Below are 109,968 nucleotides of genomic sequence, written 5' to 3' on the forward strand. Positions count from 1 at the left end.
TCTGCTCGAGCCTATCGGGAACATTCCGCCGGCAGAAGCAGAGGCCAATTTCTACGCCGCTCTGGAAACTGAGGCACGAGCCGCGTAACTAACTGAAATCAGCCTCCGGCAAAAGAAGCAGAGGCCAATTTCTACGCCGCTCTGGAAACTGAGGCACGAGCCGCGTAACTAACTGAAATCAGCCTCCGGCAAACCCGGCGCGGTTCAAAGAGATGGATCAGTTCGCATCGATGTTGCGTCGGCTGATCGCCGGAACAGGCGATACGTTGGCGTGAAATGACAGCATCGCTATAGAACCTGTAGCAGACCTTCGTAGCCTTAAGCGAATGGCAGCTGGGTCCCGCATCACTTCCGTTCTACGATTCTTGCTGGCTGCTCCTGCGGCGAAAGTCTGCTCCTGCCATCTCTCGCGCAGCATTGGACCGCCGCCGGGATAGCAGATCCCAGAACTTTGCAAAGGGCACTACAATCGGCGTTTCCAGCAGATGTGCGGGCATTATCTTGTCGATCCCGTTGCCTGCGCACCGGCATCGGGCTGGGAGAAGGGACAGGTCGAGAACCAGGTCGGCGTTGTCCGGCGTCGCTTCTTCGTGCCCAGGCCCAAGTTTAAGAGCTACGCCGAACTAAACGCCTGGCTCGAGGACCGCTGCGTTGCTTGGGCCAAATCTCATCCGCATCAGGAGCTTCGAGACCGCACGATCTGGGAGGTCTTCGAGGGCGAGCGGGCGAGTCTGGTGCCATATGTCGGCCCCTTTGATGGATTCCACGCTGTTCCGGCGTCAGTCTCGAAGACCTGTCTCGTCCGGTTCGACAAGAACCGCTATTCGGTGGAGGGCCGCGCCGTCGGCCGGCCAGTCGAGATCCGCGCCTATGCCGAGCGGGTCGAGTTCTGACAGGACGGCAAAATCGTAGGGCAGCATGATCGAGCCTTCGGGCGCGACAAGGCCATCTACTATCCGCTGCACTACATTCCAATGCTGGCCCGCAAGCCCGGTGCCCACAGGAATGGGGCGCCGTTCAAGGACTGGGAGTTGCCGCCCGCGATCAGGCGAGTGCAGCGCAAGCTTGACAAGGTGCCGAATGGTGACCGCCAGATGGTTCAGATCCTGAGCATGATCCAAACCGACGGGCTGGATGCTGTGGATGCTGCCTGTGCCAAAGCCTTGAACGAAGGCGTCCCCGCCGCCTCAGACTTCATCAACATCTTGGCCCGATATCGTGAACCGCCGCCGCCGTTGACCATTGATACGCCGGACGCGTTGCGACTGACCTGCCAGACCGTGGCTGATTGCAAACGCTACGACAGCCTCAGGAGGCCCAACCATGGAAAGATCACAGGTGCTGGATGCGATGAGCCAGCTGAAGCTCTACGGCATGAAGGCCGCCTACGATGAGATCCTCACAGCTGCGGTGAAGCATCAGCACGAACCGCAACAGATCATCGGCGATCTGCTGAACGCCGAGATCAGCGAGAAGCAGGCCCGGTCGATCAAATACCAGATGACAACTGCCAAGCTCCCCCTCGCAAAGGAGGTCCACGAGTTCAGCTTCGAGGACACGCCTGTCAACGAAACGCTGGTGCGCGATCTGGCCTCCGGCGAGTTCCTTGAGCATCAACGCAGCGTCGTGCTGATCGGCGGCACAGGGACCGGCAAATCCCACCTGGCCGTCAGTATCGCCCGGGCGTGCATCCGCCGCGACAGACGGGGGCGATTCTTCAACGTTGTGGACCTGGTGAACAAACTCGATGCGGAAGCCCGCGCCGACCGACAGGGGCGCACGGCAGATCTGCTGTGCCGCCGCGACTTCCTGATCCTCGACGAGCTTGGCTATCTTCCCTTCGCACGAACCGGTGGTTAGTGTTCCATCTCATTAGCCGCCTCTACGACCGCAAATCGATCATCGTGACGACCAACCTCGACTTCGGTGAATGGCCCTCGGTCTTTGGCGACGCCAAAATGACCACTGCACTGCTCGACCGCCTTACCCACCATTGCGACATCGTCGAAACAGGCAGCGAGAGCTGGCGCTTCAAAACCCGAGAATAGTCGAGCCGACGCTGGCCCGATACGGCTTCGCTGTGTGGAGGCTGCGCCGCATCGGGCCAGCCAACCGCACGTCAAACAGGGGTTCAATTTCGGATGCCTACAGGGGGTCAAAGTTCCGTGCCGATTGACAGTGGAGGTCAGCTCCCAGCCCTTCGTGCATCGCGCGGCAATGGCTTTAGCTCATGCACAATGGGCACGACGAGCAATAGGAAGGCCTTCGTGGCACCAAAGACTTATTCACCCCCCTAGAATGAACCTTTCCCTTTCGCATGCGTTACGCCCTTAGAGGAGACTTACCATGGCCGATAAAACCACCGACAGCACACAGCCTGTATCGACAGCCGAAACGGAAGACCTGACGGTTGTAACCCCAGGTGCACAGCGTGACATCCGGGAGGAACCCGTTGATCGCGACGACCCACCGGTCGCAGACCTAGCCCGCGAACTGCCGCCCGAAGTGAAAGACGCGGTACGTAGCGAAGGGACATGGGAAGGAGACGCAGGCCGTCACGACGGTGACGAAGCGCAGGAAACATCCGGCGAACTCAGCGGCATCGAGAACGACCGCGACGCAGGCGGCTGAAGGACATCCGCCGCCACACTAAGGAACCGCGCAACCTCGGCTTCTAAACTGTAGTGGCGAAGTGAAACGCGCAAAGTTTCCAGAAAGCTTTGAAAGCCGGAGGGAATCTGGCCTGCATACCCAATCGATGACAGCGTTAAACATGCATCAAATACACCAGGCGCCCCTAAAAGACCAGAGATCGCAGCAATGCCTACTTGTTCTTCGAAAGATAACTTATGGCTGCGGAAGCCCCTAAGATGACGAAGCCAGTGAGAGAAAGGGTTGCGGTGAGATGATTAGGCAATGAAAGCACACTCCAGCCCGACAACGTCGAAAGCATCAGAAAGGCCCACCCCGTCCAATCCAGCACAGTAAAGTTACGAAAAAAGTTTAATTGAAGTAAGCCCTCAGACATTCTGGCCTCCTTGACACAGCTTCGCGTAGCCCCAAACACCTGCAAGGAACACGCCTAGCACGATGTAGAGTTCCTGCGAAAGGAACGGAAGAAATGTGCCAAAGACCTCAACGACTTTGTCGGCAGTAGATGTCGTCGCTATTAGTCCCCCAGCGGAAGTGCCACACACATTTAAAAAACAGGCACGGTTCATAACTCTTCAACTTTGTCTAACAGACGTATGCCCACAAAGTGTACTGAAGCATGGCAAATAAGTCACGCTGAAATTCCCCATCACGCTTAGGGGTCCACTCGCCGACAATATTCTGAAACAGTCACCTATTGGCCGAGCTTTCGCCTCGAAAGGACCTGGACCTTGTCGGCGCAATCCAGCAGCGCGCGCCAGTCTCGGGACCACATGAGCTCTACCCGCTGATCGCTGAGCCAGCCACTAGGGTTCTGCACCGGCACCGCGCACGGGTCCACAGCCTCAGCGTAGCGCGTTGAGCCGCCGCACCCGGCCAGGGCCGAGACAGCGAGGCACAGCAGCAGGATCCGCATGGGCCTTCTCCTCCAGTTGGCGTGAAAGTTCATCGGGAGCGCGCAAAGTCTTGATGCGGGCAGCCTCCAGCTTTCGAAATGCTTCGGTCTGCGCCAGGTCGCGCGGCTGGTGATCCGCCCGGCAGTCCGCGCCGCCTTGGCGGTAACCAACGCCGACCGCAGATGCCAAAGCCGCGAAGGCAACCAGAACGACCGCCCCTCTCATGCTTCCGCATCCAGCGCCCGCAGGCACATTGATCGCTCCGACAGGCGGCGGTTGGTCAGGCCGCGGATCACCCGCCCCCCTGCCCGGTTTCAGCGCGGCAGCTGATTGCAGGCGCCCCGCAGATCGCCTGCGTTGGCCTTGCGCACCAAGGTCGACCGGCAGGCCGCAGCCACGCCCACATTGTAGGTCCAGGACACCAGCGCGATCTTCACCCCCACAGGCACCTTGCCTGCTGGAACCCACCCATCGAACGCGTGGCGGTCGAGAACCCGGTCATGCATCGGCATGCAAAGGAGCGGATCCTGAACTACCAGCCCGCTGCCCAACACGTGCAGCCATGGTGGTTTGGCGACCCGGCCTTCAAAACGCCCGGGCTCTATCTGCGCGGCCTGCCGCCGCTCAAACCGACGAACCGCCTGGAACCGCCAGCGAAGGGCACGGAGGAACACAAGCGCTGGTCCGCCTTTCACCGCGCCAGCCCCGGCCACGATCGCTGGAAGCTGCGCAGCAAGACGTTCCCCGGCATCGCCGCCGCCATGGCCGACCAGTGGGGCGGCTGGGCGACCGAGCAGGAGCGGGCAGCATGAAGACATATAACGCAACGAAATTGCGCTCCGGCGAATACCGAACCAGGAGATGGTATCCGTGACCACAGCAAACCAAATCCTAGCGCGCGAAAGCACGGCAGCTAAGATGCTGGATATGCCGCTCAAGGAATTCCGCGCCCTGGTCAAAGCGGGCAGCCTGCCCAAACCGGTAAAGATCGGCGGCAAGATCGAACGCAGGTTCGTGAAACAGCTTAAGGCGATCAGCTAAGGCGCCATGCTGAGTGAAGATTTCGAATGGTAAAGAAGAGGTCAAAACCTTACCTCGCCCGGATCCGGCGCGGCGAAAAGGACTTTTGGTAGTTCCGCAAGGGGAAGACCATGATCCGCCTGCCCGACGATCCTGATAGCGAGGAATTTGACCGGGAATACTGGGCCATCCGGTCGGGCCAGCACAAGACGACAGTCAAAACCACCTTTGACGCCCTTATTACCAGCTACTACCAGACACCGCGGTTCAAAGGGCTGATCGCAAGCACAAAGGCTGAGTACCGCCGCATGCTAGAGCTGCTCCGCGAAAAGAACGGCCCAAAGGACTTCACCAAACTGCGCCGCAAGCATGTTATCGCAGCACGGGACAAGTATGCAGACCAATGGCGCAAGGCGAATGCCATGGTCGAACAGCTTTCGATTCTGGCCCGTCACTCCATTGATCTTGAGTGGATCACCGCCAACCCCGCCCAGAGCGTCGAAAAGCTGAAGGGCGGCAGTTATGAAGCCTGGCCGGAATCAAAGCTGGCGGCATATGAACGCTATTGCGAACAGCACGGGCTGACACTGGAGCGCGCGATTTATGAGCTGTGCATCGGGACCGGGCAGCGAATCGGTGATGTGGTCGCGATGGAATGGGCTCATTTCAATGGCGGTTTCATGGACGTTGTGCAGGAGAAAACTGGCGCACGTCTGTCAATCTTCTGCCCGCATCGACTGCAAAGCTTCTTGGAACGCTTACCTCGCACTGGAAAGCACATCTTGGCCAAGAACCTGACGCAGCATCTCGGCAAGAGACGCGCGCATAGCCTTGTGGCCGAGGTCCGCAAGATGATCGGGGCCGAGGATTTTGTGATTCATGGCTGGCGCTACACCGCTGCCAAAGAGCTGGCGGAAGCCGGATGCTCTGACACAGAGATTCAATCCGTAACCGGCCACCGATCTCTGGAAATGGTGAAGAAGTACCGCCAGCAAGCCAGGCAAAAGCAGCTCTCAAAGACCGCTCAGCTACGTCGGAACAGAACAAAAACGGAGTGAGAACAAAATCCAGAGTGTAAAACAAAGTGTAAAACACTGTGAGTCAACGTCGCAGCGCCGCCCAGAAACAACTCGATTTTTTTCAGAACAATCAATGTGGTGCGGGTGAAGGGACTTGAACCCCCACGCCTTGCGGCGCCAGAACCTAAATCTGGTGCGTCTACCAATTCCGCCACACCCGCACGAACCACGGAGGCTTCCGCCCCCGCGTGCCGCGCTCAATAACAAAGCTTGCAGCCATATGCGAGCGGAAAAATCAGGTCCGGTCGCCGCCCCCCCTGTGCATTTAGGCAACAATGTCTATCAATAATCAGGGAGATGAGCGAGTTTCCGCCCGAAAGGGCTGGGCCTTGATTCCGCTTCTGCCGTAAATTCACGGAAAACGTCTGAGGCAGACAAAGCGAGAACACAATGAAACAGATTGAAAATGCAGCCTTGCGCGCGCGGCTGGGGTTGCGAGACCGTATCCAGCCCCGTCGCCTGTTCCAAGGGCGCCAGATCATCACCTTGCCACACGGCACCTGTGTCAGGACCGACTGCGGCACGCGTCGAGCAGAGAGCATCGGTGCCAGCGACCACCTCCTTACCCGCACCGGCGGTTCAGCCAAGGTGATGGCGGTGCGCAGCCGCAAAGCCATGGTGCAGACCGTTCGCTTTGTGAACCCCATGGCGGACGGCGGCGACCAGATTTTGCCTTGGGACCAGCCTGTGCTGCTGCGCGACTGGCGTGCGCAGGCCCTGTTTGGCCAACCCCAAGCGGTTGTCCCGGCCTATGAGCTCGTCGACGGAGAGCACATTTGCGACCTTGGCATGCAGATGACCGAGCTGGTCGTGCTGGAGTTTGCGCGCCCGCACGTGATTTTTGCAGGCGGGCTGGAGCTGGCCGCAGCCGCAATGCAATCCACCGACGATCTGCGCCCCGCAGCCTGATCTGGCGCGCTACCCACCCAGCCTGCGCAGCACCGCGGGGATCTGCTCCGGCAGGTCCTCGGCGATCAGGCCGGGCCCAAACTCGAGCGCGCATTCGACGTGGACATAGGCAGCGGCTTCTGCCGCCTGCATCGGGGACAATCCGCGCGCCATCAGCCCGGCGATGAACCCCGCCAACACGTCGCCTGACCCGGCAGTCGCCAGCCAGGGTGCGGCCCGAGAACCCGATGCCGCGTTCACGGAACAGCGACCGTCCGGCGCGGCGATTACTGTATCTGCCCCCTTGAATACCACCACGCAGCCTGCGCGTTCAGCAGCCTCGCGAGTGGCCTCAACCTTGGAATAGGCCCGATCAGCCGTGGCGGCGGCATTCAGTCTTTCAGCCAGATCCGGAAACAGCTTGGCAAATTCGCCACCATGCGGCGTCAGTACGCAGTGCTCGTGCAGGATCTGGAACAGCGCCTCCGGCTTCAGTTCAAACCGAGTGAGCGCATCAGCGTCCAGCACCGTGGCGCGCGCTTCCTTCAGCACCGCCATCACCACCGCCTGGGTATCGGCGCCCCGCCCCAAACCTGGCCCAAGGCACACGGCGTTGAACCGCGCATCCTCCAGCAGCTCGCTGACACCATGTGCCCCATCAATCTGACGCAACATGATTGCGGTGAGGTTGGCGGCGTTCTCAAACATCGCGGAGCGCGGCGAACCGACAGTGACCAGCCCTGCCCCGATCCGCAAAGCACCCCGTGCAGCAAGGCGCGCCGCACCGGATTTCCCGTGGCCACCCGACAGAACCAACGCGTGGCCATTGGCATACTTGTGACCCACCACCTTTTGCAGGTCCGGCAAGGTCTCTCGTTCAATTGGCTGCATCACCGCTCCGCCTTTTCAATCTTTCCATTCTCGTAACCCAATATCTTTGACAATTACCTTACCGCATACCTCCGGTCCGCGTGCCGTGACATGCCCATGCTTCAATTCATGGAACGTGACCGTCAGATCCGCAGGCAAGGCGCCGAAATCCCTGCCGCTATCCCCGCAAATCCCGCTGGGAAGGTCAACCGCGACCACTCTGCCTTGCGGGGAGGGCGCATGGCCACGACGCAGGAATGGCGTCAACCGCCCCCACGTCGCGGTAATGTCTGACGGCAGGTCCCGGCTCACACCAATGCCGAACACGGCGTCGATCACGACCAGCCGGCTGGTGTCGGATCCTGCAACGGCCTGGCCAATGGCTTGTTGATCCCATTCCGCAACCGCTCCGACCTCCGCCCACCGCAGGTAGTTCGCATGCGCATCGGGCGGAAGTTGGTCCGGGTTCCCGTACAGGAACAACTTCAAATCCCAACCGCAGCCCTTCAGAAGCCGTGCCACCACGAAACCATCGCCGCCGTTATTGCCCGGCCCGCACAGCACAACAGCGCGGCGCGGACCTTCACCTTTCTGAAAGGACACGGGGGGGGGGGCGGAGGCCGACCCCCGCGGGTCCGCTAAATCCGGCCAGATCTCCATGATTGCCGCGACGACACCCTGCCCGGCCCGCTCCATCAGCTCCTGCCCGGACACGACACCAGACGCGATGGCGGACTGTTCGATGGCCCGCATCTGGGCTGTGGTCAGAATGTCAGCCATTCTTTGCCCCCGATTCAGTTTTGTGCAATTCTTGAGCGCTCTGATTATCTTTTAGGCATTAGCGAACAAAACCTGCCCACTATTGCCGCAGCTCCACAGCCACGCATTGCTGCCCCCATTTAGAAATGAAATGACATCCACAACAAGCTTGTGAGGAGCCACACCGATGAAAAAGATCGAAGCCATCATCAAACCCTTCAAATTGGATGAGGTGAAGGAAGCGTTGCAGGACGTTGGTGTGCAGGGGCTTTCCGTGATCGAGGTCAAGGGCTTCGGTCGCCAAAAGGGCCACACCGAACTGTACCGCGGCGCCGAATATGTGGTGGATTTTCTGCCCAAGGTAAAGGTCGAGGTTGTGCTGGACGACGATCAGGTCGACCAGGCGATCGAGGCCATCGTCGACGCTGCCAAGACCGACAAGATCGGCGACGGCAAGATTTTTGTCTCGCCGGTTGAGCAAGCCATCCGCATCCGGACCGGCGAAACCGGGCCCGACGCGCTGTAACGCACCAGAACACCAAAAGATTTCTCTACAAAAAGGACCGAGGGAATGAGCGTAGAAGCAGTTCTCAAGACACTCAAGGACGAAGACATCGCCTATGTCGACATCCGCTTCACCGATGTGCGCGGCAAGCTGCAGCACGTGACCGTGGACGTCGATCTGGTGGACGAGGACTTCCTGGAAGAGGGCTTCATGTTCGACGGCTCCTCTATTGCCGGCTGGAAGTCGATCGAAAACTCCGACATGAAACTGATCCCGGACACCACCTCCGCCTATGTGGATCCGTTCTACGCCGAAAAGACCCTGTGCATTCACTGCTCCATCGTCGAGCCCGACACCGGCGAAGCCTATGAGCGCGACCCGCGCGGCACCGCCGAGAAGGCCGAGGCTTACCTTAAGTCCTCCGGCATCGGCGACGTGGCCTACATGGGCCCCGAGGCGGAATTCTTCCTGTTCGATGACGTGCGGTACTCCAACACCATCAACAAGGTGTCCTATGAGGTCGACGCAACCGACGGCTCCTGGAACACCGACGCCGAGTTCGAGATGGGCAACATGGGCCACCGCCCGGGCCTCAAGGGCGGCTACTTCCCGGTGAACCCCACCGACGAAGCGCAGGATCTGCGCTCGGAAATGCTGTCCACCATGAAACGCCTGGGTATGAAGGTCGACAAGCACCACCACGAGGTTGCGTCGTGCCAGCACGAGCTGGGCCTGATCTTTGACAGCCTGACCAAACAGGCCGACGAGCTCCAGAAGTACAAATACGTGATCCACAACGTCGCGCACGCCTATGGCAAATCGGCGACCTTCATGCCGAAACCGATCTATGGCGACAACGGCACCGGCATGCACGTGAACATGTCGATCTGGAAAGACGGCAAGCCGCTGTTTGCAGGCGACAAATACGCCGATCTGTCGGACGAGGCCCTGTGGTTCATCGGTGGCATCCTGAAGCACGCCAAGACCCTGAATGCCTTCACCAACCCCTCGACCAACTCCTACAAGCGTCTGGTTCCCGGCTTTGAAGCGCCCGTTCTGCGCGCCTATTCGGCCCGCAACCGCTCCGGCTGCGTGCGGATCCCGTGGACCGAAAGCCCGAAAGCCAAGCGCGTCGAGGCCCGCTTCCCCGACCCGAGCGCAAACCCCTACCTGTGCTTTGCAGCGCTGCTGATGGCTGGTCTGGACGGCATCAAGAACAAGATCGACCCCGGCGAAGCCATGGACAAGAACCTGTACGATCTGCCGGCCGAAGAGCTGGAAGGCATCCCGACCGTCTGCGGCAGCCTGCGCGAAGCGCTGGATGCGCTGGCTGCGGACCACGACTTCCTGCTGCAAGGCGACGTGTTCACCAAAGACCAGATCGACGGCTATATCGAGCTGAAGATGGAAGAGGTCTACAAGTACGAGCACACCCCGCACCCGGTTGAGTTCGGCATGTACTACAGCTGCTGAGCTGGTCTACTGATGATGGAAAGGGCGCCCCGCGGGGCGCCCTTTTTCATTGCACTTCACTGTGCGGTTGATCCTTGCCGTACCTGCCGCTAATCAGGCCCGCCCGGACCCTAACGCAGGAGCCTGCCCATGGCTGCCCCCAACACTCTCGGCATCGACTTTGGCACCTCCAACTCCGCCGCGGGGATTGCGGTGGCGGGCCGCCCCTGGCTGGTAGAGATGGAGCCGGGTGAACAAACCCTGCCCACCGCCGTGTTCTTTGAGGAGGACAGCCGCACAATGCGCATCGGCCACAGTGCCACCCGCGCCCTGATCAGCGGCGAGGAAGGCCGCTTCATGCGCGCGCTCAAAAGCCTGCTGGGCACGTCGCTGCTGCATGAGGAACGCCGTCTGGGCGGTGAGCGCATCAGCTTTGCCAGTCTGATCGCGCGCTTTCTGGCGGCAATGAAGTCCCGCGCCGAAACCGCCACACATATGGAGTTCACCCACGCGCTGTCGGGCCGCCCGGTGCGCTTTCACTCCAAGGATGAGGACCGCAATGCCCAGGCCGAGACCGATTTGCGCGCCTGTTATCTGGAGGCCGGGTTTCAAGACGTGATGTTCATGTATGAACCCGAAGCCGCGCTGCGCGCTTCGGTGCCTGCGCCGGGGCTGGGCCTGATTGTCGACATCGGCGGCGGCACCTCGGATTTTACCGCTTTTGAACAGGGCGCGGACGGGGCCACGCGCATCCTTGCCTCGCATGGTGTGCGACTGGGCGGCACCGATTTTGATCGCCAGCTCAGTATTCAGCATGTGATGCCGCTGCTGGGCCGCGGCACCCAGATCCGCAACACGTTCGGCGGCGGAACTCTGCCCGCGCCAAACCGCCTGTTTAACGACCTGGCCACCTGGCAGATGATCCCATTTCTGTACAGCCCGGAAAGCCGCCGTGCAGCGCAGGATCTCGCGGCAAATGCAGTGGAACCGGAGAAGCTCTCCCGACTGGTCTCGGTGCTGGAGGATGAGCTGGGCCACGAGCTGGCCTTTGCGGTGGAACGAGGCAAGATTCGCGCCAATGGTTCGCAGGCCGATGGCGGTATCGACCTGCGTCTGCTGGAGCGGGGCCTGTCGGTCCCCTTGGATGCGGCCGCGATGAACGACACCCTGGCGGCGCAGACGGCCACCATCGGCGTCTGTGCGCAGGAAACCCTGCACCTCGCGGGGGTTGCTCCAGAGCGGGTGGATCGGATCGTGTTGGTGGGCGGCTCTTCGCTGCTGGCGGCGGTTCAGTCGCAGATGCAAGAGCTCTGCCCCAACGCGCGGCTGGAGACGCAAAACGCCATGACGGCGGTGGCCGACGGGCTGGCTCTGGCTGCCGGAACCGCCTTTGCCTGACCGCAGCGGCGGTTTGGCGCGGATGGGAAGTTCCGGCAGGATTTCCCGTTAGACAAGCACGCAGGGCGCGCTAGGCTGACCGGACTTGTTCCCTGCTGAGAGTGTCCCAATGCGCCGGCTGATTGCACCTGCCCTGATTTCCACCCTCCTTGCCTCCCCCGCCGTGGCCGCGACCTGCGGCAACAGCTCTGCCGGTTTCGACGCTTGGAAACAGGCGTTCAGCCGCGAGGCAAAACGTGCCGGCGTGCGCAAGGCCGGGCTTCAGGCGCTGGCAAACGCGCAATATGCCCGCCACACCATTGCCGCCGACCGCAACCAGAAAAGCTTCAAGTACTCGCTCGAGAAATTCATGCAGATCCGCGGCGCCGCCACCATTGTGGCGCAGGGGCGCAAGCGCAAAGCGCGCAACGCTGACTTTTATGCCGCGCTCGAGCGCAAATACGGCGTCCCTGCCGGCATTCTGATTGCTATCCACGGCATGGAAACGGCCTTTGGAAACTACATGGGCGACAGTCAGGTGGTCTCCGCAATCGTGACGCTGACCTACGACTGCCGCCGCTCGGACTTTTTCCGCCCGCATGCGCTGGGGGCGCTGAAACTGGTGGACCAGGGTGCCATCACAACGGCCACCAAAGGTGCCAAGCACGGTGAGCTGGGTCACACCCAGTTCTTGCCCGGCAATGCGCTGCGCTATGGCGTTGACTGGAACCGCGATGGGCGGGTGGATTTCTACGATATGGGCGACGCGCTGGCCTCGACCGCGCATTACCTGCGCCAGAAGGGCTGGAAACCCGGCAAGGGCTACCAGCAGGGGCAGCCTAACTACCGCGTTCTGAAGGAATGGAATGCCGCCACGGTTTATCAGCAGTCGCTGGCGATCATGGGACGCCAGATCGACGGCTGACGGCGTACGACAGCGCACCACATAGTGCGCGCGATTCCCGCGTCATTGTAAACCTTGCGGCGCCAATATGTCGGCCCGGTGCCACAGTTGGGCCGCATTCCCCGTCGCATCGTGCAAATTTGACAAAAATTCCACATAACAACAGAAACTTAAACAATGCCCCAATTTCGGAGCCACTGCTGAGAATTTGCGATCAACAGGCCGAAATCTGCCCTACTTTCAACCCGTTCAAATTTTATCGTTCTCCCAACGGCACCCTGAATGGAGGATCCGGACAGTGGTAGAAACAGTGGCAGAGAACGTGCAATTTACAGGCAGACTTGGGCTGGACAGACGGGACAGCGGCACCCTGGCCGCGGCAGTTTCGGTTGTCGTTGACGCGCTCGAGGACTTTGGTCATCCGGCCGAAGCGATCGAGGCGCGCGCCGAAAACGCCGCCCGGCTGCAATGCGACACCTATCTGGTGGCTCTCCGCCTGCGGCGGGTGCCGCTGCGCCGGGCCAGACGGCTGGCCAGCCATGTCATGCAGCCGACGGCGCTGCTGGACTTGTCACTGACCCCGGCGTTCCCGGAACATTGTGACAGGGAAATCAGCGAACTGGTGCTGGCCGAGATACTGCGCCGACTGATCGCGGCGCTGGAGGCGACCTCGGTCGAATGGCAGCAGGCGCCGGTCGTTCTAAGCTGCGACCAGTTCCTGAGCGCCTTCGACCCCGCCCCTGCACCCAAGTCAGAGGTTTCGGCTGAGCAGAACGCGTTCACATCTGCCCAATCCAACACGGACACAGCCCCGCTCGTGGCAGCTGCCACAGCGCCCCCTGCCGCCGGGCCGACGACCATCGCAGAGAGCGCAACGGCGCCGCAGCGCGGGTCGAAGCCCAGACGGCTGCGGGGCCGCGCGTGCTTCACCCCGGTTGAGCAGGCCGCGCCAGCACTGGAAGCCCACTGCGACCGTGTCTTTCGCGCAGCCGGCGTTCGCCGCGGTGACTATGACCCGCATCTCGCCACCCAGCGAGCACGCGCACGCAGACGACAGCGTGATGCCGACGCCGCGTCAGCCTATCGGAAGGATGCTCAGGCGTTCTTGATCGGCGGCACCCAGCAGGCATCGACGGTGTCGACAAAACAGGCGTTTGGCACCGGCGGCGGCGCCGAGGGTCGCATCGCCGGTGTCGCCGGGATTACCCAGATCACTGGGGGACTGGTTCGGCGTCTAAGCCAGACCGCCCGCGCCACGCTCAGCCTTGGGGACATGGGGCGGATGCGCTTTGTTGGCCATCTTCTGCTGCTGTCTGCACTACTGCTGTTCCTGGACAGCGCAGGAACGGTACAGGCTGCTCGCCCGCTGCTGCCCTGAGAGGCGCACGTCGGATCTTGCAGCGGCGTCACAGGCCAATGGCGCTGGCGGCCTCGCCCTGGCCCCATTGGCGCATCACATCCGCCCGTGACACAATTCTCGTATGGATCGAGAACACCACCGCGCCGGTCCGTGGCAGCCGCAGGATGGCCTGACGCTCGGTGCGTAGAAACCCCGCCTGCGTTGGGTCGTCCTGCGACCGCGGCGCCCGTTCACTGCGAGGCTGAAACAGCGTCGGGTCCGTGTACCACAGCGCGTTGAACCGCCACAGCGGTCGCCCCGGCTGCACCCCGTCGAACAGCCGCTGCACCCGCGCCGCGATGCCCGCATCGTAGCTGTCGACGGGCCCATGGATGGCGGTCAGCGGTCGCATGAATTTCTCCGCCAGGGTCCAGCTTGCCGGGAAACACAAAACCGCTCCGGTCAGCACGTGTTCGGCAGACTCCGGCGGTTTTTCAAGGATGCAGAAGTCCTGCTGCGCAATCCGCCCCAGGCAGGCCAGAGGATCGTCCCAGTCCAACGCCACCCTGCTGCCATCGGGCCGGACAACGGTCCCATCCTGCACAGTTTCCCCAGCCGCCAGCACCAGTTCCAACAGCTCGTTTGCGGCTGGCAGCGCCGCCGGGTGAAGCCGCAGCACCTCATCCCGCCGGGCGGCCAGCAGGCGTTCGCGCTCTGCGATCTGGGCCGCATAAGCCTCGTCGCGCTGGATCCAGTGTTCGGGCGCCAATGGCTGCACACCGGGCAGTTTGCGCGCGTTCAGCGGGTCGTAGGGGATCGTGGTCTGAAGAATCTGCGTCATGCCCAAGGGGTAGCAGCTGAAACAGTATTTGCCATCTGCAAGTTGCACGTGCCCACGATTTTTCCCGCCGCAAGGCACCGTCAGCGCGATCCGCTGCAAGTCCGGGGTCAGCAATCCTGCTGAAACCCCGCCAACTTGTCGCGCAAAACCAACACGCCGGGGCTGTCTGTTATCTCACCCAGTTGCGTCAACGGAACCCAGGCCAATGCCTTGGACTCCCTGCTGGCGCGGATGCTGCCAGCTTCGGCAACGAAGAGGAAACGCACGTCGTAATGCAGATGTGCAGGCTCACCCGCCCGCGCCGGGATCTGATGGATGTCGACATCGAACACCTGGGGCGACAGCAGCCGAATACGGGTCAATCCGCTTTCCTCATAGGCTTCTTTCTGTGCCACGAACGCCGCATCGGCGATGCCGTCACAATGACCGCCAAGCTGCAGCCAACGGTCCAACTTGCGGTGGTGGGTCAGCAGCACGTGGTCCATGTCATCGGACATCACGAAGGCAGAACCGGTTACATGGCCGGTGGCCGGGTTGCGACCGAAAGCCTGCGGCTCCTCCGTGCTAAATGCGTGTAGCCGCTGCCACATCCGCCGGTCGCGCGCGTCTTTGGGGTCGAAGCACCCGATGCCGCTGATCCGTTCGACACTCATTCGCCTTCACCATCCCGTGACGTTGTGCGGCACGGTCTTGTCCTGCCTGCGTTGCGCCCACAGTCTAGTCCCAGCACAGAACAAAGGCCATGCCCATGCCCACCGAACGCATCCGCTTTGCCGGCCATGCCGGAACCAGTCTCGCCGCCCGCCTCGATCTGCCGGAGGGGCCGGTGCTGGCGACGGCCCTGTTTGCCCATTGCTTTACCTGCTCCAAGGATATCCCCGCCGCCCGCCGCATTGCCGGACGACTGGCGGCAATGGGAATCGCGGTGCTGCGGTTTGATTTCACCGGGTTGGGCCACTCAGAGGGCGAGTTCGCCAATACCACCTTCACCTCAAACGTCGAGGATCTGGTCGCGGCGGCGCAGTATCTGGCGGGTCGCGACATGGCGCCGTCGCTGCTGATTGGTCACTCGCTTGGGGGGGCGGCGGTGTTGCGCGCACGCGCGGACATTGCGTCGGTGCGCGGCGTGGTGACACTGGGCGCCCCCTTTGACCCCAGCCATGTTGCGCATCATTTCGACGCCGCCCTGCCGGAGATCGAAGCCAAAGGCCAGGCTGAGGTCTCGCTGGGCGGGCGCCCCTTCGTGATCGGCCAGCCGTTTGTCGAAGATATCAAATCCAAGGCTCTGGCGCCTGCAATCGCAGGGCTGAAGGCCGCCTTGCTGGTGCTCCATGCGCCGCGGGACGACACTGTCAGCATCGACAACGCCGCGTCAATCTTTACCGCCGCCAAACATCCCAAGAGCTTTGTCACGCTGGACGATGCCGACCACCTGATCTCCCGCGCCGAGGATGCGGAATATGCCGCAGAGGTGATTGCAACCTGGGCCGCACGCTACGTCGAGATGACACCGCCCGCTCCGCCCCCCGGCGCGCCCGAGGGCATCGTGCGGGTGACAGAGGCCGACCCTGACGGCTTCCTCCAGGACATTCAGTCCGGTCCGCATCATCATGTCCTTGCGGACGAACCGCTGGCCTATGGCGGCCGCAACCAAGGCATGTCGCCCTATGGCTTTATCTCGGCCGGGCTGGGCGCTTGCACGTCGATGACGCTGCGCATGTATGCCCGCCGAAAGGGCTGGCCCCTGGACAGCATCAGTGTCGACATCAGCCACGACAAGGTCCACGCCCAGGACGCGCTGCCCAGCGGTCCGGCCAAGATCGACCAGTTCACCCGCAGGATCCGCCTCTGCGGCCCGCTGAGCGATGCGCAGAGGGCGCGACTCCTGGAGATCGCCGACAAATGCCCGGTCCACCGCACGCTGGAAAGTGGCGCCCGGGTCATCACCCATGTCGAGGCGTCTGAGACTGTAACAGGCTGAATGCCAGCCCAAATGGACAGAGGCTCTCCCGCGCCCGGACCTTGCAGGAAACCTGCAAAGCCTGCGGCCTTGGGCGTGGCACCGCGCAAGCGCGGTGCCACGCCCAACTGCGCCAGGGCATTCCCCTGAATGCACGCAGCGCAGGCGGGAGCCTTTGCCGAACGGCCTGAACGGAGACCGCTGTCAAAGCTGGGCAAACTGCCTCATCCCGCTTGCCCAGCCTTGCTGTTTTGCGCCTGTTGATCTATGTGGCCGGGCATCTGCTCCCCATTAGCTGCCCATACGCAATCCAGTAGCTGCCCAGTCACACGAAAAGGTGCCCTCGCCCATGATCCCCCGCTATTCCCGCCCCGATATGGTTGCCATCTGGTCCCCCGAGACCAAGTTCAAGATCTGGTACGAGATCGAGGCCCATGCCTGCGAAGCCATGGCCAACCTCGGCGTGATCCCACGTGAGAACGCAGACGCGGTCTGGAAAGCCAAGGACGTTGAGTTCGATGTCGCCCGGATCGACGAGATCGAGGCCGTCACCAAGCACGATGTCATCGCCTTTCTGACCCATCTGGCCGAACATGTCGGCTCCGAGGAAGCGCGCTTTGTGCACCAGGGGATGACCTCCTCCGACGTGCTGGACACCTGCCTGAACGTGCAGCTGGTGCGCGCCGCCGACCTGCTGCTGGTGGGCATGGACAAACTGCTGGCCGCGTTGAAGAAACGCGCACTGGAGCACAAGGACACCGTGCGCGTCGGCCGCAGCCACGGGATCCACGCCGAGCCCGCCACCATGGGCCTGACCTTTGCCCGTTTCTACGCCGAAATGGACCGCAACCGCGCCCGCTTGTTGGCCGCGCGTGAAGAAGTCGCCACCGGCGCAATCTCCGGCGCCGTCGGCACCTTTGCCAATATCGACCCGCGGGTTGAGGAACACGTCTGCGAACAGCTTGGCCTGCGGCCTGAGCCGATCTCCACCCAGGTGATCCCGCGCGATCGCCACGCGATGTTCTTTGCGACACTGGGTGTCATCGCCTCGTCGATCGAAAACGTCGCGGTGGAAATTCGCCACATGCAGCGCACCGAGGTGCTGGAGGGGGCTGAGTTCTTCTCTATGGGGCAGAAAGGCTCCTCGGCAATGCCGCACAAGAAAAACCCGGTCCTGACCGAGAACCTCACCGGCCTTGCGCGCCTGGTCCGCATGGCGGTGATCCCGGCGATGGAAAACGTGGCCCTGTGGCACGAGCGTGACATCTCGCATTCCTCGGTCGAGCGCGGCATCGGTCCGGACGCCACCGTCACGCTGGATTTTGCCCTGCACCGTCTGGCCGGCGTTATCGACAAGATGCTGGTATTCCCGGAAAACATGCTGGACAACATGAACAAGTTCCCCGGCCTCGTGATGTCGCAGCGGGTGCTTCTTGCGCTGACCCAAGCCGGTGTCAGCCGTGAGGACGCCTATGCGATGGTGCAGCGTAATGCGCTCAAGGTCTGGGAAGATCGGGTCGATTTCCGCGAGTTGCTGCTGGCAGACGCCGATGTGGTCGCCGCGCTGGGCGAAGAGGCGATCAACGAGAAATTCGACATGGGGTATCATACCAAACATGTCGACACGATCTTCAAGCGGGTGTTTGGCGCATAAACCGGCCGCGCCAACAGCACAGCAAACGTCCTACAAACGCCCCGTCGGAATGATGGGGCGTTTTTCATTCTTTGTTCACCAGCGCGTGTTACCTCGGAAAGAACGTGCTCCTATCCTGACAGGGTTGTTCCAATCGATCATGCAGCTCTTTGCCGACTTTGATGAAACCCTGATCCAGCGCCACGTGCAGGAGTTTCAGCATGCCACCGGCAAACGCGGGAAGGTCAACGTTACGTGCATCCACAAATCCAAAGATGCCGGGCGCCATCAGATGGTGTTTTTTCTCGTGCAGGAAAGCGGCGGCAATCTGGTGCTCAAGAAGGACTTTCAGCCCAATGGCCGTTGGATCGTACGGGAGTTTTCACTGTTCAACCGGTTGCAGCCATACTTTGCCAGAACAGAAGGTCTGGGCGTTCCCACACCGGTTTACCTTGGCGAAGACAAGAGCTTTCACATCACCACTTTCGTACCGGGCCGGACGGCCACGGACATGCTGCAACATCCGCAGTCCCAAGCGCAGGCCAATCAGGTTTTCAGACGGTGTGGAAGCTGGTTGAACCACCTTCACCATTTTCGTCCGGCTGCGCCCACAAACATCTGGACGAACTGGATTTTCGAAGAAATCGATAGGCTGATCAGCGCCGACGGTATCTATGCCCGGCCGACCCACTACACCGCATTTCTGGACCAGCTTCAGGCCGAGGCGCAGCACTTTCAGGCCAGTCCTTGCGTCCAAGTATTTTCCCACGGTGATTTTCATGGCGGCAATCTGATCCTGGGCAAGGGAACTGTCTGCGGGCTCGATCTGGCGTACAGCGCGGAAAAGCCCGCCCTCTATGATGTGGTTGACCTGCTGAGCAGCGATGTGAACAACCCGCGCGCGGCTGAGGACATCGGGCCCGGCGGTATACGGCGCGCCAGTGTCACCTTCTTTTTCAAAACCTACCGGCAGCCTCTCAGCCGCCCCTTGCTGAATTTTCATTTGCGGGCGCGGTTGCTTCTGGAGCTTCTGCACATTCAAAAATCAGTGGCACTGACCAAACCACGGACCCAGGCCCGCTTCGACGCTCTGCGCCACCGTCTGGTGTTGGGACTTGCACAACCCCTCGACAGCTGAGCGGCGCAGGTGTCGAATTTGTGAAGCAAACAAACTCGCCCGACTGCCACATGTTGGGATAGGTTTCCCGGAGACACGCCCTTTTCAGGAGGCTGAACCATGCGTTCTTTTGCCCTGGCCGCTGCCCTGGCCACCAGTCTGAGCCTGCCGTTCAGCCTGGGTTTTCCGCAAGCGGTAGCCGCCGCAGGTGGCAACGACTTCAACCCTCCGAAACCGTCTGAAACAACCAAGACCTGCAAGGGCAAACGGGTTTGGGACGAACAGAAGAAGCGCTGCGTGCGGCCACGGAAATCTTCGCTGGATGCGCAAGAGCTGCTGGATGCCGCGCGCGAGCTCGCTTATGCGGAGCGGCTTGCCGACGCACAGGCGGTGCTGGCAGCGATGCCCGACCAGAAGGACAGCCTGGTGCTGACCTATTGGGGCTTCACCCATCGCAAGCTGGGTAACATTGCGCAAGCGCAGGCGTTTTACGATCAGGCGTTGGTACGCGATCCCGACAACAACCTGGCACGGTCCTACATGGGGCAAGGGTTCGTCGACCAGGGGCGCCTCGGGTTGGCGCTGGCCCAGTGGAAACAGATCCGCGCGCGCGGTGGCAGCGGCAGCTGGGCCGAGATCTCCCTGCGCAAAGCCTTGGAAACAGGCGCTTCTTTCAGCTACTAGGCTTCAGCCTTTCTTTACCGCTTCTGGCGTATCCTGCATCTAATCAAGAAGAATCTTTTCATGCTAGGGTGCGAGAATGCCTCAAGACAACATGCTGGCGCTTCCAATGGGCAATGACGGGCCGGATCTGGGCGGGTTTGCCGCCCCGGCCCCGCTGGGCGGAGGGGCTATGCCTGCCGCAACGGGCGCAGGGGCGGCCGGTCTCAGCGGCAAGGCCAAGGCCGCGATCATCGTGCGGTTGCTGTTGAACGAGGGCGCGGAAATCCCGCTGGAGGAGCTGCCGGACGATCTGCAACTGGAGCTGACCCAGCAGATGGGCAAGATGCGCATCGTCGATCGCAACACGCTGAATTCGGTCGCTGATGAATTTGCCGATCTTCTGGACAATGTCGGGCTGCACTTCCCCAATGGCCTGGCCGGGGCGCTGTCGGCGATGGAGGGCAAGATCAGCCGCTATACCCACAGCCGCCTGCGCAAAGAGGCCGGGGTCCGCCAGTTTGGCGACCCATGGGAACGGCTGAAGCAGCTGCCGCCTGAGGATCTGGCCGAGCTGGCCCAGGCCGAAAGCACCGAGGTTGCCGCGGTTCTGTTGTCGAAACTGGATACCGCCAAGGCGGCGCAGATGCTTGTCCACCTGCCCGGCCCGACCGCACGTCGTATCACCTATGCGGTCAGCCAGACCGCCAGCGTGACCCCGGAAACGGTGGACCGCATCGGCCTGTCCCTCGCCGCGCAGGTCGAGGCGCGCCCCGAGGTGGCGTTCGAACAGACACCGGGACAGCGCATGGGCGCCATCCTGACCGAAGCCGCCGCCGCCAAGCGCGACGAAGTGCTGTCCGCGCTGGACGAGCAGGACGAGGAGTTTGCCATCAAGGTGCGCAAGGCAATCTTCACCTATGCGCTGATCGGCGAACGCATGAACCCGATCGACGTGCCCAAGCTGATGCGCGTGCTGGCGCAGCCGGATCTTGTCACCGCCATGGCCTTTGCCACCGACGAGGCAGATGTGGCCACCAGCGAGTTCCTGCTGAGAAACATGTCCAGCCGGATGGCCGACAACATTCGCGAGGAAGTGGCAGAACGCGGCAAGGTGAAACGGGCAGACGGCGAAGCGGCCTTTGGCATTATCATCTCCGCCCTGCGCGACCTGATCGCCACCGGCGAGATCGAGCTGAAATCAGACGAGGAAGAAGAGGCCGCCTAAAATGCCGACGCGGCCTCGCGCGCGCCCCGGCGCCGCGACGTCGCGGCCGGACAGCGGCCGCTGCGGCTTGTACCGACCGCGCACAGCATTTATGATGCGGAATTCCAGCCGCTTGTCGGCCTTGCAGCCATCCTGACGATATGCCCAAAGATCCTTCTGAGCTCTCCATCTGGAGCCATGTCAAATATTTTGGCAGCAACCTGTTACTGCGCGGGCTGCTCATGGGCGCGCGCCTGCTGCCCTATCGCCTGCGGGTGCCGCTGATGGGGCGGCTGGTCACTGCATTGGGACGACTGGCCCGGTTCGACAAGCGGGTGCGCAAGAACCTGGCTCATGTCAGCCCGCAGCTGTCGGATTTGGACGCTGACCAGCTGTATCGTGAGGTCAGCAACAACGCCGGCCGCATGATCGCCGAACTCTATGCGGGCAAAGCGTTTTATGATCGCGCCAAGGCGGCGCCATTTCGCGGACCTGGGCTGGAAGCTTTGGAAGCGGCGCGCGCGCAAGGGCGGCCGGTGATCCTGGCAACCGCGCATTTCGGCAATTACGACGCCGCGCGGGCGGCACTGGTGGCACGGGGCCACGAAATGGGCTCACTGTATCGGCGCATGGCGAACCCCTATTTCAACGCGCATTATGTCGATGCGATGAAATCCAATCACGGGCTAATGTTCGAACAGGGCAAGCGCGGCATGGTCGAACTGGTGCGCCACCTGAAAAAGGGCGGCATCGTTGCCATCGTCACCGACCTGCACGCTCACGGCGGGGCTTGGATCGATTTCTTCGGTAAGCCCGCCGTCACCTCGACCATCCCGGCCGAGCTGGCGCTGAAGTACGATGCCGCGGTGATCCCGGTCTACGCGGTGCGTCAGGACAACGGGTTGGATTTTGAGATCGTCATGAACGCGGAAATTCCGCACAGTGACCCGATGACCATGACCAAAGCGCTTAGCGCCGACCTCGAGTCCATCGTGCGCCAGCACACCGGGCAATGGTTCTGGATCCACCGCCGCTGGAAACCCCTCGGCGCACGGCAACCGGCGCCTGCCGACCCCCAGGGTTAACTAAAAACCGACAGCTTCAGGATGGCGCCGCCTGCTGGCCCTGTCGGGTTGCGGGGTCAGGGTGCGCGTGCTGCGGCCAGAATCCGCCCATACGGGGCTTCCTGCACCAAAACTGCGGCCTGCGACGCTCCGCTGAGCGGCACGGTAAGCGACAGCTGCGCGCGGCCATCCCAATCCGCAATCTCCTGCCAGTCCTCCACCACATTGGCGTAGGTGTAGCTGCGACCGGCAAGCTCTCCGCGGGTGATGTTGACGTGGCGCTCCGGCTGAAAGCGCACCAGTTGCACCCGCAATTCTGCCGCCTCCAGCGGTTGCCTGGCCTCCAGGGTGATCGTGAGGTCACCGGCCCCGCGCGCCAGCGTCAGAGCCACCAGGCGCGGCTGCGCCTGATGGCGGCTGACGGCTGTGGCCACCTCCATCGCATCAGCGCCGGCCACCGCCTGCTGCCCCATCACGATCATCTGCGGTGTATAGATCATGCGCCGACCGCCGACACGTGCATATCCCTTTTGGCGCCGGGTGTGTTCGGGGCGGGCAAACTGGTCTTTCCAGCCGATGTAATCCCAGTAATCCACGTGCAGCGCCAGCGGCAGCACGCCCTCCTGCGCCGCAAGCCGGTGCAACAGCGCGTCAGCCGGAGGGCAGGACGAACAGCCCTGCGAGGTATAAAGCTCCACCACGACGGGTTGCCCAGCGGGCTGGCCAGCGGACTGCCCGTAGGCTGGCAGTATCATCCCCCACAGGGCCAGGATTGGCGCCAAAACTCTCATCAAATGCCTAGTTCCTTCCCCGCGCGCCAGTTGGACTTCTGATTTACTGCGGTGTCAGTGATTTTGCCAATCAATCATTTTTGAGGTCACGATAAGACCCAAAAATCCAAAAAACGCAAAGAATTGCCGCTTCGGCGGTCTGATTGCCACAGACCTATTGAAAGCCCGCCGCGCCTTTGGCAGAAATTTGGGTAGCGAAATCCCTCATGCTGCTCTCGAAGGGAGGCCAACATGCCTATCACCGTCGGACAAGACACTGCCAAGGCGCGCAAGACGCTCACCGTTAACGGGACATCCGTTTCCTTCTATTCCATTCCCGCCGCATCGCAGGCCGGGCTTGGCGATTTCTCCAAACTGCCCGCCGCATTGCGCGTGGTGCTGGAGAACATGCTGCGGTTCGAGGATGGCGGCTTTTCAGTCTCCACCGATGACATCCGCGCCTTTGGCACATGGGCCGAACAGGGCGGGCGCAACCCGCGCGAGATCGCCTATCGCCCTGCCCGCGTGCTGATGCAGGATTTCACCGGCGTTCCCGCGGTGGTGGACCTGGCCGCCATGCGCGACGGCATTGTCGGGCTCAAAGGGTCGGCCGCCAAGATCAACCCGCTGGTGCCGGTTGATCTGGTCATCGACCACTCGGTGATGATCGACGAGTTCGGCAACCCGCGTGCGTTCCAGATGAACGTCGACCGCGAGTATGAGCGCAACATGGAGCGCTACCAGTTCCTGAAATGGGGCCAGACCGCGTTCGACAACTTCCGCGTTGTGCCGCCGGGCACTGGCATCTGCCATCAGGTGAACCTGGAATACCTGGCCCAGACGGTCTGGACCGACACTGACCAAAACGGCGAGGAGGTTGCCTATCCCGACACGCTCGTCGGCACCGACAGCCACACCACCATGGTCAACGGCGCCGCGGTGCTGGGCTGGGGGGTTGGCGGTATCGAGGCCGAAGCCGCGATGCTGGGTCAGCCGATTTCCATGCTGATCCCTGAGGTCATCGGGTTTGAGCTGACCGGCGAGATGACCGAGGGCACCACGGGGACCGACCTGGTGCTGAAAGTGGTGGAGATGCTGCGCGCCAAGGGTGTCGTCGGCAAGTTCGTGGAATTTTATGGCGACGGTCTGGACCGGCTGCCGTTGGCCGACCGGGCAACGATTGCCAACATGGCGCCTGAATACGGCGCCACCTGCGGCTTCTTCCCGATCGACAACGAAACGCTGCGCTACCTGCGCAACACCGGCCGCGACGAGGACCGCATCGCCCTGGTGGAGGCCTATGCCCGCGAGAACGGCCTGTGGCGCGATGCCGATTACGCCCCCGTCTACACCGATACGCTGAGCCTCGACATGGGCACCATCGTGCCCGCGATCTCCGGCCCCAAACGGCCGCAGGACTATATCGCGCTGGATGCCGCCGCGACGACCTTTCACAAATACGTCGAAGGGCAGCGCAGTGCCAAGGATGCCACCGACCGTGCCGAGGGGCGCTGGGAGGCCGAGGGTGGCCAGCCCGAACCGCAGGACATTCCCGGCAATGAAGGCCATCACAAGATGGGCTACGTGACCACGGACAACGGCAACTACCAGCTGCATGACGGCTCCATCGTGATTGCCTCGATCACCTCTTGCACCAATACGTCCAACCCCTATGTGATGATTGGTGCCGGCCTGGTCGCGAAGAAGGCGCATGAGCGGGGCCTGACCCGCAAGCCCTGGGTCAAGACCTCCCTGGCGCCCGGCTCCCAGGTGGTGTCGCAATATCTGGAGCAAGCGGACCTTCAGCAGCATCTGGACGCCATCGGATTCAACCTGGTGGGGTATGGCTGTACCACCTGTATCGGCAACTCCGGCCCGCTGGCCGAAGAGATCTCCAAATGTATCAATGACCATGACCTGATTGGCGTGTCGGTGCTGTCGGGCAACCGCAACTTCGAGGGCCGCATCAGCCCGGATGTGCGCGCGAACTACCTCGCCTCGCCGCCGCTGGTGGTCGCCTACGCGCTGGTGGGCGACATGAACGTCGACATCACCACCGCCCCGCTGGGTCAGGACAAGGACGGCAAGGACGTCTACCTGAAAGACATTTGGCCCAGCCAGAAGGAAATTGCCGATCTGGTCGAACAGACAGTCACCCGCGAGGCGTTCAAATCGAAATACGCCGACGTGTTCAAGGGGGACGAGAAATGGCAGGCGGTATCGGTCACCGATGCAGAGACCTATGACTGGCCCGCCCATTCGACCTACATCCAGAACCCGCCCTATTTCCAGGACATGGGACCGGAGCCGGGCACCATCGAGAATATCGAAGGCGCCAAGGTGCTGTTGATGCTGGGCGACATGGTAACGACGGATCACATCTCGCCCGCGGGTTCCTTTGCCAGCACCAGCCCGGCGGGCCAGTACCTGCTGGACCGCCAGGTGCAACCCCGCGAGTTCAATTCCTATGGGTCACGCCGTGGCAATCATGAGATCATGATGCGCGGCACCTTTGCCAACATCCGCATCAAGAACGAGATTCTGGACGGGGTCGAGGGCGGCTATACCAAGGGGCCGGACGGGCAGCAGACCTCTGTCTACGAGGCGTCGATGGCGCATCAGGCGAACGGCACGCCGCTGGTGGTCTTTGGCGGCGAACAATACGGTGCAGGCTCCTCGCGCGACTGGGCGGCCAAAGGCACGGCGCTGTTGGGTGTCAAGGCTGTGATCTCCGAAAGCTTTGAGCGCATCCACCGCTCCAACCTGGTTGGCATGGGCGTCATCCCGTTTGAGTTCACCGGCGGGGACACCCGCAAGACGCTGGGCCTGACCGGGGAGGAAACTGTGTCGATCCGCGGGCTGGACACCATCGAGCCGCAGCAGGAGGTGCCATGCGACATCACCTATGCGGATGGTACGTCCAAAACCATCACCCTGAAATGCCGGATCGATACCGCACCTGAAAAGGAATACATCGAGCACGGCGGGGTGCTGCACTACGTGCTGCGCAATCTTGCCAAGGACTGAGCACAGCAGCCATCTGGATGCGCCGGGTCCAGCCCGGCGCAGCGGCCCGACTGGGCCAGCCTCAGGCGGCCCGACACTGATGCCCGTAGCTGGGCCCGTACCGCCGCGGTGCGGCTGACCAAACCGGTGGCCGCGCAGCGGGTACGCGCGCGGGTCAGTCAGGCTCAGGCTCAGGTCATCACGCGGTGGATGTCACGCCGTAGCAGGGGATTTTTTGCCAGCCATGCCGGTCAGCGGTTGCTCGACAGCAGGGCCTCGATTGTCCCATCCTGCTTCAGCTCGGCGATGACACGGTTGAACTCATCGAGATAGGCATCCGCCCCCGTAAGGCGCGACAAACCGAAATGAGAGGGTTTGCTGGTAATGTCCCGCTCGACAGGTTGCAGACTGTCGTCCCACCCCTTCAGGCGCACCGTGTGATGCCCCACCAGCCGATCTGAAACCGCCAGATCCACGCGGCCGAACTTCAGCATCTGCATCAGGCTGTCGATGTCCTTGACCCAGACGATCGACTTGTCACTGCCAAGCCCCGCTTCCAGTTCCTGCGAGACAAATGCACCGGTGAGCACGCCCAGCCGCAGACCTGCGACGCTCTCCATCTTGCCATCCCATTCAAACCCATCGGGAAAACGCGCCCGGCTGAACCAGAAATTGTAGGTCTCATGGAAGGTGTCGTCAGAGAACGCCAAAAAACGTTCGCGTGCCGGGCTCTTGAACAGCGGCAGGATGCCGTCGACATTGCCGGCTTCGGCCTGGACCTGGCAGCGTTTCCAAGGCAACATCTGGACCTCGGCGCTCAGCCCGTCGATCCGCGAGACGACCGCTTGCAGCAAATCGACCTTGAGACCGCCGGTGATCTTGCCGTCGGACGCATAGGTGTAGGGCGGATAGGGGTCAAAACAGAACGTGAGCCGGGTTTCGGCGCGGACAGCGGTGCACAGCAGTCCAACCATAACAGCGGCGGTGGAAACAAGACCGCTCAGACATTTCCACAAGGCCACGGGCCTCTCCTTTTTTAATACCGAACGGGGCAAGGCTATCGTCTGCATCTGCCCCTGTTTCGCCTTCGCCAATATCGCCGCAGGCATGCAGTTGCGCCTTCTGGCTGGCAGGTTCGCAGGCTAACGGGCGGCATTCAACCCTGACGCGTAGCACCTGCGACATTTTTTATGCTAGGCCCCATCGCACCGCCGTGCGACCGTTGACGATCGGCAAATTCTTCAGTCTTTGCAGTCCAAAAAGCAGGACAGGTCTAGCCCTATGAAAGAAGCCGTCGTTGCCATCATCTACCCGGAGGTGGAAACATTCGACGCCCATGTGGCGGAGATTGAGGCCATGCTGCCCGAAACCCGGGCCTTTCCCGGCTGTCTGCAGGCCCACGTGGGCGTAAACCGGGACCGGCATGAGGTGCTGATCTTTCATCTGTGGCAGAGCAACGCAGACCTCGAGCATTACCTCGTCTGGCGTGCCGACCGCGGTGATCTTGACGCGCGCAGCGCCACCATGCGTCGGGAGCAGGAGTTCCGCAGCTTCGCTGTCCCCTAGCGGTTTCAATGGCGCTAAAGCGTTTGGATGATTTACCTGTTCTTTGAAAATGGATGTTAAATCCGTCAACACAATTGTCAGGCGGAGGGTTTCATGCAGGAAACCGTTATCATCACCATGCGGTCCCGACCCGGCCAACTGGCCGACCTCGCCGCCCGAATGGAATACGTTGCCCGCGAGGCTCGCGGCCATGATGGATGTCTGACCGTCGAAATTTTGCTGGCGCCGGACCGCGATGAGCTGACGGTCATCTCGCATTGGGAAAATGCCGACGCTTTCAACGCCTACCTCAGCTGGCGGGCGGAGCAGCCGGATTTCGGCATCGTGTTGAACCATGTGGCCGAGGATCCCGAGATCCGCAGCTACCAGCCCTTGGCGGCGGCCTAGCGCGCCGGACCTAACATCACGATCAGAAGCCGTTCAGTTGTTGGCAGCGCGCGCCATGGCCGGACGCAGCTTGCTGTCGATCACCTGGCTGGTAATCGGGCCGGCCCATCGCAGGATGATGGTGCCATCGCCGTCGATCACATAGGTTTCCGGCACGCCATACAGACCCCAGTCGATCGCCATACGTCCCTTTTCATCGCGTCCGACCGCCGCGTAGGGATCGCCCAACTCTTTCAGGAAGGCATCGGCATTGGCCAGCTGGTCTTTGTAATTGACGCCGTAAACCGGAATGCCCTCGGACGAGAGCGCCTCGAGATTGGGATGTTCGGCGCGGCACGGCGCGCACCAGCTGGCCCAGTAGTTGACCAGCTTCACCTTGCCATCCCGCAGCGTCTCATCGCTGAACATCTGCTTGCCGGGGAAGTCCTCCAGCACAACAGGCGGCGCAGGCTGGCCCTCCCGCGCCGACGGCAGGCTGTCCGGATCTTCGCGGAACATGCCCACCAGCGCCAGGCCGACGAAACCTGCAAACACCACGCCGGGAACCGCCATCAGCGGTGAAATCTTAGCCATTGCGTTTGATCCGGGCTTCCAGGGTTTCCATCTCGCGCCGCACCTTGCGACCGCGCCACAGGGTCAGCAGCACCAGTGCCGCAAGCAGGATCAGAGAGGCCGCATAGGCCGACAACACTGCATCCGCATATTTTCCAAGATCGGGCATCAGGCCTCCAGCCTTTCCCGCGCCATCAGCGCCTTGATGCGCCGGGCACGGATTTCGGTTCCGGTGCGATAAAACACCAAGGCGATGAACAACAGCACAAACCCCGCCATGCAGACATAGAGCGGGTTGGAAAAGGCATCGGCCACGTTCTCTTTCTTGTCCAGCGACAGCGACGCGCCTTGGTGCAGCCCCTGGTTCCAGAAATTCACGGCATAGCGGCTGAGCACCGCAAAGACCGAACCCACCAGGCACAGTATTGAGGTCAGGTCTGCCGCGGTATCAGGGTTATCAATCGCCTCCCACAGGGCGATGTAGCCAAGGTAGAACAGAAACAACACCAAGAAGGAGGTCAACCGCGGATCCCAAGCCCACCAGGTGCCCCACATCGGCTGCCCCCAGATCGCGCCAGTCACCAGCGCAATAACCGTCATGATCACACCAACAGGGGCCGCCGCCCGAGCGGCCAGCGCACTGACATGGTGGCGCCGGATCACCCAGACCAGCGATGTCACCAGCATCATGAACCAGGCATTGATCGCCATCAGCGCCGACGGCACATGCAGGAAGATGATCTTGACGGTGGATCCCTGACGGTAATCATCCGGCGTAAAGAAGAACCCCCAGGCCAGGCCGACGCAGATCAGCACAGCTGAGCTGATCCACAAGGCCGGCATCACCTTCTCGGTGGTGGACAGGAACTTCTTCGGGTTGGCGTATTCCCAGATCGACATGGTGGCTATTTAGCTCTTGTTCTCAGATTTCTCAATCGCTGCGCGGGTCATATGCGCTAGCGCAAATTGACGCGCAGCACGGCGGCGCTGGCAAAGGGCAACAGGGCGACGGCGGCAGCCGAGATCCCTGCCAGCAGCAGCAGCGGCGTCTGCACCGCCAGCCCCTCTGCCCCGCGCCGGGCCACCTCGGCGCCAAAGATCAGCGTCGGCATATACATCGGCATCACCAGCAGCGACAACAGCAGCCCGCCGCGCTTTAGCCCCACCGTCAGCGCAGCACCAAAGGTGCCGATGACGCTGAGGGCGGGCGTTCCCAAAAGCAGCGATACCACCAGCCACAGGGCGCCGTGCAGAGGCAGGCTCAGCAGCACGCCCAGCACCGGCGCGGCCAGAACCAGTGGCAGCCCGGTGGTGATCCAATGCGCCAGCGCCTTGATGCTGACGGTGCCTTCCAGCGGCAAGGGTGCCGTCGCCAACAGGTCCAGCGAGCCGTCCTCCCAGTCCAGCGCCAGCAGGCGGTCCAACGACAACAAGCAGGCCAGCAGCGCCCCCAGCCACAGAACACCGGGCGCGATGCGGGCCAGAAGGTCAGACTGCGGGCCAACGGAGAACGGCACCATCACGGTGACAATCAGGAAAAACGCCAGCCCCAGCCCGAAACCACCGCCCGCACGCAGCGCCAGTTTCAGATCCCGCAGCAAGAGTGCAATCACAGGAAGCCTCCGTCGAAATCGTCCAGCGCGGGCGGCGCGGCCTTGAAACGACCCGCATCCAGCACCTCGGCCTCCAACCCCAGATCAATGTGGGTGGCAATCAGCGCAGAACCGCCCTGCCCCAGATGCGCTCGCACAGCCGCGGCGAACATTTCCACCGAAGCCGCGTCGAGACTCACCGTGGGTTCGTCCATGATCCAGACCGGCCGACCGGTGACCAGCATCCGGCTGAGCCCCAGCCGGCGTTTCTGCCCCGCCGACAAGGCCCCGGCTGCACGGTCGCGCAAGGGTTGCAGATCAAAGGTGTCCAGCGCCACGTCAATCCCGTTCTGGCCAAAGACGCTGGCCCAGAAGGTCAGGTTTTCCGCGACCGTCAGTGTCGGTTTCAGCCCGTCGGAATGGGCGGCATAGGCAACCTGATCCTCGGCGCCGTCGATCCGGCCCGCAAGCGGCGGCTGCAAACCGGCGATGGTCCGCAGCAGCGTGGTCTTGCCGATGCCGTTCGGGCCGCGCAGGATCAGCGCGCTGCCGGGATGCAAGACAAAGCTCAGCCCCTCCAACACCGGCAGGCCTCCGCGCGCCACGCCCAGATCCGTCACTTGCAATGTCATCAGGCCCGCCTGTCAAACCGTTCGCGCGTATCCATAAAGCACCCCTGCCTGTCGGCTTTGCGGCAGGTCAAATGCGTCTTTAAACTCAGACCGGCAACGCCGCCAGCGCGATGCGGCGACCCTCGGACAGCAAGACGTTGTAGGTACGACAGGCGGCAGGCGAGTTCATGCTTTCAACCCCCAAACCAGCCGCCTCCAGCGACTGGCGCAAGGCGGCGGGTATATGCGCCACCTCTGCGCCGGTGCCGATGAACAGCACATCCACCTGACCGGCCAGGGTCAGCAATGGCGAGTCATCCTCAAGCCCACCCCAGGCGGCTGTTCCCGCGCCGGAGGTCAGCACGGCCCCCTGATGCACTTGCCCGCCGATGCGGAAGAACCCCGCACCATAGCCATCGACCGGCTGCGCATCGCTGTAGCTCACTTCGTTCAGCCGCATTGCTTGGACTCCGCTGTTTGTCATGACGTGCCGTTGGTTACCATGCACACCAGCAGCGGGGAATAGCCGATACCAAAACAGCAAAAGGGCCGCGGGTGTCCCCTGCGGCCCCCTGTGCAAGCGCGTGCGCCCATTCAGGCATCAATATTGGCAAACTGGTTTCCGGACGTGTTGCTGGGCTTGGACCAGTCGCGTTTCACCCCAAGTTTGAGCAGGATGGTGGAGGCCACGAACACCGAGGAATAGGTGCCGACAACCACGCCCCAAATCATCGCAAAGACAAAGCCGCGGATCACATCGCCGCCCAGCACATACAGAGAGATCAGCGCCAAGAGCGTGGTGACAGAGGTCATCACCGTCCGGCTGAGCGTCTCGTTGATTGAGATGTTCAGCACCTCCGCCAGGTCTTTCTTCTTGTAGCGGCGCAGGTTCTCGCGGACGCGGTCGAACACCACCACGGTATCGTTCAGAGAATAGCCCACGATGGTCAGCAAGGCCGCGATGATTGCGAGGTCGAACTTGATCTGCAGCTCGGAGAACACGCCGATGGTCAGCACCACGTCATGCACCAGCGCCGCCACGGCGCCGAGGGCGAACTGCCACTCGAACCGCAACCAGATGTAAATCAGCACCGCCCCGATCGCCAGCGCCACCGCGATAACCGCGGTCTGGATCAGCTCGCCCGAGACCTTGGGACCTACGGATTCGACCGAGACGAATTTGATACCCGGCGCAACCGAATCCAGTGTGACCTTCAGCCCCTCGATCATCTCGCCTGAGATCGCTTCGCCGTCGTCCTGCGCCTGAATTCGGATCATGGCGACATGCTGATCCGCTTCAAATGTCGGGTCAAAGACCTCGGTGATGGTCACATCGCCCAGCTCATGCACCGCCAAAGCGTCACGATAGAGGCCGACATCCACCGATTCGGATGCCTCGGTGCGGATTGTGGTGCCGCCGCGGAAGTCGATGCCGAAGTTAAGCCCCTGCAAAAAGAAGGAGACCAGCGCCACCACCATCATCAGCGCAGAGATGCCCAGCCACAGCTTGGAACGTTTGAAGAAATCGAACGAGGTCTTCTCGGGAACAAGTTTCAGCCGCATCTTATACCTCAATCGTTTTCGGACGACGCCGTTCGAACCACATCACAATGATCAGCCGGGTGACAAAGATCGCGGTAAACACCGAGGTCAGAATCCCGAGACCAAGCGTGATCGCAAAACCGCGTACCGGGCCAGAACCCATGGCGAAGAGGATCACCGCGGTGATAAAGGTGGTGATATTGGCGTCAAGAATGGCGCTCAGCGCCTTGGAATAGCCTTCGTCGATGGCCCGAGCGGGACCGCGCCCTGCCTTCAGCTCTTCGCGGATCCGTTCAAAGATCAGCACGTTGGCGTCCACCGCCATGCCGACCGTCAACACGATGCCCGCAATGCCCGGCAGCGTCAGCGTGCCGCCAATGAGGCTGAGCATACCGAAGATCAGCGCGATGTTCAGCACCAGCGCCACATTGGCAAACAGGCCAAACAAACCATAGCTGAGCACCATGAACACCAGCACCGCGATAAAGGCGACGATGGTGGCGATCTTGCCCGCATCAATGCTGTCCTGGCCCAGTTCTGGGCCAATGGTGCGCTCTTCCAGGAACTCCAGCTCGGCCGGCAGCGCGCCTGCACGCAGCAGCACGGCCAGGTTGGTGCTTTCCTCGATGGTAAAGTTGCCGGTAATGATGCCGGAACCGCCCGGAATATGCGACTGGATCACCGGGGCAGAGACCACCTCATCGTCCAGCACGATGGCAAAAGGCGAACCGATGTTTTCCGCTGTGTAATCGCCGAACCGGCGCGCACCAGATGTGTTGAAGCGGAAATTGACCGCCGGCTGGCCGTTCTGATCGAACGCAGGCTGCGCATCCACCAGATCCTCGCCCGTGACAACGGCCGCGGATTCGATGGTGTAATACACGCCCTGCTCATCCAGCGACGGGATGACTTTGTTGCCGATACCGGCCGCAGCGTCCGGATCGCTGCCGCGGCCCACAACGGGGTTGAAGGTCAGCTGCGCGGTTGTGCCGATGATTGCCTTCAGTTCCGAGGCCGAACCGATGCCCGGCACCTGGATCAGGATGCGGTCGGCGCCCTGCCGCTGAATGGTCGGCTCACGGGTGCCGACCTCGTCGATGCGGCGGCGCACGATCTCCAGCGCCTGTCGCACGGTACGGTCATCCGAGGCGATTTTCTCCGCCTCGCTCAGCTGCACCGTCAGGATGTCGCCCTGTGCCGTCACCTCGATGTCATTGGCGCCCACGCCGGTCAGTGTGGTGATCGGATTGGCGAGGCCACGCACCACTTCCAGAGCACGCGGCATGCCTTCGGGTTTCGACAGTCTCAGACGAATCTGATCCGCCGGGCCGGGCTGGCGCCGGAAGGTGCCGACAGTCGCGCGTTCGGGGCGCAGCGCGTCGCGAACCTCCGGCCAAAGCGCATCCATACGCGCCTCGTAAACGTCCGAGACCTTGACCTCGGCCAGCAAATGCGCGCCACCGCGCAGATCCAGGCCCAGGTTCACCAGCCCCGAAGGCAGGATGGAGGGCCACTGGCCGACTGCTTCCAGCCGCTCCGGCGTCTCCCCCTTGGCGATGATGTCGGCGGCAGCGTCGTTGGCCTGTTCGACGCGGGTGTAAAATCCGTTTGGCAGGGCAAGCATCAAACCAGCCGCACAGACCAGCCAGATAAGCCCCCTTTTCCAGAGATCAATTTGCAGCATTGCCCTGCCTTTTCATATTATTATTGGCTCAAGCTCACGATACGGGGTCGGTTTTGCTCAGCACTTGGGCAAGGGTCGATTTGACAACGCGCACCTTTACGCCTTCGGCAATCTCGACTTCGATTTCATTATCTTCCTTGACCTTGGAGACCTTGCCGATCAGCCCGCCCTGGGTCACCACCTGGTCGCGCACGCGGACCTGATCAATCATCTTCTGATGTTCTTTCATCTTCTTCTGCTGCGGGCGGATCAGCAGGAAGTACATGATCGCGAAGATCAGGATAAGCGGGAGAAATTGGGCGACTGCGCCACCGTCCATGGGATATTCCTTCTGTCAATGCGGCGCTGACGTTAGCGCCTGAAATTTGCAGCGGAACCTATGCGTTGAACCGGGGGTTTGCAAGGGAACCCTGCGGTGCTGACAGGGCAGATCGACAGCCCCGAGGCCTGCGTCCGCGGCATGCAGCTCGGGAAACTGCTCCCCCACCGCGCCCGGCCGCCGATTTCAGTTGCAAAACGCCGTGATTCGGCGCTTTGATTTTTCTTGCGCTCGCCGCCATGCGCGGGGTCTTTCCCCAGTTTCCGGTCCGGACGGCGGCCCGGCCAGTCCTATTGAAAAGGAACAGGCGCATGATGATGGTGCGCTGCTATCTCGCCCCCTCGGCCATCGAAGGTCTTGGGGTTTTCAGCAATGAAAACATCACGAAGGGAGACATCGTCTGGCGGCATGACAGGATGCTGGACACCACATTCCCAGAGAGCAAGCTGGACAATGTGGAACCGCCCGTAAAGGAGTTTTTGGAGCGCTATTGCTTCCCCGACCCCTGCCGACCGGGGTATTTGATCCTGCAATGCGACGAAGGCCGCTTTTTGAATCACTCGATGTATCCGAACCTCGATTTCTCTGACGGGGTCTGGGGCCGGGCGCTGAGCAATGTCGCGGCCGGAACGGAGCTGACCTTTGACTACGCCGACTTTCTAACCGGAGAGATCCGCATGCAGCCGCCCCGGCACCAGCTTCAAATGGTGGCGATGGCCGCTGAATGACACAGCAAAGGCCGGGTCCCGCACCCGGCCTTTGACATTATGCGCGGTCGCATGGGGCCAGGTTTCCGTGTGCTTCAGCGCCCTCAACACCGGTGCAGAAGCTGCGCCCCCCTTCCCCTTTGTTCATCACTGCGTCATAGGATGGGGCCACTGATTCAAATGCTTCCAAGCCAGGAGAGACTCTCATGCATGACATCCGCGCCATCCGCGAAAACCCTGCCGCCTTCGACGCCGCTCTGGCGCGGCGTGGGGATGCGGGCGTGTCATCCGAGATCCTGGCCCTCGACGAAGCCCGCCGCGCCAAGATCCTGGCGGCGGAAACCGCTCAGTCCGAGCAGAAGAAGGCCTCCAAGGAGGTCGGTGCTGCCAAGGGCCGCGGCGATGATGCCGAATTTGAACGCCTGCGCGCGCTGGTGGCCGAAAAAAAGGCCGAAGTGGCCGCGATGAACGCCGAAGCCAAGGAGCTTGACGCGCAGCTGACCGACAAGCTGGCCCGCATTCCCAACCTGCCGGCCGAGGACGTGCCGCAGGGCGCGGATGAGGACGACAATGTCGAAGTAAGCCGCTGGGGCGCGCCGAAGGCGCTGGAGTTCGACGCCAAGGAGCATTTCGAGATCCCCGGCGTCGCCGCGGGCATGGACTTCGAGACCGCGGCCAAGACCAGCGGCGCGCGGTTCGTCTTCCTGCGCGGCGCCGTGGCCCGCATCCACCGCGCGCTGGCGCAGTTCATGCTGGATGTGCACGTGGACGAAAACGGCCTGTCGGAGACTCAGACTCCGGTGCTGGTCCGCGACGAGGCGATGTACGGCACCGACAAGCTGCCGAAGTTCGGTGATGACAGCTATCAGACCACCAACGGCTGGTGGCTGGTGCCCACCTCCGAGGTGACGTTGACCTATTCCGTGGCAGGTGAGGTGCTGAACGAGGCCGACCTGCCGATCCGCCTGACGGCCCACACCCAGTGCTTCCGTTCCGAGGCGGGCAGCGCCGGCAAGGACACCTCGGGCATGCTGCGCCAGCACCAGTTCGAGAAGGTCGAGATGGTCTCGATCACCCACCCGGAGCACTCCGATGCAGAACAGAAACGCATGCTGCGCTGCGCCGAGGATCTGCTGGAGCGTCTGGACATCCCCTATCGCACCGTGGTGCTGTGCACCGGCGACATGGGTTTTGGTGCCCGTCGCACCTTTGACATCGAAGCCTGGTTGCCCGGCCAGAACGCCTACCGCGAGATTTCCTCGGTCTCGACCACCGGTGATTTCCAGGCCCGCCGGATGAACGCGCGCTTCAAGCCTGCCGATGGCGGCAAGCCGCAGTTCCTGCATACGCTGAACGGCTCTGGCCTCGCAGTGGGGCGCTGCCTGATCGCAGTACTCGAGAACGGCCAGCAAGCTGATGGTTCGGTGCACCTGCCGGAGGTTCTGGCACCCTACCTGGGCGGCAAGCGGACCCTCACGGCAGAAGGCAACCTGGTCTGATCCAGCCTAAATCGGCTGGTATCGGCGAGGGTCGGCCTCACCCAGAAAACACAAACCGGCGCTTGTTGGCGCCGGTTTTTTTTTGCATAATCTCAAAAGCTTGCAGTCAGGACTTCGACTTCTTCTTTTTCTTCGGGAGCGACTTACCCGCTTCTGCGGCCTGCTTGGTCTCTAGAATGGCCTGTGCCTTGGCCTTCTCCTTTTCGATGGCTTTCTTGGCCTTGGCCTTCACCTTCTTCGCCTTCAGCTTGGCCTTGACCTTGGCCGCCGCGAACTCCTCCGCCAAGTTGGCCGCCTTTCGCTTGGCCTTGGCCGCCTTGGCCTTGGCCTTGGCTGCTTTGGTCTCGGCGGCCACGCGGGCCGCTTCGGCCCGCGCCAGCCGGGCCTTCATCTCAACCCTGAGCCGGGCATCCTGAACCGCCTTTTCCGCAGCCTCGACCCGGTTTACCGGTTTGCCATTCACAGCGGCCGCCGGCGCCGCCGCCTCGCCCGGCGCCGTGTGTATCGACGCCTTGGCAGCGGCGCGCAGGTTGACAGCACGGTTCGCGCCGATACCGGGAATCGCGCGCAGCTTTGCTTCATCCAGCGCGGCCAGGTCCTCTGCGCTGCGCACGCCGTTTCCGGTCAGAATTTTTGCCAGCGCCGGTCCCACGCCGCGTAGTTCGTGAACTGGTGTCATGCCTGTCCATTTCCTTGTTGTTTGGGGGCCAAGACCCCTTTTTTGCCATGCGTCGCGCCCCGCCGCATTCACTCCGGGAAGGGCACAAGGGCTTTCTTGTCCTCATCCCACAGCTTCAGCGTCAGCGCGCGCAGCGCCTCGCCAAAGCCGATCCGCCGCAGCCCCATGTCCTGCGGCAGGCTGTAATGACACTGCCGCAACCGGTAGGAGGGGATCCGGGCGTTGTAGTGATGAATATCATGTAGGGTGATATTGGCCACAGCCAGATCGAACAGCCAGCCGAAGTCCAGACAGGATGACCCCTGCAACGCGGCAACCTGCGGGCTCAGGTCCGGGCGACGGTCCCAATAGGTGTCCTCGAAGTTGTGCTGAAGATAGACTAGAAACACCCCGATCATGCCGCCAAGGAATGAAAACGCCAGCCACACCCAGATACCGGTCATCCCCGCCAGCCGATACAGCAGTGCGAGCAAGGCAACAATCACCGCATTGTGCAGGATCACCCCCCAGACACCGAATTTCCGGGTGTTCTTGGGCCAGCGATAGCGGATGAAATAGGTGAACGCGGCGCCCAGCGGCACCAGCACGAACGGGTTGCGATAAAGCCGATACTGCAAGCGCTGCCAAAAGCCTGCCGCGCGCCATTCGCGCAGGGTCATCGTGTGGATTTCCCCGGTTTCGCGATGTTCGAGGTTGCCGATGTTAGAATGATGCAGGTTGTGGTTCTGCTTCATCACCTCAAACGGTGCAAAGGTGAAGGGCGACAGCACGTGCCCCGCCAGTTCATTCTGGGTTCGGGTTTCAAACAGGGAATGATGGCCAGTGTCGTGTTGCAGAACATACAGCCGCACCGCGGCAAAGGCAAAGACCACCCCCGCAGGCAGCATCACATACCAGCGGTCAACCTGCACGATCGCAAGCCAAAGCGCGCCGAAATACACCGCAAATGTCCCGAAATAGCTGAGCGCGGCCAGCCGGTTATCCCTGACGCAATAGGCGCGTGTATGTGCCCTTAGATCCATAAGACACCTCATAAATGCAGAATATGACAGCCCGCTGAATTCGGGCCATAAAATCACTCTGCACTAAAGGTAAGTCTTGCCGACACAGCTACAAGACGCAAGCCCTGCCGATCTGAAGGCGCTTGCGGTCTTCAGAATGGCGTGGCCGACAGCCTCAGCACGCCCAGTTGCTCCAGCCCCTGCAGCACCGCGTCCACCGCCACGGTCGCGAGGATCAGCCCCATCACGCGGCTGACCACGCTGGCACCGGTGCGGCCGATCTGCCGGACAATCCGCCCCGCCAGCAGCAGGATCACCAAGGTAATCACCAGCACCACCAACAGCAGCCCGCCGGTGGTCGCTTGTTCGACGATCGCCGTCTCATGGTTGTCGGTCAGGATCACCACCGCCAGGATCGCCCCCGGCGATGCGATCGACGGAATTGCCAGGGGAAAAACAGCGCCGGACAGATCTTCGTCTTCGGCGTCTTCGATCTCTGACTGCGGCTTGGCCTCGCCAAAGATCATCGTCAGCGCAAACAGAAACAGCACAATGCCGCCCGCAACCTGGAACGCGCCCAACCGCAGGCCTATCGCCTCCAGCAGCAATTGCCCTGCAATCAGAAAGAACGCCAGCACGCCAGCCGCTGCCAGCACCGCGCGCAGCGCGAACTGTCGGTGCAGCCGCTGCGGCACCGCGGCGGTGGCATAGAGAAACACCGGGATCGACCCCACCGGATCGATCACGACAAACAACGTCACGAATTCCCGGACGAGGCTCTGCCAATCCATGTCTGCCACCTTCCGCCAAAGTTGACCGTCGGCGGGAGGCGTCAGCCGCCGCGTTTGTTCAGGTGTTTGGCCAGCGCGCCCGCGTTTTTCTGACGTTTGCCCTTGTAGGGGTTCTTGTCGCCCTGCCCGCGCATATACAGGCGGATCGGGGTGCCTGGCATGTCGAAATCCTCGCGCAGGCCATTCACCAGATAGCGGTTGTAGCTGTCCGGCAACTTGTCAGGATGCGAGCACATCACCACGAACCCCGGCGGGCGGCTCTTGACCTGGGTCATGTAGCGCAGCTTGATCCGCTTGCCCTGCGGGGCCGGCGGCGGGTGTTGTTCCAGCATGCCAACCAGCCAGCGGTTCAACGCCGCGGTCGGCACACGGCGGTTCCAGGTGGTATAGGCCCGCATGATCGCATCGTGCAGCCGCTCCAGCCCCTTGCCGGTCTTGGCCGACACGGTGACCAGCGGCGCGCCGCGCAGCTGCGGCAGCAGACGGCCGAAGGCCTCCTTGAGGTCGCGCAGCTTGTCCTGCTTGTGCTCTTCGGCGTCCCATTTGTTGACCGCGACCACCACGGCGCGACCCTCGCGTTCGGCCAGGTCGGCGATCCGCAGATCCTGCTGTTCGAACGGGATGCTGGCATCCAGCAAGACCACCACGACCTCGGCGAATTTGACCGCGCGCAAACCATCGGAGACCGACAGCTTTTCCAGCTTTTCCTGCACCTTGGCCTTCTTGCGCATGCCGGCCGTGTCGAACACCCGCATCGGCACGTCATTCCAGTTGATGCGAAGCGAGATCGCGTCGCGGGTGATCCCCGCTTCCGGTCCGGTCAGCAACCGTTCCTCACCCAGGATCTTGTTGATGAGGGTGGATTTGCCCGCATTGGGACGGCCCACAACGGCAACCTGCAACGGTTTATCGTCCGTCGGGACGGGGATGTTTTCGTCCTCATCCTCGCCGATTTCCTCGTCCACGGCGACATCAGTGTCCGGTGCGTGGCGCTCGGCTTCGGCTTCGTATTTTTCGGCCAGCGGTTGCAGGATACCATAAAGATCCGGCATGCCTTCGCCGTGTTCACCCGACAGGCGCAGCGGTTCCCCCAGGCCCAGCCCGTAGGCTTCCAGCACACCGGCTTCGGCCGCGTTGCCCTCGGCTTTGTTGGCAGCCAGGATCACATGCGCCGACTTGCGGCGCAGGATGTCGGCAAAAATCTCGTCCGTCGGCGTCACCCCGGTGCGCGCGTCGATCATGAACAGACAGATGTCAGCCATGTCCACCGCGCGTTCGGTCAGGCGGCGCATGCGCCCCTCCAGCGAGTTGTCGGTGGCGTCCTCAAGCCCCGCGGTGTCGATCACCGTGAACCGCAGATCCCCCAGCCGCGCCGCGCCCTCGCGCAGGTCGCGCGTCACACCCGGCTGGTCGTCGACCAGCGCGAGTTTCTTGCCTACAAGGCGGTTGAACAGGGTGGATTTGCCCACATTGGGACGGCCCACGATGGCGAGGGTAAAGGACATCAGACCAGCTTTCTTCGACTCAAGTTGTGCCCCATAGCGCATCTGCGCGACAAGCGCCAGTATCCAGCATCAGCGGTAGGCCAACAGCTCCCCCTTGGAGGAAACCACGTAAAGCGTGCGATCAACAACAACGGGCGCGGTTGTCGCCCCGCCCGGCACCTCGACAGCGCGGCTCAGGCTCCCGTCAAGCGGGTTGAAGAACCGCAGCAGCCCATCGCTGGAGGCCAGCACCACCTGTCCACCGGCCAGCACCGGGCCATGATGCACATGGATGCGGCCGCGCTTGCCCGGCTTGTCTTTGAGATAGCCCGGCAGATCCACGGCCCAGATAACCTCGCCCGTGCCGGCATCTATCCGCAACAGCTGGTTCAGATCGCTCACCTGAAACAGGCTGCCCCCCGCAGGCCAGGCCGTGTCGCTGGCGCCTTCGCGCGCGGTCCACAGTCGGTCGCCGGTGTTGAGGTCAATTGCCACGGTGCGGCCAGAGTTGTTGGCGGCATAAAGACGGTTGCCCGCAATCACCGGCGCGCCTGTCACATCGCTGATCCGCGACAGGGTGCGCCCCGTGCGCTGGCCTGAGACTGAGGCACTCCAGCGGCGCAGACCGCCACGGCGGAACGTGGCAATCAGATCGCCCGATCCAAAGGCAAAGATCGCCAGATCCCGCGAGACCACCGGCGCCGGTGCGCCCAGGATGTTCGACGGCGAGGGCGCCGCTTCCACCTGCCACGCAATCCGGCCATCCTTGGTGTTCACCGCCCAGCCGGTGTCATCCCCGGCCACCAGATAAACCAGCCCGCCGCTGACCCGCGGCTGGCCAGAGCCGGTGGCGTCAAGTTCCTGCCGCCAGATCGTGGTGCCACTGGCCGCGTCCAGCGCCGTCAGCACCCCAAAGCCCGAGGAGATGTAGAGAACGCCGTCATCATAGGCCAGCCCACCGCCGGTCGCTTGCCCCGCCTCATCCGCAGGCGGGACCAGCTTGGCCTGCCACAAAAGCTGCCCTTGCGGCGACACGGCCGACACCTGCGCGTCGCTGTCCAGTGTGAAGATACGTCCACCGCCGACAACCGGGGTTGCGATGATGCGCTGGCGGCGACTGTCACCAGCCCCAATGCCAACGGTCCAAATCCGCTGTGGCGCCGCCGACAAGGCCGGATGCGCGGTGCGCGTGGCCTCAGCACCATGTCCCTGCGGCCAGCTGGTGTTGGCCGTCTGCTGCGGCAGCGAAATGGCGCGGGACTGATTCACCACCTCGGTGGCGTATTCGGGCCGGATATCCTCGCGCTCGCCGCGCAGGATGATTTCCTCTTCGGAACAGGCAACCAGCAGCGTGGCCAGTGCCGTGCCGCACAAAAGCGCCCGCGTGCGGGAAAAAGTCGTGAATGTTGTCATGGCCCTGCCCTGTCTGCCCCTGTGTGCCCTTGTGCCGGTCTGCCCGGTCTGGTCCGTCCGCCGCCGCGCCTGCTGCGCCCGTTACCCTTCGGTGGTAACGGCCGCCTCGGCGGAGCCACCGAGGGCTACAATCACCTGCGTCGCACGTTCTTTCAAGTCCGCGCTGACACCGGCATCCGCTGCAATCACCCGCAACCGATCGATCGCGGCGTCAGCCTTGCCTTCCTCGATGTCCAGCAGCGCCAGTTGCTCGCCGGCCAGCAGCGCCAGCGGCGCCCCGGGTTGCGCCAGCGCTTCATATTGCAGACGGCGTTCGTCGGTACTCAAGCTGTCGCCTTGCAGCACCAGCGCCTTGAAGCTGGCGATATGGCGATAGATCAGCGGCAGCTCAGCATCGGTTGCCACGTTCTCCAGCTGCGCCACCGCCCCGGTGATGTCGTCCGCCTTGGCCAATGCGCCCGCTTCCAGCATGGCGAGAACGGCGCGCCCACCGGCGCTTTGCGCACTGACCGCGGCCAAGGCCTCGGCCTGCGCGGTGTCGCTTTCCAGCTCCAGCGCCGCGGTGATCTGGTCCCCCAGTTGCTGGGCTGCCGCCAGTTCCTGTGCCTTGCTGTACTCACGGTAGGCCGCGCCGCCAACAATCAGCGCCACGGCAACGCCACCGATCCAGCCGTACCGTTTCAGCACAAGGAAGAACCGGTCGCGGCGGACCTCTTCGGTCACCTCGTCGATAAAGCTGTCGGTGTCGCTCATGAAAAGCCCCTGATCTGCGCGGCCCCGGCGGTACGCACGGGCCCAGTATTAAATGCGTTCTTGCCCCTCTTACCCTGACTGCCAGACCAAGCCAAGTGGCCCGTTTACATCAGAAACCCCGAGGTTTCTGCCCGAAAAGCGAGAATTATGAACTGAACCACTTAGTTTAGAATGGACATCTCCTATATCTGGCCTATCAATTCCGCGCGTGTCCCATCGCCAGCACCTTCCGCGCCATCTGCGGGGTTCGGCCTATTTTCGGGACCACACCAAATATTTTAGAAAGGCCCGACATGCGTATCGTCCCATTGCTGACAGCCGTCGTGGTGACTGCCAGCCTTTATATGGTGGTCATCGAGCGGGAGGCCCTCATGACTTTTGCCAGGGGCGAGACCACCCCACAGGCCGCGGAGGCTGAGAGCACGGTTGCGCCGACCAATGCCGCGGGCGAGGACACCCGCGTCGGCGTGGTGGCGTTGCGCAGCAAGGCGACCACCATCGGCAGCGCGGTGATCCTGCGGGGCCAAACACAGGCAATCCGCCAGGTGGAGGTTCGGGCCGAAACGACCTCCACAGTGATCTCTGAGCCACTGCGTAAAGGCGCCCAGGTTAAAAAGGGCGATCTTCTGTGCGAATTGGACCCCGGCACCCGCCCGGCCTCGCTGTTGCAGGCCCAGGCGCAGCTGAAGGAAGCCCGGATCAATCTCACCGCGGCGTCGAAACTGTCACAGGGCGGCTACGCATCGGATACCCGACTGGCCGCGGCCGAGGCTTCTGAGAGCACCGCCCAGGCGGCGGTGGCGATGGCGCAGCGGGAGATTGACAACCTGAAGATCACCGCGCCCTTTGACGGGTTGTTGGAAAGCGATACAGCGGAGCTGGGCAGCCTGCTGCAACCGGGCAGCCTGTGCGGTACCGTGATCCAGCTGGATACCATCAAATTGGTAGGATACGTGCCGGAGGCCGAGGTTAACAAGGTCACCCTGGGCGCCACGGCGGGCGCCGAACTGGCCACAGGCCAGCAGGTCCAAGGCGAAGTCACCTTTCTCAGCCGCTCGGCCGATCCACAAACCCGCACCTTCGAGGTTGAGATCACCGTGCCGAACCCGGATCTGTCAATCCGCGATGGGCAGACCGCAGACATCTTCATATCCTCAGCCGGGTCACTGGCGCACAAGCTGCCGCAATCCGCGTTGACCCTCAACAACGAGGGGCAATTGGGCGTGCGCGTGGTCAACAGCGACAGCATGGTGGAATTCTACCCGGTGGACATGCTGCGGGACGAGGCGGACGGTGTCTGGCTTGGCGGCCTGCCCGCCGTGGCCGACGTCATCGTGGTGGGCCAGGACTTTGTGACCGAAGGCGTTGCGGTGGACGCCACCTACCGGGAGACGGAACAGTGACTGGTATAGTAGGCTGGGCCGCAAACCGGGCGCGGATGGTCCTCGCGTTCATCGTGATTTCGCTGCTGGTCGGGGGATTTGCCTACTCGATGCTGCCCAAGGAGGGCGAGCCTGACATCGAAATCCCCGCCCTGTTCATCTCTGTCCCCTTCCCCGGCATTTCGGCCGAGGATTCGGAATCGCTGCTGGTCAAGGTCATGGAAACCGAGCTGGCCGACCTCGACGGGCTGGACAAGATGTCCTCCACCGCCGCCGAGGGCTATGCCGGGGTGGCATTGGAGTTCGAATTCGGCTGGGACAAGACCGCCGTCATGGCCGACGTGCGCGACGCCATGGACAAGGCCGAGGCCGAATTCCCCGACGGGGCCGAGAAATACTCGATCATGGAGATCAACTTCTCCGAATTCCCGATCGTCATCGTCAACCTGACCGGCGCGGTCCCGGAACGCACCATGGCGCGCATCGCCAAGGATCTGCAGGACGATCTTGAAGCGCTGGATGCGGTGCTGGAGGCGGGTATCGCCGGCAACCGGGATGAGATGGTCGAGGTGCTGATCGACCCGTTGCGGCTGGAGGCCTACAACGTCACCGCGCTGGAGCTGATCAATGTGGTGCAGAACAACAACCAGCTGATTGCGGCCGGTGAAGTGGACACAGCCCAGGGCAGTTTCTCGGTCAAGATCCCCTCATCCTTTGATGACGTGAACGACATCTACCGGCTGCCGGTCAAGACCAATGGCGACCGCGTGGTGACGCTGGGTGAGCTGGCGCAGATCAACTTCACCTTCGAGGACCGCGAGGGCACCGCCCGCTTTAATGGCGAAGACACGGTGGCGCTCCAGGTGGTCAAGCGTAAGGGCTACAACCTGATCGACACCGTGAACCTGGTGAAGGAAACGCTGGACGTCTCCAAATCGAAATGGCCGCCTGAGCTGCGGGCGGCGGTGACGGTCGGCACCTCCAACGACCAGAGCCGCGTGGTTGGCTCGATGGTCAGCCAGCTTGAAGGCTCGGTGCTGACCGCCATCGCGCTGGTGATGATCGTGGTGCTGTCCGCGCTCGGCAGCCGGGCTGCGCTGCTGGTGGGCTTTGCCATCCCGACCTCATTCCTGCTGTGTTTTGCCTTGCTCGCACTGATGGGGATCTCGATTTCCAACATCGTGATGTTTGGCCTGATCCTTGCCGTGGGGATGCTGGTGGACGGGGCTATCGTGGTGGTGGAATACGCCGACAAACGCATCAAGGAAGGCTCCGGCCCCATGCACGCCTATGTTGAGGCGGCCCAGCGGATGTTCTGGCCGATCGTCTCGTCCACGGCCACCACACTTTGCGCCTTCCTGCCGATGCTGTTCTGGCCCGGCGTTCCGGGTGAATTCATGGGCATGCTGCCGGTGACCCTGATCTTCGTTCTGTCGGCCTCGCTGGTGGTTGCGCTGATCTACCTGCCGGTGATGGGCGGGGTTACCGGCCGCGTCAGCCGCTTCTTCGAGGGGGCCTCCACCGCGCTGCGCAATATCGCGCCCTGGTGGCTGCGCGCCCTTCTGGTGCCCTTGCCGATGTGGGGCATGTTCGCCGGTGCCATGCAGATGCTGAACCCGAGCTACCTTCTGGGCGCAGGCGGGGCGGGTCTGGGCAGTGTGATCTTCGGCGCTCTGGTCTTTACGCTCAGCTCCTTTGCAGCCTCGATCACTCTCAGCGCGGTCAAGATCAAACGCGAACCCAAAGAGGTCGCTCCCGGCTACCATCACACTGCCTTTGGCTATTTCATCAAGTTCATCGCAGGCAACCCGGTGATGCCCGTGGTCACCATCGGCGTTGTCGGCATCGGCATCATGACCGTGTTCAACCTGTTCAGCGAAAACAACTACGGCGTTGAGTTCTTTGTTGAATCGGAACCGGAACAGGCCACGGCCTATGTCCGGGCCCGTGGCAACATTTCGTTGCAGGAAAAGGACGCGCTGGTTCGCGCCACGGAACAGGTCATCCTCAAGCACCGCGCTGTCATCAACGTGTTCTCCTTCGCCGGCGACGGTGGGCTGAACACCGACAGCTCCGGTGCATCGACCCCGCCGGACACCGTGGGCCAGGTCCAGTTCGAGATCATCCCGTGGGAGGATCGCCCGACAGAAACCGAACCGCTGGGCGGTTGGCTGGGCGGTTTGCTGAGCGAGCACCTGGGCATTGAGAAACAAGTGATTGCGCAGGAATACGACGGCAACACCGTTATTGACGAGTTGAACAGTCAGCTGGCCGCCCTGCCCGGTTTCGAGGTGGAGGTGCGCTCGCTCGCCCAGGGGCCGGCCAGTGGCAAACCGGTGCACCTGCGCCTGCGCGGCGACGACTGGGAGGAGCTGACCAAGGCAACACGGGACGCGCGCGACCGTTTCGCCAACACCCCCGGCCTCACCCTGATCGAAGACAGCCTTCCCCTGCCCGGCATCGACTGGCAGATCGACGTCGATGTCGAACAGGCCGGCCGCTACGGTGCCGATGTCGCCACGGTGGGTGCGATGGTGCAGCTGGTCACCCGCGGCATCCTGCTGGACACCATGCGGGTCGACAGTTCGGACGAGGAGATCGAAATTCGTGTCCGCCTGCCGAAACAGGACCGGGTGCTGTCGACGCTCGACACGCTCAAGGTGCGCACGGATGACGGGCTGGTGCCGCTGTCGAACTTTGTCAGCCGCAGGCCGGTGCCGAAGCTGGCAGAGATCAACCGAGTCGAACAGGAGCGCTATTACGACGTGAAAGCGGACGTGGAACCGGGGCTTAGCAAGGTCGAGATCACGGATCCGGACACCGGAAAGACCCGGCAACTGGCGCTGTTGAAAACCGTGGATGAGGGCGTCGCCCCCAACGCTGAAACCCTGACCGCGCCCAATGGCAACCTGATGCAAGTGGTGTCTCTGTCCGGCGCCGGCAGTTTCGCCGCCGTCGAAGCGGCGTTAGCGCAGGGTGCCAAGGTAAACCCTGTGAACCCGAACGAACGCATTGCCCTGCTGACCGAATGGCTGGAAACCGACCCACTGCCGCGCAGCATCACGTGGGAATGGACCGGCGATCAGGAGGAGCAGGAGGAATCCGGCGCCTTCCTGTCCAAGGCTTTTGCGGGCGCGCTCGCGTTGATGTTCGTGATCCTGCTGGCGCAGTTCAACAGTTTCTACAACTCGGTGCTGGTGCTGTTGGCGGTGGTGCTGTCCACCACCGGCGTGCTGATCGGCATGATGGTGATGCAGCAGCCGTTCTCGATCATCATGACCGGAACCGGCATCGTGGCGCTGGCGGGGATCGTGGTGAACAACAATATCGTGCTGATCGACACCTATCAGGAGTTCAGCCAGAAGATGCCCCGGATCGAGGCAATCATCCGCACCGCCGAGGCCCGTATCCGCCCGGTGTTGCTGACCACCATCACCACGATGGCGGGCCTCACCCCTATGATGTTTGGTGTCAGCCTCGATTTCATCGGCGGCGGCTACTCCATCGACAGCCCCACGGCACTGTGGTGGAAACAGCTGGCCACGGCGGTGGTGTTCGGGCTTGGTATCGCCACCGTTCTGACGCTTGTGGTGACACCTTCGCTGCTGGCGATCCGGGTCTGGCTGGCCACCTACATGCGCGCCCTGGGCCGGATGTTGTCGCGCATCACCCGCGGCCGCTCCAGCCGCATCGCGCGGGATTCTCGGCTGTTCAAAAAGGCCCGCACCCTGCCCAGCACAGAGGTGCTATGGGAGGACGACAGCCGCTCCGCACCTGCCGCGGAGGCCGAAGACCCCAAGCCAACCTCCGATGGGAATCTGCGGGCCGCAGAATAGCCGACGGATCGAAAAAACTGGCCCCGCATCGGCGGGGCCAGTTCCTTGCATCACGGCGTCAGCCTGTCTGCGGGGAAACGTACAGGTTTTGCGCAAGGCTCATACCAGGGAGGCGGCAGGCCGACCTGTCAACAACAGCGCTGACCCCGGTGATGCTTAACCGGATTTTGCCAGCACACCGGCATTGACGGCCGCCTGAACTTCCTGCTGATCGACCTCGCCATCGGCATTGGCATCAATATTCGCAAAGGTTTCGGCATCCAGCTCCGGATAGGCCGCCTGCAGCTCTTCCAGCGAGAAGCTGCCATTTCCGTCCACGTCAGCCTCGGCGCCGTGGCCGACGGAGACGCCAGTGTCGAGATCCAGCGCAGCAACAGGTGCGGCAGCAAGTGCGGCCAGGGCGGCGGCGGTCAGGGCAAAAGTCTTCATCTGAGTTACTCCGATCGTGTCAGTACTTCGATTTGGGCGCGCGGGCTCCCCCCGCGCGCCGGATGGTCCGCTGATATCAGCCCGCTTTTTGCAGCACGCCCGCATCCACGGCGGCTTGAACCTCGTCCTTGGTGGCTTCGCCATCCGCATCGGCATCGATGGTGGCAAAGGTTTCGGCGGTCAACTCAGGGTAGGCGACCTGAAGTTCGTCCAGCGAATAGGAGCCATTGCCGTCCACATCCGCAGCTGCATCCAGGTCGAGCGCGGCAACAGGGGCAGCAGCAAGGGCGGTCAGGGCGGCGGCGGTCAGTGCGAAGGACTTCATGTGAGATACTCCATTCATTCTATTCTGTTTCTTTCAGCGACCACGGTGTCTCCGTGAGCCACGAACAGAGGTAGGCATCTCTTCCTCGCGGCACCAGACGCGGCACGGCATCGGTGATTTTCCGGCGCCTGCTTGCCGAAAGTCAGCCAGCGACTGGGCGCGTTGCCGCCCCGGCCCAACGCCTGCACCTTTCTCCGCTCAACCCACGGGGCGCATCGTGCAGGTTTCCGCCATAGCGCGACCTTTGACGACGAAAGCCAAAAAATTCGGGAACTTTTGCGGCCGCAGCCGCAGCGGCGCGACCACCGCTGTTGCGGTCAGGCCGCGTCCTGATCCGACTGCTGCCGCTGCCACAGCCGCGCATAGCGCCCCTGCCGGGCCAGCAGCTCCTGATGGGTGCCAGTCTCGGCGATTTCACCCTGCTCCAGCACCACGATCCGGTCGGCCTCGGCGATGGTCGACAGCCGGTGCGCGATGGTGATGACCGTGCGCCCCTGTCCGGCGCGGGCCAATGCGCCCTGGATTTCCTGCTCCGTATCGCTGTCCAGCGCAGAGGTTGCCTCGTCCAGCAGCAGGATCGGCGGGTTCTTCAGAAGGGTGCGGGCAATGCCCACCCGCTGTTTCTCGCCGCCCGACAGCTTCAGGCCACGCTCGCCCACCTGGGTGTCATAGCCTTCGGGCAACGCGGCGATGAAATCATGGATCTGCGCATCCCGCGCGGCCTGCTCCACCTCGTCCTGGGTGGCACCCTCGCGGCCATAGGCGATGTTGTAGCGGATCGTGTCATTGAACAGGACCGTGTCCTGCGGAACCACACCAATGGCCTGATGCAGGCTTTTCTGGGTGACGTCGCGCACGTCCTGCCCGTCGATCCGCAGCGCACCGCCGCTGACATCGTAGAATCGGAACAGCAACCGCCCGATGGTCGATTTGCCCGACCCGGTAGAGCCGACGATGGCCACGGTTTGCCCCGGTTCCGCCTCCAGCGAAATACCCTTGAGGATTTCCCGGTCCGGTTCATAGGAAAACCGCACATTGTCCAGAGAGACCCGGCCGCCGCTCACCTTCAGCTCTACCGCACCCGGACGGTCACTGACATCCGCGGGTTGCTCCAGCAGGTGAAACATCTCGCCCATGTCGACCAGGCTCTGGCGGATTTCGCGGTACACCGTGCCGAGGAAGTTCAGCGGCACGGTGATCTGAATCATATAGGCGTTGACCATGACAAAATCGCCCACCGTCAACCCGCCCTGCTGCACCCCGATCGCCGCCATCACCATCACCCCGATAAGCCCCGCGGTGATGATGACACTCTGGCCAAAGTTCAGGAAAGCCAGCGAATAGGCCGTTTTCAGCGCGGCTTGGGCATAGCCCCGCATGGCGCCGTCATAGCGCGCTGCCTCGCGCTCTTCGGCGACAAAATACTTGACCGTCTCATAGTTCAGCAGACTGTCGATGGCCTTTTGATTGGCGTCGGTGTCCTGCTCGTTCATCTGGCGGCGCAGCGTCACCCGCCATTCGGTCACGGCAAAGGTGAACCAGACATACAGCCCGATGGTGCCCGCAACCACCAGCAGGTAACGCGCATCAAACATAACCGTCAGGATCACCGCGACCAGTGTCAGTTCCAGGATCAACGGACCGATGGAAAACAGCATGAACCGCAGCAGGAACTCGACCCCCTTGACCCCGCGCTCAATGATCCGGCTCATCCCGCCGGTCTTGCGGGTGATGTGATAGCGCATAGAGAGCCGGTGAATGTGGGTAAAGGTCTCCAGCGCCAGGCGGCGCAGGGCGCGCTGGCCCACCGGTGCGAAAATCGCATCGCGCAACTGCTGAAAGCCCGTGGTGAGGATCCGTGCCATTCCATAGGCCACCGTCAAACCCACCGCCCCTAGCGCCAGCGGCGGCACACCTTCACCAGCGAGGCCATCGACTGCGCCCTTGTACAGCATCGGCGTATAGACCGCGATCACCTTGGCCAAAACCAGCACCGCCAGCGCCAGCACCACCCGCAGCTTGATCGCCCGGTTGCCGCGCGGCCACAGGTAGGGGCCAACCCTGCGCAGGGTGCGCAGCCCCGAGCGACGTTCGGCCCGTGCCAGTGTGGCGGACGTTTGTGGCGCGGAGGCCTGCTCTGTCTGGGTCATGGCTGCTCCTGGCTGTCTCTGGCGGGGCTGGCTGAACCAACAAGGATACCGACCGCCGAGACACAATGCGAGAGGTCGGCGACCAGGGCGCGCTACAATAGCGCGATTTAGGTATGTGCGATCACTCCGGTATGTTGAAAACCTGCCCCGGGTAAATCAGGTCGGGATCGCGGATAGCCTCCTTGTTGGCCTCAAACACCCGCACATACAAAAATCCACTGCCGTATCGCTGTTGCGAAATGGCCCACAGCGTATCGCCCTTCTGCACCGTCACCGCGCGCACCAGCGGCACCGGCTGATCCGGCGCGGCATCGCCAACCGGCTGTGGCAGCGTTTCGGGGGATTCCCGCTTGAACGGTGTTTCCAGACGGCTCACCACAGTGCCAGAGGCCGCCTCGATCTCATCCAGGCGCAACGTATAGATCCCTGGTGCGACATCTTCCAACCGACCGCTCCAGCGACCATCGCCCGCCGCCTCCAGCTCCGCCACCGGGCGGTTGTCCACATAAATGCGGACCCGCGACTGCGGCGTTGCGCGGCCCGACAGCTCCACCCCGCCCGCGCCGTTGTAGCTGATTGCGTCCAGCGCCACTTCATCGCTCAGCTCGGGGTCGGCTGGGATGGCGGGCTGCACAACCTCGACGCCGTTCTGGTCTGCGCGAAGAACGGCAACCGCCGGCTCCCGCGGGGGTTGCACGTCAGCCGGACCGGCCTCCGGCGCCCCATCGGCAGCGGTGTTCTGTTCGGTCTCCGCCGGATCTACCGCAGTATTGGCGGCGCTGCGCTCTACAGTGTCCGCCGGGTCCATCGCCGTGTCGGCGTCGCTGCGCGCTACAGGATCGGCCTGCTCCGTCGCGGTATCGGCGGCGGCGCTCTGCACCGCGTCAGCCTGGGTCGCCGCCGTTCGGGCGGTGTCAGCCGCGTTCCCTTCCCCGTCAATGGCAGCGCGTTCTGCATTCAAATCGGGGGCAGCCGTTCCGGTCGGGGCCACTTGCGCCAGCTGATCCGCTTCCGTATCCGCGCGTTGCGCCACTTCTGGCTGCGGCGCGGCGGCAACGGGGTTGGCCGGCGCGAGGATGAAGCTCTCCGCGGACGCCATCTTGCGCCCGTCATGCTCGGCCATCAGTGAAACAACCTGCGGTGTGTCGCTGGGCGCAATTGTGGTGAGGGTGGCAAACTGGCCACCTGGCGGTACCTGGATCTGCTCCAGCAGCACCCCGTCCAGCAGGATCGACAGCTGCGTCCCCTCCTGGGCGCGGCCGGCAATCACTGCCGCCCCGTCACGATCCACCCGTACCAGGTCCAGCTGTGGCGCCGCCAGTACAAACTCCGGTTCCGCTTGCTCGGCGCTGTTGGGCGGCGGCGCTTGCGCATCGGCATCCGCCACGGAACCGGCCGCGGCTTCTAGCCCCTCGTCTGGTATTTCATCGGAGGAAACTTCGGGCGACGCGTCTGTCACAGGGTTCGGCGTGTCTTGCTCCGGCGCAGCCAACGCTATTGCCTCTCCGGCATCATCCTCTGCCGGTCTGGTCTCTAGTTTTTCCGTTTCCACAGCATCGGTTGCGGGGGAAACGTCAAGTGCTTCAGCTTGCTCGGTGTCGGCAACCACCGGTGCGTCCGGCTCTTCCGCGCGCTCCGGCACATCCGCGCCTTGTGCTGCGGCTTTCGCCTCCTTCGCCGCAGCCTGGTCCGCGGCGGCCTGCTCTTCGGCGATTTGCTGCTGCGCAGCACGGTTCTGCAATGGCTGGCCGGATTCCTCTCCATCGCCGTCAAAGCCCGCGCCTTCACCTTTGGCGCCGGCCTCCTGCGACGGCGTGTTCACAGCGCCCGGCCCCTCCGCGGAGAACCCTCCCAGCTGGAACAGCACCACACCGCCCAGCACAACGGCCGCGCCGACAATACCTCCGATCGTCAGAGCGCCAAGGCTCCTGCTTTCAGATCCATCCGCCATTTCGATCCCTTCGACGTTTGCGGAATGTTCCCTTCCGCTTAGTTGAGCAAACCTAACAACCCCGCTATCAGGGGTCAAAACACCAATTTCGTTTCGCGTTGAAATTCCACAGAAAGGCTGGCCAATGAGCATCAAATCCGTCTGCGTTTACTGCGGTTCGCGTCCCGGTTCCGACCCCGCCTATGCTGCGGCGGCCCGCGACACGGGCACCCTACTTGCACAGGAGGGCCTGCGACTTGTCTATGGCGCCGGTGATGTCGGATTGATGGGTGAGGTCGCGCGCGCGGCGCAGGCTGCCGGTGGCCGCACCTTTGGGGTCATCCCCGCGCATCTGGAGCGTCGCGAGGTCGGCAAGAACGACCTCACCACCTATGTCGTTACCGAGACGATGCATGAACGCAAAAAGGTAATGCTATGGAATGCCGATGCCATCCTGCTGTTGCCCGGTGGCGCCGGGTCGCTGGATGAGCTGTTCGAGGCGTTGACCTGGCGCCACCTGGGGCTGCATTCCAAGCCGATCGCGATCCTGAACACCAACGGTTACTGGGATCCGCTGCGCGCGCTGTTGCAACAGGTGACGGGCCAGGGTTTTGCCGGGGCGGAAACCGCGGATTATCTGATCTGGGCCGACACGCCTGTTGCCGCCATCGCAGCCCTGCGCGACGCGCGTTCCTGACCCAGCGCAGACATCGAAAACACGGCAACCGCGGTCCAGATCAGCACAAAGGCGATGCCATGCCACAGGCTGAATGGCTCGGCAAAGATCAGGACCGCCACCACGAACTGCAACGTCGGGTTGAGGTATTGCAACACCCCGACGGTGCCAAGCTGCACCCGACGCGCGGCATAGCCGAACAGGATCAGCGGCAAACCGGTCAGCAGCCCCGAGAATGCAAGCATCGCTGCGTCCTTGCCACTGCCCAGAAAACCGCCGCCGCCGGTCAGCCAGATCAACGGCAGGGCCACGGGCAACAGCAGCAACACCTCGGCGGTGACTGAGACCACCGGCCCGAGAGGAAGCTGTTTCTTGGCAACGCCATAGAGGGAGAAGCTGATGGCCAGAACCAAAGGGATCCACGGCGCGGCGCCCAAGCCAAACGACAGCAACCCAACAGCCGCGCCCGCCAGCGCCACCGCAACCAGCTGCGCCGCGGCCAGCCGTTCGCCAAACAACAGGCGGCCCAGCAGTACGCTCAGCAGCGGGAACACATAGTAGCCCAGGCTTGCTTCGGTGGCGTAGCCAGACTGCACGGAAAAGATGAAAAGAAACCAGTTGAGCGATATCATCGCCGTAGCACAGACGAGAAGCACCGCGTTGCGGCGCTGCGCGAAGGCAGCAACCAGTTCGCCCAGCCGCCCCTGCAACAGCAGCATTGCCGAAAAGAACAGGAACGACCAGACCGCGCGGTGCGACAACACCTGTTCCGGCGGGATATGGGACAGCGCCTTGTAATAAATCCCCGACAGCCCCCAGACCGTACAGGCCGCGATCATCGCCAAGACGCCCTTATGTGTTTCGCGCATGTTTTGCCCCTGCCCCGTGCCTGTCCTGACAGACACCGGACAGGGGCAAGGGTCAAGCCCCCGGCTCGGCCTTCAAAGGTCTGAAATCGCGTCCTTGACCATGTCTTCGATCTTGCTGGTCTCGTGGTTGGTCAGGTTCTTGGCCACCTCGCCGACCACCTTGTCAGACACCTCCTGATGCAGGTTCTTGCGCAGCTCGCCCAGAACCTCCGGCGCCGCCACCAGAACCAGCCGCTCGAACTTCCCCTTATGCGCCATCTTGTACAGCCGGTCTGCCAAATCCGAGGCAAAACGTTCCTTGGCCAACTGGTGCCAGTCGGTGTCATCCACCGCCGAGCGATGCACGCTGGGTCCGTCATTGAACCGCCCCGGCCGGTTGGCCGACTGCTCGGCGTCGGACGGGTTCTCCTGCTCATCCTTGCGCCGCACCTTCAGATGCGGATCCTGCGTGTCCGTCACATTTTCCAGAAACAGCGCTTTTTCACTGTCAGCAACCAGCACCCAGGTGCCCTTCGTCAGCATAGCCATGGCGTCACTCCTGCTCCTTTTCTTTAGACTTGGTGACGCGGGTTTTCCCCGCGGGGCGCGATTCGGTCCGCTTCAGCTCGTCCTCGGTGGCAATGTCGCGCTGCAGATCGCCGCCGCTGCGGCCCTGCTGGGACACCGAACCCTGCGCGCCGGGGATCTCTTCGGTCTCGCAGCGTCCGTCTTTGGATCTTTTGCGTTCAGCCATCGCGTCCTCCATCGTTTTCACGTGTAGTGGCCCAACGCGGTCTTGCGGCTTCGGGTTCCTGTCGCCCACGAAAAAGCCCGCGCAGAACAAGCTGCGCGGGCGATTGTACCAGTGTCGCGACCTGAGGGGGCGCGGAAGCGGTTGAGCCGACCTTAGCCCAGACGGGAAGCGACGTTTTCCCAGTTGACCAGCTTGTCGAGGAAGTTGCTCAGGTAGGCGGGACGCTTGTTGCGGAAGTCGATGTAGTAGGAATGCTCCCACACGTCGCAGCCCAGCAGCGCGGTCTGGCCAAAGCACAGCGGGTTGACGCCGTTTTCAGTCTTGGTCACCGCCAGCGAGCCGTCGGCGTTCTTGACCAGCCAGGCCCAGCCGGAGCCGAACTGGCCCGCACCTGCCGCGGAGAATTCATCCTTGAACTTGTCGACGGAGCCGAAGTTCTCGACCAGCGCCTTCTCCAGCTCACCCGGCATCTTGCTTTCGCCCGGACCCATCATCTCCCAGAACTGGTTGTGGTTCCACAGCTGCGAGATGTTGTTGAAGATGCCGCTCTGGGCCACCGCGTTTTTGTCGTAAGTGCCGGTGATGATATCTTCCAGCGACTTGCCGTCCCACTCGGTGCCGGCGATCAGCTTGTTGCCGTTGTCGACATAGGCTTTGTGGTGCAGGTCGTGGTGGTATTCCAGGGTTTCCGCGGACATGCCTTTGTCGGCCAGCGCGTCATGTGCGTAGGGAAGATCGGGAAGTTCAAAAGCCATTTGGGCCCCCTGTCAAAATAGTTTGCGTTCCTGTGCCGATACATGCGGTCCACAGGGGAGCAGGTCAAGACCGGGCGTGTGGATTCCTGCACCCCGGCCTGTGCAATCAGTAAAGAGACTCGCCCTTGATCGCTTTGCAGCTGCCGACGCCGCGCGGCATGTTTGCGAAGTTGTTCATCGGGAACGACGCCTTGATCAGGAACTCATTGCTGCCCGGTGTCAGGGTCGCCGTGTAGTTCACCCGCACCGAGCCGGAGCCCTGGCTGGGCACAGCCAGTCTCCAGTTCATGCGATACTTGCCACGCACCGTCTTGAATTTGACATCGATCGGCTGTTCGTGGGCGTGGTTGATATAGCCGTCATAGGCCCGCGCCTTGCGCGCCTCGGGATCCAGGGACAGCAGCACGCGGGTCGGGATCCAGCCGCTTTCTTCAACGCTGTCGACCACGCAGTCATAGGATTGAACCGCAGCCTGGGCGCCGCCCGCCATGGAAAACACTGCCAGCGCAGCAAGAAGGGTCTTTTTCACTTTATTGTCCTCAAACATAGGTGGTGTCATGGATTACTGGGCCAGCCGACAGGTCCCTTTGACCGTGGAGCTGATGTCATTCCCGGCTGCCAGTCTCAACGAACGCGCTTGCGCCTTGAGCGTGTGCCGGTTCACAAAGACGGAAAACCGGTGCTGGCGGAAATTCAAACTTCCATAGACGCTCGTTTTATCAACAGTCCAGGCCGACTCATACCGGCTATCCTTCCAAGAAAAGGACAGCACCTTGGTGTTGTTGCGCTCGATCAGCGCCACCGACGGCAGGGTTCGCACTTCTGGAATTTCGACCACTTGCAGTTGCACCGGTTGCGACCGCTCGAGGTAATCCGGCGCGCGGAAACGGATGAATGTCGGCGTCGGGGCCGTCCTGCGGCCTTCTTGAAAACTGCATTCATATGTTTCCAACGCTGCAGCGCCGCCGCTGGTGAAGATCAGTGCCGCGAGGCAAAATTTGAGATGCCGGATCATTGTCTTTCCTCTGCCCACGCCATCGCTCGTTCCTTCAGTCATCCGTCGATCCGCGTGCATTCTCCAGCAACCTCCCATGACAACCGCTGTGAGAACTTCAAGCTGCGGGAGCCCGCCCTTGCCTCGCCAGTTGACCGATTGAGCGCAAAAAAGAACTCGTGATGAGGAAAATTTACGTCCATGTAGCCGCGGTGACGCGATACGCTGCTGTCAAACTCATACGCGCGCGCACTCCACGTCAGCGACAACCGTTGGCTGGAGTTACGCCGGACATCAGCTGTGGTAGGTCTTGTGATGACCTTGGGGACTTGCGATTTCACAATCTCGGCGGGCAGCCAAGGCTCGTGAACGCTTGGCACGCTGAGTTTCAGATAGGTCGGCGTCGGCTGATCCCAGCGGCCTTGCGCGAAACGGCAATCGTAGATTTCGCCCGCTTGGACGGATGCGCCCAAGGCGCATGACAGGCCGATGGCGAAGTATCGATTTAAGGATATCATCGTAAAATGGTCGTTAGCGCGCAGGAACTGGCGCCGCCTCTAGTCTTGTTTAAATTGAACCGACAATCCACTGTGCCGACGCGTTCTTTTCATTCGGCGAAAACCGCGTGCAAACCCCTGCGCCGCGGATCAGCGTGCCCCCCGGATGCTCTGGCTGAACTAGAACGCTCATCTTTAGATTATCAAGGTTCATAACCACCCTGAAGGGGCGCTCTTTTTGCAGCCGCGCCGTGCGCTCTGGGTGCACCGGCGCAGGCAAGCGCGCGGCGCCAGCCGGTGCGGTCCAATTCAGTACCACTGACGTCAGGCTGTAACGGCTCACATGAACGGTTTCATCCCGCCCGGCGCGCTTGTCCTCGATACGGGCCCGCGCGAAACCGCGGTCAAAATGAAACAGCAGGCGCTTTGGCAGCTCGTCAGCGGGTGACAAGGGCGTCACCTCGCAATCAAAAGAGGCACTCGCAAACGCTTCGGCGGCCAGGAATGAGAAAGCTGCCGCAAAGACCGCGCATGCCGAGGCTCTCATCCACTCCTCCCAAATGCTGTTGGCACCTGTGCCCCCCAAAAATCATCTAGCAATCGTTCAATCGGCACTGGTTAAAAAAAAACCGCAACACCCGCATAAAAAAACGGTGCCCGGCAAAACTGCCGCACACCGTAAATGACGCCTCAGATCACCACAAGCATAAAGCGAGTAATATCGTTAATAGACACCCACTTTGCTTTGCGGATGCGCCGATGCCTTCAGCAGTTTGAAGACATAGTCCCCCACAGAGCGGAAGCAGATGATGCCAAAGCTACCGTCCTCTTCCAGCCAGAAGGCGCCCGCCACCTGGGCCAGGCGCGACCGGCGAAACTGGCCCGGAGCAAATGCCGCCGGGTCGAAATCGACCGGGCTCACCTTGGCCAGAACCTCGCGTGCGCCGTCGCCGGACAGGCGGAAGTAGGCCCGCGCATCGGACACGTTGACCGCCAGCGCATGTTCGCCCTTCAGCGCCTCTGCGAGCTGCGCAGTCTTGGCGACCGCTTGCTCATAAGGCACCAGTAGCAACAGCTCATCCGGTGACATCCAGGCGGCGGCGCCGTTGTCTGCAAGGGAGATGCGTCCCATCGCAGGCACCGCGGCGCCGGTTGCAGCCTCGACGGCCGCCTGCAGCGGTGCAGAGCCCAGGTCGCCGCGCAGGGTAATCATTCCGCGCAGGCCAGCGTCCGCAACCTCGGCAATACCGGCGTAACGCGCCCCGTTCAGTTCGGAAACAGCCTTAGACATTCTGCTTTTCCCCTTCCTTGTCATAGAAGACCGGATCAACGATCTTGGCCTCGTAGGTCTTGCCGTCTGTGCCGGGGAATTTGAGCACCTCACCCATGCGCTTGGGGCCATGTTTGACCAGCCCCATGGCAATGCCGCGGCCCAGCGTGGCCGAATGATAGGTTGAGGTCACCCGGCCGATCATGTTGCGCTGGCCGTTGGCATTGACGCCCTCGCCCACCGCATAGGCGCCATCGGGCAGCACCGAGCCATCTGTGGTCTCTAGGCCCACCAGCTGCCAGCGGTCGGGGTCCGCCATGTGCGAACGCGCTTGCGCCCGTTTGCCCAGATAGTCCTCTTTCTTCTTGGACAGCGCCCAGTTCAGCCCCAGATCCTGCGGGATCACGGTGCCGTCGGTCTCATCCCCGATCATGATGAAGCCCTTTTCGGCTCGCAGGATATGCAGGGTCTCGGTGCCATAGGGCATGACGCCGAACTCCTGGCCCGCCTCCATCAGCGCGTCCCAGAATGCCTGTCCTTCGGAGGCTGCGACCGCGATCTCATAGGACAATTCGCCCGAGAAGGAGATCCGATAGGCACGGGCGTCAAAGCCGCCGATCTTGCCATCGCGCCATTCCATGAACGGCAGCGCCTCGCGGCTGACATCCAAGCCGCCGCCTGCCTGCGTGTTCAGCTTTTCCAGCACCTTGCGGGCGTTGGGGCCAACCACGGCGATCTGGGCGTATTGTTCGGTGACATTGGCGACATAGACCTTCCAGTCCCACCATTCCGTCTGCAGCCATTCTTCCATCCAGCCATGGATGTGCTCGGCACCGCCGGTGGTGGTGTGGCACAGCCAGGTATCCTCGTCGATGCGGGCGACCACCCCGTCGTCCATCAGGAAACCGTTCTCGCTGCACATCAGGCCATAGCGGCATTTGCCAACCTTCAGCGTCGACATCATGTTGGTGTACATCATGTCGAGGAACTTGCCCGCGTCCGGCCCCTTGACCACCAGCTTGCCCAGCGTCGAGGCATCCAGAACACCAAGGTTTTCGCGGGTGTTCTTCACCTCGCGGTTCACCGCGGCATGGCGGTCTTCGCCGTCGCGCAGATAGGCGAAGGGGCGGCGCCATTGGCCGACCGGCTCCCAATCGGCGCCATTCTTGTCGTTCCAGTCGTAGATCGGCGTCTTGCGCACCGGCTGGAACACCTCGCCCCGTGCCTCACCGGCGATCGCGCCCAGCGAGATCGGGTGATATGGCGGGCGGAAAGTGGTGGTGCCCACCTGTGGGATCTCGGCGTTCAGGCTGTCTGCCAGAATGGCGAGTCCGTTGATATTGGACAACTTGCCCTGATCAGTCGCCATGCCCAGCGTGGTATAGCGCTTGGTATGCTCCACGCTTTCATAGCCTTCGCGGGCGGCCAGCTGCACGTCCGAGACCTTGACGTCGTTCTGATAGTCCAGCCAGGTCTTCATGCGCAGCGTGATGTCGGCCTTGGCGGGCATCAGCCAGACCGGCTCCATCCGCGCCTCATCCTCGGACTCGCCCTTGGCCGCCGCCACGGATTTCGCCGGGAAGCCCGCTGCCTCGGCCGCACGTGCGCCAGCCGCGGCTGCGTCTTCCAGTAGCGCGCCCAGACCGAACTCACCATTCGCAGACCCGGCAGCCACAACAAAGCCTTTGCCGTCGTGGCCCAGCGGTGGGCGTGCGGGGTCCGGGCGGAAGTTGGCGTTCACCTCGTCCCACGTCAACTTGCCGCCGCAATGGGACCACAGGTGCACCACCGGCGACCAGCCACCGGACATGGCAACCGCATCGGCCTGCACGGTCTCGCGCGCGCCGCCCTCGCCGTTCTGGGCGCAAATGGCGACTTCGCTCACGCATTTGCCGTCCTTGACCTGGGCAATGGCGCGGCCCAGTTCGACCCGGATGCCCTTTTCGCGGACCGCTTCCATCAGCGCGCCGCCGCCGGTTTCGCGAGTGTCGACCACGCGGACAACCTCGACGCCAGCCGCGTGCAGCACCAATGCGGTGCGATAGGCGTCATCATTGTTGGTGGCCACCACAACGCGCTGGCCCGGCTTGACGCCCCAGTTCACCACATAGTCGCGCATGGACCCCGCCAGCATCACACCGGGGACGTCATTACCAGCAAAGGACAGCGGGCGTTCAATCGCGCCGGTTGCGGTCACGATCTGGCTGGCACGGATCCGCCACAGGCGGTGGCGCGGGCCACCCTGCCCCGGCGCGTGGTCTGTCAGACGCTCATACCCCAGCGCATAGCCGTGGTCATAAACGCCCGACCCCATGCAGCGGTCGCGCAGGGTCACGTTGTTCATCGCACGCAGCTCTGCCAGGGTTTTCTCGATCCAGACCTCGGGCGCGTCGCCGTCGATGGTCCCACCGTCAACCGGCGCGCGGCCACCCCAGTAGCTGTTCTGCTCCAGCACGAGCACCTTGGCGCCCGAAGCCGCCGCCGCCTTGGCCGCCTGCAGGCCGGCAACACCACCGCCGATGACCAGCACATCTGCGAAGAAGTAGAAATGCTCGTAGGTGTCAGCGTCTTTCAACTCCGCATCCGGGGCGGCGCCCAGGCCTGCGGATTTTCGGATGATCGGCTCATAGACGTGTTTCCACAGCGGCCGCGGGTGGATGAACATCTTGTAGTAGAAGCCCGCTGTCAAAAAGCGTGACAGCTTGTTGTTGATCGACAGCACGTCGAATTCCAGGCTCGGCCAATGGTTCTGCGACTGCGCCTGCAAGCCGGAGAACAGCTCGGTGGTGGTGGCGCGCTGGTTCGGCTCATAGCGGTCACCGCTGCCCAGCTGCATCAGCGCATTGGGTTCTTCCGAACCCGACGCCACAACCCCGCGCGGGCGGTGGTACTTGAACGACCGGCCCATCATCACTTGGCCATTGGCCAGCAAAGCGGAGGCAAGCGTGTCGCCGGGATACCCCTTCATGGTCTTGCCATTGAAAGTAAAGTCGATCTGTTTGGAGCGGTCGATCAGCCGGCCATGCTTGGCAAGACGCGTGCTCATATTTGCTGATCCTTCAGAGGAATGTCAGGTGTTGCAGTCAGGCGGCAGAGGATTTGCGGCCGTCGGAAAATTCGCGCCAGCTCCAGCCGGGGCGTTTCGCGGTGATCTTGTCGCAGATCTCCTGTGGCGGTTCGGTGGTCTGGGCCGGATAGGTGCCAAAGACCTCCAGCGTCATGGTGCAGCGGGCGGCGTGGAACCACTTGCCGCAGCCATTGGCATGGCGCCAGCGTTCGAAATGCACGCCTTTGGGGTTTTCACGCATGAACAGGTAGTCATGGAAGTCATCGTCGCTGGAGCCGGGGCCATAGCGATTCAGATGCGCCTCGCCGCCTGCGGACAGTTCGGTTTCTTCGGCTTTGACACCGCAATAGGGGCATTCAAGGATCAGCATTGTGCGTGCTCCATGGTGAGGGAAACAACAGCGCCCAGACCAAGGCCACGAGGCGTGGAGCGGGCTTGGCGCGCGAGCGCGGCCCGGTCCGCAAACGCGGCTCCGGTTGAACGGATCATCGGATGTCGGGGCGAGCCCGCGGCCTGCCGCAAAACGGCAGACCCTTCGGTATCACGCACCAGACGGGCCAGCATGGTGCGACCGGGAAGAACCGGCATGCCGCCACTGCGGGCAGCGTGCCCGCGATGGTTACTGGCTTGCGCCTTCGACTTCACCTTCAATGGCGCTGCCGTCAGGCAATTCGATGCGCAGGTCCGGTTCATCCACCGGGTTTTCGCCGCCAAGGACGAACCAGCCGATGACGGCCAGCGCGACAACAACGCCGCCGAGGATGAAGGCCAGCGCGCCCATACCGCCGCCGGAACCAGAGCCGGAGTTGTTGTGGATTTCGTCAGACATAAGAGCCTCCTGTGCAGTTTGCAATTCGGGTCAACAACGCCCGGAGCTGCATGGTGGTTCCCCGTCTCTGCCTGTCGCGGCTGCGGCAGGCAGGGCTTTGCCAATCGGGTCTGCATCAGTGTGCCACCCCGGCCGCAACGCTCTCGTCGATGAACTTGCCTTCGCGGAAGCGCATCATCGAGAACTCCTCGGTTAGCGGCGAATAGCCCGTCGCCATCATCTCCGCCATCGCCCAGCCCGAGCCGGGGATCGCCTTGAATCCGCCAGTGCCCCAGCCGCAATTCACAAAGCAGTTCTGCACCGGCGTTTTCGAGATGATCGGCGAGCGGTCGCCGGTCACATCCACGATGCCCCCCCATTGGCGCAGCATCTTGAGACGGCTGACCATCGGAAAGGTCTCGACCAGCGCCCGCACGGTTTCCTCGATATGATGGAAGCTGCCGCGCTGGGTGTAGTTGTTGAATCCATCGGTGCCGCCGCCGATCACCATTTCACCCTTGTCGGATTGCGACATGTAGCCGTGCACGGTGTTGGCCATCACCACCACGTCCATGCAGGGCTTGATCGGCTCGGACACCATCGCCTGGAGCGCGACGGATTCCATCGGCAGACGGAAGCCTGCCTGTTCCGCCAGCACAGAGGCGTTGCCCGCCACAACCATGCCCAGCTTGTCACAATCAATCGGGCCTTTGCTTGTGTCGACCCCCACAGTGCGGCCGTTTTCGACCCGCACGCCGGTGACTTCGCATTTCTGGATGATGTCCATGCCCATGTCGGAGCACGCCCGCGCATAGCCCCAGGCCACCGCGTCGTGGCGCGCGGTGCCGCCGCGCTCCTGCCACAGGCCACCCAGTACCGGATAGCGCGGACCGTGCAGGTTGATGATCGGCACCAGCTCCTTTACGCGCTCGGGGGTGATCCATTCAGTCTGCACACCCTGCTGCTGGTTGGCATGGGCCGTGCGCTTGTAGCCACGGATCTCATGCTCGGTCTGCGCCAGCATGATGACGCCACGGGGGCTGAACATCACGTTGTAGTTCAGGTCCTGGCTCATCGTCTCATACAGGCTGCGCGCCTTTTCATATATCGCAGCCGAAGGATCCTGCAGATAATTCGAGCGGATGATGGTGGTGTTGCGGCCCGTGTTGCCGCCCCCCAGCCAGCCCTTTTCGATAATGGCGACATTGGTAATGCCGAAATTCTTGCCCAGGTAATAGGCCGTGGCAAGCCCATGCCCGCCGGCACCCACGATGACGACATCGTAGTGGCGCTTGGGCTCAGGCGAGCGCCAGGCGCGCTCCCACCCGGTGTGATAGCGCAGGGCTTCCCGCGCGACGGCAAAGACTGAATAGCGTTTCATGGGCGAATCCGATGGTTCGTGTCTGTCTGTCGGTATGCCCGAAACGCATGGGGGACCTGCGCCGTTTATCGTCCTCTTTCTGCGCTATTGCGACATTCTCGCGTATCCCTCTTCGAACCGCCGCGGCAGTTTGGCCCTTTTGTTCCACCGCCCCCGGTTATAGATGAGAACCAAACCACGGAGACGGCATGGTATTCTGGACAGTCACCGCTCTCATCGCATTTTCGGCGGCGTTTTTGCTGGCGATGATCCTCATTCGCGCCCGCGAGCTGGGCGAACCCGCTGCGGCCTATGACTTGCGGGTCTATCGCCAGCAGCTGCGCGAGGTCGACAAGGATCTGGCCCGTGGCGTGATTGTCGCGGCTGACGCCGAACGCATCCGCACCGAGATTTCGCGTCGCATTCTGACAGCTGACGCCCAGCTGCAACAGGCCCGCAGCGGCAGCACGCAGCCACGCGCCTTGTCACGGTTCACGGCCGTTCTGACTGCGCTGGTGATTGCAGGCGGCACGCTCGGCCTTTACTGGCAACTCGGCGCACCGGGCTATGGGGATCTTGGCCTTCAGGACCGCGTGCGCCTGGCCGGTGAACGCGCCGCAAACCGCCCCTCGCAGGCGGCGGCTGAGGCCGAAGTGCCGGCGTTGCCCAAACCGCAGGTTGACGACAGCTATCGCCAGCTCGTCGCGCAGCTGCGCCAAACCGTCGGCAACCGCCCCGACGACGCACAAGGCCAGGCCCTGCTGGCCCAGCATGAGGCGAATCTGGGCAATTTCAAAACCGCCTATGCCGCCAAGAGCCGCTACATTGATCTGGTCGCAGAACAGGCCACCGCCCGCGACTATACCGAGCTGGCGGAACTTAGGATCATGGCAGCAGGTGGCTATGTGTCCCCCGAAGCGGAGCGCGACCTGCAACAGGCTTTGACGCTGGACCCTGCCCACGGCCCGGCGCGCTATTACTGGGGCTTAATGCTGGGCCAGCTGGGTCGCCCGGATCTGGCCTATCGTGAATGGGCCGCAACCCTGCGGGCTGGCCCGCCCGGCGCCCCCTGGATCGAAGGCATTCAGGCCCAGATCGAGGACATGGCCTATCGCGCCGGGGTACAATATCAGCCCATCACCCCCGGCGGCGCGGCCACCCCGGCCCTGCCCGGCCCCAGCACCGACGACATGCAAGCCGCCGATGACCTCAGCCCGAAGGAGCGCCAGGAGATGATCCGCGGCATGGTCAGCCGCCTGTCCGACCGTCTGGCAAGCCAAGGCGGCAGCGCCGAGGAGTGGGCCCGGCTGATCGGCGCCCTGTCGGTGCTGGGCGAGACCACCCGCGCGCGCGCCATTTATGACGAGGCCCAGCAGGTCTTTGCCGACGACACCGCGGCGCTTGCGCTGCTGCAGGAAACCGCCCAACAGACGGGAGTGGCCGAATGATCCACGATGTTTTCGAAGACTTCGCCGCCGCCCTGCCGCCGATGTCGGCCCTGATGGGGCTGGATCTGGGCACCAAGACCATCGGCGTCGCGGTGTCCGACCGGATCGGCGCCGTGGCAACGCCTCTGGAGACGGTCAAGCGCAAGAAGTTCACACTGGACGCCGCCCGCCTGCTCCAGATCATCAAGCAGCGCGACATCAACGGCATCCTGCTGGGCCTGCCGCGCAACATGGACGGCAGTGAAGGCCCGCGCTGCCAGTCCACCCGAGCCTTTGCACGCAACCTCGCCCAGCTGAGTGATCTGCCCATTGGCTTCTGGGACGAACGGCTCAGCACTGTGGCGGCGGAGAAAGCCCTGCTGGAGGCGGATACGACACGCAAACGCCGCGCAGAGGTCATCGACCATGTGGCCGCCTCGTATATCTTGCAAGGCGCATTGGACCGGATGCGGCATTTGAAGAACGGGTGAGCGATGACTGACGAGGTTTGGAAACGGGACGAGATCCAGTCCCCCTGCATCAAGATCTGCGTCGTCCACCCCGAGGCGCGGATCTGCACCGGCTGCTACCGCTCCATCGACGAGATCCGCGACTGGTCGGGCATGAGCAACGCCGAACGTGCCGAGATCATGGACGCCCTATCCGACCGCGCTGCCACCCTGACCAAGCGCCGCGGCGGCCGCAGCGCAAGGTTAAAGCGCAGCTAACGCGGCGCACGGTTGGCTAAGGCTCTGTCAATCATGCGGAATAAAGGCTGACCCATTGTTTCGCGCGCGAAACATTCCGGCAGGATTGCTGACCTGTTTTGCGACGGGCCAGACAAGCGGCTGTCCGATTCAGTCCTCGGCCAGCCACCCCTTGGTCCACTCAGCCAACTCAGGGCGGAAATAGGCGATCATCCGGCCCTCTTGCGCCGCGCTTGCCCCCTCACCCCAGGGTGCGACGCCGTGCAGGCACAGGCGATGCATCAGATAGGACTCGCCAGGCTTGGCATGGACAGTGATGCGCGGGCAGGTCTCGAACACCTCAGCGCGGGCAGCCGTGTACGCATCGGTCACATCCACATCCGTCCACGCAGCCTGCGGCACACCCGCGAACGCGGCGGCAAAGGCGCGGCGCATAATATGGTGGCTGCCCTCCCAGATCACCAACGGCGCCGCATCCGGGCTGCTTTCGTTCAGCGGAATCCCCAGCACCCAGGCATGCGGCTCTTCCACCTTGCGGCGGCGATGTTCGCCATACATCTTGACCCCGTCCACATGCGCCGCGTCCCGTTTGACGCGATAGCGAAAGGCAGCACCGCCCTCTCCCGGACGCGGGCGCGGATAGCCGGGAAACACCGAGGACACCTGCGCCCGGTGCAGATCCGGCACAGGCCCGTGCCGCGCGGCGATGAACCTCAGCGGCGCCCCGGCCAGCGGCGGCCCGCCCGGCAAACGTCCCCTGGCATCATTGGGAAGCGCATCAACACCGATGAACCAGGTCCGTTCACATTGGAACCACGCCGCATTGGCGGGATCGTCCAGCGCTGCGGTGCCCTGTGGCAAAGCATGCTCCGCCCAGGCGGCAATCTGCGGATCATGGCCGAACCGTACCCACCCAGCGTCGCGATAGCTTTCCGACAGTTCTGTCCGCATCGGGCCCTCTCAGTAACCGAAGGCCTTGCGCAGCATGTTCAACGCGACCAGCACCAGGAACGCCCCGAACACGCGCTTCAGCGGTTTGGGGTTCATCGCATGGGCCAGCTTCACGCCCCAAGGCGCAGTAATCAGCGTCATCGCGATCACAATCAGAAAGGCGGGCAGATTCACCGCACCAAAGGTAAGCGGCGGGCGATTGGCCGGATCCACCTGTAACAGCAGGAAACCCGCCACGGACGGCACCGCGATGATCACGCCAAACCCCGCCGCCGTTGCCACTGCCCGATGCACAGCCACCCCGTGCAGCGTCATCAGGGGCACACCAAAGCTGCCGCCTCCGATCCCCATCAGCACCGACAGGAACCCAACCGCGGGCGACAGCATAACGCGCCGTACGCCTGTCGGCATCGTCTCCGCCAGACGCCAGTCCGCCCGCCCCAGCCCCAGGTAACAGCCGATGACCAGCGCCAGGCTGCCAAACACGCCCTGCAACACGGTGGAGCGCAGCGCCGAGGCCGCCAGTACGCCGATGATCGCCCCCAGCGCAATGCCGACCCACCAGCCGCGCAGGATCTGCCAATCCACCGCGCCTTTCTTGTTGTGGCTCATCACCGAGCGCAGCGAGGTCACGATGATCGTCGCCAGAGAGGTTGCTAGGCAGATCTGCATCAGCTGGTCACTGCCATAGCCAAGCGTCTGAAACGCATAAAAGAAAGCCGGCACCAGCACGATGCCGCCGCCCACCCCCAACAATCCGGCCAGTACGCCGGCAAAGCCGCCGATGACAACCAGAAGCGCGGCCATCTGCATCAAAAGCCCAGGCTCCGGCCAGAGGGCGACAGTCAGGTTGGGATCGGTCATGCGGGAGAAACCTCAGGCTTATGCGTCTTTTGCAAAGGGTTAGCGGCCCCGGCCCGCCCCGGCAAGCCATTACCACCCGTTTGCCGGCCGATCGCGGTGTCAGGCCGCAGCCTGGCCGACCACCTGTGCCAATGCCTGCGCCACCAGTTCTGGCCCGGCGCCGCTGCGACAGGCCCCTTCAGACAGGGTGCGGCGCCATTGTCGTGCCCCCGGTCTGCCGGCAAACAGGCCCAGCATATGACGGGTGATCTGGTTCAGCTTGGCACCTTCCGCCAGCCGCGCCTCGATATATGGCAACATCTGTTGCACCGCCTCGGCCGGGTCGGTCACGGCCCCCTCACCATAGATTTCCTGATCTGCTGCACACAGAACATCGGCTGGCTGGTGATAGGCCGCCCGGCCGATCATCACCCCGTCCAAACCACGGTCCAGATGCGCCCGCGCCTCGGCCAGCGAGGCAATGCCGCCATTGATCGAAATGTGCATATCTGCAAAGGCGGCCTTCATCCGGTGCACCAGGTCGTAATCCAGCGGCGGGATATCGCGGTTTTCCTTCGGGCTCAGCCCCTGAAGCCAGGCTTTGCGGGCATGAATCGTCACCCGCCGACAGCCGGCAGCGCGGATCTTGTCGAGGAAGACTGGCAACACTTCCTCCGGCGCCTGTTCATCCACGCCAATGCGACATTTGACGGTGACCTCGACGTCAACCGCCTCACGCATGGCGGCCACGCAATCGGCAACCAGATCCGGCGTCTGCATCAGCACTGCGCCAAAGGCCCCGGACTGCACACGGTCGCTGGGGCAGCCGCAGTTGAGATTAATCTCATCATAGCCAGCCTCTGCCCCCAATTGCGCCGCCTGTGCCAGCTCCGCCGCGTCGGACCCGCCCAGTTGCAGCGCCAGCGGGTGCTCCTCCCGGTTGAAATCCAGCAAATGCACGGCCCCGCCACGCACCAACGACGGCGCTGTGACCATCTCCGTATAGAGAAGTGTCTCGCGGCTCAGCAACCGGTGCAGATACCTGCAATGGCGGTCGGTCCAGTCCATCATCGGAGCAACGGAAAGGCGTGCAGAGCGCCAAATGGGGTCAATCCCCTGATTTTCAATGATCTTATCACTCATGCCACTTGCTCATTCACAGCCGGATTTTGCTTGTTTTTGCCCATTTTGTCGGACTAGAACAACAAAAGTTGTCCCGATTTCTAAGAAGTTGTTCCGCCATGGCCCACATCATCGAGCGCAAGCGCAAAGACGGTTCAACCGCCTATCTGGCACAGATCGCCATTAAAAGGAAAGGTCAGTGGGTTCACCGCGAAGCCCGAACGTTCGACAAAAAGCCCGCGGCCAACGCCTGGCTGAAGAAGCGGACGAAAGAAATCGACGCAGCTGGCGACGACCTGCGCAAAATCAAGACCAAGGGGAAGACCCTTCGAGACGCGTTGGACAAATACCTTGCCACCGCAGGCGACAAGATTGGCACCACAAAGGCTCAGGTGCTTCGCACCATCAGGGACGAGTATGATCTTTCGGATCAAGAAGCAGACGAGATACAAAGCAGCGACATCGTGCAATTTGCCCAGGAGATCGCCGCCCGGCCGGGGGTAGCCTCTGCCTCCACGGTGCTAAACTACCTCTCACACCTATCGGCCGTTTTCCGCATTGCACGTTCCGCCTGGGGAATTCCCCTAGACTATCCAGCGATGCAGGAGGCGATGCACGCCTGCAAACGCCTACAAATCACGGCCAAGTCAAGGTCAAGAGACCGGCGCCCAACCTTGGACGAACTCGAGGCTCTGCTGACCCACTTCATGGAAGCCACGGCAGCGAACCCACGCACCATGCCAATGCACAAGGTGACGTTGTTCGCCCTGTTCTCAAGCCGCCGTGAATCCGAAATCACGCGCGCAAGGTGGGATGGCCTGGACCGAGAGCATTCCCGGATTTTCGTGAAGGACATGAAGCACCCAGGACAAAAGGTCGGAAACGACGTGTGGTGTGATCTGCCGGAGCAAGCCCTAAAAATCGCGATGTCCATGCCACAGAAGGATGACCGGATTTTCCCCTACAACCCTGATACCATTTGCACCCGGTTCACCCGCGCCTGCAAACTCCTGCAGATCAAAGACCTTCGATTTCACGATCTACGGCACGAGGGCATTTCGCGGCTCTTCGAAATGGGCAATTCAATTCCGCAAGTTGCCTCGGTGTCCGGCCACCGCTCCTGGGCTTCACTGCAGCGATACACCCACCTCCGCCAAACAGGGGATAAGTACGAAGGCTGGGAATGGATCGACAGGGTGTTCCGGTCATGAAAGCCGAAGGCTATCCGCTACCGACGAAGGCGTCCTGATCGAATTTGGCGACGAGGCATCGATCCTTATCGAAGGCGTCCAAATCGCCGTCCTTTCTGGTCAAGATTTCATCTTTTGAGGTGCTGGCCTTGGGCCAGTTTCCCAGAAACACACAGGCCCCGCTTACCGGCGGGGCTTTCGTCTTGAAAGAGCCTCTACCTTGTCCCCACAGTCCAGCAGCGCGCGGCGATCCCGGGACCACAGAATCTCTACCTGCTGATCGCTGATCCAGCCGTCGGGGATACGCACCGGCACCGCGCACGGGTCCACAGCCTCAGCGTAGCGCATTGAGCCGCCGCACCCGGCCAGGGCCGAGACAGCGAGGCACAGCAACAGGATCCGCATGGGCCTTTTCCTCCAGTTGGCGTGAGAGTTCATCGCGCGCGCGCAAAGCCTCGATGCGGGCAGCCTCCAGTTTCCGGAACGCCTCGATCTGCGCCAGCTCGCGCGCTTGGTAGTTGGCCCGACAGTTCGCGGCACCTTGGCGGTAACCGAAGGCTCCAGCAGCTGCCAATGCCGCGAGGGCGACGAAAGCGGCCGGAGATCTCATGCCGCGGCGTCCAGCGCCCTCAGGCACATCGATCGCTCCGACAGGCGCCGGTTGGTCAGACCGCGGATCACGCGCCCCCCTGCCCGGTTCCAGCGCGGCAGCTCATTGCAGGCGCCGCGCAGATCTCCAGCGTTTGCCTTGCTCACCAGCGTCGACCGGCAGGCCGCTCCGGGCCCGACATTGTAGGTCCAGCTGACCAGCGCGATCTTCATGCCCACCGGCACGTCAGCGGAGAGGCAGCGGTCGAGGTGCGCCTCATAGGCGACGATCTCGCGGGCCAGTATCGCATCGCAATCGGCCAGGCTGTAGCTGTCTCCGGGCCGCACGCCCTTGGTCTCGCCGTAGCAGACCGTCCAGACACCCACGATGTCGCGGTAAGCTTCCGTACGAAGCCCCTCCCACTGCCCAACGAAAGTCACCGCCGACGCGAGGGCGACCGAACTACCCGCGATCAGGCCAATGGTCCGCTTACGCACCGCACCGCCCTCATCGCGCCGAAACACTCGCCAGAAGCCCGAAGCGGGCTGCACCAGCACCCGCGCCGGAATGGCGGCCAGGTTCACCACTGTCGCTGCCAGGGCGAACCAGAGCGGGTCCAGCCCCAGCATGTCAGGCGTGACCAGCGAGACGAAGACGGGCGCGACGGACACGATGGCCGCGAGCAACAGGAGGCGGATGGACCAGGCGCCTTTCAGCGTGGCCTTCCAGTTGTCGATGAATTTCATGGGAGATCTCCATGCTAAGAAACCCCGCGAGCGGGGCATTGTGGGTTGGAACGTTGGGGAGAGTTACGCCCTGGGCAGAAGCTCGAAGAACAGCGTGTCTGTGCGGTCCCAGCGCGTTTCGGAGCCGCCCGCAGCCGGGCAGCGATATTCCAGGACGATATGCACCCCGACCCGCCCTCGGCGCAGACCTTTCGGCATCTCTATAGGTGTCCGCAGGCGTTCCGGGGCCATGCCGACCTGTGTGATCGGTTTCAGGCGAGAACCGCCCTGGCGAACACCGCGGCTGTCCTCGAACACGCTTGCGCCTTCGACAAAGGTGCAATCGGCGCCCGCCTTGGTCCGCGCCATATACAGCACGATCCAAAGCGGCTCACCTTCTCGCACCGGCTCCTCGACATAGCTGTAGCCGCGCGGCTGGCGAATGATCCGGTTTTCGCCAGCGATCTCATCGATGCGATCGACCAGCTGGGCCAGCCGCTGGTCGATGCGGTCTAGGCTGTCAGGGCTGCGCCAGATCGCCAGTGCCTGATCGCTGATCGGGGTGAAGATTGCCGCAAGCAAAACCAGCACCGCGGCAAAGCCTGTGCGGGCAACCCATTTCAAGGACTCGTCCAGGAAGAACTTGCGGATCGATTCAGACACTTTCGCCCCCAGCCATGACCGCGTCGAACGCGGCACGCACATCGAACCCCGGCACATCCGCATCGGGAAGCGCCGCGATTTGGTCATGCACGCTGCGCTCGGCCGAGAAGCACGCCTGCACATGCTGCGCCACAGCGGCCGCCGCGCCCTCGATCTGCGCTTGTGACAGATCCTGCCAGCCGCCTGGGAACTTCCAGGCAATGGGGGCGGTTACCATGCCTGACTGCAAGCTGGTGACTGCGGAGGTCAGCTTGCGGGCCGTTACCTCATCGGATGGCATCGGGGTGCCCTCCGGCAGAGTGATGCCGCCGGTTTCCGTTTTCCAACGGTATTCAGCCAGCTCCGCTAGCTTCGCGGTGCGGGCCGCTGCCAGTTCCTCCGCCGTCATGTCACGCACGGTCCAGTCGGAGCCACCCCACTCAACCACTTGAAGCGGGCCGGGCACGGGTCTGGCGGGAGCTGCCACGTAGCCCGCATCTGCTATTTCCTCAGCGGTGAACGTGGCCGGGTCCGTGCGGACACGCCCATCCGACAAGCGGATACGGTGCGGGATACGTGCCGGGTAGCCACCCGCATCGCTGTATAGCTGCTGCATCACACAAGTCTCCCATTCGGCTCGAACGCGGCGGTGGCAACGCCCCATCTGTCGTCACGCGTCCAATTTGACCACGCCCCAGGGTTTTCATTGGCAGGACACCCACTCTTGATCGCGACGCGCATGGCGGGATCCCAGGTCACGAAGGCGTTTTCCTTCGCCTGAATCAAGGTGTATCCAGGCGGCGGCGTCACATCTAAGTCAGAGGCCAACGAAGGTGTTCCGTCGAAGGCGAACGACAAGACCGTTGCCCCCGCGGCGTTGGTAACTGCTGGCGGATCAATGGAACTCATGGCACCCTGGAAATCCACAGGAACGGCAAGAGAAAACGCGCAGGCAAATGCTTGATAGTCATCCACTGTGTTCGTGAATGTCGTCTCCGTACCGTCAGCCACCCGAGTAAACACGGCCAACCTGCCAGCGCCTCCGACATTTCCCAACTCAGAAAATCCTGAAATGCTTCCCGGACCAGTTCCGCTTTTCCAACACGTTACAGCCACCAATAGATCGCCCTTCACGAAGGGAATTCCTGTGAAGTCGATTGCCGGAGAAACGCTTGCATCGCCCTCGTAAATCCACGATCCGATCAGCTCAAGCGCGCCGCTCGACCCGCCGCCCACCTGCGCTAGGCTCGCCGCCGGGCCTGCCAGCCCGCCGAGGTTTCGAACTCCGCGCATCACACTGCCTCATCGAAATAGGTGACGGTAAGCTCTGCATCTGACGCGGCGGAGGCCAGCGCTTGCAGCTTGTCACCGGCGCTCAAAGCAAGAGGCCCCGCTAGCATCGACCGCGCGTCTTTGGCCGCAACCGTGACTTGATAGGCCAGCCGGTAAACCGTGTCGGTGTTGCTGCTGTCAGTCCACTGCACGGTGACGTCAACGTCATTGATGCCATCCACGTTGCAAGCCTGGACCTGCAAGACGTGCCGCACGGTGCTTGCGGGCACGGTGAACAGATCAGCGGCGCTGGTGGTCAGTGCCGCGCCAATTACATCAGGGGTCGCCATAGTTTATGCTCCAGTCCAAAGAGAGAAAAGGCGGGCGTTTGCTTTGATCGCCTCGGCGTCAGCACCCAGCGGCGCCCAATTCGCCGGGTCCGCGCTGGGATCAGTCGCGAGACCGCTGTGCGTGGTCCTTGCCCGGTAAGACTGGAAGTCGACCAGAGAATATGCGCCATCGCCTGCCGTGTAATTTGCTTCAGACACCCAAGCGGAAGCCCCCGCAGCCGCCGCAGCAGCAGAGGCACTAGCAGCCGCCGCAGACGCCGAATTGCCCGCGTTGGCCTCGCTGGTGGACACAGCCGAAACCTGCGCGGCAATCCAACTGATGGCCGCGCTGATTTCCTCGGCGAATGTGACCAGCCACGCAAGAAAAGCATCCATGCGCTCGGAGAATACCGTCGGGTTCTGCCGGTTCGGCGCGTCCGGCGGCGTCGTGATTGTCGGTGTGCTCATCAGGTAAGCCCCTCCACCTCAAGTGTTGCGTTGGAAATGTTCGGCCCCGACAACGTGATCCGCCAGTTGCGGAAATAGCCGTAGACCGTGGTGCCGTATTGATCGGTGTCTGCGCCCGCGAAATAGACCGCCGGGGTTGCTCGCACGGTTTCCAGCAGGATCGCCGCGCGGCGGGCGCGTTCGGTCGGCAGCACGAAATCGAAATCCACCAGCTTTGCGAAAGGGCGCTCCACGATAAAAGCGTTGCCGAACTGATCGCGATCCTTGATCGAGTAGTCCTCGATCGAGAAGCTGGTGCCATATTGTGTGATGCCAACGTCATATTCCTGGCCCAGCACGATCTGCCCGACCTTCGGGTCATTGCTGGTGTCGGTCAGGATCAGATCGAACTCCGCCGAGGTATAGGGCGGGATGCTGGCAAACACCGCCTCGCTGCGCACCCGTGTCGGTTCGAAACAGTAGGTGTAGCCATCCACGATCAGCGAGGTGTCAATCAGTGAAACCGTCTCGCTGTAAACCACGCCATCCGTTGCGTCCGTCACCGTCAGCGAAACGCTTTCGCCCGACAGCCCGAAGCAGGTCACCGAGTTTGCCGGAACTGTGAAGTTTCCGAACGTGTATTCGATGGTGTCGCCCGCCTCATTGACGGCCTGGTCGGTGATGTACCGGTCGAAGGGCTTCCAGCGGTTTGTCGCACCGATTGCCAGCCAGTGGCTCTGATCCGTGTCCGTGGTCGGATCCGTGCCGGTGTGGTCCTGCACCGCCTCATAGATGCGGTGCGTGGTTGTGCAGATTACCCGGTCGCCCGTGGTGTAGGCCGTCGCCATGCTGTGCTCGGGATAGTCGTCCTCCAACAGGTTCGCCGCGATGATGTTGGCATCAGTGATGGTAATGGGAATGGCGATCCGCATTATGCGCCCTCCACGATAGTGACCTTTTGCGGGATGATGTCCCGCTGCCGCGCAATTCGGGCCGTCTGATCTGTGTTCTTGGCGATCTGGGCTTGTGCCTGCCGGCTCTCCGACCGAAGTTCTGCCACTTCGCGGCGCAGGCTGCGCAGCTCATCCAGAAGCGGCCCCATGTCCATGCCCCGGCCAGATGGCCGACTGTGGTCCACAACAGTCTCGTTGGGGTGCAGCATTGCCATGAACCCGCCCTTACCGTCCAAACCGCCAGAGCGCGTGCCGGTGCCGGTGAACCCGCCGCCGTCGAAGCTGGGAACCCCGCCCAGATCCTCAATCCGTTTCCGCCACTTTTCGATCTGAGCCTGCGCTGTATTGAGCGACTTATTGTGTGCAAAGATCTGGTCTTCCAGCCCGCCGTCGTTCCAGAACTGATCAAGCCAGAACTGCTTGGCGCCGACCGTCAGATAGTTCGTTCCGTGGTTGAGAACGCCAGTAGCTTTGTACTGGATCTTCCCGTCATCACCGACCTGGAGCATAGCGTCCGCATTGCCATTGCGGAGCCCAGCCCCGGACCGCCCTTCGAGCGCCTCGATAGCCTGAACAATGCTCCCAACATTCGACCCGCTGGACGCGATAATGCTTGCCGCATCTGTTCCCTTTGCTTGCAGGTCAGCGATCTTGGCTTGGTTCTGCGCAGCCTTTTGCTCCGCCTTCAGCTGCCCTGTGAGGCTGTCGATCGAGGTTTTAAGGGCACCCATCGGGTCGGCAATGCCGTCCTGCAAAGCGCCTCCGAACCAGTCTTGCAGATCACTGGACGGGTCAAACTCGAACTCGCCGCCGACCTTGATCCAGCTTGTGGTCGCTTTGCCGATTTTCTTCAGGATGCCAGCCGCCGCGTTGCTGCCCTTGATCTGGCCTTTCAGCAGGGCGGTGCCCGTAAACACGCCATCGGTCAGCAGGTCGCTAAGCCCCTGCGGCGTCCCGGCCCTGATCTCGGCAATCAGGGATGCCGCGCCGTCCAGAACTTCCCCGGACATCAGTTTGGCGAGGTTCACCTTCGGCTCAAACAGCGAAAGATCGAGAACGGCGATCCCGTTCATGGCCTCTCCAGCAAGCAGGAAACGCAGGCCCGGTGTCAGATCCTCATCGCGGAAAATCAGGTCGACCAGCGTTTCCATCGAGCCGCCTGCCGCCTCGATCAGCTTTTTCAGCGCGGGCGGAATATCCGCATCCGGCACCAGGTCCAGGACAAGATCAAGGTTGTGCTTGAGGTAGTCATAAGACAGCACCTCCGCCGCCTCGATCACATCTTGCAGGCTGTCGAGCGTGCCGTTCAGCCCCTCCAGCGCATCCGCGGTGAGGTTGCCGGAAACCAGCAGCGCTTTCATCTGTTCCAGCGTCTGAACCTGCGCCTCGTAGAGATTGGCCAGATACTGATCTTTGCCGCCCTCGAACCCGGCGATCCCGGCTAAGAGCTGCGTGTCCCGCTCAACCTGGATGGCCGCACGGCGGTAATCGACAAGGCTGCTCGCACTGCCTTCGACTGCCGACAGATAGGCCTTGGCTGTGCCGATGAAGTCACCAGCAGCAGACTGATCGCCACCGCGCGCCGCGCTGAACACATCGGAATACCGCATTGCCGAGGCCTCCAGCACCTGCGCCGGGCTCAGGCCGCCCAAAGCAGTCGTGCGCAGGTCCGTCAGGAAGGCGCGCAGGGTTTCAGCGGTCCGGAGCCAAAGCCGCGAAGACGCCTCCATGGTCCGCGCCAGATCGCTGCGCTCCCGGATCTGTGCGTCAATCTGGCCGGTCGCCTCGGCAATCATAGACGCGACTTCCGGGCTGAAGCCGGAGAGCGGGTCCAAGACACTGCTCAGCGCACCGGACAAGCCGATCAGGTCGGCATAGAGCTGGCGGCCAGCCTCCGAGGTCAGGTCGATGGCCTCAACGATGGCGCGGAATTCCTCGCGGCTGTTCGGCATCGCGACGCCCAAAGCCTCGAACTGGTCGGCGAGGCGACGCAGGGTCGTTTCCTGACGCTCCGCCTCGCTGTAGAAGTTGGCCCAATAGGCTCCGATCTGCGCGCTCATGTTTTCCGCGCCGCCGAACGCATCGACAAGACTGGATGCCGCATCGCCGCCCGCCAGGGACGTTTCAAACAGGGTCTGGTTCAGCACGTCCATGGCGTCGTTGACCGCCAAGAGGCTACCGCCGAGGCGCTGTAAAGCCTCCAGGTGGGTTTCGTTGGACCGGATGTATTCTTCCTCGGTCAAGATCAGCTTCGCCATCTCGTTGGCGGTCTTGTCGATCTGATCCTGAAGCGCCTGCTGGATCTCCGCCTCGCTCTTGCCGTTGGTCCACAGCGAAAACACGACCTGTTCCATGTCCTTCAGACCGTCCGTGCTGAGGTCCAGCGCGCCGGAGAGGTCCAGAACAGACTGCGCCGCGGCCTTCATGGAGGTGTCCAGCGCCTCCGCCATTTCCTCGGGCAGTTCTTTATGGACCCATTTGTCGCTGCGGAACGCACCGCCCTTGTAGAAGTCGAACATGCGCCCGCCATCAAGCCCCTGGTCGGACAGGTGCGCGTCGATGCCGCTGCCTCGGTACTCGCGGGAGAAGCCCTTGACCAAGACGGCCACGCCTGCGGCGATGATACCGAGCGCGGGCAGCGCGGCGCCGAGTGCGCCGGCAGTGAAGCCGGAGGCGCCCGATACCAGACCGCCGAGGTTGGCAAAGCTCGCGCCAAGACCACCGCCAGAGAGGATGCCGCCTAAGCCCGAAGCGAAACCGGACAGTGCGGTTCCGCCGCTGAGCAGGTTTGCACCGCCGCCCAGCAGGTTCAGCAGACCGCCACCGGCAGCGCCTGCGACTTGCGCCGCACCGCCGCCGCCTTGGACCAGCTGATCCAGTCCAAGGAAGCCGGTGATCGAGGCGACCACGGGCAGCACGATCTTTGCATGGGCAAACTGGTAGGCGATGTCGCGCAGCATGCCCTCGATCGTGTCGCCGAGGCTGCCACCCTCGAATGCCGTGCGGGTGATTTCCTGCGACCACTGCGACTGCAGCTCCTTCACCCGCTGCATGCGTTCTTCAGCTTCGTCCAGCTGCACCAGCTGATCCGCCAAGAGGTTGATCTGCGCCTTGGAGACCTTGCCCCCTTCCTTGCCGAGACGCTGCTGTACAGTGATCAGGGCCTCGTATTTCTTCCGCTGGTCACCGGTCATTGAGAGAAGATTCTGCCGCTGCAGGATCTCGGCCTGCAGGCCTGCAACTGAGTTCTTGCTCGCCGCGTCCGCGCTCTTGGAAGCTGCCGCCCCTGCCCTGGAGACGCTGGTCAAGGCGGAGGCATTGCTCCTCAGCGCAGCCTCATATTCCTGCAGCTGCGCTTTCTGCTCATCCGTCAGCCCGTAATCGAACCCAAATGCGCGCTCTGAGGCCGAGCGCATGGTTTCCTCAAGACGGCGGACCCGCGTTGCGACCAGTTTGTCTGCAGCATTCATGCCCGCGGTAGAGACCTCGAAATCCAGCTCGGACATCGCGTCAGCAAACGGAACAGAAAGCGAGGCCATGGCCTGCTGTAGCGCCATCACATTGCCCGCCGCCCGCAGGAAGTTCTCAGCCACCTGGCTGGCCGAAGCCGCCAATCGGTCGGACTGGTCCCCGGCGTTGCCCACGTTGCCACCAAGTTCGCCAGTGGTCGTCTCGACCTTGGCAAACACGCGGTGGGCCTCGGTCGCCTTGACCGCGAGATCCAGCACCTCATCGGACAGCTTTGCGCCTTCGGTGACGCTGCTGGAGATCGCATTGGCCACCCGTTCGGAGGCGGCGGCAACCTCCTCGGGGGTCTTCGCCTGCGCCAGCTGATCAAGCGCGTCCCTGAGCCGGTACGCCTGGGCGGCGGACATGCCAAAATCTTCTTGAAGTGTCGCGGACGCCGCCGCCACAGCCTCCTCCAGCGCCTTCACCTCGGACGGCAGCGGCGCCATCCCTGCGGCAATCGCATCCTGCGCTTCAAGGAAGGCCCGGCGCGCACTGCTCAGATCTCCGATCGCGTTGCGCAGCGAGAGCAACTGCTCCCCAGCCACGTCAGCGGCATTCGCCAGGGCGTTCTCCACCTGCTGCCTTCGCACCGCGACCAGGGCACGGTGCAACTCCCAGACCGCCCGCGCATTCTGACCGTATTCCTCCCGCAGATCCGACAGCGCGGTCTGGGCGATATCGGCCGTGCGGTCAAAATCCCCCGCCGCCTCACCCAGCGCATCAAATGCCTCGGCCAGAGCTTCGGTCTTGTCTTCGGCCCCCAGCGCGGACATGGCCCATTGCCCGAGCGCCGCGGCCCCCGCGATGACGCCGATGGTCACCAGCGAGGTCGGGTTGATCACCGACAGGAAGGCGCCGCCCAAGGCCCGCACCGAAGCGGCGCCCCCGCCCATCTGGTTCAGCACCTGCGACACCTGCGTGCCCTGCTGCAACGCGAGCATGAACGGGCTTTGCCCCGCCGCCATCATCATGCCGATGTCGTTGAACTGGTACGCGAGGTTGGCCGTGTGATGGGTCGCGGTCTGCGCTTGCTTGCCATACATGGCCGCCGCGCCACCGGTGCCGAGGTACTGCTTTTCCGCCATGGCAAGCAGGGAATTGGCCTCGCGCTGGCTGATCACCCCGGCGGCAAGGGCCGCGTTGGTCTGGTCGAGCACAGCCTCGTAGCGTTTCGAGGACGCATAGAGCGGATCTATGCTGGCCCGGGTGGTCTCATAGGCCGCGCGCATCCGCTGCGCTTCCTTTGCCGCCTTCTCCTGCGCCTCCGCCGCCTGCTGGGCGGCCGGCGCAAGGCCGAGGTACTTCTGCGCGGCCTGCTCCAGGAACCGGTTAGCCTCCGATTGCGTCACGATACCGGACCGCACGGCCCCCTCGATCTGTGCCACCGCGGCCTCGTACTGCTTTGAGGAGGCAAAGACGGGATCGATCGAGGCGCGCAGCCGGTCATAGGACTGCGCCTGCTGATCCAGCAGCTTGGCCCAGTATTTCGCAGAGGAGGAAGAGCCCTTGGTCGCACGATCGACGCCTGTCAGCGCGTTGATATGCGCCTGTGCCGCCGTGGTGGTCTGGTCAAAGCTGCTGCCCCAGGCGCGTGCGGCGGTCTCGGAGGATCGGACCGCTTCGCGCGTGGTCTTCTGAAAGACCCCCTCAAGGCTGGTCAATGCCGAGCGGGTTTTACGCACCCCCGTTTCAAACCCGGCCGCATCAAAAGAGGCAGATGCCCGGACAGCACCGATATCAATCGCCATGCCTAATCCTCATGCTGAATGACGCTCAAAAACGTGGCCACCCGCCCGCGATCGGGCGCGCGGCCTGCTTATGTGCCCGCCAGGGCGCTCAAACCTGCCTTCAAATTCTGGGAGACCCGGCGACGTTCCGCCGGGATGCCGGGATCCTCCTCCAGGCGGTCCTCGTAGGCTGGCGAGACCTTCATCGGTTCACAGCCGCGGGTCATGCCCTCGACATAGGCCACGCTCATCGCCCGAATCTGGCTCGCCTCCCACGGCTCAAGCTGGATGCCCGCGGCGCGGGAGAAGGCGTCGATCTCGGACCAGCTGTGCGGGGCAGCGCCGCCCATCGGCTCGAACGTGCACCAGCCAAGCCCCTCCGGCCCCATCATGTCCCGCAGGTACTCGACCCCGGTGATATCCGGCAAACCAAGGTCGAGGCCTTCGTCCAGCCACATCTGCATGCGGCTGGTCTTCCAGTCGTCAGGACGGGCCGCGAGAAAGCCTGCCTGGCGGGCATAGAGAGTCAGCCTGCGAAGCCGTTTCCCAGGTAGTTCGAGCGCTTGGAGGAGAACTCCGCCAGTTGCTCCGCAAAGGACTTCTCATCGCTTTGGGCGTTGAAGCGGTTCAGGTTCAGGAACCATTCCACATCCTTGGTGGTGGCAGGCTGATCGCCGCGGTGGATGTTCTTGAAGCCGCAGACCTGGCAGGAGAGCGCCTCGACCATCCGCTCGTGCAGATCATCGAAGGACAGATCCTCATCCTTGTCGGCCTCCGCCGCCTTTGCCTCGCCGTCGGCCTGCGCCCGGGCCTTCTGCAGGGCGCGCCGCGCCTCGCGCACCGATGGTGCCTCGGCGCCCTTCACGATCACGATGCAGGGCTTGCCATTGTCTGCAAACGGATCATCGGGGTTGTCAAACAGCGGCTTACCGGTGGCAGGGTGCCGGATATGCAGCTCGGCGCCTTTTTCGGCTGCAGAAACACTGTCGAAAGCATTGAAGTCCATGGGTAAATCCTTTTGAGGTTCCGTGGTTCAGATGGGCCGGGGGAGTGAACCACCTTCCGCCCGGCCCGAGGTCCGCCCCCGCCTTGGGAGGAGGAGGCAGGCGCGGATCAGGGGACTGCTTTTTCGAGGATCGGATCGGGCGTCAGCTCGATGTTGGTCGAGGCGGTGACCACGTCATCCACCCCGCCGATGTTGGGCTTGAACGACATCACCAGGCCGGTGAGGTAGTAGACCGTGCCATCCTGCAGGGTGACGGAAAAGTAAGCCGGATCATCGCTTTCCAGCGCGGTCTTCATGTCGATCTGGCCGAGGTCGCTGGGATCCAGCGCAAGGGAGGGGCTGAGCGCGCCGTTGTTGTAGCTGCCCTTGCCCTTCTTGGTGCCACGGGTGGCCAGCGGGTTGTGGGTGACAAGCGCCCATTCCTTGCCGAACTCACCGATGTTGGTGATCTCGCCAACGTTCTTGAACGTCAGGGCGTCGAACCCCGTGACGTCATGGGTGGCAGGCGGCGTCAGCGAAATGCCAAGCGTCACGCCGGAAGCAGTTTGGTGTCCCATATCGGGCTCCTTTCAGGATTGCAGTAAGCGCCCCAGGCGGGCGCAGGGGTGGAAACTCAGGACGCGGCGTCGAACACGGGTGTCAGGCTGTCGGCAAATTCGGCCATGACCTCACCGGCGGCTTCGGTGGCCTCTGCAACCGTGCCGCGGTAGGTGACGCCGTTCTCCAGCGTGAACTCCAGGCACTCGCCGGGCTTGGGTGCCTGCCCCTTGAACATCGCCACCGGATGCCCGGGCGTGTTGTCCTTCAACGGTAGCCGGGTGAGGGTCACGCCCTCGACCACGCGGGGCGCGGGGGCGCTTTTGGCCATAACTTCCTGATCCGCCGGGGCGGGTGTCTTCGTGCTCATCAGAACAGTCCTTTTGAGGTGGGTGGGTGAAGAGGTTAGTCGCGGCAGGTCAGCGCAAAGGTCAGGGAGACCCGCTGCGCAGCGTCTGCGTCCTTGCTGAACCCATCCCGCAGGGCCGTCAGGCGCGTGCTCAGAACCGGCCCGCCCCTGTATCCCTCCAGCGCAGAGCGCAATGCGCGGCTGATCGTAAAAGCATCGTCAAATTCAACGGCCCAGCAGTCGATCTGGACAGCCGCCCGCATCAGCCCGAGGCTGCTCAGCGTGTGCTCGCGCCGCCCGCCGACCCGAATGATCGTCACCCGCGGCATCGTCTCGCCATCACTGAAGTAGCCCCATTGGACCGGGCAGCTCAGCGCGCCGCGCAGAAGTGACAACAGATGTTTTTCCATCACCTGCTCCGCTTCGCCCGGCGCGCCATGGTCGCCTCCAGCTCGCCGCGCAACGTCGACGCCAGCCCTTCGATGATATCTCCCCGGTTCGCTTCCCATGCCGGAGTCAGTGACGGCGTCGGCGGTGTTGCACCCACGAACTTGCCGATCTTGTGGTACCTCGGCGCGGTGCCCCATTCGAGCAGATGCGCATGGGGCGCCGACCGGGTCGAGCCGACAAACATCCGGACAGCATTCGGCCCGATCTCCGGCGCACGCTGACCGCGCTGCAGCGTGGCCGAGACCGCAAAAGCGCGCTCATCCGACCCCGGCCAAAGCTGGTTTGCCATCGCGGCAACCGGCTTCAGCTCCTTTGCCAGCGCCCGGCGCACAACCGCCTTAGACGTGGCCTTGGGCAGCTCCGCCAGGATGGTGTCGATCTCCCGAAGGCCTTCGATCTTGAAACTCGCCGTCATTCAATCACTCCCGATCGATCTGAAGTTGCGGCCTAGGACAGGCTGCTTTCCACAACGAGGTAGATCCATCGCCGGTCCGACAGCGCATCCACCTCGCGCACGTCGTAACGCGTGCCCGGCAGCGGATCCGCCTCACCTGCCCCGTCCGGCGATCCATGGCGCAGCGTGCGCATGCGATAGCCTGTATCGATGTCCAGGGCTGTCCCCATCTTGCGGATGCGCAGCTTGAACACCGCCCGCCCCTGCAAGCGCGCGGCCTCGACCGCCTCACTGCCGCGCATGTAGATGACCTCGGCCCGGCAGGTGCGGATCTCGGTCCAGACCCGTGTCTTGCCGTTCAGCCCCGTGCTTGCGACCTGGTCGGGTCGATCGAACGCAACCCTCTGGCGCATGGCCACGAACCCGCGCCCCCTGCGCGCCGAACTGCGCGGCATTGCCCCCGCCATCAAAGCACAACCCGCCAGCGGGCCAGCAGCGTGTTCACCGCCGCGGGAAGGTCATTCCCCGACCCGCCCATCTGCGGCGCATCGCGGTGCTCGTACCAATGGGCGACCAGCATCTGCACCGCCACCTTCAGCGCCATCGGCACCTCGGCGGCACCGCCAAAACCCGCCGTGATCGAGATCCGCACCGGATAACGAACCGGCTGCAGCGCGGGCAGCGGGTATCCGCGCGCCCAGGTCAACTGGGTGCGGCGGGACGGGTATCGATCCAGATCCCAGGCACTTGCAGGCAATTCCTGTTCCACCCCGTTTGGGTCGAGGTAGCGAACAACAACGGATTGCACCGGCTCCAGCGGCAGGCTGATCCGCCCCGGCCAGGCCTCCAGCTCCAGCAGCCATTCCTGTGTCACGATGGCCCGCCCGAGGATCCCGGACGGGCCGTTGAGGTAGTCAACCGCGGCCGCGATAAACCCTTCGATCAGCTGATCGTCTTCCACGTCGTCAGCCTCGACAAGGCAGTGGCGTTTCGCCTCCTCCAGGGTGACAGGCAATTCAGCCGGTGGGGTGCTCATCGTCAGCCGCATGGCTTACCCTTTCTTCGCCGCAGGCTTGGACTTGGTGGCAGGTGTCACTGCCTTGGCGACAGGTGCCTCGGTTTGCACCTGCACCCGGGTTTGCAGTTCCACCTCGCCAGCGCCGAGATCATCCAAAGGGTTCACCAGCACGTCGCTTGTCGCGGCCTGCGTGGCGCCCTTGCTGTTCGGATCGACCGCGACACCGCGGGCAATCAGATCCTCTGCGGTCCGGGCGTCAAACCCGGCGACCTCGCCGGGCTGATACATCAGATGCGACCGCAGGAACTTCACCGACCTCATGCCGGCAGGCGGTCCGCACCGCCGAATACCACCACCGAGGACAAGGCCGCCGTGTCGGTGGCCCCTGCGCTCAGATCGGGGGTGAACTTGGCCCGCAGGTAGCGGCCCGCGCCCATGATCGGCGCCATCACCTCGTAGGTGCCGGTGACCGTGCCGCCCCCGGCAGGTCCGGTGGCCACCACGGCGCTGGCAACGACATGCAGATCCGCAGCATCGCTCAGATCGCTTTCATTGCCGCTTTCCAGCGTGCAGGCGATCGACAGGGTTTCGCCATCGCCAAGCGTGGCCGAGAACGGCACGGCAAAGACGCAACTCTGCGGCAGGCCGATCTCGGCGCGGTCCAGGATGGCGCCGATGACTTCGGTGTTGTCACCTGCACCGCCAGCCGTGGCTGCCACGTTGGCCGAGGCGCGCATCACGGTGATCAGCGCGCCGATGTTACGAAGTTGAGTGGTCATGACAGTTCTCCTCAGTCCGACCGAAAGAAAAAAGCGGGCCATCGGCCCGCCGGTTCAGGATCAGGTGCCGGGTGCCCAGGTCACGCCGGTCAGGATGGAGACCGCGGGCAGATGCCGCAGGCCGATGTCGTGCTGCATGATCATGCGCATCAGCGTTTCATCGCGCGAGAACGCCGACTGCATCTGGCCCTCGGCATCCTTGTAGGGCGCCTCGGTCGACATCGCGATCTCGATACCCATGTGCTCGCCGACAAGGATATGGCCGGGGTGCGCCAGCATGATTTCGGATTCATCACTGCCCGCGCCGAGGTTGTCGGGGATCTCGGTAGTGATATGCACCGGCTTCATGCGCAGCTGGCCGCTGGCCATCTCCGGATAGACCTTGTTGCCATTACCGTCGCGCAGGTTGGTCAGGAACATCGCGGTGCGCGGCGACATGATCCAATGCGCGCCGGTCACCACCACGTTTGCATTGGCCAGCGCCAGCTCCATGCGGCCAAGGTCGTTGTCGACCTTCTGCAGGTCCGGCGCGGCGGTCATCGACAGCACATGCGTCTGCTCCACCTGCGTGCCTTTGTGCTGGAAGCGCAGCCCCTTCGGCGCGTAATCCGTCCCCGACCCGCGCAGGAAGTGGCGGTCCTGGATCTGCGCCGCATCCGCCACCGCATCATCGCGCACCATCCGGTCGACGGCGGTCGAGGCGGTGCGCAGCAGATCATTGGAAATCGGGATGATGCCGCTCAGCTTCTTGGCCGAGAGCTTCACCTGCCCGTAGCTGTAGCCGGTGGCCTTGGCATCCTGCTGTTCACCGCCATAGCCGAAGGTCGCGCCGGTTGCGCGGCGGTTGGTGGTCATGTTCCCGTTCGGCATCGGCACGATGCGCGGCCCCATCGAGGTCACAACGCTGACCGGGCGCAACAGCTCGATCACCTCGCCCCCCACATCCTCCGGCACTAGGAAGCCGCCCGCGGTGGCCCCGCCCATGTTCTGGTTGGCGAAGAGGCCGCTGTCGCCATTGGCCTCAGCGATCTGCTGCGCGACGTAGTGGTTGCCCCCGGCCGCCGCGATGGTGCGCACCATGCGCGCGAAGGTGAGGCCCGGCTCTTTCGGCTTTGCGGGCGCGGTGTCGGCTGTGACGCCTGCAGGCGGCGTGGCGCCGGGCAGCGGTGCCGCCGGGCGGGCCGCAGCGGCGCGGCGGCGCTCGATGTCTTCCAGCGCACTCATCTGTGCGGCCAGCTTGTCATCTTCGGCCTTCAGACCATCGAGCGAGGCCACCTGCTCATCGGTCCAGTCCTCATCGCTGCCGATGGACGCGGCAAGCGCCTCCATCTGGTCGATAATACCCGCACGGCGGGCTTGCAGTTCCAGGAGTTTATCCATGGTCATTTCCTCATTGCGGCCAGCCGCCGCGCTTGAATATCGGCGGCCACACGCGCACTGCGGCCCGCCCCTTGAGCCCGGGTGCGCCCGGAACCTTCCCTCAGCAGCCCCTCAAGGGTGCCGATCCGATCTGCCATGCCCGCGTCGACGGCACGGGTTGCCGCGAGCATGCCGCCACGGCCAAAATCCGCGCGCACCCGCTCGGCGGAGACGCCACGCCCCGCCGCCACATCCGCGATGAACACCGCCTCGATGGCGTCGATGTCGCGCTGGATGGCCGCCCGCCCCTCCTCGGTCGAAGGGTCAGGCCGCTTGTCGGGGGCATTGCTGCTGACGATCTCGTAGCTGCGCCGGCCATTGGCATCCGCCGCCTCCTGCCGCGACATCGAGGCGACCACGCCGATCGAGCCAACCGCGGCAGAGCGATCCATGATGATTTCCCGCGACTGGCTGGCCAGCCAGTAGGCCGCCGACGCGCAATTGCCGGTGACGAAGGTGACGGTGGGTTTCCTGAGCGCCCGCAGACCTTCCGCCGCCTCGCCCAGGCCCGACACCACCCCGCCCGGGCTGTCGGCGAGGATCACGATGCGGGCGACCTCATCCGAGGCCTCCGCCACCCGAATGTCGCGCATAAACGCATCGAGCGAGGTGCCATCGCTGGAGGCGCTCACCATGGACGCCCGCGGAAAGATCGGCCCCAGCAGCGGCACCACCGCCGCGCCGTCGCGCACCGTGCTCATACGGGTGCCTTCCAGCCGCGTGCCGACCGCCGCCACCGCCGACATGTTCGCCGCGAACCGCTCGATATGACCGTCCGCGGCGATGCGTTTCAGCACATCCTCGTCCAGCGCCCGCAGCGCGATCGCCTCGATCGCATCGAGATAGTCGGGCATGATCGCCCAGGGCTGCGACCGGATGGCCGCAACCAGTGCCGTCAGTTGCTGCTTCATTCTGGATCTCCACTCTCCGCATCCGCGCCGCCCGGCGCAGGCTTTTGACCGGCGATCTCCATGTTCGACGGTCTCCAATATTCGCGTCCGGCATCGCCGGGGATGTCAGGCAGGTTTTCGTAGCGGCGCAGCTCGTTGCCGTTGGCCATGCCCATCTGCCGCTGGTACCAGTAGGCCTCCATCCGGCTCTTGAGATCGCCCTTCACCAGCGCATCGGTCAGGTGCTCGAAATAGAACCCCTCCCGCGCAAAGGCCTTGGTCGCCGCCTGCGCCACCCGGGTGTAGTGGGGACCGAGATGAAAGATCACGAACTCCAGCGACTGCTGTTCAATGTTGCTGAAGGTGGCCCGCGAGAGGTCAAAGATCAGATGCGGCGGCACCCCCCAGATCCGGGCCAGATCCACCACCTGGAACTGCCGGGTTTCGAGGTACTGGCTGGATTTCAGGTCATGGCTGAGGAAGGTCGCCTTCAGGTTCTGGTCGAGGACAGCAACCATTTCGCTGTCAGGGCCGGAATACATGCGCGTCCAGTCATCCCGGATGCGGCCCTTGTCCTCCGGCGCCACCTTCTGCTCGGTGGTCAGCACCGTCGACGGCCGCACGCCCTTGTTCCAGAACCGCGCCGCATGGTCCGAGGTGGCGATCGCACCACCCAGGGCATCGCGGGCATATTGCACCGGGTTCAGCCCCTGGATCCCGTCGCGCGAGAACCCGGGCACGTAGAAGATGTCCCGCGCCGCAAAGCGTTCATGGCTGCCATCCGGCAGCGTCGCGTCGAAGAACAGAAAGGTGCCCTCGGCCCGGTCGAAATACTCCACCGGGAGGCAGTGCCCGGGCTTCAACCGGGTGATCGCCACCGGATCGCCGCGCCGGTCGCGGCTGATGTAGCCATGAAAGCCCCCCGCCAGCAGGATGTCCGCCAGCAACAGCTCGAAGAAGGAAAAGGCCGTCTGGTGCGTGTTCGGCCCGCGCAGGAACAGCTTGGCCGCGGCGTTGTCATCGGCCGGCATGCGGCCCTGCTCGGTCTTCTGGTAGAAGTGCAGCGGTGTCATGGCAAAGACGCCCGTCAGGATCCGCAGCGCCTGAAGGGTCGCAGGAATGGAAAGCGCGGTCTGCTCATTGACCCGCACCCCGGCCTTGGAAGGCCCGCCGACAACCTGGAACCCGTGCCACTGCCGCTCACTGGCGATGTTGTCAGAGGCCGCGCGCACAGGTGGCTCAGCGCGCACGGAAGCATCGGCCTGCGGCTGAGCCGCAGGCCGGAAGAAATCCAGCAATCCCATGGGTGTCACATCCCTGTGTACTCAAAAGCCTGCGCCCCGGCGGCAACCGGGTTGCGGCTCATCAACGTGAAGGCATTCATGCCTGCGATCAGCGGGTCGATCTTGGCACGCCCCGCGGCTTCCTTTGTCATCCGCACCGCCGATCCGCGCTGCTCGACCTTGGCGTTGCCCAGCACCCACTCCATCATCGGCTGGTTGCTGTGGAGAAGGGTTCCGTCCTTCAGTTTGCGCTCCATCCCCCAGATCGCCGGGGACAGGCGCCAGTCCTGGCCGACATAGCGCAGCTGGTCCTCATCGATCCCGATCGCCATCATCTCCTCAAGGATCGAGTAGACCTGCACCGTGTCCAGCCCCACCGCCGCCTCCGCAGGCAGGAGCCCCGCGTTCAACAACTCCCCCGCGATCTGCGTGGCCCCCTCGATGTCACCGGTAGGCTGATCCTCCTTCAGCAGTGTCAGATCCCCTGCCCTTGCGAAGTCCTGCAGCCGCGGCGCGATTTCCTTGCGCGCCCGCAGCACCTCAGGATGCGCCCAGGCATGGAACCACATCAGCCAGTTCTTGGTGTCGCGTTCGCGCCCGACCACCGACAGGCCAAAGAGATCGTCCAGGCCCCCGCCATCGAGGCCCAGCACCGCGACCTCGCAGCGGCTGATCAGCTCCTCAAGGCCGAAGGTTTCCGGCCCGGCCTTCTTCCAGTAAAGCGCCCCGCTCCAGCCGCCGCCGAGGCCAACGCCGATCTCGACGTTGAAGTGCTGCGAGGCGAGCAGCTGCAGCGCCTTTGGCCCTTTCTCCCGCGCCTTCACCAGCTGATCCTCCAGGAACGCCGGATCAACCGACCGCCCGAGGTGCGGGTTTACCAGCGCCCAGGTCTCGGGCTTTTGCCAGTGCTTCGCCATCTTGCGCGGCAGCTCGTAAAGCACCGCCAGCATCGGCGATTGCAGACGCCCGTCGCGCACCGCCCGCGCCGTTTCCAGCTCGGCCTTGAACACCCCCGCTGGCTGTTCCTTCGACTGCGTCGTGATCTGCATCACGAAGCCCTCCGGCCGCGAGGCCAGCGCGCCGCGCAGCTCAAGGAAAACCCCGTCCGCCTTGCTCTTCTTGGCGAACTCATGGGTTTCGTCGATCATCGTGTAGGTGGCCTTGCCGCCGGTGATGACGTCGCCATCCGCCGCCTTGACCGAGATCTCCGCCTTGCTGACCTTGTGAGTGATCGTTCGGGCGTGGTCCTGGATGTGGAACCGCTTGTCGAGCTCGGGATCCGCCCGGATGATGCCCTTGATCTGCTTGAAGGAGATCTTCGCGATCGTCATCGTCGGCGCGATCAGCAGGAGCTCCGCCTCGGGCCGTTCGTTCATGATGCAGGCGGTCAGGATGATCGCCGCCGCGATCGCGGATTTGCCGTTCTTCTTCGGGATCAGCAGGAAGAACTCCCGCAGCATCCGCCGCTTCTTGACCGGGTCGTAGCTGCCAAAGACCGCCCGGACGAAGTCGAACACCCATGGCGCGCTGACCTCGCCATAAGTCGGCTGGTCCATCAGATCGGGCACGCGCAGGCGCTTGAAGATCCGCAGGGCTTTTTCCGCCGGTTCATCGAACAGCGGCAGATCCGGGATCAGCGACTGGCGGTTGACGATCCGTTCCTCCCAGTCTGGCACCGCCGTCGACCAGGCTGCCAGCTCGGCCGGATCGATGAATGCGTCCTTCATGGATCAGACCTCAGTTCGGCCGGAACCCGGGCAGATCAAGATCCGAGCCCCACTCGGTGCCTTCGGCACTTTCATGCGCGGCCTGAAGCGCGGCTTCCTTCTTGCCCAGCCGCTCGCTTGCCGCCGGTTTCCTTGCCTTCTGCGCCGCGTCGAGTTTCTGGCCCGCGCCCATCAGGTCGTTCTTCTCCAGCATCTGTTGCAGCAGGCGTTCCGCGCCGATGTTGCCATTCTCCGCCGCCTCCCAGGCGCGCTCGAACCGGCGCGCATCGAGCCGATCGCGCATCCGGTTCCGCTCCGACAGCTCGGATCTAAAATACCGTTTCAGCGTCGGCTCGGAGATCGCCTGGCCCGTTCGCGGATCCACAATACAGGCCGCGATCCGCATGTTCGACCAGCCCAAAGCCAGTAACATACTGACTTTACGTGCATTTTCTTCGGTGCGCTGGAACCTCGGCCGCCCCCGCTTGCCTTTGGTCGTGAAGACAGGGTTGCCGAACAGGTCCAAGCCGTCCGGAAATTCTTGATCAGCCAAAAAAATTCTCCGCGTGAGCTAGAGCACCGGTTTGCGGCGACGGGCCGTCACAGGGATCCGAGCCCCCCTACCCGCCGCGCCGCGGTGTCTCGGTGTTCGGCGCGCTGCTTCGCGCCATCGTGGCACGGCTTGCACAGGCACTGCAGGTTGCCGAGGTTCCAGAACTTCGCCGGATCGCCGAGGTGCCTGACCGTGTGGTCGGCCACCAGCTTCGAGGCCTCCGGCTCAATGCGACCGCACAGCTGGCAGGTGAACAGATCCCGCTCCAGGCACTGCCAGCGCAAGCGTTTCCAGCGCGCGGTGTAGTACCACTTGCGCCACGCCTGCTGCTGTCGCCGCCGTGTATCATGGTCGGTTTTGAGAATGGCGACGCGTGGCGCCAGCCCCTGCAGCCTGGGCTTCAGTTGCTTGACCTTCACAGTCCCCTCCAAACGCAAATGCGCCCGGGGCGAGATCTCCGCTCCGGGCGCACATGTGGTGGCTGCACTATGTCAACAGATTGAGATTTCGGTCAAGCCCCTTTCCAGGGCGCACGCGGTGGCAGAGCGTCTGACACGGTGAAGGACGTGAGATGGCAGGCTTTTTGAAAAATGAAGCGCAGATGGTGAATGGCCCTGTACCAGTCCAGGTAGCGCCGCCGCGCGGCCGCCGCGTCGCGCGCCGTGTTGCTGTAGGAGACCCGGCACCATGACCCGTCCGCCTTCTTGCCCAGCTGATCAACTGGCCAGCGCAGCCCCGGCACCCGGCAGACCTCCGTCACTGCAAAAGCCCCATGCTTGCACCGACGCCACGCCACTGGTTCGCACGTGGCCCGCGCGCCCGCCATCCAGTCCGGCACCTCGCCAACCCGCGCCAGCTCGGCGATCTGCACCGCCATGCGCCGCCCGCCATAGGCTTCCGGCAGGCTGGCGAGCGAGGCCGCGACCATGTCCGCATCGTGGTGGCGTGGCGAGGAACCACCGCCTTGCACCCGGCAGCCCAGCTTGGCCTGCTCGATCAGGATGTACTCCATCCCGACGCCCGGCCGCGCGCCGGTTTTCCCGCTCTATTTCATCGAAGTCGAGACCGATCTTCTCGCGCTGAAACGCCCACTCGATCAGCTGCAGTGCGCTGACCTCCAGCTTGCCGGACCTTGGGGCGCGCACTGTCGCCATGTCGCGGTGGCGCGGTGCGAGCGCGAAGCCGTTGTGAAATGCCGCCATATTCATGCCTGGGCCACCGCGCGCTGCGCTCGTGCCTCATCCGCGATATCACGGCACTTCTGCAGCGCCACCCGGCGCCGATCTCGAAACGCCACCTCCTCGGCGGTGACCGCACGCCCCCGCGCCATCCGGGCTTCGATATCCTCCAGCCGCCGCACCGGATCATCGGCGGCAGCCTTGATCTGGCTCACCGTGTAATTCCCCGGCCACGAGCGGTTGCCCTTCAGCCAGGTCAGCAACTCCGGCGCCCACCCCTTGGCAATCGCCTCCTGCCCCAGCGACCGGCCAAACACCTCCAGCATCAGCGGCGATGGGCCGGTTTCCGGCGGCTCGATCCGCCGCGCTTCCTTCAGGATATGCAGCGCGATCGGGAAGCGGTCGCGGTCCTTGCCGCCCGGATGCCCCTCGCACCACTCGCACAGCAGCTGCAGGTTGGCAGGCTTCATGTAGGCCAGCATCTGCCGCAGCTCTTTCTTCATCGTCTCGAACTGCTCTTTGCGCATGGTGCCCGGCTTCGTCAGCCCCAGCGCCTCAAGCGGCGCGATCAGCAATTCCTGTACCCGCTTTTCCCCTGCGGCCTGCTCTTTCCCGTTCATCTCCGCAATCCCTCTTTCTCAGCAACGACACGTTTTCCTCAAACCCTCACCCCGCGGCGGCCCCAGTAAGGTGTTCTGTATTCTTCTGTTTTTTATTGTCCTGTCCTGTAGGGCAATTTCACCGAAAGACCTGAAATCGTACTGAAATCAGGTGAAATCATTTCAGATGGATTTCACTTCCGCGCAGCACTGATCGGCGTCACATCCCCGGTGTAGCCAAGCACCTCGACCATCGCCGCCCGCACGTTGTCCGGCGTGATGTACAACTCGGAGTGCTCGAAGTGCTCCGCCAGCGCCGTGACCGCGCGATCATCCTTGATGATGTGATCGGGCACGCCCATCTCCGCCATCTTCTTGCGGATCTTGTGCTTCTTGAGCGCCAGTCGCCCCGCTTCACGCGCGGCATCCCGCCCCCGCTTGCGCTTGTACATGTCCTGGACGATCTCCTCGATCAGTCCAGGATGACCGAGGCGCACCTCCGCCTCGCCCGAGCGCGGATCCTCAACAAGCACAGTCACCCAGCCATGCAGCACGGTCTCGCGAACTTCCTGCCATTCACTGACAGATCGGAACCGGGCCATGTCGGCCAGTTCCAGGTCATCCGTCGGCAGCGTGCCCGCCGGATCCTGCCGCATCGCCTCCGACCACAGGATCAACGCCGTGCCGATATCCGCCCGCCTGCCCGTCATGACGCATCTGCTCAGGAACCGAGACGACAGGAACTTGTGCCCATAGAATGGAAACCAGTCGTGCGAGGACAGGGTTTCCCCGCGCTGCAATGGCCAGGTATCAGGCGTCCGCCCGTCCAGACCGTCAACCACGTCTTTCACAGCCCTACCTCCAGATCGTTTTGTCGATCCCCGTCCAGAACGAAGACCGGCTTGTTCATTTCCAACGCCAGGAACGCCGCCTGCCAAACTCCTGCAGACTGCTGCCAGCCCGGTAGCATCGGCACGATGACCAGGTCGGCATGGCGCACCGCGCCTGTGGGATCCTCGACCGCCAGACCGGCTTCCGACGCCATGAAGGCCGGAGACAGCGGCAGCACGCCGACCCGCGCCAGCATCCCCATCCAGGCAACGGCGAGATCTGCGGCCAGCACCGGCCCTCCATCGAACCCTGCATAGGGCGTGGCGAGGCAGGCGAGCTTGCCTGCCGCTCTCGAAGCCACAACCGCCAGCAAAGCACCCTCATGCAGCAAGGCAGCGCCCTCGGCGCGTTCGCGCAGGCGCTGCCAGTTGTGCGGGCCGGAGAAATCAAGCATGAACCGCCCCCGCGAAAAAAGGGGCGCACAGCAGGGAGGCCACCGCGCGCCCAAGGTCCACAGGGAGGTGTTTGGGGGCCATTCGCAGGCGCGCCTGCCCCCGGTCAGCGCCAAGGCAAGGGGACATGGTGGCCCCGCCTGCGATGTTCTTCATGATCACCCTAGTAGCGCTCATGCCGCCTGCTCCAGCGTTTTTTCGAAAAACGCAGGCGCGCCGGGATCCGTCAGCATGACAAGCAGCGCGATGTGGCTGGCGGGCGCGGTCACAGCCCCCCACCAGTTCAGCGCGGTCTGGAAACTCACGTCACAGAACAGCGCGACCTCGCGCGGGCTGCGGAACCGGGCGCGGAAATAGGACGACCATAACTCGGGCGCCTGGGCTTTCAGCGCGTATGGGTCAAACTGATTTGACCAAGACTTTGCGCCCGCGCCCGCTGCATGCTGCTGGCATGAGACATCATTGTTTACGATCAGGGTCAGGCTGGGGCGGGTCATGCAGCTTCTCCACTACCGACTTGGACGACTTTCACCCAGCTGTGGACTGGCACGTACCCTTGTGTTGCATTGTCAATGCGAACTGCCAATTCCAAACCGGGCTTCGTGGTTCCGTTCACAAGCCGGGATATGACGCCCTGCGTGACCCCGACCGACGCTGCGAACTCGCCCTGCCGGATATTGTTCTTTTTCAGAAATCGAGAAAGCTGTTCCATACCCGAGATATTCCCGACCGGAATATTCCTGTCAAGCATCTTTATTCCCCACCGTGTTTTGCCATTGGACCGTCGGAATGGGATTATTCCCCATGAACGCGATCAAGAGACTCAGGAAAATACGAGGCTGGAACCAGAGCACGCTAGCGGAAGCGGCGGGCTTGGAGCAATCTACGATCTCAAAAATCGAGCGCGGATGGGATGGCGCGACAATACGCAGCCTCACCTACATCGCCCAAGCCCTAGAAGTCCCGATTTATCAGCTATTTATCGACGATTCTGAAGTTGCAGAAGTCAAGCTTCTAGAAGTATTTCGCTCCCTTCCGGAAGATCGGCGCCAGGGCTGGCTGGACATGGCGAGGGCGGTATCAAACCATGCACAAACAAAAGCCGAATAAGCTCGTCCAACTGCGACAGCGACATCTTCGAGATCAAATCTGAGAACTCTCTTTCCATCATTGCATACCTTCATTCACGGCCACCCTGCTAGGTAAAGCCGCCCAAGTTTCTTACGCAAAAACAGCGAGTTGGGCGAAACCCCGAACTCTACACGAGAGCAACAAGTCGCAGGCCCAACCTTCCCAACTCACGCCGAATATTCCAGTCAGTCATTTTTATTCTTGACGAGAATATTCTTGACGTGAATATTTGCCTCTATCAACCGATGGAGGATTGAATGCAAGACATGACCAACACTGCACGCCAGATCGTCGGCTCGCCAGAAGACTATCTGGACGACACCCGCCTGTTCACCCAGGCATGGGCCACGATGAAAGCCGCACGCGGCCAAGGGTTCGACCCAGCCCGCCTACGCGCCGCGCATCTGATCGACCGGCCCGAACCTGCGCCGGAACCCACCGAGCAGACCCTTGCGCGCGTCGGAGCCAAGGTGCGCGCGCTCATCGCCGAAAAGAATATCCCGGTGCCGCACCGCGATGCGGCCTGACGGCACACTGGCCCGCGCCTGTCCAACCACCTGCTCAGCGGCCAGCCGCAGTGTCCGGACGCACCCGCGGGCCCCACCCCAGCTGAAATAGCCGGCTAGCGGCGCGTGACGGAGGATTGACGCGCCGCTTTTCTTTGAGGTTTCGCGCCGGTCTTGCGGCGCGGATCAGCGCGGGCGGCGCAATCCTCCATTCCATCCGCCGCCCGCGGACAACCAAGGACAGGACAACTGATGCCGTCGACGCCACAGGAAATCTACGCCGCTGCCCGCGCCCTGCGCGCCCACTGCCGGTTTGGTCAGGCGATGCTGCTGCAAAAATTGGGCGGTAAGTTCACGCCGGAAAGCACCGATCCGAGTGAACGGTTCGACTTCATGGAAACTCGCTGGCGCATCTCGCTTCTGGGCCTCTCAGCCTGTGGCAGCGACATGCCAACGGCGCTGGACGCCTGGCTCCGCGCCGCCCAGTTCCACCACAACCTCGACGGCACCCGCCGCGCGACCGATGGCCGACCGGACTGCCCTTACAACGGCGCGCCACCCCTGACCTCCTAGCGTGCCACGGCGACCTGAAACCGACACCGCGGCACAGATTAACACGCGGGCTTGGCCGCCCGCTCCGCCGGGGCGCGGCATACAGGCTACCACTCACACATCTGCGCCGCGCCCCAAGTAAGCACTGACGTCTCTCCTTGCTCCTTGGTCTAGGGGCAGTGACAGAAACCAGGAGACCAACCGATGAAATCTCTCCGCGTTTTGATCGGCTGCGAAACATCCGGCACAGTGCGCCGCGCCTTCCTCGATCGCGGCCATGACGCCTGGTCCTGCGACCTGCTGCCCGCCGACGATCGCAGCAACCGCCACATGCAGTGCGACATCCGCGAGGTACTTGGCATGGGCTGGGATCTGCTTGCTGTGATGCATCCACCCTGCACACGCCTCTGCAACAGCGGTGTGCGCTGGCTCAGGAAGCCGCCCAAGGGCCGGAGCTTGCAGGAAATGTGGGCGGAACTCGACGCGGGCGCCGCGCTGTTCTCTGCCTGCTGGAATGCACCCATCGAACGCGTGGCGGTCGAGAACCCGGTCATGCATCGACATGCAAAGGAGCGGATCCTGAACTACCAGCCCGCTGCCCAACACGTGCAGCCATGGTGGTTTGGCGACCCCGCCTTCAAATCGACCGGGCTCTATCTGCGCGGCCTGCCGCCGCTCAAACCGACGAACCGCCTGGAACCGCCAGCGAAGGGCACGGAGGAACACAAGCGCTGGTCCTCGATCCATCGCGCCAGCCCCGGCCCCGATCGCTGGAAGCTGCGCAGCAAGACTTTCCCCGGCATCGCCGCGGCCATGGCCAACCAATGGGGTGGCTGGGCCACCGCGCAGGAGCAAGCAGCATGAACACCGCGTTTTTATTGATGGCGCAATACAATGGGCGCGCAGTGATCCCGGCAGACGTTGTGGTTAAGGACTATTTCCAACACCTGACCCTGCAAAAGTTTCTTCGCAAGATTAACGAGGGGCAGATTGCGCTCCCCTTGGTTTCAATAGAGGTCAGCCAGAAAAGTGCTAAGGGGGTTCACCTACAGGATCTCGCGGACTATCTGGACAGGCGCAGATCCGAAGCGCAGCGGGCATTCAAGCAAATGCACGGCTAGGCCTAGGCCCGCCACAACTGATCAAGGCCTTCTTCGCGCAGAAACCGGACTTCGCATATCCATGCCTAACCCCAGATCCGGCATTGATTTTCGTCGCGCCGCCACCATCAAGAGCTGCCTCTCATTGATGGTCCAGCATGAAACTGGCATCGTGTGGCCAGGGTGCGGGACTACACTGTCCGTAAATGCCTACGCGCCGACGTCTCGCTTCATCCCCGGGCGTCACCCCTCTAGGTTTTCCGCCGCCAAAGAGGAAAGTCACGGGCACGAGCCGGTCTAGCAGTAGCAAAGCATTCAAGTCGGTGAGTAGACTAAGACGAGAAAGTTCTCGAATTCAAACAATCCTGGTGCCGGAAACAAGGCGGCCAGCGCCAGACCAACCAAGGTCATCGGCAGGAGTAGGTACGGCCTATGACGTGGCGTGGTTATCCCATCAGTCTCCTGGGAGGGGGGCAGCAATTTCCGAACTGTAACACGCTGAACGGGCTGCCTGTTCTTTGGTCTAAGTAAGCGCGTTCATCTAGCAGAGGCCACCGCGAAGAATGCGCGTCCTTGGACAGCCAGACCTCCGCACGCCGGGACTGAATGGTAGGGTGCGGAGATCTCCTGCCTTTCGTTGTACGCGGGCGGTTTGCACAGTATCCGAAATGCGGCCGACCTCCGGGGTGGAGGAGCAGGAAGTTGCTGCAGTTGACTAATCGCCGAAAGCTATCGCACGATCTAGACTTAGGGCTGGATTTATCCTGCGGAAGATGAAAAATCGGATAAGCCTCCAAGGCATCGCGCTGTGTGTTAAAGTATACGGCGCTGGTCACAAAGGCGCTCTGAACTCACAATGAGGACTTTGGGCATGATCACGCGAAACAACGTTGTCGTTTCTGGTGCGGTCGGCGGCCGACCGCTCGTTTTCATCCATGGCTTTGGATGTGACCATTCGATGTGGCGACAGATTGTGCCGAGCCTGGCCGAAGATTTCCGGATCGTGACCTACGACCTGACGGGCATGGGACAGTCGGATCTCTCTGCTTACGAACCGGGGCGCTACGCTGGACTTGAGGCACATACTGAGGATCTGCTGGCGATCATCGATGAGCTTGAGCTTGAAGAAGCGGTACTGATCGGGCACTCCATTGGTGCAACAATTGCGTTGCTTGCGGCCAACCGGGCGCCCGAAAAGATCTCCCGGATTGTTCTTGTATCTCCGACACCGTGCTTTCTCAACGACGGAGCCCACGGGTATCACGGGGGGTTTTCTCAAGGTGACCTTGAAGAGCTGATCTCGTTCCTGGACGAGAACCATCTGGGATGGTCTGCCCAAATGGCCCCGACGATCGCCGGTCAGCCGGCAGGCGCCCCCGCAGCTGACGAGCTCACCCAAAGCTTCTGCCGCACCGATCCCGCGATCGCCCAGCATTTTGGCCGTGTAACTTTCTTCGCGGACGAGCGGCCGGCTTTTGAAAAGGCAGCATGTCCTGCCCTGATCCTGCATTGCGACGATGATGCCCTCGTGCCGATGCAGGTTGCGGAGTGGATGCGTGACCGGATGCCAGGCGCGAACCTGAAGGTGCTGAAGGCCACCGGCCACTGCCCCCATATGACCGTGCCCTCTAACGTGATCGCCGCAATCCGCGGCTACCTCAAAGACATCTGAGCGCCATGGACGGCAGAGAGGAGCTTCGGTCAACCTTCGCGGAACTTTTGGAGGATGCGCCCTGCGGGATCGTCGTGACGGACCCGGATGGAAGGCTGCAATATGTCAACGAAACCCTGAACCGATGGTTGAACCTTCCGGCCGGGACCGAGGAGCGACCGCAACGGTTGCCCGAACTCATGACCGGCCCAGGGAAACTATTCTACGAGACGCATTTGGCTCCGATGATGCGCCTGCAGGGGTTCGCCCGCGAGATTTCCTGTTCTCTGGAGGTGACGAACGGGACACCCCTTCCCGTTCTGCTTAGCGGAGTTGTGCGACACGATTTCGAGGGAAACCCTGTCCGGTTCGATTATACTATCTTCGACGCCCGCGAACGCCGCCTGTACGAGGACGAGCTTCGGGCTGCCCGGCGCGAAGCAGATGAGCTTGCGGCCATCGTCCGCACCTCGCCGAATGGCATACTTCGGGTTGAAGAGGATGGTGCTATCAAAAGCTGGAATGCAGGTGCTGAGCGGCTTCTTGGGCGGACCTTCGAAGCTGTCCGAGGATTTTCTGTGCAGGACCAGATCCGGTTTGAGGATCATCCAGACTGGTTTCAGCGCGCAGTCGAAACCTGCAAGAGCGCGCCTGAAGCTGTGTTTGAAACAGTAGACAGTAGGGGACAGCACTTTGGGATCACCGTTGTGCCGATTGAGGAACGCGAAATCGGGTCCAAGAGAAATTACTCAATTGTCCTACGCGACATATCGGACCGCAAGAAGGCCGAGCTTCGTCTGAAGGTCGCGATGAACGAAATGAAGCATCGCATCAAGAACACTCTCGCCGTCGTTGCCGGGATCGCCAGGCAAACCCTTCCAGCCGAATACCGCGCGAGCTTTATCGGCCGCCTTCATGCCATGTCTAAGGCGCATGATGTGCTGACGAGCGAGGGCCAGAAGACCGCGGATCTTATGGGGCTGCTCACACTGACAGCGGAAGAAGCCGGCGGGACTGAGCGCTTTCGCATCACAGGGATACCCGCGATGCTACCATCGGAGCAGGCGACTAGCCTTTCAATGGCGCTGCACGAACTCACGACCAACGCCATTAAATATGGCGCGCTCTCAGAACCAGAAGGGTATGTCGAGGTCGTCTGCGAAAGGCATGAACATAAGGACGGTTTACTTCGGCTGGTCTGGCAGGAACGCAATGGTCCGCCTGTCGTTGCACCAATGCGCAGAGGGTTCGGCAGCAAGATGATTGAAACTGTTTTGAAGTTTGAATTAGGCGGAGAGGTGGACGTCGATTACCGATCTGATGGGCTTCGGTGCGTGATCACCTTCAAGAATTGGGGAGTGGGGTGATTATTCAGGTGTGGCGGTCCTGACCTCGGCCGAAGTCTTGTATTAAGGTCTGGACCCATTAATCTCCGCTTGTCGGCGTGTTTCATCATGGGAAAATCGAGTGGTGAACGTGTGCAGCAGTTGCGGCGCCGCGTCTTGCGCAGATGTCGCGTTCGGTGCAGCTTGCTGCCGTCCAAGCGCCGACACCAGACACCTGACGAACCTAGAATCACCTTGCCGCAGCGCCTCACGCCCGTTCCCAGCCCAAATTCGACATTCGTATCTGGTGAAGCGATGGCCTCGCTGCAGGCGCGAAGGATCCCGCCAGATTTCCAGAGAGCGGACCTTCAGGTCTGCTCTGCTGACCAAGACGATGCTGCACCCCGCTCCAAGGTCAGCGAAGCGCAAGAGCCGACTTTGCAAACGCTAATTTTACCGCGGGGCATTCACGGGCGGCCCTCAGCCGTCGCACATCGCGACCATCTTCGCCGCAGCGCGGTTTCCTTTCAAATGCGCTCGACTGGTTGAAGTTCCAACTTCTGCTAGAAAGAATCTGCAAAAAAGGATGCCGCAATGACATGGAACATAGAATGAACTTTCCTTTCTTTTAAGCTGGTTTTGTTTCACGGTGATATTGTTAACTAGTAAGGTGTTGCTGCTGTTCTCCTGTTCCCTCAGTAAGTATGGCAACAACGCGGTATTTTAGGACGGTCGGCTCGTGACACGGTGAGCATCGTTGTCACGGGCCATTTTTTAGTAGTATTGGCGAGATACCGCTGCGGATGCCGTGGCCAGTAGAACAGCTCGCCGCCCGACCTGCTTGTTCCCCTTGAACCAGCCGGTCGGGAGGAATGGATCAGCTTCGGGCTATTGGTCGCCGGTGACGTCTTGCTAGGCACTACTTGACGGGACCGAACTTGGCGTCGTGCCGCCGCATGCAGCTCAAAACGGACACCCAAGCGGTGTCTCCAACCGCACACTGGCTGTTCGATTGTCGCCCTTTCCAGAAGATGTTTGCGCCCAAAATGTCGCGCCAATAGGATAACTCGGGCCAGAGCAGCGGAGACAGAGAATGCTGATCCATGTCGGTGAGGAACGAAATGGCAAGATTGATCGGTACCTGGCTGCAGCACTGTCCACAATTGCCGGAGCATTGAATGCGGTAGGCTTTCTCATGGCGCGCTCTTTTACGGCGAATATGACCGGCAACGTTTCTGCCTTCTCTGACGAAGTTGCTCAGGGTTCCTGGCGTGCAAGTCTGAGTTTCCTGCTTCTGTTGACCCTCTTCATAGGGGGAGCGGCATTGGCCGGAGCATTCGTCACCTTCGGTGAGCAACGCGGCATCCGATCAATCTATGCCGCCGCCATCGCTGTAGAGGGGATGGTAGTCCTTGCCTTAGGCCTGTTTCTTTCAGCATCAGTTGGCACATCGAACATGTTTCTCGTCGGAATCCTGAGTCTTGTGATGGGTCTTCAGAATGCGGTCACAAGTCTCATCTCCAGATCGCGTGTCCGGACCACGCATGTATCCGGGATGGCTACAGATATTGGGATCGGCCTAGCAGCTGTCATAATGCCCGGACGCTCTCGAGACGCAGCACTACCAAAATTAGCGTTACATGTTCTGACACTATCCGCCTTTGCACTCGGAGGTGTCGCGGGCGCCCTACTCTATGGTTTCATGGACACATGGTTTTTTACACTGGCTGGCTGCTGCCTTTTAGCGATCGCTCTGCCGAGTGTCTTGGGTGGACGCCAATACCCAGGTTCTCGCTGAACGCTGCCAGAGCAGTCATCCGGGTCTGGCACAGCGAACGCGCACTGCCAGCCCCGTCACGACATTGGTACCAGGCGCAGCGCCCTCTCCGCTGCAATTGCGAAAATCCTGGGCGTCCTTCCCGCGAGCGGACCTTCAGGTCTGCTCGGCTAATCAGGACGATGTTGCAAGCTCGAAGGTCAGCGGAGCGCAGGTTGCAAACTCTTGCCAACATCCTCAAAATGAGTGCCTAGCGCGTCTGCGCTGCGGCATGAAATGCGGTCAATTCTAGACATATGTAGCAAGATTGCGGGCCAGAAATAGCCTGTCGGAAACAGCCTGCTTCACAGGTCCGCTCATCATCGAACGTGGAACACCGCTACAGGAAAAGACATCGTAGCTGACTCCATACAACAAAACATTGCCGAACTTTCTGAAAAGACTGCAGTAGCTCTGAGCCCAGCTCATTGTCTGTGACCTGCCCCGAAGTTGAAACGGGGCAAAAACTGGCCCCCCTTCTTTCCATTTTTTTAAGTCCATGACGTCTACAAAGGAGTGTTGTCGATAGGAGTTTCACAATGTCCCTCAGAGCGCGGATCATTATTTCGCTGATAGTCAGTTCATTCTTAGCCATTCTTATCGTCACGATTCCTTTGTTCCTCGGACTTGAGAAAGTTTCGGATGAAGGCACGCGCCGTGAACTCAATCAGTTCGAAGCTCGCGTACATTCAGAAATTGAAGGACGTATGCAGCTTGCGCTGACTGCCGCGCAGACCGTTGCTTCCGTGTCAGATGCACAGCGTGCCCTTGCTGAGCAGGATCGGGAAACACTCGACAAGCTTTTCGCTAGCGACTTCAGAAAGTTGGCTTCAGAGGCTGGCATTGCTCAATTTCAGTTTCATACCCCTGAAGCGACCTCGGTCTTCCGGGTACACAAACCAGAAAAATATGGCGATGACCTCTCTGGCTTCCGACACTCTGTTGTGGCTGCAAACAAGACGAGAGAACCGGTGTCCGGACTTGAGCGCGGTCGGGCAGGGATCGGAATCCGGGGGATTAGCCCGGTGAGCCATGACGGCGCACATGTAGGTACCGTTGAAATTGGTCTCAAGTTCAACACTGATCTGATTGAAAGCCTGACCGAAGGCGGAGACAGTCTTTTGGAAGTCTACCTGCTTCCGGACGGTGATATCAGTTCTTTCGCCGCAAACGACCAGGAAATTAAACGCCTGACCGGGAACTATGACGGGCCTGCGCTTCTTGATTCAGAGGCGATTGCCAGTGCTATGAACAGCAGTTCTGACAAATGGACAGGTTACGAAATCGACGGCTATGCCTATGCTGGCAGCCCCTTTGAAATCCTTGATTTTTCCGGAAATGTGGTTGCTGTGGGCAATATTCTTGTGCCTTTAAAGACAATCGCAGCAATTACCAGCGGCATACGCAAAACCGGGATGGGGGCAGCGGTTGCAGCTATGGTTCTCGCGGGTGGCCTTGCCTTCCTCCTGGGGCGTTGGCTCAGCGGTCAGCTGAACCTCATTGGCGCCCGCATGATCTCCCTGTCAGAAGGTGAGCTTGAAATCGATCTGGAGGATCTGCCCGCAAAAGGTGAAATTGGGGACATGGCCCGCAGTCTGGGTGTCTTCCGCGACGCACTCTCCCATCAGCGCGAGATGGAAGAGACGCAGAAGGAAAAAAACAAAGATCAGGCCCGCGTTGTGACCACCCTGGGGGAGCGGCTGGCCAATCTGTCGGAGGGAGACCTGACGGCCTCTATTTCGGATCGTTTTCCACAAGACTACGAACAGCTGCGTTTGGATTTCAATCGAACCGTCGAACATCTGAACCAGACCGTCTCAAAAGTGGTGGAATCCGCCTCCAGCATCCGCAATGGCGCGGCTGAAATAAGCCAGTCGTCGGATGATCTGTCCCATCGAACGGAAAGTCAGGCTGCCACACTGGAAGAAACGGCCGCGGCCCTAGATGAGCTGACTGCCAGCGTCAAATCCGCAGCAGAAGGGGCCCGGAGCGTCGAAAAGATTGTGGATGAGGCTAAGCAGGAAGCGAAAAACAGCGGCGACGTGGTGCAAAGTGCGGTTTCAGCCATGACCGAAATAGAACAGTCCTCCAGCCATATTGCCCAAATTATCAGCGTCATTGACGACATTGCCTTTCAGACCAACCTGCTGGCGCTCAACGCCGGGGTAGAGGCCGCCCGAGCAGGCGAAGCGGGTCGCGGCTTTGCCGTGGTCGCGTCTGAAGTGCGCGCCCTGGCGCAACGATCCTCGGGTGCGGCGATGGAGATCAAGACGCTGATCAGTGATAGTTCCATGCAAGTGGAGCGCGGCGTTGATTTGGTCGGCAAGGCCGGCGGGGCGCTGCAAAATATTGTTGACCGGGTAAATAACATCTCGAATCTAGTGACGGACATTGCTGAGGGTGCTGTAGAGCAGTCCACAGGTCTGGGTGAGATCAACACTGGCGTGGTGCAGCTTGATAAGGTAACTCAGCAGAATGCGGCTATGGTCGAAGAGGCTACCGCTGCGGGCCACATGCTGAACAGCGATGCAACCAAGCTGGCAGAGTTAGTTTCTCACTTCAAAATTTCGGTCAGTGAGAGCCCGACACCGATGCGGGCGTCTCACGCACCCTCCGCGCACCCACCGGCCGCTTCGGAAGTTGGAAATTGGGATCTAAGTGAAAACACGTTCGTACCTTCGAAAGCCAGAGCGCATGGCAACGCTGCACCAAACAATTGGGAGGACTTCTAGTCCGCTGGACAACTGTCGCGATAGCACTCTCTGGCTGCAAAACCGTAACAGCTGGCCCCAGAATCGACCGCAACTGGTCACCGTGATGAGCCATCGCACGATCCAATTGCATTCCGAGATGCGGAGCGCCGAACACGAACGAATCAACCTGAGCAGAAAATAGTAATGGCCGCTAGAATGAACAGGTCTCGGTGATTTTGTCTGCGTCTGCAGCCAAGGGTCTCCACCCCTGCCTCCGCGTCAAAGGGTATGTCTGGATTGGGCGGGCTGCTGTCATCTGGTGGCCAACTCGACGTGTATCCAGGCGGCGCAACTATCGCCGAGACGCCGCAAAACAGCTGCGAGCCCGAACTTTCCAATCAGTTTACTCTGCGGAATAGGCTATACTGAAACGACTGCTGGTTGCCCCACGGCGTGTGGTGCAGATAAAGCTGATGCGTTAGGAGCGAGAAGTCCGCTCCAAGCGTCTCAGCGAGGCTGGCCGGGCTATAGCGGACTACGGAAAGACCGCTGCACTTTTCCGGGCCATCAATTGCAAAAGTTGCGATGATCGCATGTCCGCCCGGAGCGACACATCGGGAGAGCCGCTGGATGTAAGCGGTCCGGTCCTCAGGATTAACAAGGAAGTGGAAGACCGCGCGATCATGCCAGACGTCATAGGTCTGCGTCGGCTCCCATCTGGTGATGTCGTCGACGATCCATTTTATGGACTGTTCGCGTTCCCCCAGCCGGACGCGGGCTGCGGCAAGCGCGCGTTCTGACAGATCGAGAGCGGAGAGATCGCTAAGGCCCAGATCTAACAGCCGTTCCATGAGGCGTGAGGTGCCTGCCCCGATATCTATGACTGAGGACGTGGTAGTCAGTCCCGCCTTCTTCATCAGATCAAGTGCAACAGACGGATCTTCCTGATGCCAACTCAGTTCAGCTTCTCGCTTCTTGCTGTAGACCTCGTTCCAATGATCAGTGCTGCTCATGCCTATTCCATATTTTGTCGTCAGGTAGCTTAACCTCAAACGGCAGAAATGTCCCGCACCGCTGACGTTCGAAGGTGGTCGGCGGCTGCACCTGCGGCGAAGGTGGTAATCCCCCCCGATCTTAAGGGGATGCGGAAGTAGAATTTTCTCGGCAGGATCAACGAGGAGATTCCGATGAAGAAGACACGATTCACAGAAGCCCAGATCATGGGTGTGCTGCGCCAGATGGAGGGCGGTGTGCCTGCCGCCGAGCTGTGCCGCGAGCACGGGATGAGCAGCGCCACGCTGTACAAGTGGCGGGCGAAGTATGGCGGGATGGACGCCAGTCTCATCAGTGAGATGAAGGCGATGGCCGAGGAGAACCGGCGGCTGAAGCGCATGTACGCTGACGTCAGCATGCAGAACGACCTGCTAAAGGAGGCGCTCGGAAAAAAATGATCCGGCCAGCTCAACGCCGAGAGTTGGCCGTGAAAGCGGTGGCGATGAAGGGCGTCAGCATTGCGCTGGCATGCCGGGCATTCGATGTCAGTGAGACGTGCTATCGGTACAGCCCGAAGCTGGACGGGGAGAACGAGCAAATCGCCGACCTGCTCCTCGGCCTGACGGCTGCAAGGAAGACTTGGGGCTTTGGCCTGTGTTTCCTGTATCTGCGCAACGTGCAGGGTCACAGGTGGAACCACAAGCGGGTGTACCGGATCTACCGCGAGCTGGAGCTGAACCTGCGGATCAAGCCGCGCAAGCGTCTGAAGCGGGAAAAGCCGGACGAACTGGCTGTGCCTGAGGCCCCGAATGAGGTCTGGTCGATGGACTTCATGGCCGACAGGCTGGGGGATGGACGGCAATTCCGGATTCTGAACGTTCTGGACGACTTCAACCGCGAAGGACTGGGCATTGAGATCGACTTTTCACTGCCTGCGGAACGGGTTGTTCGGGCCCTGAACCAGATCATCGAATGGCGTGGTGCCCCTGGGAAGATTCGAGTCGACAACGGCCCGGAATACGTCAGTGGCACCCTCATGGAATGGGCCGAGAACCGGGGCATAGCCTTGGCATACATCCAGCCCGGAAAGCCTCAGCAGAACGCCTATGTCGAGCGCTACAACCGGACGGTCCGGCACGAATGGCTGGACTTATACATTTTCGAAAGCATCGAAGAGGTCCAGCAGATTGCCACCGAGTGGCTCTGGTCCTACAACCATGAACGCCCGAACATAGGCAACGGCGGGATGACACCTGCACAGAAACTGAAGATGGCCGCGTAAATTCTATGACCAAGCCCCCGCAAAAACGGGGGGATTACCAGGTCAGTTCTGCTTATTGCATCTGCGGCATGGATCGCCCGCAAAGTCGCAAGATCTGTCGGCTTTGCAAAGGTCACTTCCTGCGCATCGTTGTCATTAGCGTGTCGCGCAGCGAAGGTCGGTTACCCGTCCTTCGCTGCCCCCCTGGGCTTCAGGCTGCGTCATTCACGAAGGGCAGTTTCAGGCTGGCTGGCGTTAGCGAGCGGCCGAGAGCTAATGGGGCTCCGACCCCACGGTGTCGGATTAGCGGCTTGCGGATCTACAAACTGTTGGGAATATTCAATTCCGCCTTAACAGCTTCCGCCACCCATAGAACAATCCGCGCTTACTCAGCGGTTCGAACAATGCATCCGGTCCTTCAGGATCGAGAATTTCATTGTCCGCCAACCATTCTTCAATATCGTTCAACTCCGGCATTTCAAACGCATGAAGTGTTCGACCGCTCGCCTCCTCGCGCAGAGCCTCTATAACTGCGATAAGCGATCCCCTGTCGTTTAGCCGACGCGAAACCTCTTCTGGCGTCGTCGCCAGATGTTCCGCGATCAGATCGTTCCGCAGGTGTGCAATTTCATCGCAAAACTCCGTATCGGCTGAACCCGCTCTACTTAGCACCACGTCACATTCCGTATCGAGCCGAAGAGACCGGTTGTTGAAATTCGACGACCCAACACGCAACAACCGATTGTCGACAACCATCACCTTGGCATGGACATAGATCTCGGCTCCTTGTGCGGTTACAGGATGATAGAGGCGAAACCGGCCATGCTTGTCGATTCGGTGCAGAGCCTCAAGAAGCCGCGCGCGCGCATTGTCCATTGCGATAGGCTCAAGCCACCCCTCGGCCGACATCGGGTTTACGATGACGATCTCCGGGCCGTCCGTTTCAACCAATCGCTTGGCTATGGCATGTGCGATACGGCGCGATGCAAAATACTGGCTTTCAGCGTAAATCCAACGCTTTGCCCCCGCGATCAGATCAAGATACATATCCTCGATTTCATGCAAGGGAGCGACATCCCTCATCTCCGGCTGCGTGCGCGCTATGGCCAGCTCTACACTCTCGAAATTGGCCTCAAGCGCATCAGGCCAGCACTCGTGATTGTCCCCGGCAGGCTCCAGTGCCTCGCCCGTCGCGGCCTTCCATCGCTTGCGGGCCAGATCGCCCATCGCGCGTGCTGCCGCTCCGTCAAATGCGCTGGTAGCATCGTGCCATGGTCCATAGGGATTGCCATCCGGATCAATGCGGTCGGGATCGTTATCCTCATGGCCGCGCCGATCCCAACGTCCGACCGTCATATCGATACCACCGCAGAATGCGATGCAATCATCGATCACCACGATCTTTTGATGGTGAGAACTGGCGAATGGATGGGCACCATCAAGCTTCAACGTGATTTGCTTGTGCCATTTCCAGCGCAGTATTGTAGAGAGAGTGTTGCCACGGAACATGGCCTGAAAGGCGCCCGTATCCCAGCGCAACAGCCGAATTTGAAGCGACGGAGTTCTGTCAGCAAGCCACAGCATGAAGTCGCCAAGCCGCTCGGGCCCTTCGCCCTCACCCAAACTGATGCGGGCATCAAAATCCCAGCCAATCAACATGATACTATGCCGCGCTTTAAGCATCGCGGCTCGAACCGCGACAAAATAGTCCTCAGCGTCGACAATGAAAGCAAACCGTTCCGCCTGCTCAAGACGCCAGCAATTCCGTCCCGGTTTCATTTTCATGCGCCTATATCCTGCTGGAATATCGTCAGAACCTCGTAGGGGGCTGCACGTCGCGCTACGCACCACGTGCGGTCAAAGGTTCTTCAGCGCCTAAGCGCGCGTGCCCCACCAACCAGAATGCAGGCTCCGGCAACCCCGGCAACCAAATAGCCCAGCCAGCCCCCGAAGGACACACCCAAGAGACCAAACAAAAAGCTCGCCACGGCCGCACCGACAATCCCAAGAATGATATTCAAAAATATGCCGGTGTCTGTTTTCATCACCGCAGAGGCGATCCACCCGGCCAGTCCTCCGACGACAATGGCTGCAATCCAGCCAACCCCTGCATCTTCCATGATAGTTCCTCCCAAAAACTAACTTCAATTGACCTGAACTTGGCCAAAGACGAAACCAGGTCTAGTAGCACCCTAACCATTCTCTATAATTGTGCCAGTTCGCGCTGCAGAATACCGGCGGCATCACGCCCCCCCAGGGGCTCGAAGATTGAGCTACTCTTCGACTTGGGGAACAACTTTTGGAACAACAAGTGGCGACACAATCAACCAAGCACTTGAAATAGTTGCAAATAGTTTAGGAAAAGGCCCCATCCATCATGGGTGCCACGCTCAGGCGGGCAGAGCGCCAAATGTTTGTTTCCACATCACTTACCACAGTATATCCGCATCTTCAGACAGCCCGATTGCGGGCTAAGCCAGCCTATTATTAACCCTTCCCGCACATCGTCCCAATATTCGTTGGAACGTTGGAACATGCCAGACATCACTGAACACAAGCGGGCCGATGGCTAAGGCGCCTATCTGGCACAGATCGACGTAAAACGGAATGGCGAACAGTTTCGCGACTGAGCTACTCCCCATCTCTTGGACAGGATCGGGCGCAATGTGAACTACGCGGTGCACCTGGTGACCGAACCGGTTTCCCAGGCATGCAGGTAGACGCACTCGTATTTCAGGGGTCGCCTCAGCCTCACGTTGAAGATGTTGTCGAGGAAACGGCCTTTCCCATTCATTGAGATACGCACGCCGGACGCGCCTTCGAGCAGCGCGCGTCTCCATTGGTGGATCATCGTCAAATGCACCCCAACCCCGCGACTGCTACAGGGAAGGCGAAATGGGGAGGTGTACCGCTGAGGGCGGGTGGACCACGGGCCGAAAACTGCGGCCCGTGGCGGGGATCAGCGCGATCAGAGGAAGGCCTGTGCCACGATGGCCGAGCCTACGTAGGTGCCCGTCATCACCAGGACACCAACCACGGCGATCTTCCAGCCCGAGGTCTTGGCGATCTCAATCTCGCGCCTGGCGATTGCGACCCCCGCATACGCCAGGCAGGGCGTCGCCAGCGTCAGGAAGTTCACGTGGCTCACCTTGTCGAGCACCCAGGCGCTGCCCGGGGTCCAGGGCATGGTGGCCAGGATGCCGACAAGCGAAATCCATGCCACGGAGGGCAGCTTGAAGGGCACGAATTTGGTCAGCAGCATGCCGAGCATGCACATCCCCCACAGGATGATCAGCCCTACCAACCCCTGCGGCACGGTGTTCTCGGTCGCCACGGTATTCCCGACAAGGGCGATGACGCAGACCACCGCCAGTGCCGCGGCGTGTGCGCCGAGACCGAACT

At 62.2% G+C, this 109,968-nt stretch carries 112 protein-coding genes, 1 tRNA gene and 5 pseudogenes (1 of these 118 only partly in view); 40 read left to right on the plus strand and 78 right to left on the minus strand.

Annotation, left to right across the window (positions count from 1 at the left end; genetic code table 11):
* Positions 1–464: 464 nt before the first annotated feature.
* The 3 genes and pseudogenes from AC0IPL_RS02590 to AC0IPL_RS02600 all read left to right on the plus strand — a co-directional run.
* Positions 465–1,394 (plus strand): annotated as a pseudogene (locus tag AC0IPL_RS02590) (Mu transposase domain-containing protein); the annotation flags it as partial.
* A pseudogene (gene istB, locus AC0IPL_RS02595) lies at positions 1,324–2,048 on the plus strand (IS21-like element helper ATPase IstB). The pseudogenes AC0IPL_RS02590 and istB, both read left to right, overlap by 71 nt.
* 298 nt (positions 2,049–2,346) lie before the next feature.
* Positions 2,347–2,631, plus strand: coding sequence for a hypothetical protein (locus AC0IPL_RS02600; RefSeq protein ID WP_474271981.1), 285 nt, complete (start codon positions 2,347–2,349; stop codon positions 2,629–2,631).
* Between the two features lie 715 nt (positions 2,632–3,346).
* On the opposite strand, the gene AC0IPL_RS02605 is transcribed toward AC0IPL_RS02600, so the two are convergent.
* Both AC0IPL_RS02605 and AC0IPL_RS02610 read right to left on the minus strand, forming a co-directional pair.
* Entirely contained in the window at positions 3,347–3,568 is a 222-nt protein-coding gene (locus AC0IPL_RS02605; RefSeq protein ID WP_474271983.1) for a hypothetical protein, read from the minus strand.
* A gap of 294 nt (positions 3,569–3,862) precedes the next feature.
* Positions 3,863–4,060, minus strand: a complete 198-nt coding sequence (locus AC0IPL_RS02610; protein ID WP_474271985.1) for a glycoside hydrolase family protein — start codon at positions 4,058–4,060, stop codon at positions 3,863–3,865.
* Between AC0IPL_RS02610 and AC0IPL_RS02615 the strand changes: the two are divergent.
* From AC0IPL_RS02615 to AC0IPL_RS02625, 3 genes and pseudogenes are all read left to right on the plus strand, one after another.
* Positions 4,001–4,360 (plus strand): annotated as a pseudogene (locus AC0IPL_RS02615) (hypothetical protein); the annotation flags it as partial. The gene AC0IPL_RS02610 and the pseudogene AC0IPL_RS02615 sit on opposite strands and share 60 nt — an antisense overlap.
* Positions 4,361–4,418: 58 nt before the next feature.
* On the plus strand, positions 4,419–4,589 hold the full coding sequence (locus AC0IPL_RS02620; protein WP_474271987.1) for a helix-turn-helix transcriptional regulator: 171 nt from the start codon (positions 4,419–4,421) through the stop codon (positions 4,587–4,589).
* Positions 4,590–4,699: 110 nt separating this feature from the next.
* Positions 4,700–5,626: a tyrosine-type recombinase/integrase gene (locus AC0IPL_RS02625; protein WP_474271989.1), complete on the plus strand. Its 927-nt coding sequence runs from the start codon at positions 4,700–4,702 to the stop codon at positions 5,624–5,626.
* A gap of 97 nt (positions 5,627–5,723) precedes the next feature.
* Here AC0IPL_RS02625 and AC0IPL_RS02630 read toward each other — a convergent pair.
* Positions 5,724–5,808, minus strand: a tRNA-Leu gene (locus AC0IPL_RS02630).
* Positions 5,809–6,037: 229 nt separating this feature from the next.
* On the opposite strand from AC0IPL_RS02630, the gene AC0IPL_RS02635 reads away from it, so the two are divergent.
* The gene (locus tag AC0IPL_RS02635) at positions 6,038–6,556 is read left to right on the plus strand and encodes a Hint domain-containing protein (RefSeq protein ID WP_474271992.1); all 519 of its coding nucleotides are present in this window, start codon (positions 6,038–6,040) and stop codon (positions 6,554–6,556) included.
* Between the two features lie 9 nt (positions 6,557–6,565).
* Here the strand turns inward: AC0IPL_RS02635 and AC0IPL_RS02640 are convergent.
* Positions 6,566–8,185 (minus strand): annotated as a pseudogene (locus AC0IPL_RS02640) (NAD(P)H-hydrate dehydratase).
* A 166-nt stretch (positions 8,186–8,351) separates the two neighbouring features.
* On the opposite strand from AC0IPL_RS02640, the gene AC0IPL_RS02645 reads away from it, so the two are divergent.
* From AC0IPL_RS02645 to AC0IPL_RS02665, 5 genes are all read left to right on the plus strand, one after another.
* Positions 8,352–8,690, plus strand: coding sequence for a P-II family nitrogen regulator (locus AC0IPL_RS02645; protein ID WP_008554830.1), 339 nt, complete (start codon positions 8,352–8,354; stop codon positions 8,688–8,690).
* A gap of 45 nt (positions 8,691–8,735) precedes the next feature.
* Positions 8,736–10,142 carry a type I glutamate--ammonia ligase gene (glnA, locus tag AC0IPL_RS02650; RefSeq protein ID WP_474271994.1) on the plus strand — a complete coding sequence of 469 codons (1,407 nt, stop codon included), beginning with the start codon at positions 8,736–8,738 and terminating at the stop codon, positions 10,140–10,142.
* Positions 10,143–10,271: 129 nt separating this feature from the next.
* Entirely contained in the window at positions 10,272–11,519 is a 1,248-nt protein-coding gene (locus tag AC0IPL_RS02655) for an Hsp70 family protein (RefSeq protein WP_474271996.1), read from the plus strand.
* A gap of 109 nt (positions 11,520–11,628) precedes the next feature.
* The gene (locus AC0IPL_RS02660; protein ID WP_474271998.1) at positions 11,629–12,423 is read left to right on the plus strand and encodes a lytic murein transglycosylase; all 795 of its coding nucleotides are present in this window, start codon (positions 11,629–11,631) and stop codon (positions 12,421–12,423) included.
* A gap of 277 nt (positions 12,424–12,700) precedes the next feature.
* On the plus strand, positions 12,701–13,780 hold the full coding sequence (locus AC0IPL_RS02665; RefSeq protein WP_474272000.1) for a hypothetical protein: 1,080 nt from the start codon (positions 12,701–12,703) through the stop codon (positions 13,778–13,780).
* A 28-nt stretch (positions 13,781–13,808) separates the two neighbouring features.
* On the opposite strand, the gene AC0IPL_RS02670 is transcribed toward AC0IPL_RS02665, so the two are convergent.
* Entirely contained in the window at positions 13,809–14,582 is a 774-nt protein-coding gene (locus AC0IPL_RS02670) for a heme-dependent oxidative N-demethylase family protein (RefSeq protein ID WP_474272002.1), read from the minus strand.
* 107 nt (positions 14,583–14,689) lie between these two features.
* On the minus strand, positions 14,690–15,235 hold the full coding sequence (locus AC0IPL_RS02675) for an NUDIX hydrolase (protein ID WP_474272005.1): 546 nt from the start codon (positions 15,233–15,235) through the stop codon (positions 14,690–14,692).
* Between the two features lie 95 nt (positions 15,236–15,330).
* On the opposite strand from AC0IPL_RS02675, the gene AC0IPL_RS02680 reads away from it, so the two are divergent.
* The 6 genes from AC0IPL_RS02680 to AC0IPL_RS02705 all read left to right on the plus strand — a co-directional run bounded on the left by AC0IPL_RS02680 (position 15,331) and on the right by AC0IPL_RS02705 (position 22,244).
* The gene (locus AC0IPL_RS02680; RefSeq protein WP_474272008.1) at positions 15,331–16,563 is read left to right on the plus strand and encodes a bifunctional alpha/beta hydrolase/OsmC family protein; all 1,233 of its coding nucleotides are present in this window, start codon (positions 15,331–15,333) and stop codon (positions 16,561–16,563) included.
* 328 nt (positions 16,564–16,891) lie between these two features.
* Positions 16,892–18,196: an adenylosuccinate lyase gene (gene purB, locus AC0IPL_RS02685; protein ID WP_474272010.1), complete on the plus strand. Its 1,305-nt coding sequence runs from the start codon at positions 16,892–16,894 to the stop codon at positions 18,194–18,196.
* Positions 18,186–19,313 carry a phosphotransferase family protein gene (locus AC0IPL_RS02690; RefSeq protein ID WP_474272012.1) on the plus strand — a complete coding sequence of 376 codons (1,128 nt, stop codon included), beginning with the start codon at positions 18,186–18,188 and terminating at the stop codon, positions 19,311–19,313. The genes purB and AC0IPL_RS02690 overlap by 11 nt, the downstream gene beginning before the upstream one ends.
* Positions 19,314–19,412: 99 nt before the next feature.
* Positions 19,413–19,976 (plus strand): hypothetical protein, encoded by a 564-nt coding sequence (locus AC0IPL_RS02695; RefSeq protein ID WP_474272014.1) that lies wholly within the window; start codon positions 19,413–19,415, stop codon positions 19,974–19,976.
* Between the two features lie 76 nt (positions 19,977–20,052).
* The gene (locus tag AC0IPL_RS02700; RefSeq protein ID WP_474272017.1) at positions 20,053–21,180 is read left to right on the plus strand and encodes a flagellar motor switch protein FliG; all 1,128 of its coding nucleotides are present in this window, start codon (positions 20,053–20,055) and stop codon (positions 21,178–21,180) included.
* Positions 21,181–21,320: 140 nt separating this feature from the next.
* A complete protein-coding gene (locus AC0IPL_RS02705; RefSeq protein ID WP_474272018.1) occupies positions 21,321–22,244 on the plus strand; it encodes a lysophospholipid acyltransferase family protein in 924 nt (307 codons plus the stop codon).
* A gap of 56 nt (positions 22,245–22,300) precedes the next feature.
* On the opposite strand, the gene AC0IPL_RS02710 is transcribed toward AC0IPL_RS02705, so the two are convergent.
* Positions 22,301–23,014: a DUF1223 domain-containing protein gene (locus AC0IPL_RS02710; protein ID WP_474272020.1), complete on the minus strand. Its 714-nt coding sequence runs from the start codon at positions 23,012–23,014 to the stop codon at positions 22,301–22,303.
* Positions 23,015–23,245: 231 nt separating this feature from the next.
* On the opposite strand from AC0IPL_RS02710, the gene acnA reads away from it, so the two are divergent.
* The gene (gene acnA, locus AC0IPL_RS02715) at positions 23,246–26,020 is read left to right on the plus strand and encodes an aconitate hydratase AcnA (RefSeq protein WP_474272022.1); all 2,775 of its coding nucleotides are present in this window, start codon (positions 23,246–23,248) and stop codon (positions 26,018–26,020) included.
* Between the two features lie 230 nt (positions 26,021–26,250).
* Here acnA and AC0IPL_RS02720 read toward each other — a convergent pair whose 3' ends face one another.
* Entirely contained in the window at positions 26,251–27,021 is a 771-nt protein-coding gene (locus AC0IPL_RS02720) for a substrate-binding periplasmic protein (protein WP_474272024.1), read from the minus strand.
* A 259-nt stretch (positions 27,022–27,280) separates the two neighbouring features.
* Here AC0IPL_RS02720 and AC0IPL_RS02725 point away from each other — a divergent pair, with 259 nt between their 5' ends.
* A complete protein-coding gene (locus AC0IPL_RS02725) occupies positions 27,281–27,565 on the plus strand; it encodes an antibiotic biosynthesis monooxygenase (RefSeq protein ID WP_474272027.1) in 285 nt (94 codons plus the stop codon).
* Positions 27,566–27,658: 93 nt separating this feature from the next.
* Complete coding sequence (locus tag AC0IPL_RS02730; protein ID WP_474272029.1) at positions 27,659–27,952, plus strand: putative quinol monooxygenase; 294 nt, start codon at positions 27,659–27,661, stop codon at positions 27,950–27,952.
* Positions 27,953–27,985: 33 nt separating this feature from the next.
* On the opposite strand, the gene AC0IPL_RS02735 is transcribed toward AC0IPL_RS02730, so the two are convergent.
* From AC0IPL_RS02735 to yajC, 9 genes are all read right to left on the minus strand, one after another.
* A complete protein-coding gene (locus tag AC0IPL_RS02735; RefSeq protein WP_474272031.1) occupies positions 27,986–28,525 on the minus strand; it encodes a DsbE family thiol:disulfide interchange protein in 540 nt (179 codons plus the stop codon).
* The gene (gene ccmD / locus AC0IPL_RS02740) at positions 28,518–28,673 is read right to left on the minus strand and encodes a heme exporter protein CcmD (RefSeq protein ID WP_474272033.1); all 156 of its coding nucleotides are present in this window, start codon (positions 28,671–28,673) and stop codon (positions 28,518–28,520) included. Before ccmD ends, AC0IPL_RS02735 begins: the two co-directional genes overlap by 8 nt.
* The gene (locus AC0IPL_RS02745; RefSeq protein ID WP_474272034.1) at positions 28,673–29,404 is read right to left on the minus strand and encodes a heme ABC transporter permease; all 732 of its coding nucleotides are present in this window, start codon (positions 29,402–29,404) and stop codon (positions 28,673–28,675) included. Before AC0IPL_RS02745 ends, ccmD begins: the two co-directional genes overlap by 1 nt.
* A 56-nt stretch (positions 29,405–29,460) precedes the next feature.
* Entirely contained in the window at positions 29,461–30,117 is a 657-nt protein-coding gene (ccmB, locus tag AC0IPL_RS02750) for a heme exporter protein CcmB (RefSeq protein WP_474272036.1), read from the minus strand.
* Positions 30,114–30,728, minus strand: coding sequence for a heme ABC exporter ATP-binding protein CcmA (ccmA, locus tag AC0IPL_RS02755; protein ID WP_474272038.1), 615 nt, complete (start codon positions 30,726–30,728; stop codon positions 30,114–30,116). The genes ccmB and ccmA overlap by 4 nt, the downstream gene beginning before the upstream one ends.
* Before the next feature lie 85 nt (positions 30,729–30,813).
* Positions 30,814–31,167 (minus strand): Mth938-like domain-containing protein, encoded by a 354-nt coding sequence (locus tag AC0IPL_RS02760; RefSeq protein ID WP_474272040.1) that lies wholly within the window; start codon positions 31,165–31,167, stop codon positions 30,814–30,816.
* 134 nt (positions 31,168–31,301) lie between these two features.
* Complete coding sequence (gene secF, locus AC0IPL_RS02765) at positions 31,302–32,270, minus strand: protein translocase subunit SecF (protein ID WP_474272042.1); 969 nt, start codon at positions 32,268–32,270, stop codon at positions 31,302–31,304.
* 1 nt (position 32,271) lies between these two features.
* The gene (secD, locus tag AC0IPL_RS02770; protein WP_474272043.1) at positions 32,272–33,933 is read right to left on the minus strand and encodes a protein translocase subunit SecD; all 1,662 of its coding nucleotides are present in this window, start codon (positions 33,931–33,933) and stop codon (positions 32,272–32,274) included.
* Positions 33,934–33,967: 34 nt separating this feature from the next.
* Positions 33,968–34,252, minus strand: coding sequence for a preprotein translocase subunit YajC (gene yajC, locus AC0IPL_RS02775; RefSeq protein ID WP_474272045.1), 285 nt, complete (start codon positions 34,250–34,252; stop codon positions 33,968–33,970).
* A gap of 311 nt (positions 34,253–34,563) precedes the next feature.
* Here yajC and AC0IPL_RS02780 point away from each other — a divergent pair, with 311 nt between their 5' ends.
* Positions 34,564–34,980: an SET domain-containing protein gene (locus AC0IPL_RS02780; RefSeq protein ID WP_474272047.1), complete on the plus strand. Its 417-nt coding sequence runs from the start codon at positions 34,564–34,566 to the stop codon at positions 34,978–34,980.
* A gap of 185 nt (positions 34,981–35,165) precedes the next feature.
* Positions 35,166–36,458: a serine--tRNA ligase gene (serS, locus tag AC0IPL_RS02785; protein WP_474272050.1), complete on the plus strand. Its 1,293-nt coding sequence runs from the start codon at positions 35,166–35,168 to the stop codon at positions 36,456–36,458.
* Positions 36,459–36,564: 106 nt separating this feature from the next.
* Here the strand turns inward: serS and AC0IPL_RS02790 are convergent, their stop codons facing one another.
* The 6 genes from AC0IPL_RS02790 to AC0IPL_RS02815 all read right to left on the minus strand — a co-directional run bounded on the left by AC0IPL_RS02790 (position 36,565) and on the right by AC0IPL_RS02815 (position 42,579).
* Positions 36,565–37,137, minus strand: a complete 573-nt coding sequence (locus AC0IPL_RS02790; protein WP_474272051.1) for a helix-hairpin-helix domain-containing protein — start codon at positions 37,135–37,137, stop codon at positions 36,565–36,567.
* A 68-nt stretch (positions 37,138–37,205) separates the two neighbouring features.
* A complete protein-coding gene (locus tag AC0IPL_RS02795) occupies positions 37,206–38,159 on the minus strand; it encodes a fatty acid desaturase (RefSeq protein WP_474272054.1) in 954 nt (317 codons plus the stop codon).
* 131 nt (positions 38,160–38,290) lie between these two features.
* Positions 38,291–38,929, minus strand: coding sequence for a MarC family protein (locus tag AC0IPL_RS02800; RefSeq protein ID WP_474272056.1), 639 nt, complete (start codon positions 38,927–38,929; stop codon positions 38,291–38,293).
* Between the two features lie 41 nt (positions 38,930–38,970).
* On the minus strand, positions 38,971–40,434 hold the full coding sequence (gene der, locus AC0IPL_RS02805; RefSeq protein WP_474272058.1) for a ribosome biogenesis GTPase Der: 1,464 nt from the start codon (positions 40,432–40,434) through the stop codon (positions 38,971–38,973).
* 69 nt (positions 40,435–40,503) lie between these two features.
* The gene (locus AC0IPL_RS02810; protein ID WP_474272060.1) at positions 40,504–41,826 is read right to left on the minus strand and encodes a PQQ-like beta-propeller repeat protein; all 1,323 of its coding nucleotides are present in this window, start codon (positions 41,824–41,826) and stop codon (positions 40,504–40,506) included.
* Between the two features lie 81 nt (positions 41,827–41,907).
* Positions 41,908–42,579, minus strand: a complete 672-nt coding sequence (locus tag AC0IPL_RS02815) for a hypothetical protein (protein ID WP_474272062.1) — start codon at positions 42,577–42,579, stop codon at positions 41,908–41,910.
* Between the two features lie 293 nt (positions 42,580–42,872).
* On the opposite strand from AC0IPL_RS02815, the gene AC0IPL_RS02820 reads away from it, so the two are divergent.
* Together AC0IPL_RS02820 and AC0IPL_RS02825 are read left to right on the plus strand one after the other, a co-directional pair.
* Positions 42,873–43,982 (plus strand): efflux RND transporter periplasmic adaptor subunit, encoded by a 1,110-nt coding sequence (locus AC0IPL_RS02820; RefSeq protein WP_474272064.1) that lies wholly within the window; start codon positions 42,873–42,875, stop codon positions 43,980–43,982.
* Complete coding sequence (locus AC0IPL_RS02825; protein ID WP_474272067.1) at positions 43,979–47,797, plus strand: efflux RND transporter permease subunit; 3,819 nt, start codon at positions 43,979–43,981, stop codon at positions 47,795–47,797. The genes AC0IPL_RS02820 and AC0IPL_RS02825 overlap by 4 nt, the downstream gene beginning before the upstream one ends.
* 156 nt (positions 47,798–47,953) lie before the next feature.
* Here the strand turns inward: AC0IPL_RS02825 and AC0IPL_RS02830 are convergent, their stop codons facing one another.
* The 4 genes from AC0IPL_RS02830 to AC0IPL_RS02845 all read right to left on the minus strand — a co-directional run bounded on the left by AC0IPL_RS02830 (position 47,954) and on the right by AC0IPL_RS02845 (position 52,652).
* A complete protein-coding gene (locus AC0IPL_RS02830; RefSeq protein ID WP_474272069.1) occupies positions 47,954–48,226 on the minus strand; it encodes an EF-hand domain-containing protein in 273 nt (90 codons plus the stop codon).
* A gap of 76 nt (positions 48,227–48,302) precedes the next feature.
* Positions 48,303–48,551, minus strand: a complete 249-nt coding sequence (locus tag AC0IPL_RS02835; RefSeq protein ID WP_474272071.1) for an EF-hand domain-containing protein — start codon at positions 48,549–48,551, stop codon at positions 48,303–48,305.
* 317 nt (positions 48,552–48,868) lie between these two features.
* Positions 48,869–50,701: an ABCB family ABC transporter ATP-binding protein/permease gene (locus AC0IPL_RS02840; RefSeq protein WP_474272072.1), complete on the minus strand. Its 1,833-nt coding sequence runs from the start codon at positions 50,699–50,701 to the stop codon at positions 48,869–48,871.
* Between the two features lie 121 nt (positions 50,702–50,822).
* The gene (locus AC0IPL_RS02845; protein ID WP_474272075.1) at positions 50,823–52,652 is read right to left on the minus strand and encodes a LysM peptidoglycan-binding domain-containing protein; all 1,830 of its coding nucleotides are present in this window, start codon (positions 52,650–52,652) and stop codon (positions 50,823–50,825) included.
* Between the two features lie 124 nt (positions 52,653–52,776).
* Here AC0IPL_RS02845 and AC0IPL_RS02850 point away from each other — a divergent pair, with 124 nt between their 5' ends.
* Positions 52,777–53,328, plus strand: coding sequence for an LOG family protein (locus tag AC0IPL_RS02850; RefSeq protein WP_474272076.1), 552 nt, complete (start codon positions 52,777–52,779; stop codon positions 53,326–53,328).
* Here the strand turns inward: AC0IPL_RS02850 and rarD are convergent.
* The 12 genes from rarD to AC0IPL_RS02910 all read right to left on the minus strand — a co-directional run bounded on the left by rarD (position 53,265) and on the right by AC0IPL_RS02910 (position 63,681).
* Entirely contained in the window at positions 53,265–54,176 is a 912-nt protein-coding gene (rarD, locus tag AC0IPL_RS02855) for an EamA family transporter RarD (protein WP_474272079.1), read from the minus strand. The two genes, AC0IPL_RS02850 and rarD, sit on opposite strands and share 64 nt — an antisense overlap.
* Positions 54,177–54,248: 72 nt before the next feature.
* On the minus strand, positions 54,249–54,704 hold the full coding sequence (locus tag AC0IPL_RS02860) for a host attachment family protein (RefSeq protein WP_474272082.1): 456 nt from the start codon (positions 54,702–54,704) through the stop codon (positions 54,249–54,251).
* Between the two features lie 4 nt (positions 54,705–54,708).
* Positions 54,709–54,909 carry a hypothetical protein gene (locus tag AC0IPL_RS02865; protein WP_474272084.1) on the minus strand — a complete coding sequence of 67 codons (201 nt, stop codon included), beginning with the start codon at positions 54,907–54,909 and terminating at the stop codon, positions 54,709–54,711.
* Between the two features lie 152 nt (positions 54,910–55,061).
* Complete coding sequence (locus AC0IPL_RS02870; RefSeq protein ID WP_474272086.1) at positions 55,062–55,664, minus strand: superoxide dismutase; 603 nt, start codon at positions 55,662–55,664, stop codon at positions 55,062–55,064.
* 106 nt (positions 55,665–55,770) lie between these two features.
* Entirely contained in the window at positions 55,771–56,193 is a 423-nt protein-coding gene (locus AC0IPL_RS02875; protein ID WP_474272088.1) for a hypothetical protein, read from the minus strand.
* Positions 56,194–56,226: 33 nt separating this feature from the next.
* On the minus strand, positions 56,227–56,679 hold the full coding sequence (locus AC0IPL_RS02880; protein WP_474272090.1) for a hypothetical protein: 453 nt from the start codon (positions 56,677–56,679) through the stop codon (positions 56,227–56,229).
* Positions 56,680–57,225: 546 nt separating this feature from the next.
* Positions 57,226–57,741 carry a hypothetical protein gene (locus AC0IPL_RS02885; RefSeq protein ID WP_474272091.1) on the minus strand — a complete coding sequence of 172 codons (516 nt, stop codon included), beginning with the start codon at positions 57,739–57,741 and terminating at the stop codon, positions 57,226–57,228.
* Positions 57,742–57,879: 138 nt separating this feature from the next.
* Positions 57,880–58,446, minus strand: a complete 567-nt coding sequence (locus tag AC0IPL_RS02890; RefSeq protein ID WP_474272093.1) for a sarcosine oxidase subunit gamma — start codon at positions 58,444–58,446, stop codon at positions 57,880–57,882.
* Positions 58,439–61,471, minus strand: a complete 3,033-nt coding sequence (locus tag AC0IPL_RS02895; protein WP_474272094.1) for a sarcosine oxidase subunit alpha family protein — start codon at positions 61,469–61,471, stop codon at positions 58,439–58,441. Before AC0IPL_RS02895 ends, AC0IPL_RS02890 begins: the two co-directional genes overlap by 8 nt.
* A 37-nt stretch (positions 61,472–61,508) precedes the next feature.
* Positions 61,509–61,862, minus strand: a complete 354-nt coding sequence (locus tag AC0IPL_RS02900) for a sarcosine oxidase subunit delta (RefSeq protein WP_474272095.1) — start codon at positions 61,860–61,862, stop codon at positions 61,509–61,511.
* 249 nt (positions 61,863–62,111) lie between these two features.
* On the minus strand, positions 62,112–62,321 hold the full coding sequence (locus AC0IPL_RS02905) for a hypothetical protein (RefSeq protein WP_222453680.1): 210 nt from the start codon (positions 62,319–62,321) through the stop codon (positions 62,112–62,114).
* A 115-nt stretch (positions 62,322–62,436) separates the two neighbouring features.
* Complete coding sequence (locus tag AC0IPL_RS02910; protein WP_474272096.1) at positions 62,437–63,681, minus strand: sarcosine oxidase subunit beta family protein; 1,245 nt, start codon at positions 63,679–63,681, stop codon at positions 62,437–62,439.
* Between the two features lie 188 nt (positions 63,682–63,869).
* Between AC0IPL_RS02910 and ccmI the strand changes: the two genes are divergently transcribed.
* The 3 genes from ccmI to AC0IPL_RS02925 are packed head-to-tail and all read left to right on the plus strand — an operon-like array spanning position 63,870 to position 65,815.
* Positions 63,870–65,108: a c-type cytochrome biogenesis protein CcmI gene (gene ccmI, locus AC0IPL_RS02915; RefSeq protein WP_474272097.1), complete on the plus strand. Its 1,239-nt coding sequence runs from the start codon at positions 63,870–63,872 to the stop codon at positions 65,106–65,108.
* Entirely contained in the window at positions 65,105–65,578 is a 474-nt protein-coding gene (gene ruvX / locus AC0IPL_RS02920) for a Holliday junction resolvase RuvX (protein WP_474272098.1), read from the plus strand. Before ccmI ends, ruvX begins: the two co-directional genes overlap by 4 nt.
* 3 nt (positions 65,579–65,581) lie before the next feature.
* Positions 65,582–65,815 carry a DUF1289 domain-containing protein gene (locus tag AC0IPL_RS02925; protein WP_474272099.1) on the plus strand — a complete coding sequence of 78 codons (234 nt, stop codon included), beginning with the start codon at positions 65,582–65,584 and terminating at the stop codon, positions 65,813–65,815.
* A 129-nt stretch (positions 65,816–65,944) separates the two neighbouring features.
* On the opposite strand, the gene AC0IPL_RS02930 is transcribed toward AC0IPL_RS02925, so the two are convergent.
* The 3 genes from AC0IPL_RS02930 to dusA all read right to left on the minus strand — a co-directional run bounded on the left by AC0IPL_RS02930 (position 65,945) and on the right by dusA (position 68,731).
* A complete protein-coding gene (locus AC0IPL_RS02930; RefSeq protein ID WP_474272101.1) occupies positions 65,945–66,745 on the minus strand; it encodes a hypothetical protein in 801 nt (266 codons plus the stop codon).
* Between the two features lie 9 nt (positions 66,746–66,754).
* On the minus strand, positions 66,755–67,609 hold the full coding sequence (locus tag AC0IPL_RS02935) for a sulfite exporter TauE/SafE family protein (protein ID WP_474272102.1): 855 nt from the start codon (positions 67,607–67,609) through the stop codon (positions 66,755–66,757).
* Between the two features lie 99 nt (positions 67,610–67,708).
* Positions 67,709–68,731: a tRNA dihydrouridine(20/20a) synthase DusA gene (gene dusA, locus AC0IPL_RS02940; protein ID WP_474272103.1), complete on the minus strand. Its 1,023-nt coding sequence runs from the start codon at positions 68,729–68,731 to the stop codon at positions 67,709–67,711.
* 98 nt (positions 68,732–68,829) lie between these two features.
* On the opposite strand from dusA, the gene AC0IPL_RS02945 reads away from it, so the two are divergent.
* Positions 68,830–69,921, plus strand: coding sequence for a tyrosine-type recombinase/integrase (locus tag AC0IPL_RS02945; RefSeq protein WP_474272104.1), 1,092 nt, complete (start codon positions 68,830–68,832; stop codon positions 69,919–69,921).
* A gap of 313 nt (positions 69,922–70,234) precedes the next feature.
* On the opposite strand, the gene AC0IPL_RS02950 is transcribed toward AC0IPL_RS02945, so the two are convergent.
* The 31 genes from AC0IPL_RS02950 to AC0IPL_RS03100 all read right to left on the minus strand — a co-directional run bounded on the left by AC0IPL_RS02950 (position 70,235) and on the right by AC0IPL_RS03100 (position 94,289).
* The gene (locus AC0IPL_RS02950; protein ID WP_474272105.1) at positions 70,235–70,510 is read right to left on the minus strand and encodes a hypothetical protein; all 276 of its coding nucleotides are present in this window, start codon (positions 70,508–70,510) and stop codon (positions 70,235–70,237) included.
* Complete coding sequence (locus AC0IPL_RS02955) at positions 70,507–71,235, minus strand: lysozyme (protein WP_474272106.1); 729 nt, start codon at positions 71,233–71,235, stop codon at positions 70,507–70,509. Before AC0IPL_RS02955 ends, AC0IPL_RS02950 begins: the two co-directional genes overlap by 4 nt.
* A gap of 63 nt (positions 71,236–71,298) precedes the next feature.
* The gene (locus tag AC0IPL_RS02960; protein WP_474272107.1) at positions 71,299–71,877 is read right to left on the minus strand and encodes a hypothetical protein; all 579 of its coding nucleotides are present in this window, start codon (positions 71,875–71,877) and stop codon (positions 71,299–71,301) included.
* Complete coding sequence (locus AC0IPL_RS02965) at positions 71,870–72,472, minus strand: DUF4376 domain-containing protein (RefSeq protein ID WP_474272108.1); 603 nt, start codon at positions 72,470–72,472, stop codon at positions 71,870–71,872. Before AC0IPL_RS02965 ends, AC0IPL_RS02960 begins: the two co-directional genes overlap by 8 nt.
* Positions 72,472–73,149, minus strand: coding sequence for a hypothetical protein (locus AC0IPL_RS02970; RefSeq protein WP_474272109.1), 678 nt, complete (start codon positions 73,147–73,149; stop codon positions 72,472–72,474). The genes AC0IPL_RS02965 and AC0IPL_RS02970 overlap by 1 nt, the downstream gene beginning before the upstream one ends.
* Entirely contained in the window at positions 73,149–73,478 is a 330-nt protein-coding gene (locus AC0IPL_RS02975; RefSeq protein ID WP_474272110.1) for a hypothetical protein, read from the minus strand. The genes AC0IPL_RS02970 and AC0IPL_RS02975 overlap by 1 nt, the downstream gene beginning before the upstream one ends.
* Before the next feature lie 3 nt (positions 73,479–73,481).
* A complete protein-coding gene (locus tag AC0IPL_RS02980) occupies positions 73,482–73,925 on the minus strand; it encodes a hypothetical protein (protein WP_474272111.1) in 444 nt (147 codons plus the stop codon).
* A complete protein-coding gene (locus AC0IPL_RS02985; RefSeq protein WP_474272113.1) occupies positions 73,925–74,836 on the minus strand; it encodes a hypothetical protein in 912 nt (303 codons plus the stop codon). Before AC0IPL_RS02985 ends, AC0IPL_RS02980 begins: the two co-directional genes overlap by 1 nt.
* Positions 74,836–80,115, minus strand: coding sequence for a phage tail length tape measure family protein (locus AC0IPL_RS02990; protein ID WP_474272115.1), 5,280 nt, complete (start codon positions 80,113–80,115; stop codon positions 74,836–74,838). Before AC0IPL_RS02990 ends, AC0IPL_RS02985 begins: the two co-directional genes overlap by 1 nt.
* Before the next feature lie 68 nt (positions 80,116–80,183).
* Entirely contained in the window at positions 80,184–80,558 is a 375-nt protein-coding gene (locus tag AC0IPL_RS02995) for a hypothetical protein (RefSeq protein WP_474272116.1), read from the minus strand.
* Positions 80,559–80,620: 62 nt separating this feature from the next.
* On the minus strand, positions 80,621–81,100 hold the full coding sequence (locus AC0IPL_RS03000) for a hypothetical protein (RefSeq protein ID WP_474272118.1): 480 nt from the start codon (positions 81,098–81,100) through the stop codon (positions 80,621–80,623).
* A 107-nt stretch (positions 81,101–81,207) separates the two neighbouring features.
* On the minus strand, positions 81,208–81,657 hold the full coding sequence (locus tag AC0IPL_RS03005; protein WP_474272120.1) for a hypothetical protein: 450 nt from the start codon (positions 81,655–81,657) through the stop codon (positions 81,208–81,210).
* A 56-nt stretch (positions 81,658–81,713) separates the two neighbouring features.
* Positions 81,714–82,007, minus strand: a complete 294-nt coding sequence (locus AC0IPL_RS03010) for a hypothetical protein (RefSeq protein WP_474272122.1) — start codon at positions 82,005–82,007, stop codon at positions 81,714–81,716.
* Positions 82,008–82,042: 35 nt separating this feature from the next.
* The gene (locus tag AC0IPL_RS03015; RefSeq protein ID WP_474272123.1) at positions 82,043–82,396 is read right to left on the minus strand and encodes a hypothetical protein; all 354 of its coding nucleotides are present in this window, start codon (positions 82,394–82,396) and stop codon (positions 82,043–82,045) included.
* Complete coding sequence (locus AC0IPL_RS03020) at positions 82,396–82,851, minus strand: HK97-gp10 family putative phage morphogenesis protein (RefSeq protein ID WP_474272124.1); 456 nt, start codon at positions 82,849–82,851, stop codon at positions 82,396–82,398. The genes AC0IPL_RS03015 and AC0IPL_RS03020 overlap by 1 nt, the downstream gene beginning before the upstream one ends.
* Positions 82,852–82,883: 32 nt before the next feature.
* Positions 82,884–83,243, minus strand: a complete 360-nt coding sequence (locus AC0IPL_RS03025) for a phage head completion protein (protein WP_474272125.1) — start codon at positions 83,241–83,243, stop codon at positions 82,884–82,886.
* Between the two features lie 53 nt (positions 83,244–83,296).
* Positions 83,297–83,866, minus strand: coding sequence for a head-tail connector protein (locus AC0IPL_RS03030; protein ID WP_474272126.1), 570 nt, complete (start codon positions 83,864–83,866; stop codon positions 83,297–83,299).
* A gap of 15 nt (positions 83,867–83,881) precedes the next feature.
* Positions 83,882–84,169, minus strand: coding sequence for a hypothetical protein (locus AC0IPL_RS03035; protein ID WP_464442030.1), 288 nt, complete (start codon positions 84,167–84,169; stop codon positions 83,882–83,884).
* Positions 84,166–84,627 carry a hypothetical protein gene (locus AC0IPL_RS03040; protein ID WP_474272127.1) on the minus strand — a complete coding sequence of 154 codons (462 nt, stop codon included), beginning with the start codon at positions 84,625–84,627 and terminating at the stop codon, positions 84,166–84,168. Before AC0IPL_RS03040 ends, AC0IPL_RS03035 begins: the two co-directional genes overlap by 4 nt.
* Positions 84,628–84,687: 60 nt before the next feature.
* The gene (locus AC0IPL_RS03045) at positions 84,688–86,007 is read right to left on the minus strand and encodes a phage major capsid protein (protein WP_474272129.1); all 1,320 of its coding nucleotides are present in this window, start codon (positions 86,005–86,007) and stop codon (positions 84,688–84,690) included.
* A gap of 2 nt (positions 86,008–86,009) precedes the next feature.
* Positions 86,010–86,957 (minus strand): S49 family peptidase, encoded by a 948-nt coding sequence (locus AC0IPL_RS03050; protein ID WP_474272130.1) that lies wholly within the window; start codon positions 86,955–86,957, stop codon positions 86,010–86,012.
* On the minus strand, positions 86,954–88,240 hold the full coding sequence (locus AC0IPL_RS03055) for a phage portal protein (RefSeq protein WP_474272131.1): 1,287 nt from the start codon (positions 88,238–88,240) through the stop codon (positions 86,954–86,956). Before AC0IPL_RS03055 ends, AC0IPL_RS03050 begins: the two co-directional genes overlap by 4 nt.
* A gap of 5 nt (positions 88,241–88,245) precedes the next feature.
* Positions 88,246–89,946, minus strand: coding sequence for a terminase large subunit domain-containing protein (locus AC0IPL_RS03060; protein WP_474272132.1), 1,701 nt, complete (start codon positions 89,944–89,946; stop codon positions 88,246–88,248).
* A gap of 10 nt (positions 89,947–89,956) precedes the next feature.
* Positions 89,957–90,478: a hypothetical protein gene (locus AC0IPL_RS03065; RefSeq protein ID WP_474272133.1), complete on the minus strand. Its 522-nt coding sequence runs from the start codon at positions 90,476–90,478 to the stop codon at positions 89,957–89,959.
* Between the two features lie 47 nt (positions 90,479–90,525).
* Positions 90,526–90,897 carry an HNH endonuclease gene (locus AC0IPL_RS03070; RefSeq protein ID WP_474272135.1) on the minus strand — a complete coding sequence of 124 codons (372 nt, stop codon included), beginning with the start codon at positions 90,895–90,897 and terminating at the stop codon, positions 90,526–90,528.
* 92 nt (positions 90,898–90,989) lie between these two features.
* Positions 90,990–91,490, minus strand: a complete 501-nt coding sequence (locus AC0IPL_RS03075; RefSeq protein WP_474272136.1) for a hypothetical protein — start codon at positions 91,488–91,490, stop codon at positions 90,990–90,992.
* Positions 91,491–91,682: 192 nt separating this feature from the next.
* Positions 91,683–92,276: a hypothetical protein gene (locus AC0IPL_RS03080; protein WP_474272138.1), complete on the minus strand. Its 594-nt coding sequence runs from the start codon at positions 92,274–92,276 to the stop codon at positions 91,683–91,685.
* Positions 92,277–92,449: 173 nt separating this feature from the next.
* On the minus strand, positions 92,450–93,106 hold the full coding sequence (locus AC0IPL_RS03085; protein WP_474272139.1) for a hypothetical protein: 657 nt from the start codon (positions 93,104–93,106) through the stop codon (positions 92,450–92,452).
* Positions 93,103–93,540 (minus strand): DUF1937 family protein, encoded by a 438-nt coding sequence (locus tag AC0IPL_RS03090; protein WP_474272140.1) that lies wholly within the window; start codon positions 93,538–93,540, stop codon positions 93,103–93,105. Before AC0IPL_RS03090 ends, AC0IPL_RS03085 begins: the two co-directional genes overlap by 4 nt.
* A gap of 171 nt (positions 93,541–93,711) precedes the next feature.
* Complete coding sequence (locus tag AC0IPL_RS03095) at positions 93,712–94,035, minus strand: hypothetical protein (RefSeq protein WP_474272142.1); 324 nt, start codon at positions 94,033–94,035, stop codon at positions 93,712–93,714.
* Entirely contained in the window at positions 94,032–94,289 is a 258-nt protein-coding gene (locus AC0IPL_RS03100) for a helix-turn-helix domain-containing protein (RefSeq protein ID WP_474272143.1), read from the minus strand. The genes AC0IPL_RS03095 and AC0IPL_RS03100 overlap by 4 nt, the downstream gene beginning before the upstream one ends.
* 53 nt (positions 94,290–94,342) lie before the next feature.
* On the opposite strand from AC0IPL_RS03100, the gene AC0IPL_RS03105 reads away from it, so the two are divergent.
* The 9 genes from AC0IPL_RS03105 to AC0IPL_RS03145 all read left to right on the plus strand — a co-directional run bounded on the left by AC0IPL_RS03105 (position 94,343) and on the right by AC0IPL_RS03145 (position 104,351).
* Positions 94,343–94,648 (plus strand): helix-turn-helix domain-containing protein, encoded by a 306-nt coding sequence (locus tag AC0IPL_RS03105; RefSeq protein WP_474272144.1) that lies wholly within the window; start codon positions 94,343–94,345, stop codon positions 94,646–94,648.
* A gap of 278 nt (positions 94,649–94,926) precedes the next feature.
* Complete coding sequence (locus AC0IPL_RS03110; RefSeq protein ID WP_474272145.1) at positions 94,927–95,196, plus strand: hypothetical protein; 270 nt, start codon at positions 94,927–94,929, stop codon at positions 95,194–95,196.
* 231 nt (positions 95,197–95,427) lie between these two features.
* On the plus strand, positions 95,428–95,748 hold the full coding sequence (locus AC0IPL_RS03115; protein ID WP_474272147.1) for a hypothetical protein: 321 nt from the start codon (positions 95,428–95,430) through the stop codon (positions 95,746–95,748).
* A gap of 183 nt (positions 95,749–95,931) precedes the next feature.
* Complete coding sequence (locus AC0IPL_RS03120; RefSeq protein WP_474272149.1) at positions 95,932–96,591, plus strand: hypothetical protein; 660 nt, start codon at positions 95,932–95,934, stop codon at positions 96,589–96,591.
* The gene (locus AC0IPL_RS03125; protein WP_474272150.1) at positions 96,588–96,848 is read left to right on the plus strand and encodes a pyocin activator PrtN family protein; all 261 of its coding nucleotides are present in this window, start codon (positions 96,588–96,590) and stop codon (positions 96,846–96,848) included. Before AC0IPL_RS03120 ends, AC0IPL_RS03125 begins: the two co-directional genes overlap by 4 nt.
* An 850-nt stretch (positions 96,849–97,698) precedes the next feature.
* Positions 97,699–98,499, plus strand: a complete 801-nt coding sequence (locus AC0IPL_RS03130) for an alpha/beta fold hydrolase (RefSeq protein ID WP_474272151.1) — start codon at positions 97,699–97,701, stop codon at positions 98,497–98,499.
* A 5-nt stretch (positions 98,500–98,504) separates the two neighbouring features.
* Complete coding sequence (locus AC0IPL_RS03135) at positions 98,505–99,845, plus strand: sensor histidine kinase (protein WP_474272152.1); 1,341 nt, start codon at positions 98,505–98,507, stop codon at positions 99,843–99,845.
* 1,051 nt (positions 99,846–100,896) lie between these two features.
* Positions 100,897–101,601, plus strand: coding sequence for a YoaK family protein (locus AC0IPL_RS03140; RefSeq protein WP_474272153.1), 705 nt, complete (start codon positions 100,897–100,899; stop codon positions 101,599–101,601).
* A 557-nt stretch (positions 101,602–102,158) separates the two neighbouring features.
* The gene (locus AC0IPL_RS03145) at positions 102,159–104,351 is read left to right on the plus strand and encodes a methyl-accepting chemotaxis protein (RefSeq protein ID WP_474272154.1); all 2,193 of its coding nucleotides are present in this window, start codon (positions 102,159–102,161) and stop codon (positions 104,349–104,351) included.
* 359 nt (positions 104,352–104,710) lie between these two features.
* On the opposite strand, the gene AC0IPL_RS03150 is transcribed toward AC0IPL_RS03145, so the two are convergent.
* Positions 104,711–105,325, minus strand: a complete 615-nt coding sequence (locus AC0IPL_RS03150; protein ID WP_474272155.1) for a class I SAM-dependent methyltransferase — start codon at positions 105,323–105,325, stop codon at positions 104,711–104,713.
* 174 nt (positions 105,326–105,499) lie between these two features.
* Here AC0IPL_RS03150 and AC0IPL_RS03155 point away from each other — a divergent pair.
* Positions 105,500–106,587, plus strand: a protein-coding gene (locus AC0IPL_RS03155) for an IS3 family transposase (protein ID WP_474272156.1) whose coding sequence is annotated in 2 segments (ribosomal slippage) — positions 105,500–105,761 and positions 105,761–106,587 — 1,089 coding nt in all. Because the reading frame shifts where the segments join, the coding sequence is not laid out codon by codon here.
* A 318-nt stretch (positions 106,588–106,905) separates the two neighbouring features.
* Here AC0IPL_RS03155 and AC0IPL_RS03160 read toward each other — a convergent pair.
* The 4 genes and pseudogenes from AC0IPL_RS03160 to AC0IPL_RS03175 all read right to left on the minus strand — a co-directional run.
* Positions 106,906–108,351: a phospholipase D-like domain-containing protein gene (locus AC0IPL_RS03160; protein WP_474272157.1), complete on the minus strand. Its 1,446-nt coding sequence runs from the start codon at positions 108,349–108,351 to the stop codon at positions 106,906–106,908.
* Positions 108,352–108,434: 83 nt separating this feature from the next.
* Entirely contained in the window at positions 108,435–108,686 is a 252-nt protein-coding gene (locus tag AC0IPL_RS03165) for a GlsB/YeaQ/YmgE family stress response membrane protein (protein WP_474272158.1), read from the minus strand.
* A 563-nt stretch (positions 108,687–109,249) separates the two neighbouring features.
* Positions 109,250–109,372 (minus strand): annotated as a pseudogene (locus tag AC0IPL_RS03170) (IS3 family transposase); the annotation flags it as partial.
* Positions 109,373–109,534: 162 nt separating this feature from the next.
* Positions 109,535–109,968 carry the 3' portion of a hypothetical protein gene (locus tag AC0IPL_RS03175; protein WP_474272159.1) on the minus strand. 46 nt of this gene lie beyond the right edge of the window, so the window shows 434 of its 480 coding nt (coding positions 47–480); its start codon lies off the right edge, out of view — the gene reads right to left on this strand; the stop codon is at positions 109,535–109,537.

This window comes from Leisingera sp. SA32 (assembly GCF_056033425.1).

What these genes read in the sequence shown, in the direction of transcription:
- AC0IPL_RS02600 (WP_474271981.1), top strand. Translation starts at nt 2,347, where the DNA reads ATGGCCGATAAAACCACCGACAGCACACAGCCTGTATCGACAGCCGAA.
- AC0IPL_RS02605 (WP_474271983.1), bottom strand. Translation starts at nt 3,568, where the DNA reads ATGCGGATCCTGCTGCTGTGCCTCGCTGTCTCGGCCCTGGCCGGGTGC.
- AC0IPL_RS02610 (WP_474271985.1), bottom strand. Translation starts at nt 4,060, where the DNA reads ATGCCGATGCATGACCGGGTTCTCGACCGCCACGCGTTCGATGGGTGG.
- AC0IPL_RS02625 (WP_474271989.1), top strand. Translation starts at nt 4,700, where the DNA reads ATGATCCGCCTGCCCGACGATCCTGATAGCGAGGAATTTGACCGGGAA.
- AC0IPL_RS02635 (WP_474271992.1), top strand. Translation starts at nt 6,038, where the DNA reads ATGAAACAGATTGAAAATGCAGCCTTGCGCGCGCGGCTGGGGTTGCGA.
- AC0IPL_RS02645 (WP_008554830.1), top strand. Translation starts at nt 8,352, where the DNA reads ATGAAAAAGATCGAAGCCATCATCAAACCCTTCAAATTGGATGAGGTG.
- glnA (WP_474271994.1), top strand. Translation starts at nt 8,736, where the DNA reads ATGAGCGTAGAAGCAGTTCTCAAGACACTCAAGGACGAAGACATCGCC.
- AC0IPL_RS02655 (WP_474271996.1), top strand. Translation starts at nt 10,272, where the DNA reads ATGGCTGCCCCCAACACTCTCGGCATCGACTTTGGCACCTCCAACTCC.
- AC0IPL_RS02660 (WP_474271998.1), top strand. Translation starts at nt 11,629, where the DNA reads ATGCGCCGGCTGATTGCACCTGCCCTGATTTCCACCCTCCTTGCCTCC.
- AC0IPL_RS02670 (WP_474272002.1), bottom strand. Translation starts at nt 14,582, where the DNA reads ATGACGCAGATTCTTCAGACCACGATCCCCTACGACCCGCTGAACGCG.
- AC0IPL_RS02675 (WP_474272005.1), bottom strand. Translation starts at nt 15,235, where the DNA reads ATGAGTGTCGAACGGATCAGCGGCATCGGGTGCTTCGACCCCAAAGAC.
- AC0IPL_RS02680 (WP_474272008.1), top strand. Translation starts at nt 15,331, where the DNA reads ATGCCCACCGAACGCATCCGCTTTGCCGGCCATGCCGGAACCAGTCTC.
- purB (WP_474272010.1), top strand. Translation starts at nt 16,892, where the DNA reads ATGATCCCCCGCTATTCCCGCCCCGATATGGTTGCCATCTGGTCCCCC.
- AC0IPL_RS02695 (WP_474272014.1), top strand. Translation starts at nt 19,413, where the DNA reads ATGCGTTCTTTTGCCCTGGCCGCTGCCCTGGCCACCAGTCTGAGCCTG.
- AC0IPL_RS02700 (WP_474272017.1), top strand. Translation starts at nt 20,053, where the DNA reads ATGCCTCAAGACAACATGCTGGCGCTTCCAATGGGCAATGACGGGCCG.
- AC0IPL_RS02705 (WP_474272018.1), top strand. Translation starts at nt 21,321, where the DNA reads ATGCCCAAAGATCCTTCTGAGCTCTCCATCTGGAGCCATGTCAAATAT.
- AC0IPL_RS02710 (WP_474272020.1), bottom strand. Translation starts at nt 23,014, where the DNA reads ATGAGAGTTTTGGCGCCAATCCTGGCCCTGTGGGGGATGATACTGCCA.
- acnA (WP_474272022.1), top strand. Translation starts at nt 23,246, where the DNA reads ATGCCTATCACCGTCGGACAAGACACTGCCAAGGCGCGCAAGACGCTC.
- AC0IPL_RS02725 (WP_474272027.1), top strand. Translation starts at nt 27,281, where the DNA reads ATGAAAGAAGCCGTCGTTGCCATCATCTACCCGGAGGTGGAAACATTC.
- AC0IPL_RS02730 (WP_474272029.1), top strand. Translation starts at nt 27,659, where the DNA reads ATGCAGGAAACCGTTATCATCACCATGCGGTCCCGACCCGGCCAACTG.
- AC0IPL_RS02735 (WP_474272031.1), bottom strand. Translation starts at nt 28,525, where the DNA reads ATGGCTAAGATTTCACCGCTGATGGCGGTTCCCGGCGTGGTGTTTGCA.
- ccmD (WP_474272033.1), bottom strand. Translation starts at nt 28,673, where the DNA reads ATGCCCGATCTTGGAAAATATGCGGATGCAGTGTTGTCGGCCTATGCG.
- AC0IPL_RS02745 (WP_474272034.1), bottom strand. Translation starts at nt 29,404, where the DNA reads ATGTCGATCTGGGAATACGCCAACCCGAAGAAGTTCCTGTCCACCACC.
- ccmA (WP_474272038.1), bottom strand. Translation starts at nt 30,728, where the DNA reads ATGACATTGCAAGTGACGGATCTGGGCGTGGCGCGCGGAGGCCTGCCG.
- AC0IPL_RS02760 (WP_474272040.1), bottom strand. Translation starts at nt 31,167, where the DNA reads ATGCGGCTGAACGAAGTGAGCTACAGCGATGCGCAGCCGGTCGATGGC.
- secF (WP_474272042.1), bottom strand. Translation starts at nt 32,270, where the DNA reads ATGCGGCTGAAACTTGTTCCCGAGAAGACCTCGTTCGATTTCTTCAAA.
- secD (WP_474272043.1), bottom strand. Translation starts at nt 33,933, where the DNA reads ATGCTGCAAATTGATCTCTGGAAAAGGGGGCTTATCTGGCTGGTCTGT.
- yajC (WP_474272045.1), bottom strand. Translation starts at nt 34,252, where the DNA reads ATGGACGGTGGCGCAGTCGCCCAATTTCTCCCGCTTATCCTGATCTTC.
- AC0IPL_RS02780 (WP_474272047.1), top strand. Translation starts at nt 34,564, where the DNA reads ATGATGATGGTGCGCTGCTATCTCGCCCCCTCGGCCATCGAAGGTCTT.
- serS (WP_474272050.1), top strand. Translation starts at nt 35,166, where the DNA reads ATGCATGACATCCGCGCCATCCGCGAAAACCCTGCCGCCTTCGACGCC.
- AC0IPL_RS02790 (WP_474272051.1), bottom strand. Translation starts at nt 37,137, where the DNA reads ATGACACCAGTTCACGAACTACGCGGCGTGGGACCGGCGCTGGCAAAA.
- AC0IPL_RS02795 (WP_474272054.1), bottom strand. Translation starts at nt 38,159, where the DNA reads ATGGATCTAAGGGCACATACACGCGCCTATTGCGTCAGGGATAACCGG.
- AC0IPL_RS02800 (WP_474272056.1), bottom strand. Translation starts at nt 38,929, where the DNA reads ATGGATTGGCAGAGCCTCGTCCGGGAATTCGTGACGTTGTTTGTCGTG.
- der (WP_474272058.1), bottom strand. Translation starts at nt 40,434, where the DNA reads ATGTCCTTTACCCTCGCCATCGTGGGCCGTCCCAATGTGGGCAAATCC.
- AC0IPL_RS02810 (WP_474272060.1), bottom strand. Translation starts at nt 41,826, where the DNA reads ATGACAACATTCACGACTTTTTCCCGCACGCGGGCGCTTTTGTGCGGC.
- AC0IPL_RS02815 (WP_474272062.1), bottom strand. Translation starts at nt 42,579, where the DNA reads ATGAGCGACACCGACAGCTTTATCGACGAGGTGACCGAAGAGGTCCGC.
- AC0IPL_RS02820 (WP_474272064.1), top strand. Translation starts at nt 42,873, where the DNA reads ATGCGTATCGTCCCATTGCTGACAGCCGTCGTGGTGACTGCCAGCCTT.
- AC0IPL_RS02830 (WP_474272069.1), bottom strand. Translation starts at nt 48,226, where the DNA reads ATGAAGACTTTTGCCCTGACCGCCGCCGCCCTGGCCGCACTTGCTGCC.
- AC0IPL_RS02835 (WP_474272071.1), bottom strand. Translation starts at nt 48,551, where the DNA reads ATGAAGTCCTTCGCACTGACCGCCGCCGCCCTGACCGCCCTTGCTGCT.
- AC0IPL_RS02840 (WP_474272072.1), bottom strand. Translation starts at nt 50,701, where the DNA reads ATGACCCAGACAGAGCAGGCCTCCGCGCCACAAACGTCCGCCACACTG.
- AC0IPL_RS02845 (WP_474272075.1), bottom strand. Translation starts at nt 52,652, where the DNA reads ATGGCGGATGGATCTGAAAGCAGGAGCCTTGGCGCTCTGACGATCGGA.
- AC0IPL_RS02850 (WP_474272076.1), top strand. Translation starts at nt 52,777, where the DNA reads ATGAGCATCAAATCCGTCTGCGTTTACTGCGGTTCGCGTCCCGGTTCC.
- rarD (WP_474272079.1), bottom strand. Translation starts at nt 54,176, where the DNA reads ATGCGCGAAACACATAAGGGCGTCTTGGCGATGATCGCGGCCTGTACG.
- AC0IPL_RS02860 (WP_474272082.1), bottom strand. Translation starts at nt 54,704, where the DNA reads ATGGCTATGCTGACGAAGGGCACCTGGGTGCTGGTTGCTGACAGTGAA.
- AC0IPL_RS02865 (WP_474272084.1), bottom strand. Translation starts at nt 54,909, where the DNA reads ATGGCTGAACGCAAAAGATCCAAAGACGGACGCTGCGAGACCGAAGAG.
- AC0IPL_RS02870 (WP_474272086.1), bottom strand. Translation starts at nt 55,664, where the DNA reads ATGGCTTTTGAACTTCCCGATCTTCCCTACGCACATGACGCGCTGGCC.
- AC0IPL_RS02880 (WP_474272090.1), bottom strand. Translation starts at nt 56,679, where the DNA reads ATGATCCGGCATCTCAAATTTTGCCTCGCGGCACTGATCTTCACCAGC.
- AC0IPL_RS02890 (WP_474272093.1), bottom strand. Translation starts at nt 58,446, where the DNA reads ATGTCTAAGGCTGTTTCCGAACTGAACGGGGCGCGTTACGCCGGTATT.
- AC0IPL_RS02895 (WP_474272094.1), bottom strand. Translation starts at nt 61,471, where the DNA reads ATGAGCACGCGTCTTGCCAAGCATGGCCGGCTGATCGACCGCTCCAAA.
- AC0IPL_RS02900 (WP_474272095.1), bottom strand. Translation starts at nt 61,862, where the DNA reads ATGCTGATCCTTGAATGCCCCTATTGCGGTGTCAAAGCCGAAGAAACC.
- AC0IPL_RS02905 (WP_222453680.1), bottom strand. Translation starts at nt 62,321, where the DNA reads ATGTCTGACGAAATCCACAACAACTCCGGCTCTGGTTCCGGCGGCGGT.
- AC0IPL_RS02910 (WP_474272096.1), bottom strand. Translation starts at nt 63,681, where the DNA reads ATGAAACGCTATTCAGTCTTTGCCGTCGCGCGGGAAGCCCTGCGCTAT.
- ccmI (WP_474272097.1), top strand. Translation starts at nt 63,870, where the DNA reads ATGGTATTCTGGACAGTCACCGCTCTCATCGCATTTTCGGCGGCGTTT.
- ruvX (WP_474272098.1), top strand. Translation starts at nt 65,105, where the DNA reads ATGATCCACGATGTTTTCGAAGACTTCGCCGCCGCCCTGCCGCCGATG.
- AC0IPL_RS02925 (WP_474272099.1), top strand. Translation starts at nt 65,582, where the DNA reads ATGACTGACGAGGTTTGGAAACGGGACGAGATCCAGTCCCCCTGCATC.
- AC0IPL_RS02930 (WP_474272101.1), bottom strand. Translation starts at nt 66,745, where the DNA reads ATGCGGACAGAACTGTCGGAAAGCTATCGCGACGCTGGGTGGGTACGG.
- AC0IPL_RS02935 (WP_474272102.1), bottom strand. Translation starts at nt 67,609, where the DNA reads ATGACCGATCCCAACCTGACTGTCGCCCTCTGGCCGGAGCCTGGGCTT.
- dusA (WP_474272103.1), bottom strand. Translation starts at nt 68,731, where the DNA reads ATGAGTGATAAGATCATTGAAAATCAGGGGATTGACCCCATTTGGCGC.
- AC0IPL_RS02945 (WP_474272104.1), top strand. Translation starts at nt 68,830, where the DNA reads ATGGCCCACATCATCGAGCGCAAGCGCAAAGACGGTTCAACCGCCTAT.
- AC0IPL_RS02950 (WP_474272105.1), bottom strand. Translation starts at nt 70,510, where the DNA reads ATGAGATCTCCGGCCGCTTTCGTCGCCCTCGCGGCATTGGCAGCTGCT.
- AC0IPL_RS02955 (WP_474272106.1), bottom strand. Translation starts at nt 71,235, where the DNA reads ATGAAATTCATCGACAACTGGAAGGCCACGCTGAAAGGCGCCTGGTCC.
- AC0IPL_RS02965 (WP_474272108.1), bottom strand. Translation starts at nt 72,472, where the DNA reads ATGCAGCAGCTATACAGCGATGCGGGTGGCTACCCGGCACGTATCCCG.
- AC0IPL_RS02970 (WP_474272109.1), bottom strand. Translation starts at nt 73,149, where the DNA reads ATGCGCGGAGTTCGAAACCTCGGCGGGCTGGCAGGCCCGGCGGCGAGC.
- AC0IPL_RS02975 (WP_474272110.1), bottom strand. Translation starts at nt 73,478, where the DNA reads ATGGCGACCCCTGATGTAATTGGCGCGGCACTGACCACCAGCGCCGCT.
- AC0IPL_RS02980 (WP_474272111.1), bottom strand. Translation starts at nt 73,925, where the DNA reads ATGAGCACACCGACAATCACGACGCCGCCGGACGCGCCGAACCGGCAG.
- AC0IPL_RS02985 (WP_474272113.1), bottom strand. Translation starts at nt 74,836, where the DNA reads ATGCGGATCGCCATTCCCATTACCATCACTGATGCCAACATCATCGCG.
- AC0IPL_RS02990 (WP_474272115.1), bottom strand. Translation starts at nt 80,115, where the DNA reads ATGGCGATTGATATCGGTGCTGTCCGGGCATCTGCCTCTTTTGATGCG.
- AC0IPL_RS02995 (WP_474272116.1), bottom strand. Translation starts at nt 80,558, where the DNA reads ATGCAGATGTGGCTGGACGAAGGCCTCGACCTTGGTTTGCCGGATATC.
- AC0IPL_RS03000 (WP_474272118.1), bottom strand. Translation starts at nt 81,100, where the DNA reads ATGGACTTCAATGCTTTCGACAGTGTTTCTGCAGCCGAAAAAGGCGCC.
- AC0IPL_RS03005 (WP_474272120.1), bottom strand. Translation starts at nt 81,657, where the DNA reads ATGGGACACCAAACTGCTTCCGGCGTGACGCTTGGCATTTCGCTGACG.
- AC0IPL_RS03010 (WP_474272122.1), bottom strand. Translation starts at nt 82,007, where the DNA reads ATGAGCACGAAGACACCCGCCCCGGCGGATCAGGAAGTTATGGCCAAA.
- AC0IPL_RS03015 (WP_474272123.1), bottom strand. Translation starts at nt 82,396, where the DNA reads ATGGAAAAACATCTGTTGTCACTTCTGCGCGGCGCGCTGAGCTGCCCG.
- AC0IPL_RS03020 (WP_474272124.1), bottom strand. Translation starts at nt 82,851, where the DNA reads ATGACGGCGAGTTTCAAGATCGAAGGCCTTCGGGAGATCGACACCATC.
- AC0IPL_RS03025 (WP_474272125.1), bottom strand. Translation starts at nt 83,243, where the DNA reads ATGCGCCAGAGGGTTGCGTTCGATCGACCCGACCAGGTCGCAAGCACG.
- AC0IPL_RS03030 (WP_474272126.1), bottom strand. Translation starts at nt 83,866, where the DNA reads ATGAGCACCCCACCGGCTGAATTGCCTGTCACCCTGGAGGAGGCGAAA.
- AC0IPL_RS03035 (WP_464442030.1), bottom strand. Translation starts at nt 84,169, where the DNA reads ATGAGGTCGGTGAAGTTCCTGCGGTCGCATCTGATGTATCAGCCCGGC.
- AC0IPL_RS03040 (WP_474272127.1), bottom strand. Translation starts at nt 84,627, where the DNA reads ATGACCACTCAACTTCGTAACATCGGCGCGCTGATCACCGTGATGCGC.
- AC0IPL_RS03045 (WP_474272129.1), bottom strand. Translation starts at nt 86,007, where the DNA reads ATGGATAAACTCCTGGAACTGCAAGCCCGCCGTGCGGGTATTATCGAC.
- AC0IPL_RS03050 (WP_474272130.1), bottom strand. Translation starts at nt 86,957, where the DNA reads ATGAAGCAGCAACTGACGGCACTGGTTGCGGCCATCCGGTCGCAGCCC.
- AC0IPL_RS03055 (WP_474272131.1), bottom strand. Translation starts at nt 88,240, where the DNA reads ATGGGATTGCTGGATTTCTTCCGGCCTGCGGCTCAGCCGCAGGCCGAT.
- AC0IPL_RS03060 (WP_474272132.1), bottom strand. Translation starts at nt 89,946, where the DNA reads ATGAAGGACGCATTCATCGATCCGGCCGAGCTGGCAGCCTGGTCGACG.
- AC0IPL_RS03075 (WP_474272136.1), bottom strand. Translation starts at nt 91,490, where the DNA reads ATGGAGTACATCCTGATCGAGCAGGCCAAGCTGGGCTGCCGGGTGCAA.
- AC0IPL_RS03080 (WP_474272138.1), bottom strand. Translation starts at nt 92,276, where the DNA reads ATGAACGGGAAAGAGCAGGCCGCAGGGGAAAAGCGGGTACAGGAATTG.
- AC0IPL_RS03090 (WP_474272140.1), bottom strand. Translation starts at nt 93,540, where the DNA reads ATGCTTGATTTCTCCGGCCCGCACAACTGGCAGCGCCTGCGCGAACGC.
- AC0IPL_RS03095 (WP_474272142.1), bottom strand. Translation starts at nt 94,035, where the DNA reads ATGACCCGCCCCAGCCTGACCCTGATCGTAAACAATGATGTCTCATGC.
- AC0IPL_RS03100 (WP_474272143.1), bottom strand. Translation starts at nt 94,289, where the DNA reads ATGCTTGACAGGAATATTCCGGTCGGGAATATCTCGGGTATGGAACAG.
- AC0IPL_RS03105 (WP_474272144.1), top strand. Translation starts at nt 94,343, where the DNA reads ATGAACGCGATCAAGAGACTCAGGAAAATACGAGGCTGGAACCAGAGC.
- AC0IPL_RS03110 (WP_474272145.1), top strand. Translation starts at nt 94,927, where the DNA reads ATGCAAGACATGACCAACACTGCACGCCAGATCGTCGGCTCGCCAGAA.
- AC0IPL_RS03115 (WP_474272147.1), top strand. Translation starts at nt 95,428, where the DNA reads ATGCCGTCGACGCCACAGGAAATCTACGCCGCTGCCCGCGCCCTGCGC.
- AC0IPL_RS03120 (WP_474272149.1), top strand. Translation starts at nt 95,932, where the DNA reads ATGAAATCTCTCCGCGTTTTGATCGGCTGCGAAACATCCGGCACAGTG.
- AC0IPL_RS03125 (WP_474272150.1), top strand. Translation starts at nt 96,588, where the DNA reads ATGAACACCGCGTTTTTATTGATGGCGCAATACAATGGGCGCGCAGTG.
- AC0IPL_RS03130 (WP_474272151.1), top strand. Translation starts at nt 97,699, where the DNA reads ATGATCACGCGAAACAACGTTGTCGTTTCTGGTGCGGTCGGCGGCCGA.
- AC0IPL_RS03135 (WP_474272152.1), top strand. Translation starts at nt 98,505, where the DNA reads ATGGACGGCAGAGAGGAGCTTCGGTCAACCTTCGCGGAACTTTTGGAG.
- AC0IPL_RS03140 (WP_474272153.1), top strand. Translation starts at nt 100,897, where the DNA reads ATGCTGATCCATGTCGGTGAGGAACGAAATGGCAAGATTGATCGGTAC.
- AC0IPL_RS03145 (WP_474272154.1), top strand. Translation starts at nt 102,159, where the DNA reads ATGTCCCTCAGAGCGCGGATCATTATTTCGCTGATAGTCAGTTCATTC.
- AC0IPL_RS03150 (WP_474272155.1), bottom strand. Translation starts at nt 105,325, where the DNA reads ATGAGCAGCACTGATCATTGGAACGAGGTCTACAGCAAGAAGCGAGAA.
- AC0IPL_RS03160 (WP_474272157.1), bottom strand. Translation starts at nt 108,351, where the DNA reads ATGAAAATGAAACCGGGACGGAATTGCTGGCGTCTTGAGCAGGCGGAA.
- AC0IPL_RS03165 (WP_474272158.1), bottom strand. Translation starts at nt 108,686, where the DNA reads ATGGAAGATGCAGGGGTTGGCTGGATTGCAGCCATTGTCGTCGGAGGA.